The organism is Candidatus Pantoea persica (assembly GCF_013753875.1).
Classification (GTDB): Bacteria; Pseudomonadota; Gammaproteobacteria; order Enterobacterales; family Enterobacteriaceae; genus Pantoea; species Pantoea persica.
In genome coordinates, this window is sequence record NZ_SMDS01000010.1 from 342,768 (window position 1) to 456,031 (window position 113,264).

94 protein-coding genes, 5 tRNA genes and 40 pseudogenes (2 of these 139 cut by a window edge) are annotated in these 113,264 nt (G+C 58.5%); 44 read left to right on the forward strand and 95 right to left on the reverse strand.

What is annotated here, in order from left to right; genetic code table 11:
• The 14 genes and pseudogenes from EIO60_RS04010 to uvrY form a co-directional block, all read right to left on the reverse strand.
• Positions 1 to 171: pseudogene (locus EIO60_RS04010) on the reverse strand (beta-ketoacyl-ACP synthase) (it extends 1,045 nt beyond the left edge of the window).
• Between the two features lie 26 nt (positions 172 to 197).
• Positions 198 to 888, reverse strand: a pseudogene (locus EIO60_RS04015) (3-ketoacyl-ACP reductase FabG2).
• Positions 885 to 1,361 (reverse strand): annotated as a pseudogene (locus EIO60_RS04020) (hotdog family protein). The pseudogenes EIO60_RS04015 and EIO60_RS04020 overlap by 4 nt, the downstream one beginning before the upstream one ends.
• Positions 1,358 to 2,486 (reverse strand): annotated as a pseudogene (locus EIO60_RS04025) (beta-ketoacyl-[acyl-carrier-protein] synthase family protein). Before EIO60_RS04025 ends, EIO60_RS04020 begins: the two co-directional pseudogenes overlap by 4 nt.
• Positions 2,487 to 2,514: 28 nt before the next feature.
• Positions 2,515 to 2,787, reverse strand: a pseudogene (locus EIO60_RS04030) (DUF3261 domain-containing protein); the annotation flags it as partial.
• A pseudogene (locus EIO60_RS04035) lies at positions 2,720 to 3,115 on the reverse strand (hypothetical protein); the annotation flags it as partial. The pseudogenes EIO60_RS04035 and EIO60_RS04030, both read right to left, overlap by 68 nt.
• A 333-nt stretch (positions 3,116 to 3,448) precedes the next feature.
• The gene (locus EIO60_RS04040; RefSeq protein WP_258575959.1) at positions 3,449 to 3,577 is read right to left on the reverse strand and encodes a hypothetical protein; all 129 of its coding nucleotides are present in this window, start codon (positions 3,575 to 3,577) and stop codon (positions 3,449 to 3,451) included.
• Positions 3,555 to 3,818 (reverse strand): DUF6404 family protein, encoded by a 264-nt coding sequence (locus EIO60_RS04045; RefSeq protein WP_309484679.1) that lies wholly within the window; start codon positions 3,816 to 3,818, stop codon positions 3,555 to 3,557. Before EIO60_RS04045 ends, EIO60_RS04040 begins: the two co-directional genes overlap by 23 nt.
• Before the next feature lie 346 nt (positions 3,819 to 4,164).
• Positions 4,165 to 4,251 (reverse strand) — tRNA-Leu (locus EIO60_RS04050).
• Positions 4,252 to 4,261: 10 nt separating this feature from the next.
• A tRNA-Cys gene (locus EIO60_RS04055) sits at positions 4,262 to 4,335 on the reverse strand.
• Positions 4,336 to 4,375: 40 nt separating this feature from the next.
• Positions 4,376 to 4,451, reverse strand: a tRNA-Gly gene (locus EIO60_RS04060).
• Between the two features lie 152 nt (positions 4,452 to 4,603).
• The gene (pgsA, locus tag EIO60_RS04065) at positions 4,604 to 5,152 is read right to left on the reverse strand and encodes a CDP-diacylglycerol--glycerol-3-phosphate 3-phosphatidyltransferase (protein WP_258575960.1); all 549 of its coding nucleotides are present in this window, start codon (positions 5,150 to 5,152) and stop codon (positions 4,604 to 4,606) included.
• 68 nt (positions 5,153 to 5,220) lie between these two features.
• Positions 5,221 to 7,053 carry an excinuclease ABC subunit UvrC gene (uvrC, locus tag EIO60_RS04070; RefSeq protein WP_258575961.1) on the reverse strand — a complete coding sequence of 611 codons (1,833 nt, stop codon included), beginning with the start codon at positions 7,051 to 7,053 and terminating at the stop codon, positions 5,221 to 5,223.
• The gene (uvrY, locus tag EIO60_RS04075; RefSeq protein ID WP_258575962.1) at positions 7,046 to 7,705 is read right to left on the reverse strand and encodes a UvrY/SirA/GacA family response regulator transcription factor; all 660 of its coding nucleotides are present in this window, start codon (positions 7,703 to 7,705) and stop codon (positions 7,046 to 7,048) included. Before uvrY ends, uvrC begins: the two co-directional genes overlap by 8 nt.
• A gap of 415 nt (positions 7,706 to 8,120) precedes the next feature.
• On the opposite strand from uvrY, the gene EIO60_RS04080 reads away from it, so the two are divergent.
• The 4 genes and pseudogenes from EIO60_RS04080 (at position 8,121) to EIO60_RS04095 (ending at position 9,410) form a co-directional block, all read left to right on the forward strand.
• On the forward strand, positions 8,121 to 8,345 hold the full coding sequence (locus EIO60_RS04080; RefSeq protein WP_258575963.1) for a DUF2594 family protein: 225 nt from the start codon (positions 8,121 to 8,123) through the stop codon (positions 8,343 to 8,345).
• A 386-nt stretch (positions 8,346 to 8,731) separates the two neighbouring features.
• The gene (locus tag EIO60_RS04085) at positions 8,732 to 8,890 is read left to right on the forward strand and encodes a hypothetical protein (RefSeq protein ID WP_258575964.1); all 159 of its coding nucleotides are present in this window, start codon (positions 8,732 to 8,734) and stop codon (positions 8,888 to 8,890) included.
• A 132-nt stretch (positions 8,891 to 9,022) separates the two neighbouring features.
• Positions 9,023 to 9,187 (forward strand): annotated as a pseudogene (locus tag EIO60_RS04090) (DUF4396 domain-containing protein); the annotation flags it as partial.
• A 148-nt stretch (positions 9,188 to 9,335) separates the two neighbouring features.
• On the forward strand, positions 9,336 to 9,410 hold the full coding sequence (locus tag EIO60_RS04095) for a hypothetical protein (RefSeq protein ID WP_258576059.1): 75 nt from the start codon (positions 9,336 to 9,338) through the stop codon (positions 9,408 to 9,410).
• A 1-nt stretch (position 9,411) separates the two neighbouring features.
• Here EIO60_RS04095 and EIO60_RS16505 read toward each other — a convergent pair.
• The 3 genes and pseudogenes from EIO60_RS16505 to EIO60_RS04110 form a co-directional block, all read right to left on the reverse strand.
• Positions 9,412 to 9,962, reverse strand: a pseudogene (locus tag EIO60_RS16505) (extensin-like domain-containing protein); the annotation flags it as partial.
• A 285-nt stretch (positions 9,963 to 10,247) separates the two neighbouring features.
• Positions 10,248 to 10,335: transfer RNA gene (locus EIO60_RS04105), tRNA-Ser, on the reverse strand.
• 68 nt (positions 10,336 to 10,403) lie between these two features.
• Positions 10,404 to 10,491 (reverse strand) — tRNA-Ser (locus EIO60_RS04110).
• Between the two features lie 222 nt (positions 10,492 to 10,713).
• On the opposite strand from EIO60_RS04110, the gene yccA reads away from it, so the two are divergent.
• Both yccA and EIO60_RS04120 read left to right on the forward strand, forming a co-directional pair.
• A complete protein-coding gene (gene yccA / locus EIO60_RS04115; RefSeq protein ID WP_258575965.1) occupies positions 10,714 to 11,370 on the forward strand; it encodes an FtsH protease modulator YccA in 657 nt (218 codons plus the stop codon).
• A gap of 162 nt (positions 11,371 to 11,532) precedes the next feature.
• Positions 11,533 to 11,859 carry a TusE/DsrC/DsvC family sulfur relay protein gene (locus EIO60_RS04120; protein ID WP_258575966.1) on the forward strand — a complete coding sequence of 109 codons (327 nt, stop codon included), beginning with the start codon at positions 11,533 to 11,535 and terminating at the stop codon, positions 11,857 to 11,859.
• Here the strand turns inward: EIO60_RS04120 and yccX are convergent, their stop codons facing one another.
• Positions 11,860 to 12,111 (reverse strand): acylphosphatase, encoded by a 252-nt coding sequence (gene yccX, locus EIO60_RS04125; protein WP_258575967.1) that lies wholly within the window; start codon positions 12,109 to 12,111, stop codon positions 11,860 to 11,862.
• Here yccX and EIO60_RS04130 point away from each other — a divergent pair.
• A pseudogene (locus tag EIO60_RS04130) lies at positions 12,103 to 12,321 on the forward strand (heat shock protein HspQ); the annotation flags it as partial. The gene yccX and the pseudogene EIO60_RS04130 overlap by 9 nt on opposite strands.
• Here EIO60_RS04130 and EIO60_RS04135 read toward each other — a convergent pair.
• A pseudogene (locus tag EIO60_RS04135) lies at positions 12,306 to 12,754 on the reverse strand (CoA-binding protein). The pseudogenes EIO60_RS04130 and EIO60_RS04135 overlap by 16 nt on opposite strands.
• A 171-nt stretch (positions 12,755 to 12,925) precedes the next feature.
• Here EIO60_RS04135 and EIO60_RS04140 point away from each other — a divergent pair.
• Positions 12,926 to 13,576, forward strand: a complete 651-nt coding sequence (locus tag EIO60_RS04140; RefSeq protein ID WP_258575968.1) for a DUF2057 family protein — start codon at positions 12,926 to 12,928, stop codon at positions 13,574 to 13,576.
• Positions 13,577 to 13,644: 68 nt separating this feature from the next.
• The gene (locus EIO60_RS04145; protein ID WP_258575969.1) at positions 13,645 to 14,103 is read left to right on the forward strand and encodes a methylglyoxal synthase; all 459 of its coding nucleotides are present in this window, start codon (positions 13,645 to 13,647) and stop codon (positions 14,101 to 14,103) included.
• Here EIO60_RS04145 and helD read toward each other — a convergent pair whose 3' ends face one another.
• Complete coding sequence (gene helD, locus EIO60_RS04150; protein ID WP_258576060.1) at positions 14,104 to 16,158, reverse strand: DNA helicase IV; 2,055 nt, start codon at positions 16,156 to 16,158, stop codon at positions 14,104 to 14,106. It lies immediately after the preceding gene.
• A 121-nt stretch (positions 16,159 to 16,279) separates the two neighbouring features.
• Between helD and EIO60_RS04155 the strand changes: the two genes are divergently transcribed.
• From EIO60_RS04155 to EIO60_RS16070, 6 genes and pseudogenes are all read left to right on the forward strand, one after another.
• Positions 16,280 to 16,729: a YccF domain-containing protein gene (locus EIO60_RS04155; protein ID WP_374058117.1), complete on the forward strand. Its 450-nt coding sequence runs from the start codon at positions 16,280 to 16,282 to the stop codon at positions 16,727 to 16,729.
• Between the two features lie 97 nt (positions 16,730 to 16,826).
• Positions 16,827 to 17,349: pseudogene (locus EIO60_RS16050) on the forward strand (FUSC family membrane protein).
• Positions 17,350 to 17,453: 104 nt separating this feature from the next.
• Positions 17,454 to 17,579, forward strand: a pseudogene (locus EIO60_RS16055) (hypothetical protein); the annotation flags it as partial.
• Positions 17,580 to 17,681: 102 nt separating this feature from the next.
• Complete coding sequence (locus EIO60_RS16060) at positions 17,682 to 18,143, forward strand: FUSC family protein (RefSeq protein ID WP_508278735.1); 462 nt, start codon at positions 17,682 to 17,684, stop codon at positions 18,141 to 18,143.
• Complete coding sequence (locus EIO60_RS16065) at positions 18,124 to 18,282, forward strand: hypothetical protein (RefSeq protein WP_309484681.1); 159 nt, start codon at positions 18,124 to 18,126, stop codon at positions 18,280 to 18,282. The genes EIO60_RS16060 and EIO60_RS16065 overlap by 20 nt, the downstream gene beginning before the upstream one ends.
• Positions 18,267 to 18,650, forward strand: coding sequence for a hypothetical protein (locus EIO60_RS16070; protein WP_309484682.1), 384 nt, complete (start codon positions 18,267 to 18,269; stop codon positions 18,648 to 18,650). Before EIO60_RS16065 ends, EIO60_RS16070 begins: the two co-directional genes overlap by 16 nt.
• Here EIO60_RS16070 and EIO60_RS04165 read toward each other — a convergent pair.
• The gene (locus EIO60_RS04165) at positions 18,631 to 18,780 is read right to left on the reverse strand and encodes a TfoX/Sxy family DNA transformation protein (RefSeq protein WP_309484687.1); all 150 of its coding nucleotides are present in this window, start codon (positions 18,778 to 18,780) and stop codon (positions 18,631 to 18,633) included. The two genes, EIO60_RS16070 and EIO60_RS04165, sit on opposite strands and share 20 nt — an antisense overlap.
• Here EIO60_RS04165 and EIO60_RS04170 point away from each other — a divergent pair.
• Together EIO60_RS04170 and ompA are read left to right on the forward strand one after the other, a co-directional pair.
• Positions 18,709 to 19,308, forward strand: a complete 600-nt coding sequence (locus EIO60_RS04170) for a SulA-like leucine-rich domain-containing protein (protein ID WP_258575970.1) — start codon at positions 18,709 to 18,711, stop codon at positions 19,306 to 19,308. The genes EIO60_RS04165 and EIO60_RS04170 overlap by 72 nt on opposite strands.
• A 518-nt stretch (positions 19,309 to 19,826) precedes the next feature.
• Positions 19,827 to 20,882, forward strand: coding sequence for a porin OmpA (gene ompA, locus EIO60_RS04175; protein ID WP_258575971.1), 1,056 nt, complete (start codon positions 19,827 to 19,829; stop codon positions 20,880 to 20,882).
• 86 nt (positions 20,883 to 20,968) lie between these two features.
• Here ompA and matP read toward each other — a convergent pair whose 3' ends face one another.
• Positions 20,969 to 21,436 carry a macrodomain Ter protein MatP gene (matP, locus tag EIO60_RS04180; protein ID WP_258575972.1) on the reverse strand — a complete coding sequence of 156 codons (468 nt, stop codon included), beginning with the start codon at positions 21,434 to 21,436 and terminating at the stop codon, positions 20,969 to 20,971.
• 135 nt (positions 21,437 to 21,571) lie between these two features.
• Between matP and EIO60_RS04185 the strand changes: the two genes are divergently transcribed.
• Positions 21,572 to 23,356: an AAA family ATPase gene (locus EIO60_RS04185; protein WP_258575973.1), complete on the forward strand. Its 1,785-nt coding sequence runs from the start codon at positions 21,572 to 21,574 to the stop codon at positions 23,354 to 23,356.
• 65 nt (positions 23,357 to 23,421) lie between these two features.
• A complete protein-coding gene (gene fabA / locus EIO60_RS04190) occupies positions 23,422 to 23,940 on the forward strand; it encodes a bifunctional 3-hydroxydecanoyl-ACP dehydratase/trans-2-decenoyl-ACP isomerase (protein WP_258575974.1) in 519 nt (172 codons plus the stop codon).
• Here the strand turns inward: fabA and rmf are convergent.
• From rmf to EIO60_RS04260, 11 genes and pseudogenes are all read right to left on the reverse strand, one after another.
• A pseudogene (gene rmf / locus EIO60_RS04195) lies at positions 23,886 to 24,077 on the reverse strand (ribosome modulation factor); the annotation flags it as partial. The gene fabA and the pseudogene rmf overlap by 55 nt on opposite strands.
• A 289-nt stretch (positions 24,078 to 24,366) precedes the next feature.
• The gene (gene pqiC, locus EIO60_RS04200; RefSeq protein ID WP_258575975.1) at positions 24,367 to 24,933 is read right to left on the reverse strand and encodes a membrane integrity-associated transporter subunit PqiC; all 567 of its coding nucleotides are present in this window, start codon (positions 24,931 to 24,933) and stop codon (positions 24,367 to 24,369) included.
• Positions 24,930 to 26,573 (reverse strand): intermembrane transport protein PqiB, encoded by a 1,644-nt coding sequence (pqiB, locus tag EIO60_RS04205; protein ID WP_258575976.1) that lies wholly within the window; start codon positions 26,571 to 26,573, stop codon positions 24,930 to 24,932. Before pqiB ends, pqiC begins: the two co-directional genes overlap by 4 nt.
• A complete protein-coding gene (pqiA, locus tag EIO60_RS04210) occupies positions 26,560 to 27,828 on the reverse strand; it encodes a membrane integrity-associated transporter subunit PqiA (protein WP_258575977.1) in 1,269 nt (422 codons plus the stop codon). The genes pqiB and pqiA overlap by 14 nt, the downstream gene beginning before the upstream one ends.
• A gap of 16 nt (positions 27,829 to 27,844) precedes the next feature.
• A pseudogene (locus EIO60_RS16075) lies at positions 27,845 to 29,750 on the reverse strand (ABC transporter ATP-binding protein).
• 6 nt (positions 29,751 to 29,756) lie between these two features.
• Positions 29,757 to 30,203, reverse strand: a pseudogene (locus EIO60_RS04240) (RsmD family RNA methyltransferase); the annotation flags it as partial.
• 82 nt (positions 30,204 to 30,285) lie between these two features.
• A pseudogene (locus EIO60_RS04245) lies at positions 30,286 to 30,795 on the reverse strand (cell division protein ZapC); the annotation flags it as partial.
• A gap of 150 nt (positions 30,796 to 30,945) precedes the next feature.
• Positions 30,946 to 31,956, reverse strand: a complete 1,011-nt coding sequence (gene pyrD, locus EIO60_RS04250) for a quinone-dependent dihydroorotate dehydrogenase (protein WP_258575980.1) — start codon at positions 31,954 to 31,956, stop codon at positions 30,946 to 30,948.
• A 219-nt stretch (positions 31,957 to 32,175) separates the two neighbouring features.
• Positions 32,176 to 32,783 (reverse strand): annotated as a pseudogene (locus EIO60_RS04255) (Mom family adenine methylcarbamoylation protein).
• On the reverse strand, positions 32,728 to 32,940 hold the full coding sequence (locus EIO60_RS16510) for a Com family DNA-binding transcriptional regulator (RefSeq protein WP_082231764.1): 213 nt from the start codon (positions 32,938 to 32,940) through the stop codon (positions 32,728 to 32,730). The pseudogene EIO60_RS04255 and the gene EIO60_RS16510 overlap by 56 nt, the downstream one beginning before the upstream one ends.
• A gap of 252 nt (positions 32,941 to 33,192) precedes the next feature.
• A pseudogene (locus tag EIO60_RS04260) lies at positions 33,193 to 33,782 on the reverse strand (recombinase family protein).
• Positions 33,783 to 33,880: 98 nt separating this feature from the next.
• Here EIO60_RS04260 and EIO60_RS04265 point away from each other — a divergent pair.
• Positions 33,881 to 34,330, forward strand: coding sequence for a phage tail protein (locus tag EIO60_RS04265; protein WP_258575981.1), 450 nt, complete (start codon positions 33,881 to 33,883; stop codon positions 34,328 to 34,330).
• Between the two features lie 20 nt (positions 34,331 to 34,350).
• Here the strand turns inward: EIO60_RS04265 and EIO60_RS16080 are convergent, their stop codons facing one another.
• From EIO60_RS16080 to EIO60_RS16520, 15 genes and pseudogenes are all read right to left on the reverse strand, one after another.
• Complete coding sequence (locus EIO60_RS16080) at positions 34,351 to 36,081, reverse strand: tail fiber assembly protein (RefSeq protein ID WP_309484683.1); 1,731 nt, start codon at positions 36,079 to 36,081, stop codon at positions 34,351 to 34,353.
• Positions 36,081 to 36,623, reverse strand: coding sequence for a putative phage tail protein (locus EIO60_RS04280; protein ID WP_258575982.1), 543 nt, complete (start codon positions 36,621 to 36,623; stop codon positions 36,081 to 36,083). Before EIO60_RS04280 ends, EIO60_RS16080 begins: the two co-directional genes overlap by 1 nt.
• The gene (locus EIO60_RS17255; RefSeq protein ID WP_508278736.1) at positions 36,614 to 36,874 is read right to left on the reverse strand and encodes a hypothetical protein; all 261 of its coding nucleotides are present in this window, start codon (positions 36,872 to 36,874) and stop codon (positions 36,614 to 36,616) included. Before EIO60_RS17255 ends, EIO60_RS04280 begins: the two co-directional genes overlap by 10 nt.
• A complete protein-coding gene (locus EIO60_RS04290; RefSeq protein WP_258575984.1) occupies positions 36,813 to 37,694 on the reverse strand; it encodes a baseplate J/gp47 family protein in 882 nt (293 codons plus the stop codon). The genes EIO60_RS17255 and EIO60_RS04290 overlap by 62 nt, the downstream gene beginning before the upstream one ends.
• On the reverse strand, positions 37,695 to 38,132 hold the full coding sequence (locus EIO60_RS04295) for a phage GP46 family protein (protein WP_258575985.1): 438 nt from the start codon (positions 38,130 to 38,132) through the stop codon (positions 37,695 to 37,697).
• Positions 38,125 to 38,733: a phage baseplate assembly protein V gene (locus EIO60_RS04300; RefSeq protein ID WP_258575986.1), complete on the reverse strand. Its 609-nt coding sequence runs from the start codon at positions 38,731 to 38,733 to the stop codon at positions 38,125 to 38,127. Before EIO60_RS04300 ends, EIO60_RS04295 begins: the two co-directional genes overlap by 8 nt.
• Entirely contained in the window at positions 38,726 to 39,841 is a 1,116-nt protein-coding gene (locus EIO60_RS04305; protein ID WP_258575987.1) for a phage baseplate assembly protein, read from the reverse strand. Before EIO60_RS04305 ends, EIO60_RS04300 begins: the two co-directional genes overlap by 8 nt.
• A complete protein-coding gene (locus tag EIO60_RS04310) occupies positions 39,834 to 40,031 on the reverse strand; it encodes a hypothetical protein (RefSeq protein ID WP_258575988.1) in 198 nt (65 codons plus the stop codon). The genes EIO60_RS04305 and EIO60_RS04310 overlap by 8 nt, the downstream gene beginning before the upstream one ends.
• 62 nt (positions 40,032 to 40,093) lie before the next feature.
• On the reverse strand, positions 40,094 to 40,951 hold the full coding sequence (locus EIO60_RS04315; RefSeq protein ID WP_258575989.1) for a hypothetical protein: 858 nt from the start codon (positions 40,949 to 40,951) through the stop codon (positions 40,094 to 40,096).
• Between the two features lie 30 nt (positions 40,952 to 40,981).
• A pseudogene (locus EIO60_RS16515) lies at positions 40,982 to 41,053 on the reverse strand (hypothetical protein); the annotation flags it as partial.
• Positions 41,023 to 41,193: a DNA circularization N-terminal domain-containing protein gene (locus tag EIO60_RS04320; protein WP_258575990.1), complete on the reverse strand. Its 171-nt coding sequence runs from the start codon at positions 41,191 to 41,193 to the stop codon at positions 41,023 to 41,025. The pseudogene EIO60_RS16515 and the gene EIO60_RS04320, both read right to left, overlap by 31 nt.
• A 9-nt stretch (positions 41,194 to 41,202) precedes the next feature.
• Complete coding sequence (locus EIO60_RS04325; protein WP_309484688.1) at positions 41,203 to 42,942, reverse strand: tape measure protein; 1,740 nt, start codon at positions 42,940 to 42,942, stop codon at positions 41,203 to 41,205.
• On the reverse strand, positions 42,933 to 43,307 hold the full coding sequence (locus EIO60_RS04330) for a hypothetical protein (protein ID WP_258575991.1): 375 nt from the start codon (positions 43,305 to 43,307) through the stop codon (positions 42,933 to 42,935). The genes EIO60_RS04325 and EIO60_RS04330 overlap by 10 nt, the downstream gene beginning before the upstream one ends.
• 124 nt (positions 43,308 to 43,431) lie before the next feature.
• The gene (locus tag EIO60_RS04335) at positions 43,432 to 43,884 is read right to left on the reverse strand and encodes a phage tail assembly protein (protein WP_258575992.1); all 453 of its coding nucleotides are present in this window, start codon (positions 43,882 to 43,884) and stop codon (positions 43,432 to 43,434) included.
• Positions 43,885 to 44,050: 166 nt separating this feature from the next.
• A pseudogene (locus EIO60_RS16520) lies at positions 44,051 to 44,095 on the reverse strand (hypothetical protein); the annotation flags it as partial.
• 701 nt (positions 44,096 to 44,796) lie between these two features.
• On the opposite strand from EIO60_RS16520, the gene asnS reads away from it, so the two are divergent.
• The 3 genes from asnS to EIO60_RS04350 all read left to right on the forward strand — a co-directional run bounded on the left by asnS (position 44,797) and on the right by EIO60_RS04350 (position 48,995).
• Positions 44,797 to 46,197, forward strand: a complete 1,401-nt coding sequence (asnS, locus tag EIO60_RS04340) for an asparagine--tRNA ligase (protein WP_258575993.1) — start codon at positions 44,797 to 44,799, stop codon at positions 46,195 to 46,197.
• A gap of 303 nt (positions 46,198 to 46,500) precedes the next feature.
• Positions 46,501 to 47,595, forward strand: coding sequence for a porin (locus tag EIO60_RS04345; protein ID WP_309484684.1), 1,095 nt, complete (start codon positions 46,501 to 46,503; stop codon positions 47,593 to 47,595).
• Positions 47,596 to 47,804: 209 nt separating this feature from the next.
• The gene (locus EIO60_RS04350) at positions 47,805 to 48,995 is read left to right on the forward strand and encodes an amino acid aminotransferase (protein ID WP_258575994.1); all 1,191 of its coding nucleotides are present in this window, start codon (positions 47,805 to 47,807) and stop codon (positions 48,993 to 48,995) included.
• A 42-nt stretch (positions 48,996 to 49,037) separates the two neighbouring features.
• On the opposite strand, the gene EIO60_RS04355 is transcribed toward EIO60_RS04350, so the two are convergent.
• The 7 genes and pseudogenes from EIO60_RS04355 to cmoM form a co-directional block, all read right to left on the reverse strand.
• Entirely contained in the window at positions 49,038 to 49,667 is a 630-nt protein-coding gene (locus tag EIO60_RS04355) for an MBL fold metallo-hydrolase (protein WP_258575995.1), read from the reverse strand.
• 42 nt (positions 49,668 to 49,709) lie between these two features.
• Positions 49,710 to 49,925: pseudogene (locus EIO60_RS04360) on the reverse strand (hypothetical protein); the annotation flags it as partial.
• A gap of 188 nt (positions 49,926 to 50,113) precedes the next feature.
• A pseudogene (locus EIO60_RS04365) lies at positions 50,114 to 51,685 on the reverse strand (L,D-transpeptidase family protein).
• Positions 51,686 to 51,847: 162 nt separating this feature from the next.
• Positions 51,848 to 56,314, reverse strand: a complete 4,467-nt coding sequence (gene mukB, locus EIO60_RS04370) for a chromosome partition protein MukB (RefSeq protein ID WP_258575996.1) — start codon at positions 56,312 to 56,314, stop codon at positions 51,848 to 51,850.
• Positions 56,311 to 57,027: a chromosome partition protein MukE gene (gene mukE, locus EIO60_RS04375; RefSeq protein WP_258575997.1), complete on the reverse strand. Its 717-nt coding sequence runs from the start codon at positions 57,025 to 57,027 to the stop codon at positions 56,311 to 56,313. The genes mukB and mukE overlap by 4 nt, the downstream gene beginning before the upstream one ends.
• A complete protein-coding gene (mukF, locus tag EIO60_RS04380; protein ID WP_258575998.1) occupies positions 57,008 to 58,330 on the reverse strand; it encodes a chromosome partition protein MukF in 1,323 nt (440 codons plus the stop codon). Before mukF ends, mukE begins: the two co-directional genes overlap by 20 nt.
• Positions 58,327 to 59,112: a tRNA uridine 5-oxyacetic acid(34) methyltransferase CmoM gene (gene cmoM / locus EIO60_RS04385; protein ID WP_258575999.1), complete on the reverse strand. Its 786-nt coding sequence runs from the start codon at positions 59,110 to 59,112 to the stop codon at positions 58,327 to 58,329. Before cmoM ends, mukF begins: the two co-directional genes overlap by 4 nt.
• Positions 59,113 to 59,236: 124 nt before the next feature.
• Here cmoM and elyC point away from each other — a divergent pair.
• Positions 59,237 to 60,012, forward strand: a pseudogene (gene elyC / locus EIO60_RS04390) (envelope biogenesis factor ElyC).
• Here the strand turns inward: elyC and EIO60_RS04395 are convergent.
• The 16 genes and pseudogenes from EIO60_RS04395 to serC form a co-directional block, all read right to left on the reverse strand.
• Positions 59,992 to 60,885 (reverse strand): phosphotransferase, encoded by an 894-nt coding sequence (locus EIO60_RS04395; protein WP_258576000.1) that lies wholly within the window; start codon positions 60,883 to 60,885, stop codon positions 59,992 to 59,994. The pseudogene elyC and the gene EIO60_RS04395 sit on opposite strands and share 21 nt — an antisense overlap.
• A gap of 102 nt (positions 60,886 to 60,987) precedes the next feature.
• On the reverse strand, positions 60,988 to 61,737 hold the full coding sequence (gene kdsB, locus EIO60_RS04400) for a 3-deoxy-manno-octulosonate cytidylyltransferase (RefSeq protein ID WP_258576001.1): 750 nt from the start codon (positions 61,735 to 61,737) through the stop codon (positions 60,988 to 60,990).
• The gene (locus EIO60_RS04405) at positions 61,734 to 61,916 is read right to left on the reverse strand and encodes a Trm112 family protein (RefSeq protein WP_258576002.1); all 183 of its coding nucleotides are present in this window, start codon (positions 61,914 to 61,916) and stop codon (positions 61,734 to 61,736) included. The genes kdsB and EIO60_RS04405 overlap by 4 nt, the downstream gene beginning before the upstream one ends.
• Positions 61,917 to 62,022: 106 nt before the next feature.
• Positions 62,023 to 63,174, reverse strand: a pseudogene (locus EIO60_RS04410) (winged helix-turn-helix domain-containing protein).
• A gap of 24 nt (positions 63,175 to 63,198) precedes the next feature.
• Positions 63,199 to 64,200, reverse strand: a complete 1,002-nt coding sequence (lpxK, locus tag EIO60_RS04415; RefSeq protein ID WP_258576003.1) for a tetraacyldisaccharide 4'-kinase — start codon at positions 64,198 to 64,200, stop codon at positions 63,199 to 63,201.
• Positions 64,197 to 65,945, reverse strand: coding sequence for a lipid A ABC transporter ATP-binding protein/permease MsbA (gene msbA / locus EIO60_RS04420; RefSeq protein WP_258576004.1), 1,749 nt, complete (start codon positions 65,943 to 65,945; stop codon positions 64,197 to 64,199). The genes lpxK and msbA overlap by 4 nt, the downstream gene beginning before the upstream one ends.
• Positions 65,946 to 65,979: 34 nt before the next feature.
• A complete protein-coding gene (locus tag EIO60_RS04425; protein WP_258576005.1) occupies positions 65,980 to 66,348 on the reverse strand; it encodes a metallo-beta-lactamase superfamily hydrolase in 369 nt (122 codons plus the stop codon).
• A 114-nt stretch (positions 66,349 to 66,462) separates the two neighbouring features.
• Complete coding sequence (locus EIO60_RS04430; RefSeq protein WP_258576006.1) at positions 66,463 to 66,726, reverse strand: MBL fold metallo-hydrolase; 264 nt, start codon at positions 66,724 to 66,726, stop codon at positions 66,463 to 66,465.
• A gap of 110 nt (positions 66,727 to 66,836) precedes the next feature.
• Positions 66,837 to 67,304 (reverse strand): ComEC/Rec2 family competence protein, encoded by a 468-nt coding sequence (locus EIO60_RS04435; RefSeq protein ID WP_258576007.1) that lies wholly within the window; start codon positions 67,302 to 67,304, stop codon positions 66,837 to 66,839.
• 25 nt (positions 67,305 to 67,329) lie between these two features.
• Positions 67,330 to 67,833, reverse strand: coding sequence for a ComEC/Rec2 family competence protein (locus tag EIO60_RS04440; protein ID WP_258576008.1), 504 nt, complete (start codon positions 67,831 to 67,833; stop codon positions 67,330 to 67,332).
• A 3-nt stretch (positions 67,834 to 67,836) separates the two neighbouring features.
• On the reverse strand, positions 67,837 to 68,241 hold the full coding sequence (locus EIO60_RS04445) for a hypothetical protein (RefSeq protein WP_258576009.1): 405 nt from the start codon (positions 68,239 to 68,241) through the stop codon (positions 67,837 to 67,839).
• Between the two features lie 187 nt (positions 68,242 to 68,428).
• Positions 68,429 to 68,713, reverse strand: a complete 285-nt coding sequence (gene ihfB, locus EIO60_RS04450) for an integration host factor subunit beta (RefSeq protein ID WP_033751281.1) — start codon at positions 68,711 to 68,713, stop codon at positions 68,429 to 68,431.
• A gap of 86 nt (positions 68,714 to 68,799) precedes the next feature.
• Positions 68,800 to 70,473, reverse strand: a complete 1,674-nt coding sequence (rpsA, locus tag EIO60_RS04455) for a 30S ribosomal protein S1 (RefSeq protein WP_258576065.1) — start codon at positions 70,471 to 70,473, stop codon at positions 68,800 to 68,802.
• Between the two features lie 123 nt (positions 70,474 to 70,596).
• Positions 70,597 to 71,277, reverse strand: a complete 681-nt coding sequence (gene cmk, locus EIO60_RS04460; protein ID WP_258576010.1) for a (d)CMP kinase — start codon at positions 71,275 to 71,277, stop codon at positions 70,597 to 70,599.
• A gap of 201 nt (positions 71,278 to 71,478) precedes the next feature.
• On the reverse strand, positions 71,479 to 72,765 hold the full coding sequence (gene aroA, locus EIO60_RS04465) for a 3-phosphoshikimate 1-carboxyvinyltransferase (RefSeq protein WP_258576011.1): 1,287 nt from the start codon (positions 72,763 to 72,765) through the stop codon (positions 71,479 to 71,481).
• 80 nt (positions 72,766 to 72,845) lie between these two features.
• A complete protein-coding gene (gene serC, locus EIO60_RS04470) occupies positions 72,846 to 73,931 on the reverse strand; it encodes a 3-phosphoserine/phosphohydroxythreonine transaminase (protein ID WP_258576012.1) in 1,086 nt (361 codons plus the stop codon).
• 311 nt (positions 73,932 to 74,242) lie between these two features.
• Here serC and ycaO point away from each other — a divergent pair.
• Positions 74,243 to 75,717 (forward strand): annotated as a pseudogene (ycaO, locus tag EIO60_RS04475) (30S ribosomal protein S12 methylthiotransferase accessory factor YcaO); the annotation flags it as partial.
• On the opposite strand, the pseudogene EIO60_RS04480 reads toward ycaO, so the two are convergent.
• Positions 75,718 to 76,612, reverse strand: a pseudogene (locus tag EIO60_RS04480) (MFS transporter); the annotation flags it as partial.
• Here EIO60_RS04480 and EIO60_RS04485 point away from each other — a divergent pair.
• Complete coding sequence (locus EIO60_RS04485) at positions 76,605 to 76,817, forward strand: hypothetical protein (RefSeq protein ID WP_258576073.1); 213 nt, start codon at positions 76,605 to 76,607, stop codon at positions 76,815 to 76,817. The pseudogene EIO60_RS04480 and the gene EIO60_RS04485 sit on opposite strands and share 8 nt — an antisense overlap.
• A 93-nt stretch (positions 76,818 to 76,910) precedes the next feature.
• Here EIO60_RS04485 and serS read toward each other — a convergent pair whose 3' ends face one another.
• The 5 genes from serS to lrp form a co-directional block, all read right to left on the reverse strand.
• Positions 76,911 to 78,206 carry a serine--tRNA ligase gene (serS, locus tag EIO60_RS04490; RefSeq protein ID WP_258576013.1) on the reverse strand — a complete coding sequence of 432 codons (1,296 nt, stop codon included), beginning with the start codon at positions 78,204 to 78,206 and terminating at the stop codon, positions 76,911 to 76,913.
• A gap of 97 nt (positions 78,207 to 78,303) precedes the next feature.
• A complete protein-coding gene (locus tag EIO60_RS04495; protein WP_258576014.1) occupies positions 78,304 to 79,647 on the reverse strand; it encodes a replication-associated recombination protein A in 1,344 nt (447 codons plus the stop codon).
• Positions 79,648 to 79,654: 7 nt separating this feature from the next.
• Positions 79,655 to 80,266: an outer membrane lipoprotein periplasmic chaperone LolA gene (lolA, locus tag EIO60_RS04500; RefSeq protein ID WP_258576015.1), complete on the reverse strand. Its 612-nt coding sequence runs from the start codon at positions 80,264 to 80,266 to the stop codon at positions 79,655 to 79,657.
• A 176-nt stretch (positions 80,267 to 80,442) separates the two neighbouring features.
• Positions 80,443 to 83,994, reverse strand: a complete 3,552-nt coding sequence (locus EIO60_RS04505) for a DNA translocase FtsK 4TM domain-containing protein (protein ID WP_258576016.1) — start codon at positions 83,992 to 83,994, stop codon at positions 80,443 to 80,445.
• Between the two features lie 119 nt (positions 83,995 to 84,113).
• The gene (lrp, locus tag EIO60_RS04510; RefSeq protein ID WP_006118610.1) at positions 84,114 to 84,608 is read right to left on the reverse strand and encodes a leucine-responsive transcriptional regulator Lrp; all 495 of its coding nucleotides are present in this window, start codon (positions 84,606 to 84,608) and stop codon (positions 84,114 to 84,116) included.
• Positions 84,609 to 85,132: 524 nt separating this feature from the next.
• Here lrp and trxB point away from each other — a divergent pair.
• From trxB to infA, 5 genes and pseudogenes are all read left to right on the forward strand, one after another.
• Positions 85,133 to 86,101 (forward strand): thioredoxin-disulfide reductase, encoded by a 969-nt coding sequence (trxB, locus tag EIO60_RS04515; protein ID WP_258576017.1) that lies wholly within the window; start codon positions 85,133 to 85,135, stop codon positions 86,099 to 86,101.
• Between the two features lie 253 nt (positions 86,102 to 86,354).
• A pseudogene (locus EIO60_RS04520) lies at positions 86,355 to 87,478 on the forward strand (ATP-binding cassette domain-containing protein); the annotation flags it as partial.
• A gap of 50 nt (positions 87,479 to 87,528) precedes the next feature.
• Positions 87,529 to 88,657, forward strand: a pseudogene (locus tag EIO60_RS04525) (ATP-binding cassette domain-containing protein).
• A 31-nt stretch (positions 88,658 to 88,688) separates the two neighbouring features.
• Positions 88,689 to 89,404 (forward strand): annotated as a pseudogene (gene aat, locus EIO60_RS04530) (leucyl/phenylalanyl-tRNA--protein transferase).
• Between the two features lie 309 nt (positions 89,405 to 89,713).
• Entirely contained in the window at positions 89,714 to 89,932 is a 219-nt protein-coding gene (gene infA / locus EIO60_RS04535) for a translation initiation factor IF-1 (RefSeq protein WP_258576018.1), read from the forward strand.
• Between the two features lie 87 nt (positions 89,933 to 90,019).
• Here the strand turns inward: infA and clpA are convergent, their stop codons facing one another.
• Both clpA and clpS read right to left on the reverse strand, forming a co-directional pair.
• On the reverse strand, positions 90,020 to 92,296 hold the full coding sequence (gene clpA / locus EIO60_RS04540; RefSeq protein ID WP_258576019.1) for an ATP-dependent Clp protease ATP-binding subunit ClpA: 2,277 nt from the start codon (positions 92,294 to 92,296) through the stop codon (positions 90,020 to 90,022).
• 62 nt (positions 92,297 to 92,358) lie between these two features.
• A pseudogene (gene clpS, locus EIO60_RS04545) lies at positions 92,359 to 92,691 on the reverse strand (ATP-dependent Clp protease adapter ClpS).
• Positions 92,692 to 93,013: 322 nt separating this feature from the next.
• Between clpS and cspD the strand changes: the two are divergent.
• Positions 93,014 to 93,235, forward strand: a complete 222-nt coding sequence (gene cspD / locus EIO60_RS04550) for a cold shock-like protein CspD (protein ID WP_258576020.1) — start codon at positions 93,014 to 93,016, stop codon at positions 93,233 to 93,235.
• A gap of 82 nt (positions 93,236 to 93,317) precedes the next feature.
• Here cspD and EIO60_RS16525 read toward each other — a convergent pair whose 3' ends face one another.
• The 4 genes and pseudogenes from EIO60_RS16525 to EIO60_RS17110 all read right to left on the reverse strand — a co-directional run bounded on the left by EIO60_RS16525 (position 93,318) and on the right by EIO60_RS17110 (position 94,896).
• Positions 93,318 to 93,731, reverse strand: coding sequence for a hypothetical protein (locus EIO60_RS16525; RefSeq protein ID WP_374058118.1), 414 nt, complete (start codon positions 93,729 to 93,731; stop codon positions 93,318 to 93,320).
• A 63-nt stretch (positions 93,732 to 93,794) separates the two neighbouring features.
• Positions 93,795 to 94,470 (reverse strand): annotated as a pseudogene (locus EIO60_RS17100) (DUF2813 domain-containing protein).
• 30 nt (positions 94,471 to 94,500) lie between these two features.
• On the reverse strand, positions 94,501 to 94,692 hold the full coding sequence (locus EIO60_RS17105) for a DUF2813 domain-containing protein (RefSeq protein WP_445082589.1): 192 nt from the start codon (positions 94,690 to 94,692) through the stop codon (positions 94,501 to 94,503).
• Between the two features lie 51 nt (positions 94,693 to 94,743).
• Positions 94,744 to 94,896: a DUF2813 domain-containing protein gene (locus tag EIO60_RS17110; protein ID WP_445082590.1), complete on the reverse strand. Its 153-nt coding sequence runs from the start codon at positions 94,894 to 94,896 to the stop codon at positions 94,744 to 94,746.
• 189 nt (positions 94,897 to 95,085) lie between these two features.
• On the opposite strand from EIO60_RS17110, the gene EIO60_RS04560 reads away from it, so the two are divergent.
• The 4 genes and pseudogenes from EIO60_RS04560 to EIO60_RS16530 form a co-directional block, all read left to right on the forward strand.
• The gene (locus EIO60_RS04560; protein ID WP_258576066.1) at positions 95,086 to 95,880 is read left to right on the forward strand and encodes a LysO family transporter; all 795 of its coding nucleotides are present in this window, start codon (positions 95,086 to 95,088) and stop codon (positions 95,878 to 95,880) included.
• Positions 95,881 to 95,990: 110 nt separating this feature from the next.
• Positions 95,991 to 97,602 (forward strand): annotated as a pseudogene (locus EIO60_RS04565) (thiamine pyrophosphate-dependent enzyme).
• A gap of 122 nt (positions 97,603 to 97,724) precedes the next feature.
• Positions 97,725 to 98,276: pseudogene (locus EIO60_RS04570) on the forward strand (beta-eliminating lyase-related protein); the annotation flags it as partial.
• Positions 98,251 to 98,433, forward strand: a pseudogene (locus EIO60_RS16530) (beta-eliminating lyase-related protein); the annotation flags it as partial. The pseudogenes EIO60_RS04570 and EIO60_RS16530, both read left to right, overlap by 26 nt.
• A 205-nt stretch (positions 98,434 to 98,638) precedes the next feature.
• Here EIO60_RS16530 and EIO60_RS04580 read toward each other — a convergent pair.
• Positions 98,639 to 99,475 (reverse strand): annotated as a pseudogene (locus tag EIO60_RS04580) (N-acetylmuramoyl-L-alanine amidase).
• Between EIO60_RS04580 and EIO60_RS04585 the strand changes: the two are divergent.
• The 6 genes and pseudogenes from EIO60_RS04585 to EIO60_RS04610 form a co-directional block, all read left to right on the forward strand.
• A pseudogene (locus tag EIO60_RS04585) lies at positions 99,470 to 99,871 on the forward strand (DUF3828 domain-containing protein); the annotation flags it as partial. The pseudogenes EIO60_RS04580 and EIO60_RS04585 overlap by 6 nt on opposite strands.
• A 205-nt stretch (positions 99,872 to 100,076) precedes the next feature.
• Complete coding sequence (artP, locus tag EIO60_RS04590; protein WP_258576021.1) at positions 100,077 to 100,805, forward strand: arginine ABC transporter ATP-binding protein ArtP; 729 nt, start codon at positions 100,077 to 100,079, stop codon at positions 100,803 to 100,805.
• A gap of 15 nt (positions 100,806 to 100,820) precedes the next feature.
• Positions 100,821 to 101,552, forward strand: coding sequence for an arginine ABC transporter substrate-binding protein (gene artJ, locus EIO60_RS04595; protein ID WP_258576022.1), 732 nt, complete (start codon positions 100,821 to 100,823; stop codon positions 101,550 to 101,552).
• A gap of 6 nt (positions 101,553 to 101,558) precedes the next feature.
• A complete protein-coding gene (gene artQ / locus EIO60_RS04600; RefSeq protein WP_258576023.1) occupies positions 101,559 to 102,275 on the forward strand; it encodes an arginine ABC transporter permease ArtQ in 717 nt (238 codons plus the stop codon).
• Complete coding sequence (gene artM / locus EIO60_RS04605) at positions 102,275 to 102,943, forward strand: arginine ABC transporter permease ArtM (RefSeq protein WP_258576024.1); 669 nt, start codon at positions 102,275 to 102,277, stop codon at positions 102,941 to 102,943. Before artQ ends, artM begins: the two co-directional genes overlap by 1 nt.
• A 118-nt stretch (positions 102,944 to 103,061) precedes the next feature.
• A pseudogene (locus EIO60_RS04610) lies at positions 103,062 to 103,638 on the forward strand (transporter substrate-binding domain-containing protein).
• A 64-nt stretch (positions 103,639 to 103,702) separates the two neighbouring features.
• Here the strand turns inward: EIO60_RS04610 and EIO60_RS04615 are convergent.
• The 10 genes and pseudogenes from EIO60_RS04615 to EIO60_RS04660 all read right to left on the reverse strand — a co-directional run bounded on the left by EIO60_RS04615 (position 103,703) and on the right by EIO60_RS04660 (position 111,900).
• A pseudogene (locus EIO60_RS04615) lies at positions 103,703 to 104,515 on the reverse strand (class I SAM-dependent methyltransferase).
• A 50-nt stretch (positions 104,516 to 104,565) separates the two neighbouring features.
• Positions 104,566 to 104,936, reverse strand: a pseudogene (locus EIO60_RS04620) (YbjO family protein).
• Between the two features lie 126 nt (positions 104,937 to 105,062).
• Positions 105,063 to 105,905 (reverse strand): putrescine ABC transporter permease PotI, encoded by an 843-nt coding sequence (gene potI / locus EIO60_RS04625; protein WP_258576025.1) that lies wholly within the window; start codon positions 105,903 to 105,905, stop codon positions 105,063 to 105,065.
• A complete protein-coding gene (gene potH, locus EIO60_RS04630) occupies positions 105,902 to 106,864 on the reverse strand; it encodes a putrescine ABC transporter permease PotH (protein ID WP_258576026.1) in 963 nt (320 codons plus the stop codon). Before potH ends, potI begins: the two co-directional genes overlap by 4 nt.
• A gap of 9 nt (positions 106,865 to 106,873) precedes the next feature.
• On the reverse strand, positions 106,874 to 108,007 hold the full coding sequence (gene potG / locus EIO60_RS04635) for a putrescine ABC transporter ATP-binding subunit PotG (RefSeq protein WP_258576027.1): 1,134 nt from the start codon (positions 108,005 to 108,007) through the stop codon (positions 106,874 to 106,876).
• 115 nt (positions 108,008 to 108,122) lie between these two features.
• Positions 108,123 to 109,229: a spermidine/putrescine ABC transporter substrate-binding protein PotF gene (potF, locus tag EIO60_RS04640; RefSeq protein WP_258576028.1), complete on the reverse strand. Its 1,107-nt coding sequence runs from the start codon at positions 109,227 to 109,229 to the stop codon at positions 108,123 to 108,125.
• Between the two features lie 384 nt (positions 109,230 to 109,613).
• Positions 109,614 to 110,012, reverse strand: a pseudogene (locus EIO60_RS04645) (type III secretion system chaperone family protein).
• 87 nt (positions 110,013 to 110,099) lie between these two features.
• Entirely contained in the window at positions 110,100 to 111,002 is a 903-nt protein-coding gene (rimK, locus tag EIO60_RS04650) for a 30S ribosomal protein S6--L-glutamate ligase (RefSeq protein WP_258576068.1), read from the reverse strand.
• A gap of 17 nt (positions 111,003 to 111,019) precedes the next feature.
• Complete coding sequence (nfsA, locus tag EIO60_RS04655; RefSeq protein WP_258576029.1) at positions 111,020 to 111,742, reverse strand: oxygen-insensitive NADPH nitroreductase; 723 nt, start codon at positions 111,740 to 111,742, stop codon at positions 111,020 to 111,022.
• Positions 111,742 to 111,900: a DUF1418 family protein gene (locus tag EIO60_RS04660; RefSeq protein WP_258576030.1), complete on the reverse strand. Its 159-nt coding sequence runs from the start codon at positions 111,898 to 111,900 to the stop codon at positions 111,742 to 111,744. Before EIO60_RS04660 ends, nfsA begins: the two co-directional genes overlap by 1 nt.
• 197 nt (positions 111,901 to 112,097) lie before the next feature.
• Here EIO60_RS04660 and EIO60_RS04665 point away from each other — a divergent pair, with 197 nt between their 5' ends.
• The gene (locus EIO60_RS04665; protein ID WP_258576031.1) at positions 112,098 to 112,361 is read left to right on the forward strand and encodes a GrxA family glutaredoxin; all 264 of its coding nucleotides are present in this window, start codon (positions 112,098 to 112,100) and stop codon (positions 112,359 to 112,361) included.
• 49 nt (positions 112,362 to 112,410) lie between these two features.
• On the opposite strand, the gene ybjM is transcribed toward EIO60_RS04665, so the two are convergent.
• The gene (gene ybjM / locus EIO60_RS04670; RefSeq protein ID WP_258576032.1) at positions 112,411 to 112,749 is read right to left on the reverse strand and encodes an inner membrane protein YbjM; all 339 of its coding nucleotides are present in this window, start codon (positions 112,747 to 112,749) and stop codon (positions 112,411 to 112,413) included.
• 248 nt (positions 112,750 to 112,997) lie between these two features.
• Between ybjM and EIO60_RS04675 the strand changes: the two genes are divergently transcribed.
• A protein-coding gene (locus EIO60_RS04675) for an aspartate:alanine antiporter (RefSeq protein WP_258576033.1) crosses the window boundary here: on the forward strand, positions 112,998 to 113,264 show its 5' portion. 1,422 nt of this gene lie beyond the right edge of the window; the window shows 267 of its 1,689 coding nt (coding positions 1-267); the start codon lies at positions 112,998 to 113,000; its stop codon lies off the right edge, out of view.

Sequence of the window (113,264 nt, forward strand, 5' to 3'; positions counted from 1 at the left end):
AAAGCCATCGATGGGCGCGCCCAACAGCGTATGAAGGCCGTCATAAACCTGCCACTCCGGCATGCGACACACCGCGTTTTTGCCGGCGCGCAACCGCGTCGCGATTGCCTACCACTGCTCGCCGAAAGCCGTGACCCCACCCATTCCGGTGACGACTACACGACGCATCACAGCATGCCTCCATTAATGGAGATAACCTAGCGCGTCACATAGCCTGCGATGTCAGACATCAGATAGCTTGACCGGCTACCTCTTCTGCCGCGCCCATGCGCTTCATCGGAACGATTTTCAGCGCCTCCTCGAGCACATGCGGCTCCAGCCCGTCCATGCCGGTATCCACCAGGCCAGGCGCGATGCAGTTGACGGTAATCTTCCATATCGCCAGTTCAATAGCCAGCGCCTTGGTCACTCCGATAATGCCCGCTTTCGCCGCGCTATAGTTGACCTGGCCGCAATTGCCCGCGATGCCGGACACGGACGAGAGGGTAATAATCCGTCCGCCTTGGCGCAGGCCGATCATCGGCATAACGCACGGCTGGATGACATTATAAAAGCTGTCGAGGTTGGTATGGATAACGCTGTCCCACTCACTCTCGGTCAGCGCCGGGAAAGCGGCGTCGCGCGTAATACCTGCGTTGCTGACGAGACCGTAATAGGCGCCATGGGCGTGCATATCCTTTTCCAGCGCGTCGTGCCGCGATCCGCCACGTCGAAACTCAGCAAACGCGCGCCGCCGCCCGCCGCCTGAATCTGCGCCAGCGTCTGCTCTGCGCCTTCGCGGTCGCGGTTGAAGTGCACCGCGATCTGAAAACCGTCCTGCGCCAGACGCAGCGCGATGGCGCGGCCTATCTCTTTGCTTGCGCCAGTAACCAATACGGAACACGTCATGGCTGTTTTCCTTGTGACATCAGTTGGTGTAACTCTTGTTCGTTAGTTTGATAAGTATTCAGTCTTCCACTGGCGAGTATGCGGTCGCCATGACTGATTTCGCCCTTGAAACTGCCCATGCGTTCGTCACCCATCAGCAGGCGAAGCCGGATATCGAGCGTAATCGAGCCGGGAAAGGTTGCCGTTGCCGCGCGCCAGTTGCGGCCGCCCAGCAGCATGTCGGGCTGAATGGTTTGTGCGCCCGAGCGTCTGGCATGCCAGCCGGACCAGACGCCGATGGTTTGCGCCATGATCTCGACGCCAAACCAGGCTGGCAGCTCACCCTGCGCATTCAGGAAAGGGGCAAGCACACCGTCGGACGTGGTAGAGACCTGGCAATGTACGCTCTAATCCTCTACTGCGATGACGCGTTCAACTAAAACCATGGGCGTCTGATGCGGTAAATAATCGCTAGCGCAAAGCGCTGTACTCATAATGTCCGTCCTAAAATCAGGCAGCTGTTATTGCCGCCAAATGCAAACGAGTTCGAGGCAATAACCGGTTTCTGCAGCGGCTGCGGTTTCAGTAACAACCCGCAGGGAGGCAGACTGCTGTCCTGTGTGGTGGTTGAAAAATCCTGTGCCGGCAAAAGCAAACCGTCACGCAGAATTAATGCGGCGAGAGCCGCCTCGATAACGCCCGCTGCACATAACATATGGCCAGTAGTAAGGTGCTTGGTCGAACTTGACGGGACCTGATCGCCAAACAGGCGATGCACCATGTTTGACGCGATCTGATCGTTAAGCGGCGTCGCCGTACCGTGCAGGTTGATATAGACTACCGCCTGCGCCGACAGGTTCGCGCTTTGCAACGCCATCTGCATGGCACGCTGCGCGCCCTCCCCCCTAGGGATGGGGCGCGGACATATGCCAGGCATCCGACGACTCGCCCACGCCCAGCAGCATCAGCGCGGCGCCTTCGCCGATTGAGATGCATCGCAATCGCGGCTAAAGGGCGCACAGCGTTGCTCCGAGAGCGACGCCAGACTGTCGAAGCCGTTCACAGGCATGCGGCTCAGCGAGTCCGCGCCGCCGACCAGCGCGACGTCGGGCAGCCCGGCGGCTATTAGTCGCTGACCGCTGATGATGGCGCGCGCGCTTGAAGAGCAGGCGGTAGAGATGGTGTATGCCGGGCCGTCAAGCTGTAGACAGTGGGCCAGAAAGCGCGAAGGATCGCCCAGTTCCTGCATCTGGTAGTGGTAGCTGCTATATGAGAGCGCGCCTCTGGCGATCACCTTCATCTACTCCTGAGGTGCTGGTGCCCAGCACAATCGCCACGCGCCCGGCACCATATCTGGCAACCGACGCATCCAGCGCCGGACGGATTTGCGTCAGCGCTGCCAGCAGCAGTTGATTGTTGTGCGTATTGTGCACCGCCAGATGCGACGGCACCGGAGGCAACTCGCCTTCTACCGCGCCAAGCCAGCAGCGTCGCCCGCCGCTCAGCCAGCCATCACGCGGCTGCATACCTGGCGCGACGCCGCGCCCCAGATTTTACGCAATGGCGGCTAAATCGTTGCCCAGGGCGTTAAGCATGCCAAAAGCGGAAATGTAAATCATGATGCATCCAGATGTTAAATACGTATCAGTAGCCGAAAGCGTGCTGCCGGATGCCTACCGAGGATAGCCCCGCTAGTTCAATCTTCTCGCCGTTTGCGCTTAACAGCACCAGCAGGGATTCGCTTTTGCCCCTGACTTCGCCAGTCAGCAACTGCTGTTGGGCGGGTGCGATGCCCGGCGGCGGTGGCGTGACGCGTACCCCTGGCCTGAGCCAGGCGGTGGGACGCGCACTATCAGGCGCATGGCTGGCGCAGCCGCCCAGCAACACAGCCGACAAAAAAATCAGGGCGATTCGCCACATTATCTTTTCCTCGATTTCGATGGCCGCAGCGCCAGCGGAGGATAAAGGCGCTGAAAATGCCGCTGTACAACACAACGCCGAAACTGGATATCGCGCTGGTGCTGCTGAATATGAGCATCCCAAGCGTCAGCAAGGTGGTAATCATGGCCAGCGACACCGCCAGCAGCGAAGTCAGCGGCGTGCCGTTCGAGTTGCTGAAAAACAGAGTGTAATTGATGCCGATGCCAAGTACCAGGATCAGCGCCAGCAGCGCGAAAAAAAGATTAAGCGATGCGCCGACCCAGCCGAGCGTCGCAAGCGCCAGCGACAGCGCCGACGGCATTACGCTGCGTAAAACCGCCGTTAGCCCCAGAAGCAGCACGTAGCTCAGCGCAATCAACAGCAGCGCCAGCAGGCCGCTCAGCAGCGTACGCCAGAAGCTAAACAAGGCATCGTAACTCGCCTTGCGGTTGACCCAGCTCACACCCTGCTGCTGTTCGGCCAGCCGCTGCAGCGCCTCGCTGTTATGCACGCCGCCCACCGGCACCAGTACGCCGCTACGCCCATCCGGCAGCGTCAGCCACAGAAGCCGCCAGCCAGCGCTGAGCGGACTCGCCAGCCAGGCCCTACGGCGTGACGGGCATGGGTTCGGTCTGGGGCGGCGGCACGGTAATGCCGCCTGTTACAGCCTGGCAATGATGTGCGATGCCGCATCATGCAACAGCGCGGCGTCCTCCTGCTGTTGCTGCAGCGAACGTAGTGGCAGGATGCGCACCGTCTCCAGCCAGCTAGCCTGCTTCGCCTGCTGCAACGCGGGCGAGAACCTCGCCAGCTGCTGCAGCGTTTACTCCGGCGACTAGCCCCAGACAACAAACTTTATAGCGCGCGATCAGCGTCGTCAGCGCCTGATAGATCACTCCAGCATAGAGACTTTTCACAATGACCATGCCAGTTTCCATCCCCTCCTGCCTCCAGAAGCAAAACCACATAAAAAGTCCCCACAGCAACGAAAACAGCAGCCAACCCCTGATAAATTTCACTACGCCTAGCATTTTGCTTTCCTCTTGTTTCTGCAGCCCGCGCCGCGTACTGGAGCGGGGAACATAACGTATCCCGCGCGCGTTTGCACAAACGCGTGCGCCAGATGGGAGCGCGGTCAACTTTCCCTACGGCCAAGCGTGGCGCGAGGCGCGCCGCTGACGTCAGGGCACACAAAGCTGCAAATGAGATGAAGGGTAGCGGGCCAGCAGTGAACGTGAATGTTGAGTCATTCAGCGCAGGCTGACGTCAGGCCGGAGACTAAGCGGAAACCGTAAGCACAAAAAAACAGCCCTGAAGACGGTCACGACATTGCTTACTACTGCTTTGTTTTAATTCGGTATGTTTAATCGGTAGAGATGGTGCCCGGGGCGGGACTTGAACCCGCACAGCCATACAGCCGAGGGATTTTAAATCCCTTGTGTCTACCGATTTCACCACCCGGGCAGGGTGTAAGTGGAGGCGCGTCCCGGAGTCGAACCGAGGTGGACGGATTTGCAATCCGCTGCATGGCCACTCTGCCAACGCGCCTTTATTCGCTGTGCCGCCAAGCTATCCTGACAGGCTAATCTGGAGCGGGAAACGAGACTCGAACTCGCGACCCCGACCTTGGCAAGGTCGTGCTCTACCAACTGAGCTATTCCCGCATTGTTCAGCAATTTTATAAAACTTGCTGATTTTGCTTATCTTCTGGCAGCCTCGCTGCCGTTCGATGCGATACATTCTACTGACCTGACACAATGAGTCAACAGAATTATCCTCATCGAACGTCCGTTTGCTGCTTTTTAAGTCGCATCGATCAGCTATCGAGCAAATCGCCACGCGCCGCGCTTAAATACTGGAACACAGACCAGAATGTCAGCACCGCGGCGATATAGAGCGCCACCACGCCAACGGCGATCACCGTGGTATCAGGACGCCACAGCAGCGCCACCAGCGACAACATCTGCGCGGTGGTCTTCACCTTGCCAATCCAGGAAACCGCGACGCTGCTGCGCTTGCCGATCTCCGCCATCCACTCCCGCAGCGCAGAGATAATGATCTCGCGCGCGATCATGGTGGCGGCCGGCAGCGTGATCCACCAGGAGTGGAAATATTCCGCCACCAGCACCAGCGCAATCGCCACTATCACCTTATCGGCCACCGGATCGAGGAAGGCGCCGAAGCGGGTAGTCTGTTTCCAGCGCCGCGCGAGAAAGCCGTCAAACCAGTCGGTGACGGCGGCAATGACGAAAATCAACGCGGTAGCAAACGGGGCCCAGTAAAACGGCAGATAGAAAGCCAGCACGAAAAAAGGGATGAGGACGACTCGATACAGGGTGAGACACGTCGGAATGTTAAATTGCATATGCCGGTAACTGTCTGGAATGGGTAGAATTTCCCCTATAGTCCTACATTGCCCCACCCGTTTCAATGCTAGTGTTTTAGTGAATGGTATATTTTTTCTGCCAGCGCAAACGAAATGCCGGGCACGTTAGCGATCTCTTCCACCCTGGCGTTCATCAGTGGTTGCAGGCCGCCCATATACTTAAGCAGCTGCTGACGACGTTTGGGACCGATGCCTTCGATACTTTCCAGCGCGCTGGTGTTCTTTACCTTCGCCCGTTTTTTCCGGTGGCCCGAAATTGCATGATTGTGAGCGTCGTCACGAATGTGCTGGATGACGTGCAGCGCAGCTGAGTCCGGCGGCAGAGACTCCCCCTCCCCTTCCGCCTCGAAAAAGAGTGTCTCCAGCCCCGCCTTACGATCGCTGCCTTTCGCCACGCCCAGCAAAATCGGGTGTGAGTTGTCCCACTCCACCTCCAGCTCGGCAAAGACCTGCTTCGCCTGGGAAAGCTGCCCTTTACCGCCGTCGATCAAGATAACGTCCGGGATCTTATCCGCGTCCAGCGCCTTGCCGTAGCGACGTCGCAACACCTGATTCATCGCCGCGTAGTCATCGCCGGGCGTGATGCCCTCGATGTTGTAGCGGCGATAGTCGCTGCGCAGCGGGCCGTTAGCGTCAAACACCACGCAGGAGGCGATGGTCTGCTCGCCCATGGTGTGGCTGATGTCAAAACACTCCATGCGGTTGATTTTATCCAGCTCAAGGAAATGCGCCAGCGCCGCCAGCCGCTGCTGGATGGTAGAGTGCTGCGAAAGCCGCGTCGTCAGCGCCGTGGCGGCGTTGGTGCGCGCCAGCTTGAGATAGCGCGCGCGATCGCCGCGCGGTTTGCTCTGAATATTGACGCGACGTCCCGCCAGCTCGCTGAGCGAGGCGCCGAGCAGCTCGCGCTCCGGCAGGGTGAAGTCGAGCAGGATTTCGCCCGGCAGGGTGCGCGCCTCACTGCCCTGCAGATAGAAATGCCCGACAAAGGTCTGCACCACTTCCGCCAGGTCAGTATCCGCTGGCACCTTGGGGAAATAACTGCGGCTGCCTAGCACCTTGCCCTGACGAATAAACAGCACGTGCAGGCAGGCTATGCCGGCGTCGTAGGCGACGCTCATCACGTCCAGATCGTCGCCCTGATTGGAGACGAACTGCTTCTCAGTGATGCGGCGCACCGCCTGAATCTGGTCGCGTAGGCGGGCCGCCTTCTCAAAGCGCAGCCCCAGGCTCGCCTCTTCCATGCGCTTCACCAGCATGTTCAGCACCTGATCGTCTTTGCCGGCGAGAAACAGCCGCACATATTCGGTCTGCTGGGCATACTCCTCTTCGCTTACCAAGCCGGCCACGCAGGGACCGAGACAGCGTCCAATCTGATACTGCAGGCAGGGCCTGGAGCGATTGCGGTAGACGCTGTTTTCACACTGACGAATCGGAAACACCTTCTGCATCAGCGCCAGGGTTTCGCGCACCGCGTAGCCGTTGGGAAACGGACCGAAGTATTCGCCTTTGGCGTGCTTCGCCCCGCGATGGTAGGCGAGTCGCGGATGGGTGTCACTGCTGAGAAAGATAAAAGGATAGGATTTGTCATCGCGCATTAGAACGTTATAACGCGGCTGATAGAGCTTGATGTAGTTATGCTCTAGCAGCAGCGCTTCCGTTTCCGTATGCGTAACGGTGACGTCGATATGATGAATGCTGCTGACCAGCACCTCTGTTTTCCGGCTGCCAACCTGGCTGCGGAAATAGCTGCTGAGGCGCTTTTTGAGATCTTTGGCTTTTCCAACATAGATGACGGTGTCGGAGGCGTCGTACATACGGTAGACGCCCGGCTGACTGGTGACCGTGCTGAGAAAGGCTTTGGCGTTGAAAACATCACTCACTACTGATTAAAGGCTCCGCATTGTACAGGCCATGACGAATGGCCAGATGCGTTAACTCTACGTCGCCGCTGATATTCAGCTTGCTGAACATGCGATAGCGATAGCTGTTAACGGTTTTAGGACTGAGACTGAGCTGTTCGGAAATTTCCGTCACCTTTTGCCCTTTGGTGATCATCAGCATAATCTGCAATTCCCTTTCCGACAAACAGCTGAAGGGCGAATCTGTTTTTTGCAGCTCTATCTGGCTCAGCGCCATCTGCTGAGCGATATCGGAGGCGATGTAGCGCTGCCCGGCGTTTACCGAGCGGATGGCGTTAACCACTTCCTGCGGCGCGGCGCCCTTGCTGAGGTAGCCGGCCGCGCCAGCCTGCATCACTTTGGCAGGCAGCGGATTTTCCGTGTGGATAGTGAGCATGATGATTTTGATATCGGGATTGAAGCGCACGATTTTGCGCGTCGCCTCCAGACCGCCGATGCCAGGCATGTTCATATCCATCAGCACAACGTCCATCGGCTGAGCGCGGCACCACTTCACCGCGTCCTCGCCGCAGCAGGCCTCTCCTGCGACCACCAGACCTTTAATATCTTCCAGTATGCGTCGAATACCGGCGCGTACCAGTTCATGGTCATCAACAAGAAGAACACTGATCAACGGGGGTACTCCACAGGCTAGAAATGAGAAAAACCGGACAGGCAATGCACGCATGATACCTGTTTTTCTCTGGAATGAACATCAACGTACAGAATCCTGAGCCGTATTCAATGATTTACATCAAAGCTGGCAAAGTCGTTCAAAAAATAGAGGTAAGAAGCGGGATTGTTGGATGGTTAATTTCAATAATCCATACAATTCAATTTATTAATTCCGCCTCGGCGACCAGTTCGCTTAAAAAATGTCGGCCTTTGCGAGCTGAAAATAATACATCTGCTGATGTAAATAATCTCTTGCAGATAACCCTCCTTCCTCGCGCTTCGCTTAACGAAGTAAAAACAGGCGCTGTGATATACTGCTGCACAATGGTGCGCATCTTTACGGCGCGATTGATTAACCCCATAAGGAGAACACGATGAGCGATGAAGATTTCGCAACCTCGCACGACACGCTGAAGCTGGCCGATGAGGTCGCCTGTCTGAAAATGATGGTGATGCTGATTTTGAAAGGTATGGGCCAGGCGGATGCCGGCAAGGTGATTATCAATATGGAGCGCTACGTGCAAACGCTGGGCGACAAGCCGCAGGCGGAAGTGTTCAGCAATACCATCAAACAGATTAAAAGCGCCTATCGTCAGTAAGGCGTTCGCCCCCGCCGTCGCGCGGGGGCACGCCGTCTGAAATAACAGAATAAGATTTTTCTGATAGAGATTCAATTTTCCTAAACACAATAAATTTTCCTCCGCAGGCCGCCCTCTTATCGGGTTAATAAGCAAAATTAACCCGGTAAGGTAATTTATTTGTAAACATAGAGTTAAGCTTAGCTAAAGAGAAAAACAACCAGACAGCGAAAATTCCTTTTTCGCCCTCCGCCTCGCTTAACAGTTCACACTGTCAGCGCCGGAGGAATCGGTCTACGCTTAACGATTCAAAGGGACGGATCATCCTCTACGCAAGGCCTGAGGCAGCTCGCGGCTTCAGCGTCTGTTGACCGGCGCGCATTAACATTTGCAGAAGACTAACTACGTTGAATCAGCTGGCATTACCCTTTCTTCTGTTTGGCGTCTGTACCGCCCTGATGATCCTCAAGGATATTTTCCGCCACCTGCATCCCGTCAGAGTCATGAATGTGATCTGGCCTCTTACCGGTCTTTACATGCCGTTCGTCGGCTGGCTGGCGTGGTGATATCTGGGCAGAAAGCCGTCGCACCAGCTCAAGCTCGCGCTGCTAGTGCCGCAAAAAATTCATCATCATGCAGGCTGGCCCACCATATTTATTTCTACCTCGCTTTCGGCAGCCGCCCGTATTCTCAGCGAAGTGATCACACTTCCAATTATCACCTTGCTGAACCACTATCAATTTCTGACGCCGCTCTGGCTGCAGGCTATTATCTGCCTTGCTATTTCCTTGTTTAGCAGCCTGTTTTTACAGTTTATGGCGATTAAGCAGCGCAAATCGCTGTCGTTCTGGCGCACGCTAATGACCGCCTTTACCACCGAAACTTTTCCGCTGCTGGTTTATCAGGCGGGCGTACTCCTCTTTAATGGGACTGGCCCTGAAATTTGTACGTCACCAGCAACTCGACCCGCTCCCGCTTATGACCACCTTCTGGTTTATGTTACAGCTGGCCATGCTGACCGGATTTATATATTCCTGGCCTGCCAATCATTTTCTGATTAAACGGGGCCTTAACCCGGCGGTCTAGTTTAACGGCAATAGCCGGCGCCGCGCATGCCAAAGTGAAAATGGCTGGCATGCGCGGCGTTATAATCAGGGCCGAGAGCATTGCAGAAATTATTCCCCCCTCCTGCCAGGGCTGATGCAGCAGTGCCGCTTTATTTTCCGGATGTGTCCAGTTTTTTCCTACGTCGGCAAGCTGAACGCCGGTGACATCCCAGGCGTGCTCGCTTAACCGCCCCTCTGTACGGTGATAGATGTTGCGACAGACATAGCTGCCGACGTGGCTGATGCGCACCAGCGCGGTGGCGGGTTGCGCCAGCGCCAGCCGCTGCTGGTGGCTGCGTAACACGTACATCGTGCTGACGACCGCCATCGGACAGCTGGCGAGAAAGCTGCTGCTCAGGCTGACCGCGCCGAACCGCTGGAGCGGATTATGCAGCGGGCGGTTTCCCTTCACGGCGGGCGGCTGGCTAAACTAAAGCTGACCACGCCCGCCTCGCGCGCGGCGCATCACGTCAAGGCAGGCGGCGGGATCGTTCGCCAGCCGCTTGAGCTTGTAGCGCGTCATCCAGCGCGGCGAGAACCTACAGCGCGCAAAGACTCAGTTTCTTGATCATTGTGCCTATTGCATTTATTCAGTGGAGAAATACTCTGGCTATCAACCGATTAGCTCTAATCAGAGCACAGTGCCGCACAGTATAACCCAAGCAGGCGGCGAAAAGCGCCCAGTAACTGCAAAATCTGTGAATGGACTATAGCAGAGTTGGCTGAAGACGCCTGAGCCTGGGCGTAGAGAAGGAACGATGCGCCGAACGGCGCCAGAAAAGCAACAGGCCAGCACATTGTGCTGGCCTGTCTGATGTGGCGGAGGAAGAGAGATTCGAACTCTCGGATGGTTTCCCATCGGCGGTTTTCAAGACCGCTGCCTTAAGCCACTCGGCCATCCCTCCGGATTGATGCGTTTTGCATCGACAAAACGGCTGCGCCGTTCTGTTTTTTCCCCGACTGAGCACGAAGGTGGCGGAGGAGGAGAGATTCGAACTCTCGGATGGTTTCCCATCGGCGATTTTCAAGACCGCTGCCTTAAGCCGCTCGGCCACCCCTCCGCAATGAGGCGCACTATAAACATCTCCCCGATGCTTGTAAAGCCCACGCGAACTCATTCGCCTGAAAAACAGCCAAAACGGCGTTATTCGTTGGCAAAAACGCCATTCCGCTCAGAGAAACAGCGGTTTATCACGTGTAAAGAAGGGTAAAACGCCTTTCGCCTGTTTAGGCCGCTGCGTATTCTCTGCTCAGACTTCGTGTTCTGATGAAAGGAGCGCATTATGGACAGTTTGATTACTTCGTCCTCGCGGACATCGCTGCTCAGCACGCACAAGGTGCTGCGCAATACCTATTTCCTGCTCGGCCTGACGCTGACCTTCTCTGCCGTGACCGCTACCGCCAGCACCGTGCTCGGCCTGCCCGGTCCCGGCCTAATTCTGATGCTGGTCGGCTTTTACGGTCTGATGTTTCTGACGCATAAGCTGGCGGACAGCCCGATGGGCATTCTGGCGGCGTTCGCCTTTACCGGCTTTCTTGGCTACTGCTCAGGCCCGATTCTCAGCTCGTTTTTAACCGTGGGCATGGGGGATGTGATTGCGCTGGCGTTGGGCGGCACGGCGCTGGTTTTCTTCTGCTGTTCAGCCTATGTACTGACCACGCGCCGCGATATGTTTTTCTTGGGCGGCATTATGATGGCGGGCTTCGTAGCGCTGCTGGTGGCGGTTATCGCTAACCTGTTCCTGCAGCTGCCTGCGCTGCACCTGGCGATCAGCGCGCTGTTTATTCTGTTTTCCGCCGGCGCCATCCTGTGGGAGACCAGCAATATCATCTACGGCGGCGAGACCAACTATATTCGCGCTACCGTCAGCCTTTACGTTTCGCTCTACAACATCTTTATCAGCCTGCTGAGCCTGCTCGGTTTCGCCCGCAGTAATTAACGGGCTGAGCCCCCCGCGACAGGGATGTCGCGAGACGCGCTCGCGTCGCCCTGAGCAACGCAGGATGCCAGTCTACCCTACCCCGCTTCGGCGGAGTTTTGCTTTTTCCCAGCGTGCATTTTGCTAGAATAGCGCCGACGCAAGCCGTTGTAAGGAGTAAACGTGGAATTTAACGATAAAACCCCGGCCATGGATGGCGAGGGCTATTTAAAGCATTCTGATGACTGGAGCGAAGCGCTGGCGGAAGAGATTGCTCGTCAGGAAGGCGTCACCCTGAGCGACGCCCACTGGGAAGTGGTTCGCTTCGTGCGGGCTTTTTATCAGGAGTACAACACCTCGCCTGCTATCCGCATGCTGGTGAAGGCGATGGCGCAAAAATATGGCGAGGAAAAAGGCAACAGCCGCTATCTGTTCCGCCTGTTTCCTGAAGGGCCGGCCAAGCAGGCGACTAAAATCGCCGGCCTGCCGAAACCGGCAAAGTGCCTCTGACTAACCGGTGGTAAAGCGGCGTGGCGCCTTCGCCGGCTGGTGCGGCTCCAGCAATACCTGGTCGACGCGGGCGCTGCGCGGTCCGCCCGCTTTCAGCCAGGCGATCAGGGCATCGACCTTTTCCGGCTCGCCCCAAGCAAGCACCTCGACGCTGCCGTCGTCTAGGTTGCGCGCATAGCCCAGCACGCCCAGCTGCGCCTGAGTGCTGTAGCGAAAGCCTACCCCCTCACCTGACCATAGCAGATTCGTCATCGCCTTTCGGGCGTGATTGTCGATGTCGATCCGGAATATTCGCTGGATACGCCTAAACTGGACGATCACGCGTGATGGAAGATGAAGAGGGCGACCAGGCGCATACCTAATATCGCCGAAATCCAGCTGGTGGGCGAAACCAGCGCTGAACATCCCGGACAGCCGGAGATGGATGAGCTGGCCGCATCTATTCGTCAGCAGCAGGCGGCATCCGACGCCGCCTTGCGATTTATCCCTGCCGCGTCACACCCATACGTGAGATTATCCATCTTAGGACAGCGATCCATAATAACGGTCAGGCCTGCATCAGCACCGCAGCCTGCTCATTAATCACACCCAGCTGCAGCCAGAGGGTATCTGCACCAACGGCGATCGCCTCCTGCGCCACCCCCCATGCTGCTTCCGAATTGCGGAACACATCCACCATATCGATTTTCCTCGGCACTTCTTCTAGAGTCACATAGGCGGTTTGCCCTAGCAGGGTTTTCCCCGCCAGCTTCGGGCTAACCGGAATCACCTCGTAGCCCCAGTCCAGCAGATATTTCATTACGCTGTAGCTTGGCCGGTCAGGACAATCGCAGGCGCCCACCAGCGCAATGCGGCGGGTACGTGTCAGCACATCGCGGCTCGTTCGGTCATTCATTTTTTATCCTCTTTTCAGAGCTTTGAGTGTAGATGGCGCGCTTTCAGCCTGCGCCGGACCGTAGCGAGATATTTTGCGCTGGCGCACGAAAAAATATATCCAAATGTAAATTAACTGCCATAATGTAATGATTTGCTACATACAAAACCTTGCGCCCTTTCTGGAGTCTACATGAAACTCTCTCTGGCCGTGACGGGGTGGGTTGTTCTCCTCGCGTCAGCATCCTGTCATGCCATAACTCTGAAGCTCGATCCGCAAATCGATCTGCTGGTGCTGGATGGGCGCAAAATTTCCGGCTCGCTGTTGAAAGGCGCCGATAGTCTGGAACTGGAACGCGGTCAGCACCAGTTTTTGTTCCGCGTCGAGCAGCTGCGCGACGCGCATAAAGATGCCTCTCTGCGCTATCAGTCTGCGCCGATGATCGTCACATTCAACGCACAGGTGAAAACCATAGCTATTCGTCTGCCTGCGCTTGAGAGCCGCCGCGATCGCCACCATTTCGATCGCACGCTTAATTTTCAGCTGGTTGACGAGCGCGGCCGCGAAATCGACAGTAAGCGCGACCGCCTGCCCCTCTCCGGCGAGGGCGATATGGAAAAAACGATGATCCTCTACAACCGCAACGGCCAGGTCGCCTCGGTGCCGCAATTTGCGGCAGTAAATGAAGCGACGGTGTCCGCTTTCCCTACGGAAGCCGAATTCGCCTGGATCGACGACATAGATGAGACGCAAATGCCCCTGATTAAACGCTGGTTTCAGCGCTTCGATCAGGCGACGCGCCAGCAATTTCTCTGGCTGGTCAAAATGTTGCGTACAAGTTGATAGCCAGGAAAGGCGCAGGATAAACTCGTGCGACTCTTTTACGTAAGCGATTTTACCAAGATGCCTTTATGGAACAGACTGTCCGTACGCTTGGCCTCAGCAAACATATTGCGCTGGTGGCGCACGATCACTGCAAAGCTTCCCTGCTGGAATGGGTAAAGCTGAATCAGGCGACGCTCGAGCCGCACACCCTCTACACTACGGCATTACCGGCAACCTTTATCAATTGCCATACCGGACTGAACGTTAACGCTATGCTGAGCGGCCCGATGGGCAGCGATCAGCAGGTCGGCGCGCTGATCGCGGAAGGAAAGATTGATGTGCTGATTTTTTTCTGGGATCCGCTCAATGCCGTGCCGCACGATCCGGACGTCAAAGCGCTGCTGCGGCTAGCGACCGTCTGGAATATTCCTGTCGCCACCAACCGCGCCACGGTACACTTTATCATTCAGTCGCCGCTGTTTGCGCAGTCGGTTAAGCTCTCTCTTCCAGACAATCAGCACTACCTGCAAGCGCGCCTCGAATAATCAGGCCTTACGCAGTAGCGGCACGCCAAGCTGGCGGAATGCGTCGACAAAAAGCGACGGCTGCTCGCGATCGTACAACAGCCAGACCTGCTGGCGTGCGCGAGTCAGCGCCACATAGGCGAGACGTCTCTCCTCCGCATCCGGAAACTCTTCCAGCTGCGGCAGTAGCCCCTGCTCCATAACGGATTCGCGCGCCGGCGCGGGAAACCCCTCTTTGCCCGCCTGCAGTCCCAGCAGGATCACGATATCAGCCTGCTGCCCTTTGCTAGCGTGGATGGTCATAAAGTCCAGCCTGAGCCTCGGCCAGCAGGTTTTCGCCTTATCCAGCACATCGGGACGTAGATAGTGATAGCGCGCCAGCAGCAGCACGCGCTCGTCCGGCTTCACGTAGCCGCTGAGCTTGTTCAGCAGCGGCTCCAGCTGCTCTTGTGGCAACAAGTTTATCGCCTTTTTATTGCCTTTGGTCAGGCTATTGAGCGGCTTCTTCAGCTGGTGCGGGTTTTGCAGCACGAAGCTGTTGGCAATATCGCCGATGCGCTCGTTGAAGCGATAGGTGGTGTCGAGCACGCAGCGATCGCCAGCGCCAAAGTGGTGATGGAAAGCGGTGGTCAGGCTCATCTCCGCACCGCTGAAGCGGTAGATCGCCTGCCAATCATCGCCCACGGCAAACAGCGTGGTGTGCTTGTTCTGCTGGCGCAGCGCCGCGAGCAGGGCGGCGAGCTGCGGCGAAATGTCCTGGAACTCATCCACCATAATATGCTTCCACGGGCTGATAAAGCGCCCTTTGTCCAGGATGGCGACAGCCTGCTGGATCAGGACAGCAAAATCGAGCGCGCCCTCCTCTTTCAGCGCCTGCTTCCACGCCTTCAGCAGCGGCGCCATCAGCTTCACCCGCTTGCTGAACAGTGCTCTCACCTCGTCAGGCACATCGGCGATCATTGCCGCCTGCGAGCCGCCGTGCATCCGCATCAGCCCAAGCCAGCGCTCAAGGCGCGGCGCCAGCCGCTTCGTCAGACACTCGTCCTGCCAGAAGTGCCCCTCAGGCAGCGTCCACTGCAGCTCGTCGCGCAGCCACTGGCGCCAGCCGTTGGCCTGCGCCTTTTTCTCCTCGCACTGCTGACGCCAGGCGTCGATAAGCAAAGCCTGACGCGCCGCCGCGTCACTCTCAAGCTTGCTGACAACCGGCTGCTTGTTACTGCCTTCGCGGATGATATGCAGCGCCAGCGCGTGGAAGGTGCGCGCCTGAATATCGGCGACGCCCAGCCGCGCGCGGATACGCTCGTTCATCTCCTCCGCCGCCTGGCAGCCAAACGCCAGAAGCAGAATCTGTTCAGGCGCGGCCAGCCTGCGCGTTAACAGCCAGCCCGCGCGCGCCACCAGCACCGAGGTTTTGCCGCTGCCTGCGCCGGCCAGCACCAGCACCGCCTCTTCGCCGTTGACCACCGCCTCGCACTGCGAGGGGTTGAGCGGCGAGGTTTCCACCGTGGCGAAAAAGTCGTGATATTGCGTCAGCATGCGCGCGGTCCAGTCGCGGTTGCGCTGGCGTAGCGCCGCCTCGCCCTGCTCCAGCCAGCGCAGGCAGGCGTGGTACGGCTCGCGGCAGTCGCTGAACTCATCGAGGCGCGCCAGCGGCAGCGGCAGCGCGGCAAACCGCTTGTCGATCTGTGCGCATAGCGCCTGCAGTTCGCTGCGCATAATCCAGCGATCCTGGGCGCCGAAGTCGTCGACGCGTTGCCTGAGCTGCGTCAGCACCTCAACGCAGACGGCGCTCATTTCCGCGCTCCACGCCTGCCAGGCCTGCAGCAGATAGTGGTAAAAGCGCTGGGTTTCCTGCCACTCGGTGCCGTGCAGACGCACGACCTTATCCTCCGGCAGCAAAAACTCCAGCTCGCCCCACACCACGCCGCGCCTGCAGCTGATGTTAAGTAAGGTATTAAAGGGAATAAGGTATTCGTGTTTGTCGCCACTGACTTCTACGCCAGCTGCCAGCAGGCGAACACGGTTATAAGGGTGCTGAGCGAGCCGTTTGCCCATCGATGTCGCGTTGAGTTCCATGTCCATACCGTCACACGGGAAGAAAGATTATCGGCAGTTTACCTGCCAGATACTTGGCGCTCCAGCCTTAAAACAGGCTAAACTTGGCGGCACATCTTTGCGGAAAGCAAAAGGAAAAATCATGCGCACCGTACTGAACATTCTTAATTTTATTCTCGGTGGTTTCTTTACCACCCTCTGCTGGCTGTTCGCCACGCTGATCAGCATTCTGCTGATCTTTACCCTGCCGCTGACGCGTTCCTGCTGGGAAATCACCCGGCTCTCACTATTGCCCTACGGCAACGAGGCGGTGCACGTGGACGTGATACGCCCGGAGAGCAAAAGCGCCATCATGAATAACGGCGGCACCTTTCTGAATATTTTCTGGCTGATCTTCTTTGGCTGGTGGCTCTGCCTGACCCATATCTCCACCGGCATCGTGCAGTGCCTCAGCATTATTGGCATTCCGGTAGGCATCGCCAATTTTAAAATCGCCGCCATCGCGCTCTGGCCGGTTGGCCGCCGCGTGGTCTCTGTCGAAGAAGCACGCGCGACGCCAACGCCCGTCGTCGCTACTGAGGCTGCCGCATGATGTCGAAAGCCCTGCCAGGCTGGCGTAACTATCTGTTCAACAGCACCTGGCGCTATCTGCTGCGCATCTTTCTCGCGCTGACCGGCTCAGCGGACGTTTGCGCAATCTGCTGATCACCCTGCTCTGCTTTTGCATCGCTTCCGTCTCGGTTGAGCTGCTGTTCCCGCACCCGATCGCCTTTATGGCCGGTCTGGCACTCTCGACGTGGGTCTTTATCCTGCTGGGGGCGCTGGGCCAGCGTTACGCGACCATCGCTTTTGGCGCACTGCTGATTGCGGTCTATACCATGCTGGGCATCGGGCTATTTGACCAGTGGTATATGCAGCCGGTGCTGCTGCTGGTGGGCGCGCTCTGGTATAAATTTTGATGCTGCTTGGCCATCTGATGTTGTTCAGGAGCCGCTGGCGGGCAGCTACGCTCAGCTAGCGCGGTATCTGGAGGCCAAGGCGAATCTGTTCGATCCCGACGGCGAGGCGCAGGACGACGCCGCGCTGATCCGCACGGCCATGGCCAACAGTCAGCTGGTGGCACAGCTTAACTTCACCAAAAGCCCCCTGCAAAGCCGCCTGCGCGGCGACCGCGGTTCGCGCAGCACGCGCTGCAGCCTGCACTACTGTTAGTCGCGCAGGATATCCACGAGCGCGCCAGCTCCTCCCATCTGTAGTACCATCTGCTGCGCGACGACTGGCGCTATACCGAAATTCTGTTTCGCTTTCAGCACCTGCTGAACAGGCAGGCTAAGGCGTGTCGCCAGCTGTCGCAGTGCATCCTGCTGCGCAACCTGCGCGCCATCGATGCGCAGCTGGCGTCGATTGAATCGGACCAGGCGCTGAGTAGCGACTCGCAGGCGAGCAATAACCGGCTATCGCGTGAAGGGCTGAGCGGCTGGAGCGATATTCGCCTGCGGCTGAGCCGCCATCTGACGCCCGCCTCGGCGCTGTTCCGCCACGCGGTGCGTATGCCCCTCGAGCTCTGCGTTGGCTACGGTTTTATTCAGGTAATCGGCGTCGAGCGCGGCTACTGGATCCTACTGACCAGCCTGTTTGTCTGCCAGCCCAACTATAACGCCACGCGGCGCCAGCTGGCGCTGCACATCGCCGGCACGCTGGCGGGCGTCGCTATCGGCCTGCCGCTGCTCTGGCTGGTGCCCTCCACGGAGGGCCAGCTGATCCTTATCGTGGTCAGCGGCGTGCTCTTCTTCGCCTTTCGCCAGGTGCAGTACGCGCAGGCGACACTGTTTATCACCCTGCTGGTGCTGTTTTGCTTCAACCTGCCTGGGCGAAGGATTCGACGTGGCGCTGCCGCGCATCGTCGATACGCTGCTGGGGTGCGTGCTCGCCTGGCTGGCGGTGCCCTTTATCTGGCCCGACTGGCGCTTCCATCAGCTGCCCGCGGTGGCGGCGCGCACGCTTAATATGAACTGCCGCTATCTGGACGCGATGATGGAGCAGTACCATCAGGGCAAGGATAACCGCCTCGCCTACCGCATCGCGCGACGCGACGCGACGCGCACAATGCCGACGCCGAGCTCGCCTCTGTGGTGTCAAATATGAGCAGCGGATCGCGCACGCATCAAAAACGCAAAGAGTCCGCTTTCCAGCTTCTCTGCCTCAATCACTCTTTCCTGAGCTATATCTCAGCGCTCGTCGCGCACCGCGACAAGCTCAGCGACGATGTGCTGCTGGCACTGCTGGACGATACGGTCTGTTACGTCGAGGATGTGTTGCAAACCGAGGTGGTCAGCAGCCCTGATGTGGAGAAAATGCAAAACGCGTTAACGCAGCGTATCAGCGAGATGGCCGCCAATCAGGAGACGCGTGCGCTGCTGGTGTTGCAGCAGCTCGGCCTGCTGGTCGCCCTGCTGCCGGAGATCACCCGCCAGCGCCGCACACTGGGGAGGCCTAACAGGCGCTCTGCTTGAGCGTCTCCAGATACCAGGCGTTCAGTTCCGCTCTGACCGCCTGCGAAAGCGCGGTCTCGTGCCGCCCTTCAATCGCCCCCTCCAGCGCCAGCAGCGTTTTAAATCCAACGTGCCGGTTGATCGCCTGCAGCCTGAGCCAGCACTGTTCCGCGCCCAGCTGTTGCAGGTGGCGGCGTTCTTTATGCCCGCCTCGTGCAGCAGATTTACAGGTTCAATTAATAATTGCGATCGCGTCCTGCCTTCGCTTGTTTTTACGGGCCGTTTTCCAAATTTAAGGTTGAGCTTCATCCAGGAAGCTATCACTGTATACCCACGTAGTATAATACTGAGAGATAACCCAATGCGCGCACAACACTTTAATAATGCAGGCTTTGCTCACCGTCACGTTACCGCCTCTCAGCCCGCACAACACAGCGGCTGGATTACGGAACTACGCTACAGCGAGCAGCCCGGCATGATGCAAATATTGCTGTCTACCGCTGCTCAAGCAGCTCAATCAGAGTCGCGCTGGCATCTCTGGCTCACGCCTGCGCATAAGCTGAACCGCGCTTGGCTTCAGCAGTCAGGTTTGCCGCTGAAGAAAAGTATGCACGTCGCCGATTCGGAGCGCTGCACCTCGGTGGAAGCAATGATTAAAGCTTTGCGTACAGGGAATTAAAGCGTGGTGCTGGCGTGAATCCCCTACGATCTGGACGAAGAGGAGCGACGTGAACTGGATCACGCGGCGACGGAAGGCAAAGCGCTGGGGTTGATTATGCGCCCTGGCTATACGGTGGATGCCTAGCTGCAACCAAATAAAGCGATAAAAATTCAGTCGGATTTGTTTAATTAAGTAAAAATAGGATTTTTCTCTGGTCTTTTGCATTTTGTGTCTCGGCTAAACCACTGATTCTTTTCCCTCCAGCTTTGACAAGAGTTTAGCTGCATCTAAAAGCACAACGCTATTAAGACCAGGTCAAATGTTAGTATGTATGTATAAAGCCCTGTTTTTTGCAGTATCCCTTACATCATACTTGTAAGTTTCCAATCTCGTTGTAGACTTTACTTCGCTAGGGTGCTCAATAACTTCCGTTTTTTATCGGTAGAGTAATAAGCGAGCGTTTTAACCCGGCGAAGGATTACAACCAAGAGCATCCTTTTTGCTCATTGTCTATTTGGATGATAACGAGGCGCAAAATGAAAAAGACAGCTATCGCAATTGCAGTGGCACTGGCTGGCTTCGCTACCGTAGCGCAGGCCGCTCCGAAAGATGACACCTGGTACACCAGTGCTAAACTGGGCTGGTCTCAGTACCATGATACTGGTTACTACGGTAACGGTTATAGCCACAACAATGGCCCGACTCACGAATCTCAGCTGGGTGCTGGCGCATTCGTGGGCTACCAGGCTAACCCGTACATGGGCTTCGAGCTGGGCTACGACTGGCTGGGCCGTATGCCGAACAAAGGCACCGAAAACGACGGCGCATTCAAAGCACAGGGCGTACAGCTGGCTGCTAAGCTGAGCTACCCGATCACTGACGAGCTGGATGTCTACACTCGTCTGGGTGGTATGGTGTGGCTTGCTAATGCAACGCAGAATAACTCTGAGAACGGACGCATCGGCGATCACGACAACGGCGTTTCTCCGCTGGCTGCAGTGGGTGTGGAATACACACTAACCCAGAACTGGTCAACCCGTCTGGACTACCAGTGGGTTAACAACATCGGCGAAGCGCAGACCGTTGGCGCACGTCCGGACAACGGCATGCTAAGCATAGGCGTTTCATACCGATTCGGTCAGGATGAGGCTGCTCCGGTTGTTGCACCGGCTCCGGTTGTTGAAACCAAGCGTTTCAACCTGAAATCAGACGTAATGTTCACTTTCAACAATTCTACCCTAAAGCCGGAAGGTCAGCAGGCATTGGCTCAGCTGTATAGCCAGCTGAGCTCAATGGACCCGAAAGATGGTTCCGTTGTCATTCTGGGCTTCACCGACCACATCGGTTCAGACCAGTACAACCAGAAGCTGTCTGAGAAACGTGCCCAGTCTGTAGTTGACTATCTGGTTTCTAAAGGTATCCCGTCTAACAAGATCTCTGCACGTGGCATGGGCGAATCTAACCCAGTTACCGGCAACACCTGTGACAGCGTGAAAGGCCGTCAGGCTCTGATCGACTGCCTGGAGCCGGACCGTCGCGTAGAAATCGACGTGAAAGGTATCAAAGAAGTTGTAACTCAGCCGCAGGCTTAATTTTACGTCATAAAAACCCCCGCAATGCGGGGTTTTTTTATGTCTGCGATTGCTGGCTGGCCAGATGCGCCGACAGTACTGACCTGCTACTCGTTACCCGTTTCAGACTTGCCCAGAATCGCCTGCAGATCCTGCTTCAGGCTCGACATTTGCGTGGCATATTTATCTTTGCGCTCCGCATCCTCGATCAGCTGAACAATCGTCTCCGAGAGCATGCTGCCGCGACGCTGCGCCAGCCCCGCCAGGCGTTGCCATACCAGATATTCAAGATCGATCGATTTCTTGCGCGTGTGCTGATGTTCCGCATTGAAATGTCGCTTGCGGCGGGCGCGAATGGTCTGTTTCAACCGGTTATCCAGATCTGGATGGATATGCTGCGCGATCCATTCGGCTACCTCAACCGGATGATTCTCCATTGAAAGCAGTTCATCAACAGCAGCCTGGGCGGCGCTCAGTTCAAGATGGCGCGTGATCTGCTCGCCTTCCCGATGCTTCTTCACCAGGTACATCCATTTCCACCCACTTTCAAGATTTTCGAGTTGTTGGTATTTCATCAGAATCTCATCGTGACCGCGTAACAAAGCAAGAATAACAGCTTTTCAGAGAGATGCTGTAAGGAAAAAAGCGTTCAGTGTCTCAGGGTTAATCAGAACCATGCAGTGCTCAACAAGGACGTTTCCTGTATAATCATGCCTTTGTTTAATCAACCAAATGCGAATATTTTGACCAGCCCCCAACTTTCCTGGCAAGACCTTCAGCCGAATACTAGCGAATACGCGTCCCTCTTTTCCCGCATCGCAGAAGAAGAAACCGATAGCCTGGCGTTGTTACAGCCGCGCTTGCTGAACGCACTGGTGCATCTGCATCAACAACGCGAAGGTTTTCCTCTGCTGCTGGTGTGTAGTCAGGAAAACGGGAGCTATCTGGAGCTGATTACGCGCCAGATGACGCGCATCGCTGGCGAGCCGACAACCCTGTTCGGCGGCCACTATCACTTTATCGCCGATAACGTTACGCTCCAGCCGCCTGGTGATGCTTCCCATCCCTTTACCGGCACCGGCCAGGTGCTCTTTGCTGAATGGATTGAAAACGATCAGCTGTTCGGCTGCGTCCGTTTGCATCGCGATCGCCTTCAGCTGGAGCCGGGCCTGCTCCATCGCGCCAACGGCGGGACGCTGGTGCTGTCGCTGCGTATGCTGCAGGTGCAGCCGCTGCTGTGGCTGCGCCTGAAACGCGCCATTCAGCTGGGACGTCTTGAGTGGCTTTCGCCCGACGAGCGTCGCCCGCTGCCGGTCTCGGTACCGCCGCTGCCGTTCTCGCTCAAGCTGGTGCTCTGCGGCGATCGCGACGCACTGGCGGCATTCCAGGAGAGCGATCCTGAGCTGCACGAGCTGGCTACCTATACCGAATTTGAAGAGAACCTGCAGGTGGCCGATGAGGAAGACATGCTCGCCTGGTGCCGCTGGGCGCAGGATGTCGCGCTGCAGGCGAGGCTGCCGGCGCCCGAGGCTGATTTCTGGCCGCCCCTGATCCGCGAGGCGGTACGCTATACCGGCGATCAAGAGGTGCTGCCGCTCTGCCCGCGCTGGATGCTGCGGCAGATGCGCGAAGCCTTTATGCAGGAGAATGCGCTGAACGAAACGGCGCTGCTCAAAGCGCTGGAAGCGCGCAGCTGGCGCGAGGCGTTCCTCGCCGAACGCATGCGCGATGAAATCCTGCTGAAACAGATCCTGATTGAAACCAAGGGCGAGGTCGTCGGACAAGTCAACGGGCTTTCCGTGGTGGAATTCCCTGGCCATCCGCGTCCCTGGGGCGAGCCGTCGCGTATTACCTGCGTGGTGCATCCGGGAGATGGCGAATTTACCGATGTTGAACGCAAAGCGGAGCTGGGCGGCAATATTCACGCCAAAGGCATGATGATTATGCAGGCCTTTCTGATTGCGGAACTGGAGCTGGATCAGCAGCTGCCCTTCTCCGCCTCACTGGTATTCGAACAATCCTACTCGGAAGTGGACGGCGACAGCGCGTCGCTGGCCGAGCTGTGCGCGCTGGTCAGCGCGCTCGCCAGCCAGCCGGTGAATCAGCAGATCGCCGTCACCGGCTCGGTCGATCAGTTCGGCAATGTCCAGCCGGTGGGCGGCCTGAACGAAAAGATCGAAGGCTTCTTTACCATCTGCGATGACCGCGAACTGACCGGCGAGCAAGGGGTGATTATTCCCGCCTGCAACGTGCGCCACCTGAGCCTGCGCCAGGATGTCATAGATGCGGTCGAAGCGGGCCGCTTCCATATCTGGGCGATTGATCGCGCCGAGGTGGCGCTGCCACTGCTTACCGGCATGGCATGGCGCAGCGAAACCCCGGATGGCGACGGTCTGCTGCGCCGCATCCAGGATCGCATCACCCAGCTCAACCAGCAGGAAACTACGTATCGCCGCTGGCCCTTTCGCTGGCTAAACTGGTTTAACCAGAACTAATTAAATTGCCCGGCGTACAGCTGTTCGTTAAACTTCGTGCTTCACAAAAATAAGGCTTATTGAACATGGTTGATAAACGCGAATCCTATAGCAAAGAGGACCTGATTGCGTCAGGTCGCGGTGAACTGTTTGGCGAGAACGGTCCGCCGCTTCCATCAGGTAACATGTTAATGATGGACCGCGTGGTCAAGATTACCGAAGACGGCGGTAAATATGACAAAGGATTTGTGGAAGCTGAGCTGGATATCAATCCGGACCTGTGGTTTTTCGCCTGCCACTTTATCGGCGATCCGGTCATGCCGGGCTGCCTCGGCCTTGACGCCATGTGGCAGCTAGTAGGCTTCTATCTCGGCTGGCTTGGCGCCGAAGGCAAAGGCCGCGCGCTGGGCGTCGGCGAGGTGAAATTTACCGGTCAGGTGCTGCCGACCGCGAAAAAAGTGACCTACAGTATTCACTTCAAGCGCGTCATTAACCGTAAGCTGGTAATGGGCGTGGCCGATGGCGAAGTGTTCGTTGACGGTAACCTGATTTACTCTGCCAGCGATTTGAAAGTGGGTCTGTTCAAAGACACCAACGCGTTCTGATTGCGCAAATGAAAACCTCCGCCGCTGCACCAGTGAGACTTCGCCTCAACCATCTGATATGGATACATCTCTTTTGAGCGTCCTGTAATGCCGAACTGGTAGCCACGTGAGTGTGCAAGTTCAAGGCGGTCTCGTTTCTATCTATTCATACCTTTTATCCTCATATCAGGTCTGTGGAAGCTGGTGGAAAGAAATAGAGTGGCAAAATAATACTAAGGCACGTATAAAATACTACCTGCCCCGGTCTGAAAGGTCAATGCGCAAAATTCACGCCAGTGTCATCAATTCGCCGTTAATTTGCCACTATTGACAAGAGGCGCACGCGGTCGGGCTCGCTTAGTCTGCTGAAAGCACAATAAAAAAAGCCCCTGCCCGCATCTGCGTAAACAGTGCCAGACAGGGGCGCCATTAAATCGTTAACAGATATTATTCTGCTGACGCGGCCGCATTCGCTATTTGCTGCGCGGTTTGCTGCCAGCCGAGCGCCAGCGTGCGCACCAGCGCGTCATAGCCATCCTCCTGCTGCGGCAGCGCCAGATTGAAGCCCTGCTTGATTACCTGTCCGCTGTGCTGCAGCACCCATTCGCCGCTGATCACGGCGCGCCCGTCATAGCGGCCCTGGAACCCAGTGACCGTGACACTCAGGGTGTCGTGCGTGTAGCCAAGGGGTGCTGCGGAGACCAAACGTCCCGGTAGCGCTTTGCTCAGGTTCGCCACCAGCGTCTGTTGCAGCTGCTGATCGAGCGGACCGGCCCAGAGATTATTGGCGGCGATGACATATTTCACGTCGCTGGTCTGGTAGACCAGCCCGTTGCCTGCCAGATAGTCGGGCACCGCGACCTGCTGCACCCACAGCGCAGGCGGCTGCGCGATGCCGCCTCTGCGTACCGGCATCGCCGCCGGCGACGACGGCAGCTGATAGTACGTATTGTCAATGGTGCTGCTGCAGGCGCTGAGCAGCAGCGCGGCGCACAAAACGATGCCTTTTTTCACTGTTTCGCCCTATTTGGCTGTGGATCCTGACCCGGTTTGGCCTCGAAGACGAGCGCGTTGCTCTTGGTATTGAGCGTTTTCAATACCGGCTGTAGCTCGCGCAGTACCTGATCGAGCCGCTGCATATCACCGACCAGCTTGTTGTAGGCTGGCGAACCAAGCTGCAGCCCCTTCATGCTGCGGTTCAACTCGCGCAGCGTCTGCTGCATATCATCCGGCAGCGTCTTCATCGCCGGGCTGGCGGTAATCTGATTGAAGTTTTTCAGCGTGCCCTGTAGTTCGCGCAGCGTGCGCTGGCTCTCTTTCAGCGTGCCGGTCGCCTCGGTGATCATGCCGTTAAGCGGCAAGGCGTTGATCTTGTCGAGCGCCGCCACCAGCTTCTGCTGGATCTGGCTGAGGCCGTCGCTGGTGGTCGGAATGATTTCATAGCCGGCCACTTTTTCCGGGCCCTTGTACGCCGGCATGTTATCGTAAAAGTCGAGGTCGATATAGAGCGAACCCGACAGCAGGTTGCCGGTCTTCAGCGAGGCGCGCAGGCCGCGTTTTTTACCATCCTGCAGATGTTGCTCAAGATCGAAATCTGCGCCGAGCCGTTTGATAAAGCGATCAGGTTCGATACGGATCAACACCGGCACGCGATAGTCGTTGTTCAGCGCCTGATTGACGTCCGCCGTCGTAAAGAGCACTTCCACCACGGTCCCCAGACGAATGCCGCGGAATTCTACCGGCGCGCCAGCCTGCAGGCCGCGTATCGAGTCGGTAAAGAACATCAGGAAGTCGATATGGTTGGTATAGAGCGAATCCTGGATGCTGCGCTGATCGTCGAACAAGTGATAGTCGGCGTTGTTCGCCGCCGTCTGGCCGAGATCCCAGCCGTCCGGCACGTCGAAGCTGACGCCACCGCTGAACAGCGTGGTGAGCGCTCCCATCTCCACGCGCATCCCGGAGGCGGACATATCTACCGCGATGCCGCTGTCTTTCCAGAAGCGCACGTTGGTCGTTACCAGGCGGTCATAGGGCGCGGCAATAAACAGCTGATAGGTCATCATGCGCTTGTCGGTATCGAAGCTACTGGTTTCCACCGTGCCAACGCGGTAGCCACGGAACAGCACCGGATCGCCGGCGTTAAGCTGTCCCGCCTTTTTGCTGTCGAGCGTAATGTGGATGCCCTTCGCGTCGGGCGGCGCCAGCGGCGGCGCGTCAAGCAGCTGATACTGCTCTTTCTTCTCCTCTTTGGTGCCGGGCTGCAGTTCGATATAGTTGCCGGAAAGCAGTGTGTTGAGGCCGGAGACCCCTTCGCGCCCTATCTGCGGCTTCACAACCCAGAAGATGCTGTCGCTGTGCAGCAGTTTTTCCATGCCGGAATTAAGGCGCGCGGTGATCTCGACGTGATGCAGATCGTCGGTCAGCTCCGCCTTCTCCACCACGCCGACGTCGACGCTGCTGCTTTTAATGGTGGTTTTCCCCGCCTCAATCCCCTCGGCGTTTTCCGTTATCAGGGTCACTTCCGGGCCGAGGTGGCCGAAGTGATAAAACAGGATCCATCCGCCGATTAATAGCGCCACGATGGGGATAATCCAGACCGGAGACCAGCGTTTTATCTGGTCGACTTTGGCATGGCCGTGGTTAGTTTCCGTCAAGGAGCGGCTCCTTTATAGTGTGTTCCTGCAGGCGATCCCATGTCAGGCGCGGATCGAACGCCATAGCGGCAATCATCGTCAGGATGACCACCAGCGCGAACAGCAGTGCGCCCGGGGCGGGATAGACATTCACCAGTTGCCCCATGTGCACCAGCGCAGAGAGCACGGCGATCACAAACACGTCGATCATCGACCAGCGGCCGACGAACTCGACGATTTCATAAATCAAATGCATCTTTTCGCTGCCGAGATGACCGCGCCCGCTGGCGTTCCAGCAGAGCCAGCCAATCGCCAGCATCTTCAGCGACGGCACCATGATGCTGGCGATAAAGATCACCAGCGCCACCGGATAGGAGCCGTCGCTCCAGAGCAGGATCACCCCCGCCATGATATTTGACGGATAGAGGGTGCCCAGCGTTTCGGTCACCATAATCGGCAGCAGGTTGGCGGGAATGTAGATCATCAGCGAGGTGAAAAGCAGCGCCAGCGTCCACTGCAGGCTGTGCCTGCGGCGCGGCGCGGCGATGACGCCGCAGCGCGGACAGTCGAGCTGTGCCACCGGCAGAATGGCGGTGCAGCAGGGACAAGAGCGCAAGCCCTGCCGCAGACCGCTGAGGCCTTTTTCCGGCGCGTGGGGCAGCGGCGGCATCGGGGCGATCTGGTTCCACAGCCAGCGCCGGTCCACGCACTGAAAGGCGCGCACCTGCAGCAGGCAGAAGAGGCACCAAGGCCAGAAGCTGGTTTCGAGACCGATATCGCCGTAGGCCATCAGCTTGACGAAGCTGACCAGCACGCCCGCCATAAAGATCTCCGCCATGCCCCAGCTGCGCAGCTGAAACAGAATGCGCGCCAGCCCCAGTCGCAGGCTGACCAACATGCTGACACGGTTGACCAGCAAAATGATGGTCAACATGCAGAGGCCGGGAACCGCCTGCACAAACACCAGGAAAAGCGTTGCCAAGCTGCTGTAATCCTCCGACACCATCACTTTTGGGATCTGCAGCAGCGAAATCTGGCTGCTGAGGCCCGCAACTTTCATGGTTATAAAGGGAAACAGATTCGCCAGCAGCAGCATAAACAGCGCTACCAGCGCATAGCCGGTGGGACGCCTGCGCGGCTCATGCCAGTTGGTAGTCAGCACCGTATGGCAGCGCGGACAAGATGCGCGGCTACCCTGTGGCACCTGCGGCAGTTTTACCATGAGATCGCACTGTGGACAGAGCATCCACGCCCGATTGTCAGCGGCTGAACACATCCTAACTCCCTTATGATTACGCGCCATTTTTCAAAGCTTCCAGCTCTTCCCAGCGCTCGAACGCCACTTCCAGCTTCTGCTCTGCCTGCGCCAGCGCATCCAGCACCGGCTGGGTCTGATCGTACGGCTGGCTGAAAAAGTCCGGACGACTCATTTTAGCCTGCAGTTCGCCGATTCGCGCCTCCAGCTTCTGCGGCAGCTGCTCCAGCTCTCGCGCCAGATTATAGCTTAGTTTACTGGTGGCGCGTTTGGCGGGATCATTTTTTTCCGCCGCGGGTTTTGCCGCCGCCGGCTTGCTCGCCTGCGTGCTTTTTGGCTGCTTATAGGCGGCGCGCTGCTGCTGCGCGTCATGATAGCCGCCGACGAAACTGCCGATTTCACCGTTGCCTTCAAAGATCCAGCATTCGGTCACGGTGTTGTCGACAAACTGACGATCGTGGCTGACCAGCAACACCGTACCCTGGTAGCCGTCAATCAGCTCTTCCAGCAGCTCTAGCGTCTCGACGTCGAGGTCGTTGGTCGGTTCATCGAGGATCATCAGGTTGCTGGGGCGCAGAAACAGGCGCGCCAGCAGCAGGCGGTTGCGCTCGCCGCCGGAGAGCGCCCGCACTGGCGTCATCGCGCGTTTGGGATGGAACAGGAAATCCTGCAGATAGCCCAGCACGTGGCGCGGCTTGCCGTTGACCATCACCACCTGCTTGCCTTCTGCGAGATTGTCCATCACGGTGCGATCGAGCTCGGCGCTGTGCTGGTCGAAGTAGGCCACTTCCAACTTGGTGCTGCTGTGCACGCGGCCTCTGTCGGCCTTCAGCTGCTGCAACATCAGGCGCAGCAGCGTGGTTTTGCCTCAGCCGTTCGGCCCGATCAGGGCTATCTTGTCGCCGCGCTGCACCTGTGCGGAGAAGTCATGCACCAGCGTTTTGCCGCCCACGCCGTAGTTGACGTGCTCCAGCTCAAAGACGATTTTGCCGGAGCGCGACGCTTCGCCCACCTGCATATTGGCTTTGCCCATCACTTCGCGACGTTCGGAGCGCTCGCGGCGCAGCGCTTTAAGCGCCCGCACGCGCCCTTCGTTACGGGTGCGGCGTGCCTTGATGCCCTGACAGATCCACACCTCTTCCTGCGCCAGCTTGCGGTCGAATTCGGCGTTCTGCATCTCTTCAACGCGCAGCGCCTCCTCTTTGCCTTCCAGATAGAGGTCGTAATTGCCCGGCCAAGAGACCAGCTGCCGCGATCGAGGTCGACGATGCGCGTCGCCATATTGCGGATAAACGAACGGTCGTGGGAAATAAACACGATGCTGCCGCTAAAGGTCTTCAGGAAAGTTTCCAGCCAGTCGATGGTTTCGATATCAAGGTGGTTGGTCGGCTCGTCCAGCAGCAGCACGCGCGGGTTGCTCACCAGTGCGCGGCCCAGCGCCGCCTTGTGCAGCCAGCCGCCCGACAGCGACGAAAGCTCGGTATCCGGCTGCAGGCCGATCTGCTGCAGCACGTCGTTGATGCGCCTCTCCAGCTGCCACAGATTGTGGTGATCGAGAATCGTCTGCAGGCATCCCATCTCGTTGAGGTTTTTCTCGCTGGGGATCGAGCATCACCGCATGGGAAATGGCGTAGATAGGCCTTGAGGTGCTCGGCCTGCTCCTCGACCCCTTCCGCCACGAAGTCATAGACCGAGCCGGTAATATTACGCAGAGGATCCTGCTGCAGGCGCGCCATGACCAAGTCATGCTCAAAAATAATACGGCCGTCGTCAAGCGGCTGCTCGCCGTTAATGATTTTCATCAACGTCGATTTGCCGGCGCCGTTACGGCCAACCAGACAGACGCACTCGTTCTCTTCGATATGCAGCTCGGTATTGTCGAGCAGCGGCGCATCGCTGAAGAAGGAGAAGAGGTAAGCGCCGTGAATACTGATTAGTGACATCTTTGCTTATTCCTTACCGTCGTGGGTAATCAACCAGCAATTGTGAATTTGACGGTTGCGGGCAAAATTCTGCGACAGAGTTTTCTGGGTGATGTCCTGCGCCTTCAGGCCCAGCGACGCCACGCCTTCAAGATCCATTTTGAAGCCGCGCTTGTTGTTGGAGAACATAATGGTGCCGCCGGCGCGCAGCAGACGCTTCATATTGCGCATCAGCATCAGGTGGTAGCGCTGCACGTCAAAATCCGCCGCCATGCGTTTGGCGTTGGAGAAGGTCGGCGGATCGATAAAGATCAGGTCGAAGGTTTCATTGCTCTCGCGCAGCCAGTTCAGGCAATCCGCCGGCATCAGGCGGTGCTGTCGGCCGCTCAGGCCGTTGAGGCGCAGGTTGCGCTTCGCCCATTCCAGGTCGGTGCGCGACATATCTACCGTGGTGGTGGTGCGCGCGCCGCCAAGGCAGCGACTGCACCATTTTGAGCTGCAGCTGTATTCCAGCTGGCGGTATTGAACTGGCATAAAGGCGATCAGACCGCTCAGGCGTAGCGCTTTCCGCGTGGTGCGGCAGCAGGCGGTCGTTCATCACCTTGACAACGTCGCCCAGCGCCATCGGTTTGCCCGCCAGCGTCAGCCCAGGCTGCGCCAGCAAACAGAGCGTGGCGTTGCCGCCGCTTTCCATCGCCAGCAGGCGCGCCTGTTCGCCGTTTTCCGCCAGAGTCACCTCGAGCATATCGCCCGGCTCCGGCTGTATGACGCAGGTCCAGGCGGTGAAGTGCCAGCTTTTCGGCATCAGCGGCTTGAGAAAGCGGCTGGCGATCAGCGCGTTCAGCGTCAGCTAGGCGCTTAATCCGCTCAGTCGGCAGTGCTCTTCAAAGGTGAAATAGAGCGCGGCATCCTCGACGCTGAAGCCCGTCGCGGTAAAGGCATCCGGCGTCAGCATTTTACGGGTAAAACGAGAGCGGAAAAGCATACCTTCTGCCAGATCCAGCATCATCCGGTCATGGTCGGCGTCAAAATACCAGCGCCATTTATCGTCAGGTTTGATTTTCATGGGATGCCTTGTCATTATTCACGCTTTTCATTACGCAGACTCAGCAAGCTCTGCAGTTGAGCAAAAAGCTGAAAATACGTATAATAAGGGAAAATATAAACGAGCCAGAGGGAGAAATAAAATCCCTAGCGCGGTTTTGTCGGAAATGTCTTAGAGGTAAGTCACGATATCTTTTATTAAGCCGGGCCCTTTATAAATAAAGCCGGAGTAAATCTGAATAAGCGTGGCGCCGGCGGCCATTTTTTCGCGCGTTGCCGTTAATGAATCGATGCCACCGACGCCGATAATCGGCAGCGCGCCGTTCAGCTCCTGTGCCAACCGTTTGATCACCGCCGTGTTGCGCGACTGCACCGGACGGCCGCTCAGGCCACCGCTTTCGGTGCTGTACTTCAGGCCGCTGACCAGTGAGCGATCCAGCGTAGTATTGGTAGCGATCACGCCGTCGATATTATGCCGTATCAGACTGTCGGCAATTTGTATTAATTCTTCTTCTGAAAGATCGGGCGCAATTTTTACCGCGACTGGCACATATTTCTGATGCTGCTGCTCCAGCGCTTTTTGCCGGGCTTTAATGGATGCCAGCAAATCGTCCAGCGCCTCGCCATATTGCAGCGAGCGCAGCCCCGGGGTATTCGGCGAAGAGATATTTACCGCAATATAACCAGCATGGGCATAGACTTTATCCATGCAGATTAGGTAATCCTCTTTGCCATTCTCTACCGCGGTGTCTTTATTTTTGCCGATATTAATGCCTAGGATGCCGTTAAAACGCGCTTTTTTAACGTTTTCCACCAGGTGATCAACGCCGCGATTATTGAACCCCATGCGGTTGATAATGCCCTCGGCTTCCACCAGGCGGAACATGCGCGGCTTGTCGTTACCCGCCTGCGGCCGCGGCGTCACGGTGCCCACCTCGACAAAACCAAAGCCCATCGCGCCGAAGGCGTCGATGCATTCCGCATTTTTATCCAGACCGGCCGCCAGCCCCAGCGCATTGTTGAAGCGCAGCCCCATGCAGGTGACGGGACGGGAAGGAAGCTGCTGACGGATCAGTGCCTCCAGCGGCGTGCCGCTGATAAAGCGCAGCTGTTGAAAGGTCAGCTCGTGAGCGCACTCGGGATCGAGCTTAAACAGTACCGGTCGGATGATAGGATAAAGCATGCACTCTCCTGGATAGCGGAAGCGATAAATGATCAGGGTGCACGGGAAGAAAATGTGCGCCAGAATGGTAAAGGCCTCTGGCGCAAAAGTAAATTACCGACTGTAGTGCCGCAGACAAAGTGATCCGCCAAAAACTGGATCGCTTTATCTGCAATTTCTTCATAAAAGAAAAACCACCACATTTTGTTTACATGACGGTTTTAATACCCAATCAAAACATCATGAACTTGGTTTTAACGTTTCCGGCTTAGGATAAGGCTGCACTTTAAATAATTTTGTATTGAGGCGCTTCTTCGCGCGTTTGTCCAAAAAGCGGATATATCGAAATTGCTGGAAGCGATGAACAGTTGCACGCTCTATATTGGCCCTCAGGTATTCTCCTCGCTTGCCGCCCCGCGTGCACAGCGCTCATCTGCAAAGGATTGCACCCATTGCACCTGAGGATAAAGTAATCTGATAGTTTTCAGTGCATAGCTGATCGCTCGTGACTCTGAATTTTTAGGCATGTCATCATGCAGCCATAAGCGGTTAAGCTCCATATACTCACGATTCCCTGTACCAGAGACCACTTTTGCGCCACTGTTAGGATTCAGGGCGTATCCCCACTGCATCACGCCAACCAAAGCCCTACCGGAGAATACCCCAAGATGTAGCCAGGAATTATTAACAAACCGCCGGCTATAATGCCGACTTGTTACAATGACGCGGGCCAGCCAGCAGGCAATGGTTTCTACCCGCAATTCGTGTGAGCCGTATCCAACAATCTGGTCATTATCGAAAATGGGCTGGGGTGGTGTGAGAATGCGTGACGTATGTGCGCGCTTCATTTCCGGTCTCCGACTGGCGTTCGGAGACGCTGGTTGAGGGATTGCTCATCCTCATTTCATTAAATGCTTTGCAGCGCGGGCATTTTATCTGTATGTAAATCGCTTCTGCTTTTGCCAGCAATCGGTGACAACCGCAGCAGCGTATCTCCTGTAACATCTTCTCATTTCCCCACTGAATCAAGAAAGCATATGTTACCTGCCAAGTAGGGAGAGGATGATTAACCCACTGCAATTGATCTGTTTTAGCGATCGATAAGGCTTTATTGATCGCTAATGCCACTTATGTTTCATGTTAGCCGGCGCAAGGTCGGTAGTGCGATTTTCTGATGCGGTGTGCGATATTTGAAGCCAAAACGAGCGATAAATGGTGGGCTACTTTTGTTTCCGTCAGTGCAACGTAATTACACTTTTATTTTTTGTCGGGGTCGCTTTGACCTGTTCGAGCAGTTAGATTAACTGGACAATATTTGTAGATGCTAGCTAATGAGACGCCATACAGTAATGCCAGCTGCTTTCTACTATTGCCGGACTCAAGTAATTTTTTAGCCCGCTCTTGCTGTGCGGAAGATAATGAGCAAGGTCTCCCCCCGATACGTCCCCTGCTTCTCGCTGCGGCCAGACCTGCCTGAGTGCGTTCAACAATCAGTTCCCGCTCCATCTGCGCCAACGCACTCATCACATGAAAGAAAAAACGCCCTGCGGACGTAGAAGTATCAATGGAATCCGTCAAACTATGAAAATGAATACCTTCATCTTCCAGTTTGGAGATTAAAGTAATCAAATGTTTAATGCTACGACCCAGCCTGTCGAGCTTCCAGACCACCAGAGTATCCCCCGATTTCAGGCAGTTTAACGCGCGTTTTAATCCGGGTCTCTGGTCTGTTTTTCCACTGATTTTATCCTCAAAAATCTGTTCACAATTTGCGCGAATCAACGATTTTTGCTGTAAATCGGTGTTTTGGTCATTTTTGACACCCTCATATAGCCTATTTTTGCCATTTTAGCCCCTTAACCTTCCTCTAAAAGACTTGTTATGCCTGGTTTTGGTTAAAATTTTAGCTAAATTCTGAATTCAATAAAACCTTGGTTTAACAGAAATGGTAGTGCCGGTAGGTGTTCCACTACCCTGGCCCGCCGAAAATCCGCCTGCCGGGTGGCTTAAATGCAACGGTGATACCTTCGATAAAGTGGCCTGTCCTCAGCTGGCAGCGGTCTATCCTTCAGGCAGAACACCGGATTTACGTGGTGAGTTTATTCGGGGCTGGGATGATGGTCGTGGAATCAATCCAGGAAGGGCGTTGCTGTCTCTGGAGTATGGGGCATTGCAAAGCCATAAGCATGGCTATCGTGACCGATATTATGTCGAGCATGGCAGGCCTCTGGGCCGGGCAGAGCACAAAGAAGCGGCCCCTGAAAATTATAACAACAAGGTCGGCTCGGGAGCCACAGACGGTGACAACGACTATTTTCTGTACATCGACAGCACAACCTCACCCTCCGGCAGTAGCGAAACCCGTCCCGTAACGTCGCCTTTAATTACATCGTGAGGGCAGCATAATGCTGTGCCTCATGCATCTTTATCAGACTGTTGAGGCCACTCCATATCACCATCCGGAGCGGTGCTGATATCCACGCGGTTAAGCAGCACACGGTATTTCTTCCATGCCAGCAGCGCGGCTTTTTCGGCGTCCGTTGCCATGTCAGTGTCTGCGGCGTCCTGAAGCGGAGCAATCGCGACGGTAGCAATCTGCATCAGCGAGGATTTTTGCTTCTCTGCTGCTGACATCAGATCTTCTTTTGTTGGTGGTGGTCTATCTCCCCATGCTGGAAAACCATCCGTACCAACTATACGCTGCTTTCCTTTGGGAGGCAGATTGCCTGCAAATTCCAGCCAGACATCATCACCGACTTCAATGGTATCTTTGGGAAAGCTGCCTGCCCTGATATAGTCCTGTTTTAATTCTTCAGGGAAAAAAGCATTTTCACCCGGACTGTAGTAATACATGATTAATATCCTATTGCTATCCAGGTTGTAGTCGGTTGTAACCTTGATATGCGCCCTATCGACTAATCCGGCAGAGTGTGAACATAGATCTTCACCCATCCCTATAGCTTCAGCAACCCAGCCCAGCGCCCACAGGCCTTCGTTTGGAAACGGAAGGGGCAGCGGAAGAATTTTTCTGTCAAAGCTTTCGCTATCCGTTTTACCCCACTGAATAATCAATCCCGTGTCCCCGCATTTCCACCATCCATTGACCCCGCGCTTCGCCGTATTCGGTTGGCCGCAGGCCCCTTTGGGCTGGAAGGTCTTTTTCAGGTAAGCGTCCAGCCACTGATTTCCCCATTGACTGCCGTAGATATTGCCGTCAGAGGCTATCCTTGCGGCTCCGGCATACACGGAAGACGGAGAACGAAAACCGCCATCTTTATGAAAAACGTACTCACCGCCGCCGTCATTGCCGTTGTTTAGCCGAACGCCATCACCGCCCTTGTCTTTGTAGAGCCACATGCGAACGCTGCCATCCTGATTATGAATACCCAGATGCTTGCGGTTATCCCCCTTCAGCGAAATTTGGGTGCCCTGTGAAATAATGTCGCCATTGACCGTTCCACCAGTTCGTTGATCGAGTGCATTTTTTGCACAATCTATCGTTTCTGTTAAACCAAGGTTTTTCACAAATTGATTTTTGTTCGAGATGTCCGCCCCATTTTCATTTTTCGCCAGTTTCTGGCTCAGAAGCTGCGTCACGCTTTCGGCAAATTTCGGGTTATTGCTGATGGCCTGCGCCAGCTTGTTCAGCGTATCTAAATCAGACGGCGCTTTGTCAACAACCGCATTCACCCGCTCATTGACCGCTTTAGGCGTCGCGGCGGTAGTTTCGTCCGCGCTGCGAGGGGAACTGTTTAACTGCACTATCCCTTTGCGGTGAAGCGTCGCCTCCTGAATGCCGTCCTGGGTCGCCAGCTTGCCCAGGCCCAGATGCGTACGGGCCTTTTCCTGTGCCCCTTTGCCCGCCGCCGCAATCTCCGCCAATGCCTGGGTTTTCAGCAGCGCCTCCTGGCCGATAATGGCCCGGATAGCCAGCGTCAGCTGGTTTAACTTGCCCTTATCCGGGCGGATGCCGGCGGCGTCCAGCAAGGCCAGTTGTTCGGCTTGCTGGATATTGAACCAGTCCTCCCCCGGCCAGCTGATGCCCTTGTTGCCGTCGCCCTCGGTAAACCATAACGGCGTGGTGCTCTGGGTTTCTTTCAGCGGCGGCATGGTGGCAATGCCGCTGTTGTTATCTAAAAAATACATTAGCCTTTCTCCTTTTTGTCGGCATACACATAGCGAAAGTCCTGATGCGCCGGCTTATAGCGGTTTAACAGGCATTCGAGTATCCCGGAGTAATAAATCCGCAGCGGCGTGGTGATGGGGTCAAGCACATGCAGCGGGCGATAGTCCACGTGGGTCTCAATCGTCACCATCGTGACCCACTGATTGTCCGGCAAGGTGCTCAGGCTCACCGTAAAGCCATAAGAGCGCGCCAGTTCAATGTAAAACTGCCGGTTGAGGCTCGGTTTCATGCGCAGCTTGTTGGCCGCATAGCGCTGGCGCTCATCGATGCCGGCATCCTTACCGATATCACAGTCCGGCAGCCCTAAAAAACGCTCCCAGTCAGCCAGCAACCGTGTGGCGGTCAGCGGAAAGCGCTCGGCCAGCAATTGCCCGGCGCGTTCGGTGACGCGCGACGTACTGCGTGCCAGGCCGCCGGCCAGCAGCGTATCCGGCGCTTTGTTCCAGGCCAGGCCGTCAGGCAGCAGTTGCAGCAGCGCGCGCTGATGTGCCTTTAAAGCCATGTGATATCTCCCATCACCAGTAGCTCGGTTTTTCCGCTACTGACCGGCGTCAGTGGACTTTTCAGGGCGTAATCCTCCAGCCCGCCTATCCCCGACAGCACGCGCCAGAATGCCGAGGGCAACAGGGTTTCGCCCGGCTTAGCCGCCGTGTAAAACAGTTGCCTGAGCGCCTCGCGGATACGGGCTTGGTTATCCGGGGGTATTGGGGGCGATACGCAGCGTGATATCGACCTTCTTTGCCCCCGGCGCAAACACCGTCACTGTCGGCCCCTCCGGTTGGCCGACCCACTCGCCGGTGGCCGGGTCCAGGTGGCGAGCGAGATAGTCGGTCACCCGCGCAATATCGGCCGGGCCAGGGAAGATATCCGGGTGATGGTCCATCACGAAGGTCACGCCCACCGTGCCCGCCCCGTTCCAGGTGGGCAGACACCAGCTGCGGGTGACGCCCGGGACCTCGCGCGCCCAGCGCTCGTAATCCCAGCGTGTGCCGCCGCCTGGGGGAAACTGTACCCGATACAGCAGGCGCGACAGCAATTCCTCCACGCGCTCGCGGTCAGCGCCGCCCCGGATCCCGGGCGCATCGGTCAGCGCCTGCGGGGCCACCCCGGCGACCGGGGTCACAAAACCGAGTGCCTGTCCCGCACCGCAATCCCCCGCCAGCCCCGGCTGGTCGGCCTCGACGTTGACCGTTAAGGTTCCCGCCTTGCCCTTGGCGGCGTCTGTCAGGCGGTAAAGCGCGCCGTCGGCCCGTTGCAAACGCGCCCCAACCGGCACACTGGCGGCATCATACAGCGACAGCCTGACCGGGCCGCTGGCCCGGGCGGCCTGCTTGCGCACCACACCCCAGAAAGCACAGTGTTTGAGCAGCTCGCTCTCGTCAGCGTCGCCCGGAATGATTTGCCGGGCTATCCAGCCCAGGTGCTCATGCTCCAGCGCCGACAGCCCGGCCTGCGCCATCGCCATGGCCCCCAGCAGACTGTCCTGGGCCGGCAGCGCGCCCGGCAGGCGTTGCGCCACATCCTGCTGCGTCTGGCTGATAAGCTCGCCGAGCGTGGTTATCTGATACGGCATTTACATTCCCTCCAAACGGGCTTTAAAGGTAAACGGGCGCGCACTGCCGTCCTTGAGCGTCAGGCGCACGATCAGGCGCAGCCAGCCCGGCAGCGGCGCACTCGCCTGGCAATGCAACTGGCTGATCATCCCGGCGTCCAGCAGGCCACGCAGCGCCTCATCGGCGTAGGCTTCTGCCCGCGCCAATACCGCAGGCAGCGCCTTTTCCCGTGACAGCAGCCACAGCCGCGAGCCAACCGGGCGGTCGCGATAACTGTCCGCCCACCATCCGCGCCGGTCATGGCCGCCATCCGGCAAACGGTCGGAGACCTCAGCGCGCCGGTCGGTAAACAGGCACAGCAGCACGGTGGTCGTCAGGCTGTCGTCGGCGAGTAAATCCGCGCCGGCCTGTACCAGCACCCCCTCGCCATTCATCCAGCGCAGCGCCGCGTCACTCATTGCGGCCCCCGATCAGACTGCCCTGGCCATTTTCCTGATGGCGGTGAGTACTGTGTTTGACGCCACCGATAACGGCTTCCGGTGCGGCAAAGGTGCCCTGGGACTCCGCGTCCCCGGCAATCGTCATGCTCTGTTTCACCGTCAGGTTTTTCTCAATCACCACATCATCAGTAAAACGCGCGGTCGGGGTGTTAAACACCGCCTCCTGCTCGGCGACCACTTCCAGTGTTTTACAGGTGATGATGCAGCGGCCGTCCCGGGTCAGACGCAGGCGATGCCCCTCATAGTGATACAGGCCGCTATCCCCGGCGGGCAGCCCGGTGGGCCGATAACGCCGGTCTTCTACCACTAGCACGGTCGCCTGGTCACGACTGCCGCCCAGGCAGGCAAACACCACCTCGGCCCCCGGCAACGGCACGCTGATATGCCCGTATTGCTGCGGGCGCTCGACCTCATCGAAGGTTTCGCCGTCCAGCGCCGTCAACTGGACGTTTTGCGCTTTCAGGCCGTCATTCACCCCGGTCAGGATACCCCGCCCGAACAACAGGCGGATCCCGCGCATCACCGGGGCAAGCAGGCGTTGCAGTGCGATATTACTCATCGAGTTTATTCCCCTGGTTAAGCCAGGCCCGCACCAGACCATCGACGCCGCCGTCAGTACCGCCCGCCTGACGCTCCGCCTCCGCCGGCACAATAAACGCCTCGCGCGGGGCCAGTGTTAACGTTGTGCGTTCCCCGTTGTCCGCATCGAGATCAAACTGCACCTGGCTAATTAAAAGGTCACGACTGACCATCGACAGACGCGGCGCAATGACGCGGGTCAGCCGGTTGGTCTGCCACAGTTCGCCGCTTTCGCGCCGCCAGCCCGTGACCACGGCGGTAAAGCGCTCTGACTGGGCTAGTGCCCGGCGGCTTTCCCGCAGCGCGCGCGCCCGTGCGGTGGCGGGGGTCAGTTTGCTGTCAGCCAGAATGACTTTGGGGCGGTAACGAGCAATCGCGGGATCGTCGCTTTCTCCCCTGGGGGCAGCGCGCAGCGCGTTGGTGTTGGCGTCGCCGGCGTGCCCACCGCCGCCGCCGTGGCCTTTAACCCGATACTGACTGTGGCGGTCGCGCCAGTCCTCGGTGTACTCGGCGGACAACAGATTTTCACCCAGACGCAGGGTGTCAGTGGGGGTGTTCGCCGCCTGGGTAAACACCAGATCGCCGTCGGCATCACTGGTCACCAAAACGCCCCGATGACGCGCCGCCCGGCTCAGCACATCCGCCACGCTTTCCGACAGTTCAAGGGTAAAGGAGGTAAAGGGTTTGGCGGCCTCGGGGTCAGACACCGCCCAGCGCACCGCGATGCCAAAAGGTTTGCACAGGTCTTGCGCAATCTGTTGCAGGGTGCGTTGACGCCATTGACCGCCCGGGTAGACTGCCGAACAGTCCACCAGATCGCCGGTTTTATCCCGGCCCTTTATCGTGACCTGTGCCGAGTCGGCCCCCATCTTGTGCGATACGCTGTCGAGGTAGCCGGTGATGACCGGTTGCCCGTCAAGGGTCAGCGCGAGCGTTCCGCCGGCGCGCAGGCTGTCGGGCAACGCCTGGCCGGGCATCATGATCCCGAGGGTAAAATCCCCGGCCAGACGCGCCAGCCCCCGGGTAATAATGACCGACAGCCAGTGGGTGAAAATCCGGTTGTCGATGCGCAACGCCACCTCAGCCACCGGGCACCTCCACGCGCTCGCCCCCCGGCACAAACAGCGGATGACGCAGCCGGTTGCGACGAATAAAGCGCGCCGTGTCACGCGCATCCCCGCTGATGCGGTACAGGGTCACCAGCGCCGGCTCGGTGGTTGTCACCGCGGCCTGGATCAGGCCGGGTAACGCCACGCCGCGGTGGGATAAATCCGCCACAAAGGCGCGGCTTAACGCCCGAACCTGCAAGGCCAGGCTCTGATAGCCCAGCGCCGAGGTGGTCAGGGCACACGCATCCAGGCGGCGCGCGACCTGCTGGCTGACGCGCACCACATCCGGTGTACTTTCCAGCCAGACGCTGCCGCTGCAGCTGTCACTGAGCGGGCGCGGGGCGGGGCGGGCGAGGCCGCGCGTGGCAACACCTGTGCCGGTGCGTTTTGGCTGACCGCCGCCAGACTGGCGGTGAGCAGGGACGACAACATCTGTACCTGCACCACCGCCACCGCCAGGCGCAGCGTATTTTGCAGCAACTGCACCGTGGCGCGGGTGGCCGGTTGCAGACCCTGCCTATCGCGCTGGCGGTCCTGACGGACCAGCGCGCTGTCCAGCCGGTCGGCCAGCTGGACTATCTGGTGCTGGAGTGCACCGGGCTGCGGGGAGACCGGCGCGCGTGCCCGGTTTTTTATCTGCTCAGGTTGGGGGTAAGCCCGCAGGCGCTGTATGCCCTGAAAAATCCCCTTGAAGGCCAGCGCCAGGCGGTCGGGAGTGGTGATAAGCCCCTGGATATTGCCGCGCAGGGCGGTGAACGAGGCGATAAAGCTCTGCATATCGGCCAGCAGCCCCAGACCATTGAGGGCGCTTTCCAGCATGTTGGCTTTCTCGTTGACGCACGCCATCAACACCTGTGCGTCATGCAGCGAGGTCTGCCAGCCGTCAGCCAGGGTGGAAAACAGTGAGGCCAGCGTGCCGTCGCCCTGGCGATTGACCACCCCGGCGGTATCCTGCGCTACCGTAGGGGCGGTCTCATCGGCCACCGGTACCACCGTGACGGTAAACTCCACCAGACGCTGGTTATCGACGCTGTAGCGGCTTTCAAAGTGTTCAACCAGCACCGACAGCGTACCCCAGTCCGGGTGCAACAGCTTGCCCGGTCCCGGCGCATTCAGCGCCTGCGTCAGCCGTACCCGTTGTGCCTGCGCATCATCGCCGGTCAGTGACAGGGTGAAGGTGTGCTCAGGCAGTTTTTCCCTAAATCGTCCGCCCCGCCATGTTCACGCAGCGGATATTCCCGCCGCACCACCCGGCGACCGCCGCGACTGCGCTGCTCTTTGTAAACCCAGAAAGGCACGCCGCGAAAGCGGCCCTGACCGGTATTTTTCATCTGCGCACCTCAATAAATACGGTAGTTGTCGCCGTTATACACATCCAGAGTTAACCCAAAGGCGTTACTGTCGGTGACGGCGCTGTTTTGCAGCACCAGTCCCGGGGCCAGCGCAATACGCATGTCCGCCTGGGCTTTCACGGACGGCTGCACCGTCTGTTGCTCGTCCTTCCTGTCCCACCGGGCGTAGATATCGCCCAACCAGCCGCCGAGTTTTTCGCCGAGCACACTACCGAGCATCGAGCCAGCCACCGCCCCTATCGGGCCACCGATGGCGCCGACGAGTCCGCCCGCTGTCGCACCGGTAGCCGAACCTAGCGCACCGCCTTTATCCTCGGCGCTGGCATTCTTATCCAGCAGCGTCGGGGCCAGCGACAACGCCGTCAGCGCCGGCCCGCCCAGGCGCATTGCGCCGCGACCGAGCGCCCCGGCAGACCGTCCCAGCCAGCCGGTGAAACCGGTGAGCTGCGCCGTTACCCCACCCAGCAGGCCGCATGCCCGCTGTCCCACACCGGACAGCCAGCGTCCGGCCGTGCTCACGCCCGGTATCCGGCTTAACCGTGCGCCGGTGCGATTGACCATGCCGCCAAAGAAGCCTGAGACGGCGGAGGCCGCCCGCCCCAGGCGGGAGCGCGGCACCGGGGCCGCTGGACGGCCAGGGCGCATGCGGGAGCCTTTACGGCGGGTGCGACCGTTGCCATCGACATCAGTCTCACTGCCACCCCCGACGCCGCCCGCCGGCCAGTTGGTGACAAACACGCTCACCGGCGCGCCCAGACCGCCACCCATCGCAAACGGTGCGGGACCAGGCAAAGCCGCCGGGGCATTTTTGCCGCGCCCCCGCCACCACCGATAAGCCCGCCACGGGTAACGCACCGGTGCACTGGCCAGCCCCCAGGCGGGACGGGCTATCGCCATGCCGACACGGGCCAGTTTCGAGGCGACATAAATCGCCAGAATGGCCCTGGCCGTATTGGCGGCGTATTTGCCGATACTGTCGATAGTCTCGCCGTAGCCAGCCAAGCGCCACGCCATCAGCTCGGTGTTGACCCGGTTAAGGCCATTTTTAAACAGCGTGACGCCACGGCGGGCGCTGTCGAATACCCCGTTAAAACGACTGGCCAGCCTGTCGGCCCATTGGTCCTGCAAACCGCTTTCCTGCCCCTCACCGGCAAAATCCAGAAAGTCTTTTAACTCGGTTTTAAGCCGTTTAAATGGCCCTTGATTCATCACCTTGACGGCGAACTGCTGCCAGACATCGCCCAGTTGGGAAGTGAGTCCCGTCCAGGAGTTCATGGCGTCTTTCTGCGCCCCTTTAGCCTGCTCGCGCAGCGTCTGGAACAACAATTCAATGGATTTTGGCCCAAGTAACCCTTTTTCACCCTGTGTGGTCAGTTCGTTACGGCTTTTGCCGAGCTTTTCCGCCAGTACGCTATAGACATCAATGCCGTAGCCGGTGAGCAGGCTCGCGTCCTGAGCCTGGATGCTCTTGCGCGAATACATCTGTTTAAGCTGAAGGGAAGCGCCCTGGGCTTCCGGCAACGTCCAGCCGTGCCGTGCACCCTGGTCTTCCAGCATCGTAATAAAGTGGCGCGCTTCCTCACGACTCATGCCAAACCCCCGACTGGAGGCGTATTCCTGCACCACCCCTTGCAATCCCCAGGTGGTGTCCCTGGCATTCTGTATCGCCCATTTCAGGTCGGCGTCGGTCTGGGCTTTATCGTGATGGTTCAGTGAGTTCAGGCGAATGGTGTAGTTTTCCCGCCGGGTCGATAAAGGCTTTTTTTCAGGCCATACAGCGCCGCGCCCCCGGCCAGCAGCCCGTAAAGGCGCGCTACGCCGCCATAGGCCGCTTTGGCGCGCGTCTCCAGATGGTCAAAACCGGATGACACCGACGCCAGCCCCAGGCGCAGACCGCTAAAGGTGCGCTGGCCCTGATGGCCCAGCCGGTCAAGCTGACTCCCCAGGCTATTCGCCCGAAGACCAAGACCGTGCAGGGATGCGCCGCCTTGCCGCCCCATGCCGACCAGACTTTGACCAAACAGCCGCGCCTGCCGGAGCAGGTTGCCCAGCAGGTCAACAATCACTGACGCTTTTATCTGCTTTCCGGCCATCGTTTACTCACGCTGTAATAAGTGGGTGGCTTGCTGGCAGTGCCGGTAAAGCCGGATTAACGGCAGGGAAAGCGCCCAGTCCATGCCCGACTTGGTGGATGTGGCGAGCATCAGCGCCGCTTCCTCAATGTTTTCCCGACACTGCATCCAGTCGCCCCGAATCAGCCGCCAGCTGGCCGGCCAGCACGCTGCCGCCCAGACGCTGGGCGATGATAAGGCGTTCAATATAGCGCGCCGACAGACTTTTCAGTTGCAGCAGCGACAACGGGCCGTTGAGGTTGCCCAGCCAGGCAACCTGCCGGCGCAGCAGCTCAAATTCGACCATCGCCGGCGAACGCACTAATTCCGAGCCGTTAGCCGTCTGCACCACCCGCTCTGCGGCCAGCTCAGCATCAATAATGTCCTTGCCGGTTAATGGCCGCAGGGTAACGTCCGTGTGGCGCTGTTCGTCGTCACCGCTGCCGGTGACCAGACCCAGTTGCCCGCGCGCTAGTTCGTCGGCGACGCTGGTGATATCCGGCGACACTCCTTCAACCTCGTGGGCCGCCGTCGCCAGGGTTTCCATGCTATCGGTCATACTCGCTCCTTACGCCACACGCTGGCTGCGAATGGCGGTAAATTTGGCGGAGATTTCTCCCGCGTCCGTCAGGGACTCTTCCCCGTTGCTCCAGGCGTTGGTCATCATAGTGCGTTGCGCCGGAATCGGCTTCAAACTCCAGCGTCACATCGTACCAGCCGTTGATGACATCCACGCTCAGATCACCCCGTGCCGGAAATTTGCATTCCAGCGTGGCGGCGCGAGGTGTCGATTTGTAGCCGTAGACGCGCGCCGGTCACTTCCATCAATCAGAATCTTTTAGCTATCACATATCTCAGAGCTCAATTAATACAGCCAAGATACTAGATAAGCTGACTGCGGAACAACGCAGAGAGATTTTACAGAGGTATGGTATTGACGAGGAATATAGTAAAGATACGATAAATCAACCTGTTAGCCAGCATAAAAAGGAAGCTGGCTGATATTATCCATCGGCTAGCAACACGATTTTAGCAAAAAAATGGCTCAATGATCACCGAAAGGAACAAGAAAAATTACCACTAAAGGTAGTTTGAATGTGTTTTGAAGATAGTTTGAGACGATTTTACATGGATCAGTTTGTTTGCTTAATTTTATCTTTTAGCTATTAAATGGATCACTTTGCAGCTCCAATGTAACATTGATTAAAATTACGCCAACTTGAGAATTACCTCCTGATTTACTTAGTTTTTATCCCACCAGATCCCGCGAATTCCCGGATATTCCCGTTATACCTATTGGATCACTTTAGGTAAGTCTCCACATCGGAGCGTTAGCGCGCCCCGCTTCTGCTATGATAAATCTGCCGCCCCGCCGAAATTTTGCTTGTTTCCTTGCGACTCGCAAGTAACATAGCAACACTCCGGTCTGGGGAACTGTATAAACTCACTTCTTCTATATATAGAGATATTTATGAGCGTAGTGCCTGTAGCGGACGTACTGCACGGTCGCGTCGCGGTTGACAGCGAAGTCACCGTACGTGGTTGGGTGCGTACCCGAAGAGATTCAAAAGCCGGTCTTTCCTTTGTTGCCGTTTATGACGGTTCCTGCTTTAATCCCGTTCAGGCTGTCGTCAATAATTCTCTGAATAATTATCAGGATGAAGTGCTGCACCTGACCACCGGCTGTTCAGTGATCGTGACTGGAACCGTCGTGGCCTCGCCGGGCCAGGGCCAGGCGTTTGAGATCCAGGTAACGCGCGTGAAAGTGACCGGCTGGGTGGTCGATCCCGACACCTATCCGATGGCGGCGAAACGCCACAGCATCGAATACCTGCGCGAAGTGGCGCACCTGCGTCCGCGCACCAATCTGATCGGCGCCGTGGCGCGCGTGCGTCATACCCTGGCGCAGACGCTGCATCGCTTTTTCCATGAGAACGGCTATTTCTGGGTCTCAACGCCGCTGATTACCTCCTCCGATACCGAAGGTGCCGGCGCAATGTTCCGCGTCTCGACGCTGGATCTGGAAAACCTGCCGCGCACCCCGCAGGGCGCCGTCGACTTTAACGAAGATTTCTTCGGCAAAGAGGCGTTCCTGACCGTATCCGGTCAGCTCAACGGCGAAACCTACGCCTGCGCGCTGTCGAAGATCTACACCTTCGGCCCGACCTTCCGCGCAGAAAACTCCAATACCAGCCGCCATCTGGCGGAGTTCTGGATGTTGGAGCCGGAAATCGCATTCGCCACGCTGGACGACGCCGCCGCGCTCGCCGAAGCGATGCTGAAGTATGTCTTTAAAACGGTACTGGACGAGCGCGCCGACGATATGGCCTTCTTTGCCGAGCGCGTGGATAAAGAGGTGGTAGATCGCCTGCAGCGCTTTATCTCCACCGACTTTGCGCAGGTGAATTACACCGACGCCATCACCATTCTGGAAAACTGCGGCCAGACCTTTGAAAACCCTGTTTCCTGGGGCATCGACCTCTCCTCTGAGCACGAGCGCTACCTTGCCGAGCAGCACTTCAAGGCGCCGGTGGTAGTGAAAAACTATCCGAAAGATATCAAAGCGTTTTATATGCGTCTTAACGACGACCAGAAAACCGTGGCAGCGATGGACGTGCTGGCGCCGGGCATCGGCGAAATCATCGGCGGCTCGCAGCGCGAAGAGCGCCTCGATGTGCTGGACACGCGTCTGGAAGAGATGGGCCTAAATAAAGAAGATTACTGGTGGTATCGCGACCTGCGTCGATACGGCACCGTTCCGCATTCAGGTTTTGGTCTCGGCTTTGAACGTTTAATCGCCTATGTCACTGGCGTACAAAATGTAAGAGACGTTATCCCTTTCCCGCGCACGCCGCGCAATGCGAATTTCTAATATGTCCTAATTAATTATAAGAAACTCATATATATTAAAGAGGCCGAACCTGTCGGCCTCTTTTTATTTTTGTAAATTTTGAGTTCTCTCACAAAGTTCCGCCATACTTACAGGTTGTAATATGAATTTTCTTTTGAAACAATATTGCGAGTTAAGTAGCATTTTCCGTGTGGCATATCCTGCTTTGTGATGGAAAGATGCGTGCAGATACAGGAAGGCACCAAACTTCTTTCAGGGTTCCGTAACGGTTTCTTGACGGCAGTGGCAGGTGTCCGAATAAACTCTAATTGAGGGTAATAAATAATGATGAAGCGCAACATTCTTGCAGTGGTTATCCCTGCTCTGCTAGCTGCCGGCACAGCAAACGCAGCAATAGAAATTTATAACAAAGACGGCAACAAACTTGACCTGTACGGTAAAGCTGCTGGTCTGCACTACCTCTCTATTGACGACGACGACAAAAGTTACGTACATTTTGGCTTCAAGGGTGAAACCCAGATTAACGACCAGCTGACCGGTTACGGTCAGTGGGAATACAACGTTCAGGCCAACAACTCTGAAGGTTCTGATACGCAGAACGGCAACCGTACCCTTCTGGGCTTCGCCGGTCTGAAATTCGGCAACGCAGGCTCAATCGACTACGGCCGTAACTACGGCGTGGTGTACGACGCTATCAGCTGGACCGACATACTGCCGGAATTCGGCGGCAACTCTGGCTACTCAGACAACTTCATGAACGGTCGCAGCGCCGACCTGCTGACCTACCGCAACAAAGATTTCTTCGGCCTGGTGGATGGCTGGGACTTTGCGGCTCAGTATCAGTTCCAAAATAAACGTACCGGCATTCGTAGCGCCAACGGCGACGGCTGGGGCCTGTCAACCTCCTACACCTCGCCAATCGGCCTAGGTATTGTAGGCGCATACAGCAACAGCGAGCGTACCTATGAGCAGTCGGCTGGCGTGGCTGACAGCATCGGCGACATGGTTGGTCAGGGCAAACACGCTGAAAACTGGGGTACGGCTATTAAGTATGACGCTAACAACTTACACCTGGCGGCTTACTACGGTGAAACCCGTAACTCTACACCGTTCACCCTCACTACTACTGACAGCACCACTTCTTTCGCTAACAAAGCGCAGAACATCGAGCTGGTTGCACAGTATCAGTTCGACTCCGGTCTGCGTCCGTCTATCGCCTACGTGCAGTCTAAAGGCAAATACATCGAAGGTGTGGGCGATGCTGACCTAGTCAAATACATTGACGTGGGCGCTACCTACTACTTCAACAAAAACATGTCGACCTACATTGACTACCAGATCAACCAGCTGGATTACGACAAAAGCCTGGGTCTGAACACCGGCGACACCTTAGCCGTAGGCTTGGTTTACCAGTTCTAAGTTACGCGTCACAGAAAAACGGAGCCGAGGCTCCGTTTTTTTATGCCTGACATCCGCCTCCGCGGGCCATTTCGCGCCCCGATGCGCTACCACGCGTTTACGTGCGGGCGCCTCGCCGACGATATTTCACCTAAACGGTTGGCAATGCGCGGCGATGACGCTAACCTGAGGACTCATTTCGTTAAAGTTCTCTCTACTGGACACGACTCATGTTTGAATCTATCTCTGCGGCACCGGCCGATCCCATCCTTGGTCTGGCCGATCTGTTTCGCGCCGACGATCGCCCGCACAAAATCAACCTCGGCATCGGCGTCTATAAAGACGAAACCGGCAACACGCCGGTACTGACCAGTGTTAAAAAAGCGGAGCAGTATCTGCTGGAAAACGAAACAACAAAAAACTACCTCAGCATTGATGGCCTAGCCGATTTTGCGCGCTGCACCCAAGAACTGCTGTTTGGCGCAGAGAGCTCGCTGATCGCCACAGGCCGCGTGCGCGCCGCGCAGACGCCGGGCGGCACCGGCGCGCTGCGCGTTGCAGCCGATTTTCTGGCTGCGCAAACCGGCGTCAGGCGCGTCTGGGTGAGCAATCCTAGCTGGCCGAACCATAAGAACGTGTTCAACGCCGCCGGTCTGGAAGTATGCGAATACGCCTATTACGATGCGGAACAGTATCCGCTCGACTTTGACGGCATGCTGGCCGCGCTGCAGGAAGCCAAAGCGGGCGACGTGGTGCTGTTCCACGGCTGCTGCCACAACCCCACCGGCATCGATCCGACCGTAGAGCAGTGGAACCAGCTGGCGCAGCTCTCGCTGGCGAAAGGCTGGCTGCCGCTGTTCGACTTCGCCTATCAGGGGTTCGCCCGCGGCCTGAATGAGGATGCAGAGGGGCTACGCATCTTCGCCGCCGCGCATCAGGAGCTGATTGTTGCCAGCTCCTACTCGAAAAACTTCGGCCTCTATAACGAGCGCGTAGGCGCCATTACGCTGGTCGCCGCCGATGCCACGACGGCGGAAACCGCGTTCAGCCAGGTGAAGTACACTATCCGCGCCAACTACTCCAACCCGCCGGCGCACGGCGCCGCGGTGGTGGCGACCATTCTCAGCAATCAGGCGCTGCGCACTATCTGGGAGCAGGAGCTGACCGATATGCGTCAGCGCATTCAGCGTATGCGTCAGCTGTTCGTCAATACGCTAGCAGAGAAAGGCGCCGCGCGCGATTTCAGCTTTATTATCCAGCAGAACGGCATGTTCTCCTTTAGCGGGCTGACCAAAGATCAGGTTGTCCGCCTGCAGAAAGAGTTTGGCGTCTATGCCGTGAATTCGGGCCGTGTCAACGTGGCGGGTATGACGCCGGACAATATGTCGGCGCTGTGCGAGGCGATTGTCGCGGTACTGTAAGCGGGCAGCGAAAAGCAAAATGGGCCATTACGGCCCATTTTTTCATTGCAGGAAAGGATTGCTGATACGCTCGCGTCCCAGCGTCGACAGGCTGCCGTGGCCAGGTAGAAAGGTCACATCGTCACCCAGTGGCAATAGCTTCTCTTTAATAGAGGCGATAAGAGCCGCATGGCTGCCCTGCGGGAAATCACTGCGGCCGACGCCGCCGTTGAAGATCACATCCCCGGAAACCAGCAGGCGTCCCACGCGATCGAAGAACACGATATGGCCAGGGGTATGGCCCGGCGTATGTAGCACCTCAAGGCTGACCTCGCCCACCTGCACGCTGTCGCCCTCTTCCAGCCAGAGATCCGGCGTAAAAGAGGCGCACTCTGCCAGACCAAACATGCGGCTTTGCGTCGGCAGCGCTTCCAGCCAAAAGGCGTCCAGCTTGTGCGGCCCGACGATAGTCGCCTGATAGTGCGCGGCAAGCTCTGCCGCCGCGCCCACGTGATCCAGATGGCCATGCGTCAGCAGGATCTGCGAGGGCGTTAACGCCAGCTGCTGCAGCGTCTGGATAATTTTTTCCGCTTCGCCGCCGGGATCGACTAGCGCGGCGTCGCGGGTCGCTTCACACCAGATAACGGAACAGTTCTGCGCAAAGGCGGTAACAGGAATAGTGTGGTAGTTCATAATGCTCCATGACCGACGCACGCAGCGTTGCCGGCGTCGTCACCAGTGCCTGAGCGGCTCGGTATCAATTTTATCGTACGTTTTGCCATTAAAAAACTCAGTTTTAAGGGTTTCACCGGTGTGAAGATTGCTGAGCGTCAGCACCCGCGGACGCGACGTTGGAAGCGAGGCCATGGCCACGTTGGGCAGCAACGCCATCCCGGCCGCAGCCGTTCCGCCAAGAAGCAATTTGCGACGTGTTAAGTTAAAACTGGACATGAAAAACGGTTACCTGAGATTAAAGCCAACGAAATGTGCAAAAACCGCACAAGGCCGCACCATAACCGCCAGTCTGAACGGCGTCAACCCGCCGTAGAAAAGTTTGTGCGGCGATCCCGGTCGGGATCGCCATTCTGGAAGGCGTATCGCACGCCGGAGCGTGCGAAACAGCGGTGGAAAATCAACGGTTAGAGTAACAGTTGGCCGGCGCGGGTCAGAACCTGGCTGCCGGAACGAACTGGGTTATCGTAATTGTAAATATCTGTTTGGAACTGCGGCTTGCCGTCATCTGCCACCCAGGCGGTGAGATAGTAAAGATTAACCGGGATGCGATGGCGGATCAGCACATAGCGCGTATCGCCCTGTTTGAGCTGATCCGAGATGCGCGAGTCATTCCAGCCCGCATCCTACAGCAGCAGTCCCGCCAGCTCCGACGCCTTGTTGACGCGCACGCAGCCGGAACTAAGCGTGCGGATATCGCGATGGAACAGCGCATGGTTGGCGTATCATACAGATAAATCGCGTCTGAACTTGGCATATTGAACTTATAGCGGCCCAGCGAGTTCATGTTGCCCGGTGCCCGACACAGGCGATAGGGGAGTGAGGAAGTGGAAACCATACTCCAGTCAATCATGCTAGAGGTAGTCTGGATCCTGCTTCACCTTGGGAATAATATCCTGCCACACCAGCGTGGTGGGCACGTTCCACGGCGGATTAAGCACCACGTTGTTCAGGGCGCTGCGCATCAGCGGCGTTTTGCGATCGGGACGACCAACAATCACGCGCGACGACAGAATTTTGCTGCCTTTAGTCAGCGAGAAGTTGAGAATATTCACCATAATGCCGTTATGCATATCGTCCGGCAGCAGGCGCTGGATATTCAGTGCCAACAGCGCAGCGCGCATCTACGGCGTCGCGTTAAGCCATTCGCGGGTGCGCGCCCCGATGGCGTTGTCCCCAGTTCCTGCCACTGCTGAAAGCGTTTTACCGCCTCCACCAGCGTGGCGTCGTAGACATTATTGTGGCCTCTGTCCGCCGACGCTTTCTGCACGCTGCCTGTGACCTGCGGCGTCTGCGGCGCCAAGTCGCTGACGCTGGCGGTGGAAAGGCTGACTGCCGTGGGCTGCGTGCTCTGGCTGACGGGAACCTGTGCAGTCGGCACCGCGTCATCCGCCGGCATCGGCGCGGCGATCTGGGCCGACAACATGCCGTTGCGACGTAAAATTTCACGCAGCGCGGGCACGTCGTCGCTGACCTGACCCGGGTGCAGCGTCTCGCGGTTCTTCAACTGCGGCCAAGGTCGGGTATCAGCCAGCAGCTGTCTCAGCACGGCACTCATCGGCGCATATACCGACGGCTGCGCCAGCTTGTAGGGCACATTGTTGTAAAACCAGCTTTCGCCCTGCGTCGGCACGCTGGAGACGAACTGCAGATAGCCCAGCATGGCGTCGCTGAGCACGGTGAACGCCCGACATCGCGACTTCCGCCAGCTGCTGCTGGAACTGCTGCACGGCGGCGTGATCCTGTCACATCGGCTGGATATTGTGCGCCGCGTACAGCGAGGCGAGATAAAAAGGCTGCTCTTTGCCGGCAAACGCCTGGCGCAGCCACTGTTGACTCTCGCTGACCGAAACAGCCGTTGAATAGGTGCCGGGTAGTGCTGCAATCACCGCTGCCTGCGTAAGCTGCAGCGGCGAAAAGGCCAGCGCGAGCGCCAGCAGAGAAAATACATATTGATGCGTTTTATTGGTCAGCAACATCCCTGCCCCCTCATTTATTTACCACGTAGCGTTTTCTGTATACGCTGCAACTGGGCTGCTACTTCTGTTCTGAGTATATGAATAAAAAACGGCATTTGCCTCACAGGACAAATGACGTTAACAGATTACCCAAAGCGGTAAACCTTGACCAGATTACGCCTGCTAGTTTTCCTCTTCCAGCGGGGCTTCCGCCTTGCTGTCGCGGCGCGTTGGCGCGGCGTCGGCAGAGAAACCACGCAGGCCGACAACGTGGACGTGTTCCGTATCGTTGAATACCTTACGCATCAGCTTGTAGGTAGTGCCTTTCTCCGGGCTGATATTTTCCGGTGCCGCGATCACCAGCTGCATATCCAGCCTCTCGCACAGTTCGAACAGCGTGGCGATTGAGCGCGAATCAAGTCGCGCCGCCTCATCGAGGAACAGCAGACGACAGGGCGAGATATCCTTGCCGCGCAGGCGACGCGCCTCCTCTTCCCAGCTCTGCACCACCATCACCAGAATCGACATCCCGGTGCCGATCGCCTCGCCGGTGGAGAGCGCCCCGCTCTCGGCGCGCTGCCAGCCGTCGGATCCGCGGTTGACCTCCACCTCCATCTCCAGATAGTTGCGGTAGTCGAGCAGCTCTTCACCGATGGTTTGCGGCGTGCGCTGTCCCATATCGATCTGCAGGTTCAGGCGCTGATAGAGCTTCGCCAGCGCTTCGGAGAAGGTCAGGCGGCTGCTGTTGAAGAGGTCCTGATGCTGCTCATGCTCTTCCGACAGGGTATCCAGCAGCGTGGCGTGCGCCTCGCGCACGTTGACGTTGAGACGCACGCTGCGTACCTGGCCGAAGCTCACCATCTGCAGGCCCTGGTTCAGCTGGCGAATGCGGTTCTGCTCGCGCTGAATTGTTTTGCGAATGATGTTAGAAACGCTGCGCGAACTGATCGCCAGCGTCTTCTCGCGCGCTGTCAGCTCTTCGGTCAGGCGGTTAAGCTCGATCTCCATCTGCTCGATCGCCTCCACTGGGTCGTCAGTGCGAATGATATCCTGGCGGATACGCTCGCGCAGATGCTGACAGACGGCGATAAAGAACTGGATCTTGCGCTCCGGCCGTTTGGGATCTTCCGATAGCCGCAGCACGTCGCGTAGGTGTTCATTATCCGCCACCGCGAGACGCAGCGCGCCCAGCGCCTTATCGGACATGGAACGCAGCTCGTTGCCGCACAGGTAAGCCAGCTCGCGACGATGCAGACGGCGCTCGACGCCGTTCTCTTTCACCAGGCGCAGCACGGCGCACCAGCCCGCTTTGGCGCTGACCACCTGCTCGCGCATGCGATGATAGTCGCGTTCCAGCACGCGCAGCTGCTTCTGCAGGTTCTCCATCGCCGCTTCGCCGAAGGTGAGCTGCTTCTCCAGCTGATTGCGACGCGCGCGGTTGTGGCTCAGCGCGGCGTGAAGCTCGTCGCGGCGGATACGCGCGCGCTCTTCCGCGCTGGCGTCGGCGTGCACGCCTATATCTTGCATCTCCTGCAGCAGCTCTTTGAGCATATCGCGCTTGGTGTCGTGGGAGCTTTTCAGCGACGCCAGTACCTGAGTGTACTGCGTCATCTGCGCCCGGTTTTCGCGCTGGCGTTCGCGCGCGCGGCTGCGCTCCCCTTCCGCTTGCTCCAGCTGACGACGCAGCTTGTCGCTGAGGTCGTTATTGCCGTTCAGCATGCCCGCCGAGTCGCCATAGCTGAAGTGGGCGCGACGCTGCACCACCTCCGTCAGGGCGAACGCCTGCTGGCGCGCGACGCGCTGCTGCTGCTGCGCCTGCTGATAGTCATCCTGCAGCTGTTCGTGCTGTTCCGGGTCGCTCTGCAAGACGCCGATCAGCGACTCGAGCCTGCTGAGCTTCGCGCCGTGCTGATGCAGGAAGCGCGTGGCCTCCTGCGCCTCTTCCACCTGCTCGCAGATCTCTTCGCAGCGACCGGCCAGCGTATCGTCCAGCAGCAGGTTGACGCGCGGCAGCAGGCGGTTCAGCTGCGCCACGCCCTCTTTCGCCTGCTCATACTGCTGGCACTGCTGCTGGTTATCGCTTTCGTGCTGGTTCAGCGCGCGCTCCAGCTCGGCGCGGCGGGCGTTGAGCTGACGGATCTGCGCTTCTGGATCCTCTTCGAACGCCACCGCCAGATAGCTGCCGATAAAGCGGCTAAAGGACTGGTGCAGGCGCTGCGTTTTCTGCACGTCGAACGAGAGTGTGGCGTAGCGTTCCGCCAGGCGATCGCGTTCGTTATGCAGTAGCTCCAGCTGGTTTTCTCGCGCGGCGCGGCCAAACAGCGGCACTTTCGGGAAGCGTGAGTAGCGCCACTGACGCTCCGCAACCTTCACCACGACCGCGCCCTGCAGCTCCTCTACGGCGAACACGCTGTCGTCGAACGACTGCGGATCCCCCTCGATCAGATAGAGATCTTCCGGACACTCTTCCAGGCCGTCGAGCTGCTCGCGCACCAGCGCAAGCTCGGGTACCACGATAGCGTGGCGCGACGGGCCGTAGAGCGCCGAGAAGTAAGGAGCGTCTTCCAGCGTGACGTCGTCGTAGATTTCCGACAGCAGCACCCCGCCGAAGCGCTCCACTAGCTGCGTCAGGCGCGCATCTTCGGCGCCGCCAGGCTGGCTGAGGCGCTCGATCTGGCGCTCGACGTCGCGCTTGCGCGCCGCCACTTCGTCACGCTCCACGGTGGTTTCGCGCTCGCGCTCCAGCAGTAGCTGCATGTATTCGGTAATATGCTGCCTGTTTTCCAGCGCCTCGCCGGTCTGCTCGCTGAGCTGGGTGAGGATCTCCTGCGCCGCCAGCCAGTGCGGCGCGCGCGCCGTCAGCGCCGCGATGCGTTCGCGCAGCGACTCCAGCTCCTGGCGCATCGCCATGCGGCGCTCGCCGGCATCGGCGACGCCAGCGCTCAGCTGCTCAATCTGCGCTTCCAGCTCGTGATGCAGTCCGTCGAGCGCGTCGGCGTCGTAGTGCGCGCCCTGGCGCTTGCAAAACTCCGCCAGCAGCCGTTCGGCCTCCTGCTGTTCGCGCAGGCGCTGCTCCAGCTCATTCAGGCGCAGGCGCAGCGACGAAAGCTGGTCGGCGTAGTGGCGCTGATTGGCAGCGTCGCGCAACAGCTCGCGGCCGGTTTGCCAAGCGTCCTGGCGCGGCACGTTGCCGGCGATGCTGGTGACCAGCGCCAGCGCCTGCTCAAACTGGCTGTGCGCCGCTTCCACCACGCTGAGCTTCTGCTCCATCCGCAGCAGGGTATCCGTCGCTTCCTCTTCCGTTACCTGGAAGCGCACCAGCCACTCGGCGGCGTTATCGCTGGTCAGATCCGGTAGCTGGCACAGGGTGCGAGCGCGCTCCAGCGCCTGCAGCGCTTGCTGATACTGGATGGCGCGCGTCTGCTGCACGTCGAGCGCCTGCTGGAAATTGGCCAGCTGGTTTTTCAGCTCGTCTACTTCCAGCTCCGCCGCCTCGGCGCGCACTTCGTTCTCTTCCTGCACCTCGCGTGCTTGCGCCACCACTTCGTTCTGCTCTTCCAGACGAATGGTCAGCTCGTCGAGGTCAGCCTCGTAGCGCGCGATTTTTTCCTGCTGGCGCATCGCAGTTTGCACCAAGTTGAGATGGTCGCTGGCCGCCTGATAATCCGCTTCCAGATCGTTCTCCGCGCCGCCGTGTTCGGCAAGCTCGCACGCCATTTCAATATGGCGATACTGCTCGGTAGCCAGCTGTTTGCGGCTGGTGAGCAGATCGCGGCGCAGCTGCAGGGCGCCGTCGAGATGGATGCGGCGCTCGTTGGCGTGGAGCATATAGTCCGCCGACACGTAGCTGGTCGCTTCGGAGATCAGGTGCTTAAACAGGTCGCGATCTGACTGGGTGACGCGGATTGCCTCTAGCGTCATGCGGTTTTCGCGCAGCGCCGCTTCCATATCCTGGAACGCCTTGCGCACGCCGCTGTTTTCCGGCAGCAGGTAGTCGCGTAGCGAGCGGGTAATGGCGCTGGAAATGCCGCCGTATAGCGACGCCTCGATCAGGCGATAGAATTTGCTGCGGTCGCCGGCGGAGCGCAGGCGGCGCGGCACGATGCCGTGCTCGAACATCATCGCATGGTAGTCGGTGACCGAGCTGAACTGGCGGAACTGCACTCCTTCATGCGCTTCGACGCGCTCTTTGACTTCGCTCAGCGGCAGCACGCGCGCCTGGCGGCTGTTCATGATCTCGGTCAGCATGTCAGTCGGCTGGCTCTCCATCGGCAGGCCATGAATGCTGAAGGGTTTGATGTCGACTTTTTTATCGCGGCCCGCTATCTGCTGCAGGCGCACGCCCGCCACCACGTGCTGGTATCGCGAGTTGATAACGTCGAGCACCGCATAGCAGACGCCGGCGCGCAGCTTGCCGTGCAGGCCTTTGTCACACGAGCCGCTGGTGGCGCCCGCTTCCGTAGTGTTACGGAAGTGCAGTAGCGTCAGATCGGGGATCAGCGCCGTGACGAAGGCGGCCATGGTGGTGGATTTTCCCGCCCCGTTGCCGCCCGATAAGGTAGTGACTAGCTTGTCGAGATCAAAGGTGCGGGCAAAAAAGCCGTTCCAGTTAATCAGGGTAAGCGATCGAAATTTTCCGCGCTTAATCACGCCTGTTCTTCCTCCGCGCTGTCACTCGCTTCGCCGTCAATATCATCCTGCTCGCTGGCAGCGATGACGCTGTCGAGCGTCATCGCCTCGCCGTCGCGGATCAGGCGCAGCTGCGCCTCATGCGGATCGTCGCCTCTGCGCACGTCGGCGCCAAAGCGGAAGACCGATTCGGTGATGCGAAATTTGCTGCTGTCGTTGCCCATAAACCACACCATGCCGAGACGACGCAGGCGGCTGAGCGACGAGCGCATCTTCTCCTGCAGCCTAGCGCGGTCGAGATCGGAGCCCGTAGAGCGCTGGTTCACCAACTTCAGCAGCTTGCTCTCATCCGCCAGCGTCAGCAGCTCGTCGTAGAGCTCTTGCTGGGTGAAAATGCCCTCGTTCGCCAGGCGCTCCGGGCTGAGGTAGAGATAGCAGAGCAGCTTGCCGACCATCATATCCAGCTCGGGGAGCACCGAGCGCGGGATCAGCGTGGTTGAGCGCGGGCGCAGATAGAAAAAACCTTCTGGCGCGCGGATCAGCTCCACGTTGTAGCGGGCGTAAAACTCCTCCAGGAACGTCTGGTAATCCATCAGAAAAGCGTGCTGGTCCAGCTCTTCGATGCCGACATGGCGGCCCGCGCGCAGCTGACTGTCGAGCGCGGGAAAAATCGGATTGGCCAGTGCCTGTGCCAGCCTAAGCGGCATCACTTGTTCAATACTTGTCGATGACATGTGCCTGCACCTTGGCTCCGTAATCATTAATGGTCTGCCACTCGGCGGGCAGACCGGCTAAATCGGCTTCCGCCACGCCGAGACGCACCGCCTGATCGACGACGATGCACGCCAGATCGAAGTGGTGCACCCAGGGATACTGGGCGAGATAGTCGCGCATCACCGTAGCGAGGTTGAGCGGCTTGCGCTCGGATTTGTAGTTCTGCAGCGCCGCTTCGATCATGGCGGCCAGCTGTTCGCAAATTTCGTTGAACTCTTCATACTCCAGATCGGCGGGCAGTTCGCCCATCACCTCGTCATTGCGCAGCGTCAAGTCTTCGTCGCGCATGTCGAACAGGCGATCGGCGTTGGCGTAGGTCAACACCCAAGGCTGGTCGAAATAGTTCTGTACCGACTGGCGCAGGCGCTGCGCGAAGACGCGGTTCTTGTCCATGTCGATAGCGGTTCGGATAAATTTGTGCACGTGGCGGTCGTAGCCGATCCAGAGATCGATCGCCTGCTGGCCCCAGCTGATGATACGGTCGAGCTTGCTTTGCAGGTCAAACACCAGCTTGTCGACAAAACCGAGATCGGGACTGCTGAGCGTGGCGTCCTGAATGCGCAGCAGGTTGGCCTGCAGCTTGTCGCCCGCCGCTTCCAGCGTGTCCTGCAGCTCGCGCAGCGTGCCGGAGGTTTCCGACAGCAGCATTTCGCAACTGGAGATAGCCGCGCGCCAGTCTTTGTTCAGCAGGTCGGCGATATCCTGCTTGACCGCCTGCTGCTGTTCATCCATCAGACGCTGCGTCATGTCGATGCTGTCGAAGATCTCTGCCACTGAATATTTCAACTGCGCGAAGACGTTGCGATGCCAGTGGAACTCGTCGCCATCTTCCTCCGCGGCGTCCGCGGCGCGCTTCAGCTCGCCCGCCACGATCGACAGCTGCACCGACAGGCGCAGGGTCGATAACTCGCGCTGGCGGATGTAGTAGTCGGTGATGCCGATGGCCAGCGGCGTCAGGCGGTAAATGGCCTGCCCTTCCGTCATCTCGCTGGTGAAGCGGTTGATCAGGCGCTGGCGCACCATGTCGTTGATGGCGTTGTTGGCGCGCACCACGACAGTTTCATGGGTTTGTTCAAACGCTTTGCTGACGTGATGAAAGGCGTCGATCAGCTCACCCTCTCTCATTTCGCCATCCATGCGCTCGCCGTTGAGGGTCGCGATGGCCAGCAAAAAGGCCAGACGATCGACCGGCAGCACAAGGGAAAAGTCATTTTTGCGCGCCCAGCTGACCAGCTCGGGTACCGTCTGGGAAAATTCACTCATAGTTCGTCCTTCTGCCCTGGTTTACGCGCGGTCACGTGGATATAGCGTCCCAAGCTTAAAAAGGATTCCTGGCGGCAGTAACGCCGCTCCATCTCAAGAATGCTCGCATCGCCGCCGCCGTCCGCCGGCGGGGCTTTCATGTAGTCGCTGAAGACGCGCACGCCGGTGCGCTGCTCAATCTCAAAGCCGCATGCGGTAAGCCAGCGGTAGACATCTTCAGGATCGCGCGGGAAGTCCGGCGACAGAGAGCGCTTTTTCTGCTTCACCATATTGACCCGCAGATAGCCGAAGTTGCCCAGCGTCAGATTGCGAAACACCAGACTGTTGCGGTTAAAGAACATCAGCAACATCACGCCGCCCGGACGCAGCGCGTCAAACAGCGCCTGCAGCGCTTTCTCCGGCTCAGCGACCCACTCAAGCACAGCGTGAAACAATACCAGATCCACCGGCGTATCCAAATGCTCGCCCACCTGCTGCGCGCCGATTTGTCTGAATTGCATGTGGTCGCTCACACCCTGCGCCTCGGCATGCTGCCGCGCCCGGCGCAGTATCTCGCCGGAGAGATCACACAGCAGAATTTGATGGCCGCGCTGCGCCAGCCCTCTGGAGATTCGTCCCAGCCCGCCGCCGGCATCCAGCACGCACAGTGGATCCGTGCCGAGGGTGAGCAGAATTGCCTCCAGCTCATCCCAGAGGATCGCCTGCCGCATGAACGCCTTGGTGGTGCCGTAAATATTTTGCGAAAATTTTTCCGCGAGATTGTCGAAGTTACGATCCTGCATCGTGGACTCCGGTTTGCTGCGCTCAGACTTGTGCTATTTTGTCACAGGCTCAACAAGAATGAACCTTTCATCCCCTTCTTCCTTTCCGGCTGCTGTTTTTTCGGACAACAGGAGAGTTTTGCCGATGTTTTTTGCACTGAAAAAGCTGGTGGGCGGCCTGATGATGTCTTTACTGCTGCTGCTGATCATGGCGGCGGGTATTTTGCTACTTTGGTCGGGTCGTTGGCAAAAAAGCGGCAAAATAGTGGTCTCCGTCAGCTGGGCACTGCTGTTATGTTGCTGCTGAGCCTGCAGCCGGTCGCCTGCTGCAGTCGCTGGAGTCGCTGGAGTCGCGCTATCCCACCTGGAGCGGCGAGGAGAAGGTCGATTATATCGTGGTGCTGGGCGACGGCGATACCTTTAATCCCGGCTGGGCGCCCAGCTCCAATCTTATCGGCAATAACCTGCCGCGGGTGGCCGAAGGCGTCAGACAGTGGCGGCGCTATCAGGAGGCGACAATGATTTTTACCGGCGCCGCCGGCGGCGCGAATCCGGTCAGCAACGCGGCGGTCGCCGCCAGCCTGGGCGTGCCGGAAAATCGCATGATTGTGCTGGATCGGCCGAAGGATACTGAACAGGATGCGGGCGCGGTGCGCGGCGTGGTCGGGCAGCAGCCTTTCCTGCTGGTCACCTTCGCCAATCATATGGCGCGCGCTGACGTTCTTCCATGCTGCCGGGCTCGCGCCCATAGCCGCGCCCGCCAACCAGTTGGCGATCAGCTCACCGCTTAACTAGTGGGAGCGCGTCATCCCGTCGCCGCTCTGGCTGAGCCACAGCGACCGCGTGGTCTATGAGACGCTGGGTCAGGCGTGGCAGCGGTTAAAGGGCGATAGCGAGCCTTCAGCCGAGCCAGGGAAGTAGCTGCGCGCAGGCGCGGTCGAAGCGCGGGCGATCGAATCGCCCATTCTGCACCAGCTCGTCGATGCAGTCCCAGAGCTGGTAAAGCCAGCGTCGCCAGAGAAAGCCTTCAGAAACCGGCGCGCACTGCAGGTAGTGCTGCAACAGCATCTGCTCCATGGGCGTGTCGCCGAGGTGAATAAGCTCATACTCACGCGGCCCCCACAGGATGGTGCCGGGCTGCGTCATCGCCAGCAGCTGATCGCTGCGCGCGTTTTTAATCAGGCTGGTCAGCCGCAGGTTGCCGTGCAGCATCACGCAGGCATCGTCAAAATCGCGGAAAAGTCGCGCCAGCTGCTGGCGGCTGCGAAACAGCATCTGCCGGTCGGCAAGGGTAAAGGCGAGCGGTCGCAGATAGCTGAGGGTTGACCACAGCACCTCGACGCGCTGCTGAAACCAGGCGGGCCAGCTGTTTTGCTGGGTGCTGTCGACGGTGCCGACCAGGCCGTGGCTGCTGATGCGATGCCAGGCCAGCAGCCCTTTCACCACCTCTTCGCACAGCTGCTGCCGGCAGGCGGCGTCGCGGGGGGGCGCTTCGGCCGAGACGCCCTCCAGACGCGCCATCAGCAGCATCTCATGCACCGGCGGCTGCTGGCTCAGCACCAGCCCATAGACCGCCGGCACCTTGATCAGCCCTTCATGGCCAAGCAGCGCCAGCTTTTTCGCCTCTAGCGCGGCGCGGCCCTGATAGCGGAAATATTTCGCTACCAGCGGCATCGGTTTGTCCTGGCGGTCATAGAGCGCATACAGCCGCGTCGACGGCTGCTCGCTGATGGTTTCGAGTCGGCTGACCGTCTCGCCCAGCACCAGCGACAGTTCAGATTTAAGACTTTCCATGCATTCTCCTCAAGGAAAAACGTCACACCATCCTGAGGGCCTTCACAGACGGAAGCAGGGAAACAGATCAATAAAAGCGTCGGGGAGACCTCCCCAACGCCGTCAGCCCTGCATAGCAGCGCGTATGCGCGCCAGATCTTCAGGCGTGTCCACGCCGACGACCGGCACCGTTTCCGCCACGGCAACGTGAATCTTTTCGCCATACCAGAGCACGCGCAGCTGCTCCAGCAGTTCGATACGCTCCAGCGGACATGGCGCCCAAGAGACGTAGCGACGAATAAAACCGGCGCGGTAGGCGTAGATGCCGATGTGGCGCAGCAGCGTGTCGCCGATCGCCTCGCGCGAGGCGGCATAGCGCTCGCGGTCCCAAGGAATGGTGGCGCGGGAGAAATAGAGCGCGTAGCCCTGTGCGCCCATCACCACCTTCACCGCGTTCGGGTTAAAGGCCTCTTCCGCATCGTGAATCGGCACTGCCAGCGTCGCCATGCCCGCCTGCGCGCCGGCCAGATTTGCCGCTACCTGCCGCACGATTCCCGGCGGGATCTGCGGCTCGTCGCCCTGCACGTTAACGATGATTTCGTCGTCGGCGAACCGGCAAGCCTCAATCACCTCCGCCAGGCGTTCGGTGCCAGACTGATGGTCGGCGCGGGTTATGCAGACCTCGCCGCCGGCCGCTTCCACCGCCGCCTTGACGTCAGGATGATCCGTCGCGACGATGACGCGCTGCGCGTCCGATTCACGCGCCCGCTCCATTACGTGTACGACCATCGGCTTACCGGCGATATCGACCAGCGGTTTGCCGGGCAGCCGTGTTGAAGCATAGCGCGCAGGAATAATCGCCGTGAAACTCATGGATGGATCTCTTCGACCGAGAGCGTGCGCGCTTCGTTTTCCAGCAGCACCGGAATGCCGTCGCGCACCGGGAAGGCGAGCGCGTCAGGTTTACAGATTAGCTCCTGCTGCGTATTGTTGTAGTAGAGCTTGCCGTTGCATACCGGGCAGGCAACGATTTCAAGTAAACGGTGATCCATAAATCCTCCATCACGGACCGATTGCGTAAGGCGCTAAGAATACCATAGCGCAGTGTTTCAGCGTGCGCGGAAAGCGCCGACGAATCTGCGGCGCAGACCGCAAAACTCAGGAATCGAGCGGCCAGTGCAGCAGCTGCAGCGCAGCAGGCATCTGCTCAAAGTTGACGCGCTCCGCCTCCTGCCACGCGGCGAAGCGGCTAATCGCCTGCTGGATATCCCTGGCAAAGGCGGCGCTGACGCGCATGTCCGGCTCCAGCCAGACGTTTTTGATCGACAGCAGCCGCGACTTGCGCAGCATGCGCACATACAGCCGCGCCTTGATTGCGCCGCGATGCAGCACGGGCAGCACGAAATAGCCATATTTCCGCGTCGCCTCCGGCGTATAGCATTCGAGCGGTAGTCGAAACCAAACAGTTCCGGCGCGCGGCGGCGATCCCAGACCAGCGGATCGAACGGCGACAGCACCGCGCTGTGGGTCGCCCGCAGCGGCAGCAGATCGCGATGTAGCCACATCTCGCCTAGCTCGGCGACCTCGACTGGCAGGATCTCTCCCGCCTGCTGCGCGTACTGCAGGAAGGCCGGCAGCCAAGCGGCGCAAAAGATGCCTAAGCTGTGCGCTGTTGCGCAGCATCTCCCTCTGCGCGTCCGCCTCGCTGAGGGCATGCAGCACATCCTGCCATTCCTGTAGCACGCGCGTGTGCAGATCGTAAACCTGTTGAAAATTACGCCACTCGCTGACCATCAGTTCGCCCGCGCTGAAGATGTTTTCCAGATGGCGCTTGTGCGGCTTCCACGCCTACCAGCCCGGCTTATGATGCTGGACGCTGGTGAAATCGGCGGCGCGAACCGGCCTATGCTCCTTGATATGCTGCAGCAGCGCGGCGATCTCCTGCTGATGATCGCGCATCCACTAGGCGTTATATTTCCAGCCCAGCCGTTCCGGCTCCAGCATGCAGTGCCACAGCAGACGGTAATCTTCGCACGGCACGAAGCAGGCCTCGTGCCCCTAGTATTCAAAGAGTTCGCCCTGCGCCAGCACATGCTCCAGCCAGCCCGTGGGGTCGCTGCCGAGGCGGCCGAACAGCAACAGGTAAGGGCTGCGCGCCACCACATGAATTGTGTCGATTTGCAGCAGCGACATGCGTCGAATGCAGGCGAGCAGATCGGCGTAGCGGGCGCGCCGGGCAGGCGTACGCAGCAGTCCCTGCGCCGCCAGATGAAGGTGTCGTGCCTGTTGCAGCGAAAGCGTCCTGTTCATTCCCTGCCCGCCTGTGACGAGAGGTTAGTTGAGGTGTTCGGCCCTGTTGTACCGGACCAGGCGTTCGATATCATCCAGCAGCGGCGCGACGGCGCTACCGCGCAGCTCGGCCTCTACCGGCAGATACCACCAGTCAGGCTGCGCAAAGCCGCGACACTTGACCGCATCTTTTTCGGTCATCAGCAGGCTTTGTCCGGCGGCGAGCAGGCCGTTGAGCTCATCTTTTCTGTAGGCGTAGTGATCGGCAAAGGCGATCTCCGCCACCGGCGTGACGTCCCCATCACGGAGCGTCTGGAAGAAGCGCGGCGGATGACCGATGCCGGCCATCGCCACCACGTTGTGTAGCGCAGAAAGCGGCACTGACCGCTGCGTCAAAAGATTCACCGCATCTCCGGGTAGCAGCGTCATGGCTATTTCGCCCGGCTCTGCGCGGCCGCCATTGACGATAACGGCGTCGACCTGCGCCAGTCGCGACGCCCGTTCGCGCATCGGGCCCGCCGGCAGCCACCAGCCGTTGCCGAAGCGGCGCACGCCATCGACCACCACGATTTCCCGATCGCGCTGCAGCGCGTAGTGCTGCAGGCCGTCATCGGTCACAATCACATCGACCTGCTGTCTGGCCAGCAGTGCCTCCACGGCGGCGCGACGCTTCGGCGCCACCGCGACCGGCACGCCGCTGCGCTGGGCAATCAGCACCGGTTCATCACCCGCCTGCTGCGGCGGCGTGTCGGCGTTGACCAGCAGCGGATAGCTTGCCGCTTTGCCACCGTAGCCACGCGATACCACGCCAGGCTTCAGGCCGCGGCGCTGCAGCTCCCGCACCAACCAGATCGCCACCGGCGTTTTGCCGTTGCCGCCTGCGGTGAGATTACCCACCACGATAACCGGCACCGGCGCCCGCCAGCTCTGGCGCCAGCCGCGCTGGTAGCTGAGGCGGATAAGCGTAGACACCGCGCCATACAGCAGGCTGAGCGGCCACAGCAGCCGCCACAGCGGCGAGCGTCCGCTCCAGATGCGCTCAATCATTGTCCGAACTGCATTTTACGCAGCTGGGCATAGGCGCCCAGCTCAGCCAGCAGGGCGGCGTGGGTGCCGCGCTCGACGATACGGCCATCTTCTACCACCACGATCTCATCCGCTTTTTCAATGGTGGAGAGGCGATGGGCAATCACCAGCGAGGTGCGGTTTTTCTGCAGCTCATCCAGCGCCGACTGAATGGCGCGCTCGGACTCGGTATCCAGCGCCGAGGTCGCCTCGTCGAGAATAAGAATCGGACAGTCTCGCAGCAGCGCGCGCGCGATAGCGATGCGCTGGCGCTGGCCGCCGGAGAGCAGCACACCGTTTTCGCCAATCACTGTATCCAGCCCGTTATCCATCTTATTGATGAAGTCCATGGCGTGCGCCATGGTGGCGGCCTTCTCGATCTCCTCGCGGCTGTACTGCGCGCTGCGCGCGTAGGCGATATTGTTGGCGATGGTGTCGTTGAACAGATGCACATTCTGCGACACCAGCGCCACCTGATTGCGCAGCGAACGCAGCGTGTATTCCCGCAGGTCGTGGCCGTCGAGCAGAATCTCGCCTTCCTGAATGTCGTAAAAACGCGTCAGCAGGCTGGCAAGCGTTGACTTGCCTGAGCCGGAACGTCCTACCAGCGCCACGGTTTTGCCTTCCGGCAGCGCCAGATTGATATCGCGCAGCGCGGGAACGTCGCGGCATGGATAGGTGAAGGTGACGTTGCGGAAGGCTACGTCGCCTCTGGCGCGGCTGATTTCACGCGTGCCGTTGTCCTTCTCCTGCTCGCTGTCGAGGATGGAGAACAGCGTCTGGCAGGCCGCCATGCCGCGCTGGAACGGCGCGTTGACGTTGGTCAGCGATTTCAGCGGACGCATCAGCGCAATCATCGAGGAGAACACCACGGTGATAGTGCCTGCGCTCAGCGTCTCCATCACGCTGGGGAAGCTGGCGGCGTACAGAACAAACGCCAGCGCCAGCGAGGCGATCAGCTGAATAATGGGATCAGAGATCGAGGAGGCAGAAACCAGCTTCATGCCCTGCTGGCGCATGCGGTTGCTGAGGCGGGCGAAACGCTCTGTTTCAACATCCTGGCCGCCGAAAATCAGCACCTCTTTGTGCCCTTTCAGCATCTGCTCAGCGCTGGTGGTGACCAGTCCCATAGTGTTCTGCATGCTTTTGCTGATGTTGCGAAAGCGCTTTGAGACGGAGCGAATGGCGAACGACACCACCGGCGCCAGCACAATAAGGATCAGCGACAGCTGCCAGCTGTAATAGAACATCATAATAAACAGGCCGATAATTGAAGCGCCCTCGCGCACCACCGTCACCAGCGCGCTGGATGAGGAGGAAGCGACCTGCTCGGAGTCATAGGTGATACGCGACAGCAACATGCCTGTGGATTGTTGATCGAAGAAAGAGACCGGCATGCTAATCATATGGCTGAACAGGCGACGGCGCATACTCATCACCACATTGCCGGAAACCCAGGAGATACAGTAGCTGGAGATGTAGCTGGTGACGCCGCGCGCCAGAATCAGGCCGATAACGGCCACAGGCATCCAGATCAGTACCGACTTATCCGCTTTACCAAACCCATCATCCAGTAAAGGTTTCAACAGGGAGAGCATAAGTGTGTCGCTAGCGGCGTTCAGGATCAGGGCGACAGCAGCCACAAATAAACCCACTTTATGCGGCGCGATCATCGGCCAGAGTCGACGAAATGTCTGCCACGTTGAGAGATATTTATCTTGATGCATTATTTATTCACACTGTTTAAAATAGCCGCTCATTCTACCTAGATTCCCATTTTACGCCAAACCACTGATGGTACCAACGGGGCAAAACTTGCTCTCTCAGTCCGGATACCGTGGTTTTGTTTCCCCTGACGGTGAGCGCGATCTGCCCGTATTGCGCGGTGTCGTACCAGGCGAAGCCCGCCTGCCGGTAGTTTTTCAGCACGCTTTTCACCGGCATGCGCCAGGCGTTATAGCGCGCCATTGAGGCGATAGCGATGCTGCCCGCCACGTTGCGCAGCAGCAGCGTCCGGCTGCCGTGATGCGGCACCTGAAGGATGTCTGCCTTGAGCCGCCCTTTTTCCAGCGCCACCAGCTGACGCTCCGCCGGCGCCTCCAGATCCCCCGTTAGCAGCAGGCGCATCACGCCATCGCTTACGCTTATCACGCAGGACTGGTTGTTATTGCTGACGTCTGATAATGCCAGCGGCTACAGCGCTTCGATATCGAGCCGTCCCCAGCGCCAGCGCTCGCCGCGCATTCAGGGCAGATGCGCCGGATTGCGCAGCGCGCTGCGCACCGGGATGGAGGGCCAGCGCCGCGTGCTGGCGCGCAGTCCGCTGCTGTGACCTAGGTGGCGATGGCTGAGAATCACGCTTTGCAGGCGAAGATGCTTGCGCATCAGCCTGGGGATAATGTGATGCGTCCTGGCATCGCCGTGTTGCCAGCGCGGCCCGGTGTCATACAGCATCGCCTCGTTGCCCTGGCGGATAACCACGCTCAGCCCCTGTCCGACGTCCAGCATATCAATATGCTAGCCCGGATCCTCATCTAGCCTGCGCCAGGCGACAAGCGCCAGCAGCAGAGTGAGGCAGCTTACCGGAGCCGCCTGCCACAGTGCGCCTCGCCATATAATCAGCCCACCCCAGACGACGATTGCCAGCATGCCGGCGTCGTAAAATGGCCACCAGCCGCTCGGCAGCGCCTGTAGTGCCGCCACCAGCCAGACCCGCGACTGACCCCGGCCAGCCACCATAACGCGGCGCACAGGCTGCCGACCGGCGTCAGCATCGCCAGCAGGATCAGAGGCACGCTGATAAAGGTGATGGTGGGTATCGCCAGCAGATTCGCCGCCAGCGCCGAGAGGCTGATGCCCTCAAACAGCATCACCTGAAGCGGCGCCATCAACAGCATAATGCCGAGCTTCGGGTGAAGTAGCTGGAGCGGCAGCCAGCGCCTGCCGCGACGATAGCGCGCCGGTAAAGGAAACCAGTGATACCAGGTCAACATAATGGAGACCGCCAGCGCCGAGAGCCAGAAACTCTCCGACAGCATGTAGAAAGGATCAAACAGCGACAGGCCGCCCACGCACAGGCTCAACACCTGCTAGCCGCCGATATGGACGCCCTTAATGCGAAACAGGATCCACAGCGTCAGCGCAATCAGCGCTCAATGCGCGGGCGGCTGGCTGGCTGCCCGACAGCCAGGTATAGATGGCCACCAGCAGCCAGCTCATTACCAGAGGAAAGAGGTAGCCGGTCAGGCGCGCCGGCAGAGCGCGCTGGACGCCATGCGCTAACAGCCAGCCCATGCTGGCGGCCAGCGCGATGTGCATGCCTGAAATAGCCATCAGGTGCGCCGTTCCGGTCTTGCGCAGCAGCTGACGCGTCTCTTCACTCATCTCCGTGCGCTCGCCAAAGGCCAGCGCCTGCAAAACAGCAGACTGATTCAAGGCGTTGATGACCGGCAGATCGCACATAAGGCGTTGCCAGCGCCAGCTGCAGGTCTCGCTTTCAACCCGCTGTTGCAGTATGCGGCCGCGCAGTGCCGTATGGTTAGCCAGCGCGAAACGCTGCGCGTCAAACTCTCCCTCGTTCAGCTTCACATGGACCGGGCGCAGATTTAGCCGCATCCTCTAGCGCTGGCCTAGGCAGTAGTGCTGCTCTCCCTCTCGCAGCGTAAGCCAGGCAAAGCGCAGCGGAAACAGGTAGCGCCCCTCCTTTTTAATAAGCTGCACCTTAATCTGCTGCCGACTGGCGCGCACCTCGTCAATCCGTACGCTATAGATAGCAGGCACGGCGCTAGCGGTTTCCACGGCATCAATGCCTGAGCGGGCGCTGCCCAGCATCCAGGCCAGCAGCAGCGCCACGCCTGCGATACGCAGCGGGCTTCGCGGCATCCAGAGCAGTAGCCCACCCGCCAGGGCGATGCCAACGATGGCTGCCGCTGACGGCAGCTGCGACAGAAAGAGCAGCGGTAGCGCCGCGACGATGGCGAGCCGGGCAATCAGGGGTGCGGTCATCATCCTGTCCTTATTCAACAGGCCCAGTATGCCGCTGCGCGCCGCATCGGTCGCGGCGCCTTTTGCCCTTCTGCGGGCGCTCTCGTGCGCAATGGAGTACGTTGCAGTCAGGGTTCACAGAATGTCGTGCTGGCTCGCATGCGCCACGTTTCTCTGGCAAAAAAAAAGACATCCGGAGATGTCATTTTTATTGTTCGTTTACGGCTTAGCCGTAGATATTTGCACGATCGCGCAGCTCTTTGCCCGGTTTGAAGTGGGGAACGTATTTACCTTCCAGTTCCACTTTGTCGCCCGTTTTCGGGTTACGTCCCGTGCGTGGCGCACGATAATGCAAAGAAAAGCTGCCAAATCCCCGGATTTCGATGCGTTCGCCCTGCGCCAGCGTTGTGGCCATGTGCTCCAGCATCTCTTTTACAGCATCCTCAACGACTTTCGCCGGAATATGAGTTTGCTGGCCAGCAAGTCTTTCAATCAGTTCTGACTTGGTCATGTAACCTCCGGTTAATTTTTGTTGAAAAGGTTTGACTGCTTTCTACCGCTGCCGGGCGAGTCACCTCGCCCGGCGCTTCAGATCGATTACTCGCTTTTAGCTGCTTTGAACGCTTCAGCCATTGCGTTAGAGAAGTTGCTTTCGTCCTGTTTGTTGTTAACAGTCGCGATAGCATCTTTCTCGTCAGCTTCGTCTTTCGCACGGACAGACAGGCTAACAACACGGTTTTTACGATCAACACCGGTGAATTTGGCTTTAACATTGTCGCCAACATTTAGTACCAGCGTTGCATCTTCAACGCTGTCGCGTGAAGCTTCAGAAGCGCGCAGGTAGCCTTCAACGCCGTCAGCCAGTTCAACTGTAGCACCTTTAGCGTTAACAGTAGTCACTTTACCGTTAACGATCGCGCCTTTCTTGTTCAGCGTGATGTAGTTGTTGAACGGATCTTCAGCCAGCTGCTTAACGCCCAGGGAGATACGCTCACGTTCTGCGTCAATCTGCAGTACAACGGCGGCGATTTCGTCGCCTTTTTTGTACTCGCGAACGGCTTCTTCGCCAGTTGCGTTCCAAGAGATGTCAGACAGGTGAACCAGACCGTCGATGCCGCCGTCCAGGCCGATGAATATACCGAAGTCAGTGATTGACTTGATTTTACCTTCAACGCGATCGCCCTTGTTATGGATCTCAGCAAACTGCTGCCACGGGTTGGCTTTGCACTGCTTCAGGCCCAGGGAGATACGACGACGCTCTTCGTCGATGTCCAGAACCATAACTTCAACCACGTCGCCCACGTTAACAACTTTAGCCGGGTGGATGTTTTTGTTGGTCCAGTCCATTTCAGAAACGTGCACCAGACCTTCAACGCCTTCTTCAATTTCTACGAAGCAGCCGTAATCAGTCAGATTGGTCACGCGGCCGGTCAGACGAGTGCCTTCCGGGTAGCGCTTAGCTATAGCCACCCACGGATCTTCGCCCAGCTGTTTGAGGCCCAAAGATACACGGGTACGCTCGCGGTCGAACTTCAGCACTTTAACAGTGATTTCGTCGCCCACATTGACGATTTCGCTCGGATGCTTAACGCGTTTCCATGCCATATCGGTGATGTGTAGCAGGCCATCGACGCCGCCCAGATCAACGAATGCGCCGTAGTCAGTGAGGTTCTTAACGACACCTTTGACTTCCATGCCTTCCTGCAGGTTTTCCAGCAGCTGATCGCGCTCAGCGCTGTTTTCAGATTCGATAACCGCGCGGCGTGAAACCACGACGTTGTTACGTTTCTGATCAAGCTTGATTATTTTGAATTCAAGCTCTTTGCCTTCCAGGTGCAGCGTGTCGCGAACCGGACGCACGTCAACCAGTGAACCTGGTAGGAACGCACGAATACCGTTCAGCTCAACTGTGAAGCCACCTTTAACTTTGCCGTTAATAACACCGGTAACAGTTTCAGCGTCTTCGTAAGCTTTTTCCAGCGTGATCCAGGCTTCATGACGTTTAGCTTTCTCACGGGACAGTAGGGTTTCACCGAAGCCGTCTTCCACTGCATCCAGGGCAACGTCAACTTTATCACCAACCTGAATTTCCAGTTCGCCGGCTGCGTTCTTGAACTGCTCTGCCGGAATGGCAGACTCAGATTTCAGACCCGCATCAACCAGAACGACATCTTTGTCGATAGAGACAACAACGCCACTAACGATGGAACCCGGGCGAGTTTCAATTTCTTTCAGGGACTCGTCAAAGAGTTGAGCAAAAGATTCAGCCATATTGATAATCTTAGGATTCTTCAATTTAACGTCCACCTGACGTCATTGTCGGATGGGGTTGTTTCACGTGCCCTGCGCGCTGTCCCTGGCACAGGGCTACTGCAATTCGTTACGCCAGAAAGATTAAATGCCCAGCTGTTTGCAGGCATATTCCAGTACCTTATCAATGACTTGCTCAATGGATAACTGTGTAGAATCCAGAACCAGCGCATCGGCGGCGGACACTAAAGGCGCAATGGCGCGGTTACGATCACGGTCATCACGTTCTTTTATCTCGGCTAAAAGGCGATCAAAGTTAACACTAAAGCCGCTCTCTTGCAACTGTAGCATACGGCGCTGGGCGCGTTCTTCCGGGCTGGCGTCGAGGAATATTTTTACCGGCGCGTCAGGGAAAACCACTGTGCCCATATCGCGGCCATCGGCGATCAAGCCTGGTGCGTCGCGAAAGGCGCGTTGACGACGCAGCAACGCTTCGCGCACGCGAGGAAAGGCGGCCACGCGCGAGGCGGTGTTGCTCACCTCCTGCGTGCGGATCTCACTGGTTACCTCTTCACCTTCCAGAATGACCTGCATTTCACCATCCTGGCTGACGAAACGCACGTCCAGGTGGGCGGCGAGCGGCACTAGCGCCTCTTCAGACTCAATGTCTACCTGATGGTGCAGCGCAGCCAGCGCCAGCACGCGATAGATGGCGCCGGAATCCAGCAGATGCCACTGCAGCGCTTCTGCCATCGCTTTGCACAGCGTGCCTTTGCCCGCGCCGCTGGGTCCATCGACAGTTATAACCGGGGCAATTGCCGTCATTATTCTCTCCTGTTGTTGCGCATAATTTTTTCAGCCTTCGGGCTGTCCAGAATAGGGAGCATTATACGCTAACGAAGCTGTGGAAGTTACCCTTTAGCCATAGACAACGCTAAAAATTCCAGCATATTCAGAGGATTTCTTGGCCAGTAAGGTCAGGCGCAGTGAGAATGCCGGAGAGCAAGCTCTCCGGCAGATCGGCCGTCAGGCGTTTTGGCTGATTTTCGCCAGCTGCTCGAAATAGTCAGGGAAGGTTTTCGCCGTACAGCCCGGATCGAGGATGGTGACCGGCGTGTCAGAGAGCGCCACCAGCGAGAAGCACATCGCCATGCGGTGATCGTTGTAGGTACCGATCTCCGCATGCGTCAGAGTCGTGGGCGGGGTAATGCGGATATAATCATGGCCCTCTTCGACCTCTGCGCCGACTTTGCGCAACTCAGTCGCCATCGCGGCCAGACGATCGGTCTCTTTGACGCGCCAGTTGTAGATGTTGCGCATCAGCGTCGTACCCTTCGCGAACAGCGCCGTGGTGGCGATAGTCATCGCGGCGTCGGGAATATGGTTCATATCCATATCGATGGCGTTCAGCTGGCCGGCGGTACAGGCGATATAGTCGCTGCCCCACTCCACGGTGGCGCCCATTTTTTCCAACACGTCAGCGAAGCGGATATCGCCCTGCACGCTGTTGCGGCCGATGCCCGTGACGCGCACCGTTCCGCCCTTGATCGCTGCCGCCGCGAGGAAGTAGGAGGCGGAGGAGGCGTCGCCCTCGACCAGATAGTCGCCCGGCGACTGATAACACTGCTGTGCTTTGACAACGAAGCGCTGATAGTTCTGGTTTTCTACCTCGACGCCGAAACAGCGCATCAGATGTAGCGTAATGTCGATATAGGGCTTCGACACTAGCTCGCCTTTGATAGAGATAACGGCGTCGCGCTCGGCCAGCGGCGCGGTCATCAGCAGCGCAGTGAGAAACTGGCTGGAGACGCTGCCGTCCATGCTGACTTCACCACCGGTAAACCCACTCTTGAGACGCAGCGGCGGATAGTCGCTGTTCTCCAGATAGTCGATCTGCGCGCCGCCCTGACGCAGCGCATCCACCAGATGGCCGATGGGACGTTCTTTCATGCGCGGTTCGCCGGTCAGCACGATATCCTGCTCGCCGAGGCAAAGTACAGCCGCAAGCGGACGCATTGCCGTGCCGGCATTGCCGAGAAACAGCTCCAGCGGCTGAGCAGCGTGCAGCGGCCCCGCCTGCCCCACCACTTCGCAGACGGTGCGGTCAGCAGAGAGGGTAAATTCGACGCCTAATGCCTGCAGGGCGTTCAGCATGTGCTTGACATCATCGCTGTCCAGCAGGTTAGTCAGGCGCGTAGTGCCTTTCGCCAGCGCCGCTAGCAGCAGCGCGCGATTAGAAACGCTTTTTGAACCTGGCAGGTTAATGGTGCCGTCAACGCGTGCAATCGGTTGTAAGGTCAGGGAGTCCTGCATGTGAAACCAAATCTCCAAAAAAGTATAAAACCCCGCCATGAGACGGGGTATGAAGTCAGCGCCAGCGTAACGGCCAGGGATTAGCCGTGGCGACGCGCGAAGTCAGTCATAAAGTCGGTCAGCGTCTTCACGCCTTCCAGCGGCATCGCATTATAGATCGATGCGCGCATGCCGCCTACCACGCGATGGCCTTTGAGCGCATGCAGGCCAGCGCTGAACGACTCTTCGAGGAACAGCTTGTCCAGCGCAGCATCCGCCAGCTGGAAAGGCACGTTCATACGCGAACGGTTTTCTACGGCGACGTTATTGCGGTAAAAGTCGCTGCCATCGATAACGCCGTACAGCAGATCGGCTTTGGCCTGATTGATCTTGTCAATTTCGCCTACGCCGCCCTTCTCTTTCAGCCATTTGAAAACCAGGCCCGAAAGATACCATGCAAAGGTCGGCGGCGTATTGAACATAGAGTCGTTCTCCGCCAGCACCTGATAATCGAGAATAGAAGGCACCGATGACCGGGCTTTTCCCAGCAAATCGTCACGCACGATCACGATGGTCAACCCCGCCGGGCCGATATTCTTTTGCGCACCGGCGTAGATCACGCCATAGCGGCTAACCTCCAGCGGACGTGACAGGATAGTCGAGGAGAGATCCGCCACCACAACTTTGTTGCCGAAGTCAGGCTGCTCGTCGATCGCGATGCCGTCGATGGTTTCGTTCGGACAGTAGTGTACGTAGGCGTCGTCACTGCTCAGCGACCACTGGCTCATCGGCAGAATGGCACGCTTGCCGTCGCGCGTGGTTTTCACGTCCAGCATGCGCGGGGTGCAGTATTTCTCCGCTTCCTTAATGGCGCTGTGCGCCCAGTAGCCGCCGTCAATGTAGACCGCCGTCGCGGCGTCGCCTAGTAGGTTGCCCGGTACGGCAGCAAACTGCGCGCGCGCGCCGCCGTGGCAGAATAAAACTTTGTAATTAGCCGGGATTTTTAGCAGATCGCGTAAGTCCTGCTCCGCCTCTTCCGCGACCTTGATAAACTCTTTGCTGCGATGGCTGATTTCCATAACGGAGGTTCCCAGGCCGTGCCAGTTTGTCAGTTCTTGTTCTGCACGACGGAGCACTTCCACCGGCAGCATTGCTGGACCGGAACTAAAATTATAAATCTGCGCCATTTCCCCTCACCACGTTTATCCAGAACGATTATTAATTGCTTACCGGTTTTATCACCGCCTCTGGATGCCTGCAATGATAAATTGGGAAGGGATCACATTTCCTGAATCTGCCGCCCCGCAGCTTATTTCACAAATACAACGCGCCGCGAAATTTTGTGAGGTGTTGCGTTTTCAGGGCGATCGGCGCGCGCCGGGCCGCGTTTCAGGGAAAATAGCCGTGGAGAAATTTCTGCCGTCTTCATAGCGCCGCGCCGGCAAAATCCCCATCATTACGCACTTTACGCCCACCTATATATTGAGAGAGCGGCTTCATGACGCAAACGTTCATTCCCGATAAAAACGCAGCACTGGAAGATTCCATCGCGCGCTTCCAGCAAAAGCTGATCGACCTTGGCTTTAATATTCGAAGAAGCCTCCTAGCTTAACCTGGTTCTTCACATCTGTTCCGTGCATATTCGCGACCATGATTGCCCGCTCTGCTTCACTAACGGCAAAGGCGCCAGCAAAAAGGCGGCGCTGGCGTCGGCGCTGAGCGAATATTTCGAACGCCTCTCGACCAACTACTTTTTTGCTGATTTCTGGCTCGGCAAATCGATCGCAAACGGCGATTTCGTTCACTATCCCAATGAAAAATGGTTCCCGCTGCCTGCGGACGGCTCGCTGCCGGACGGCATTCTCGATGCAGGCCTGCGTGCCTTCTACGATCCCGACGACGCGCTGACCGAGCCAGAACTGGTGGATCTGCAGTCGGGCAACGCCGAGCGCGGCATCTGAGCCCTGCCCTTTACGCGCCAGTCCGGCCAGCAGACGGTCTATATCCCGATGAATATCATCGGCAACCTTTAATGTCTCGAACGGCATGTCTGCGGCCCCCCCTAATGAAGCGCACGAGTAGGGCCTCTCTGAAGTGTTCGAACGCTATATCAAAAACCGCATCATCGCCGAAGCGATCAGCCTGCCGGCGATTCCTGCCAGCGTGATGCATCGCTATCCTGGCGTGATTGAAGCTATTGACCGTCTCGAAGCGGAAGGCTTCCCGATTTTCGCCTATGACGCCTCGCTGGTCGGCAACTACCCGGTGATATGCGTCGTACTGTTCAACCCGTAGAACGGCACCTGCTTCGCCTCATTCGGCGCCCATCCCGATTTCGGCGTCGCGCTTGAGCGTACCGTGACCGAGCTGCTGCAGGGCCGCGGCCTGAAGGATCTTGACGTCTTTACGCCGCCGACCTTTGACGATGAAGAAGTCGCCGAGCATGCCAACCTGTAGACGCACTTTATCGATATCGATATCGATATCGATACCAGCGGCCTGATCTCCTGGGATCTGTTCAAAGAGAAAGCGGATTATCCCTTTGTTGACTGGTTTTTCAGTGGCACCACGCAGGAAGAGTTAGCCACGCTGATGACGATTTTCGCTAAGGAAAACAAAGAAGTTTATATCGTCAATTACGATCACCCCGGCGTCTACGCCTGTCGCATTATCGTGCCGGGCATGTCCGATATCTGTCCGGCTGAAGATTTGCTACTGGCAAATAACAATATGGACGCCAGCCTGCGCGATACGCTTTTGTCGCTGCCCGCCAGCAACTGGAATTCGGAAGAGTATCTCGACCTGATTGCGCAGCTGGATGAAGAAGGCCACGACGATTTTACTCGCGTGCGCGAGCTGCTTGGCCTGGCGAGCGGCAAGGACAACGGCTGGTACACGCTGCGTATCGGCGAGCTGAAGGCAATGCTGGCGCTGGCGGGCGGCGATCTCGATCAGGCGCTGATCTGGACCGAATAGTACGAAGAGCGCCGGCGCCATCGCGGCGTTGCTCAGCATGGCAATCGCTCCCAGAATCACGACAAATACCTGAACGCGCAGCACCAGCAGGCGGCCAAAGCGATCGGCAAGGCGACCGATAGGTCACTGTCCGACGATACCGGCGCTGACCAGTAGCGCCATCCAGTAGCCGACGCTGGCGTCGCTAATGCCCTGATGGAAGAGATAGAGCGGCATCAGGCCATAGAGCGATCCCAGCACGATGCCGGAAATCACGCAACCATTAAAGCCCAACCTTGAGCTGCGGCGACGCAGCATCGGCCAGATTTTGCCCGGCGCGGCGTCGGTAGCTTCGCTTCCGGCGGTGATTTCGATAAAAACCAGCGGCAGAATGGCGCACAGCATCAGCGCGGTCAGCCAGGGGATCACGCTGAACAGCGCCGTCGGCACCTTGCTTACCAGTAGTTGGCCTGCGACAGTGCCCAGATAGTGGACAATCATATAGGCGTATAGGCGGCGAGCAGCTGACCACGGTTCGCACCGTGCCGCTGCACAGCAGCGCGCTCTCGACCACGACCCAGATCAGCGCGCAGCCGATGCCGGCGCAAAAACGCAGCGTCGACCAAGCCCAGAAGCCCTCTGTCATCACTAAACCTGCCGTCGCCACTGCAAACACCAGCGTGGCGAAATAGTAACTGCAGTTGAATCCGTACTGCTTAATCAGCCAGTCGGCAACCAGCGTGCCCAGCAGGTTACCCATGTAGAAAGAGGAACTCAAGACGCCTACCTGTCAGGTGGTCAGCGCGTCGTGAGTCAGCCACAGCGGCACCAGCGTATTGAGCACGGCAATTGCGATCGTCAGCAAAAGCAGGCCGCAAAACAGCAGCACCACAGGACGTGACCATGTGGACATAGGGATAAAACCAAGAAGAGAGGAAGTTGCACGCAGTTTGCCACTGCGTAAATTAAAGGAAAAGCACAATAATCTGACACTGCACATTTTGCTGCAAGATAATTTAATTTATTTATCTTCAGTAGGTTATGGGAAGGTTAAACGCTACCTCTCGCTGCGCTATCTTCATGAAAAACATCATTTTTATCTTTGCCAGCCTAGATAATGTCGATAACGTTTATTTCTGATAAGTTTCTGCTGCGCGCTAAATCAGGCAATAAAAAAACCCGGACGCGTCCGGGTTTTCTCTGTTACTCGCTTATCCGCCGATAATCTCAATGCCGCCCATATAGGGGCTCAGCACGTCCGGCACGACAATATGGCCGTCGGCCTGCTGATAGTTTTCCAGCACCGCTACCAGCGTGCGACCCACTGCCAATCCGGAACCGTTCAGCGTATGCAGCAAACGCGGCTTCTTGTCGGTTTTGCTGCGGCAGCGCGCCCGCATGTGACGCGCCTGGAAGTCGCCCATATTGGAGCAGGACGAGATCTCGCGATAGGTATTCTGCGCCGGCAGCCAGACTTCCAAGTCGTAAGTTTTGGTTGAGCCGAAGCCCATATCGCCGGTGCAGAGCAGCACCTTGCGGTATGGCAAGTTGAGCAGCTGCAGCACTTTCTCCGCGTGGCCAACAAGCTCTTCCAGCGCCTCCATGGAGATTTCCGGCGCGACGATTTGCACCATCTCGACCTTATCGAACTGGTGCATGCGAATCAGGCCACGCGTGTCGCGACCGTAGGAGCCCGCTTCAGAACGGAAGCATGGCGTGTGCGCGGTCAGTCTGATCGGCAGGCTCTCCTCCTCCACAATCTCGTCGCGCACCAGATTAGTCAGCGGCACTTCCGCCGTCGGGATCAGCGCATAGTTGCTGCTCTCTGACTCCTCTTCCAGCGGACGGGTGTGGAACAGATCTTCGCCGAACTTCGGCAGCTGACCAGTACCGTACAGGGTGGCATGGTTAACCAGATAGGGCACATAGGTTTCCAGATAGCCATGCTGCTGGGTATGTAAGTCGATCATAAACTGGCTCAGCGCGCGGTGTAGACGCGCGATCTGTCCCTGCATCACCACAAAACGCGAGCCGGTCAGCTTCACTGCAGCGGCAAAATCGAGGCCTTTCACCCCCTCGCCCAGCTCAACGTGGTCTTTAATCTGAAAATCAAACTGGCGCGGCTCGCCCCAGCGGCTGATCTCCTGATTTTCGCTGTCATCTTTACCCAGCGGCACTTCATCCGCCGGCAGGTTTGGCAGTGCCAGCGCAAAATCGCGAATCTCGATTTGCAGCGCATCTAGTTCCGCTTTGGCCGCATCCAGGCGGTCGCCCAGCGCGTTCACTTCCTGGCGCAGCGGCTCGATATTTTCCCCTCGTGCTTTGGCCTGACCGATGGATTTGGATCGAGAGTTGCACTCTGCCTGCAGATTTTCCGTTTCGACCTGTAAGACTTTACGACGCTCTTCGAGGGAGCGCAGCGTTTCCACATCCAGTTTAAATCCTCGAAGTGCCAGTTTTTCTGCGACTGCGTCTGGCTCATTACGCAGCAGATTGGGATCGAGCATGCTTATCCTGTGTAATAAAAGGTTGAAAGAACGAATGAAGGGGGTATTCCGCATGGAATGCATTGAAATCCTTGCCCACTTTACCGTACCGCCTGTTTCAGCGGTAGCGTTTTATCGAGCTATTTTGATCCTGTTCGGTCAGCCAGGCGAGCTTTTCGCTAATTTTCCCCTCAAGCCCGCGCTGCGTCGGCGTGTAGTAGCGCGTTTGCGCCATTTCAGGGGGAAAATAGACTTCGCCAGCCGCATAGGCATGCTGCTCGTCATGCGCATAGCGGTACTCTTTGCCCAGCCCCATATCTTTCATCAGCCGGGTCGGCGCGTTGCACAGATGTTCCGGCACGTCATAGTCCGGATGCTCGCGCGCGTCGCGCAGCGCCGCCTTAAAGGCGGTGTAGACCGCATTGCTTTTCGGCGCGCAGGCGAGATAGACGATTGCCTGAGCGATGGCGCGCTCGCCTTCGGCGAGTCCGACGCGAGTGAAGCAGTCCCAGGCGGCTATTGCCACTTGCATGGCGCGTGGATCGGCATTGCCCACATCTTCCGAAGCGATCGCCAGCAGCCGCCGCGCGACGTAAAGCGGATCGCCGCCTGCCGTGATGATGCGCGCATACCAGTAGAGGGCCGCGTCGGGCGCGGAGCCGCGTACCGACTTGTGCAGCGCGGAGATCAGATCATAAAAACGACCGCCTTTATTGTCGAAGCGCGCCGCGCGCTCGCCGGAGACCTCAGTCAGCAGCTGCGGCGTCAGCTCGCACTTGCCCTGGGCGTTGCTTTCGGCCATGTCGGCCATCATTTCCAGCGTGTTGAGCGCACGGCGCGCGTCGCCGTTCACCAGTTCGGCAATAATGCGTCGCGTATTGTCCGGCAGGACGATATTGCTGTCGCCGTAGCCGCGCGCTTTATCCTGCATCACCTGGTCGAGCACCTGTTCAATATCCTCGGTGGTCAGCGATTTCAGCAGATAGACGCGCGCGCGCGACAGCAGCGCGGAGTTAAGCTCAAAGGAGGGATTTTCAGTCGTGGCGCCGATAAAGGTGATGGTGCCATCCTCAATATGCGGCAGAAACGCATCCTGCTGGCTTTTATTGAAGCGGTGCACTTCATCCACGAACAGGATGGTGCGGCGCCCGACCTGACGGCTCTGGCGCGCCCGCTCTATCGCCTCGCGGATCTCTTTCACGCCCGAGGTGACGGCGGAGATGCGTTCGACGTCGGCATTGCCGTAGCGCGCGATAATCTCCGCCAGCGTGGTTTTTCCTGTGCCCGGCGGCCCCCAGAGGATCATCGAGTGCAGGTGGCCAGCCTCGATGGCACGCGGTAAGGGTTTGCCGGGCGCCAGCAAATGCTGTTGCCCCATATATTCCCTCAGCGTTTCTGGGCGCATACGCGCCGCCAGCGGCTTGAAATCTTCCGACTCGAAATCCAAGGACAGGTTACTCACGCTTACCTCACTGACGTTGATCGTCTACCGTCACTCCCTGCGGCGGCGTGAAGGTAAACTTATCCGGGCTGATCGCGCCGTTTTTCTGGCTTTTCAACTGGTAGCTGCTACGCTGCCCATCCTGCTCAATGGCGCTGAACTGATTGATGGTACCTGCCGAGGTGACATTCAGGGTGAACTGCTTCAGGTTGCCGTCGCTGCTTTTCGGCGTCAGTTCGAAAGCGTCGCCCTGCTGTTTGATATTGTACTGCTGCCAGTCGCTCGGCTGATTGCGCGCAATCAGCACAAAGGGCGTGTTGCTGGTGGCGTTTTTCAGCAGGCTGACGCTCGCCTGCTCAACGAATGGATTATAAAACCACAGGTTTTTGCCGTCGGAAATGATCACGCTTTCGTCCGGCGCGGTCATATGCCAGTTAAACAGACTGGGACGTTTGACCCAGAGTTCGCCTTCCCCTTCCTGCACGTTGGCGCCGCTGCTGTCGGTGACCTTCTGCGTGAAGCTGGCGTGAAAGCTGTTCACCTTGCTCAGACGCTGCTGCAGTTCGCTGGAGGCGTCCGCCATTACGCTGGTAGAAGCAAAGATGGCCAGCAGGCCAGGCATGATTACGCTTAATTTCATCTGCTCTGATTCCTTATTAATTTCAACCCAGTTCATAACGTTTTCATTCTGGTCGCCGTTTCGGCATTGGGCCAGGAGAAAAACCCGAAAGCATAATCTGATATGGGGATAAACGTCGCCTGAACAATGGGCCAGTAAAAACTGGCCCATGATTGTTTGTTGCAAAGCGCGTCGCGCTACATCTCGTGAGGTGGCGGCGAAAGCACCTCGCGGTTGCCGTTGTGGCCTGGCTCCGAGACGATGCCCTGCGCCTCCATCTGTTCGATGATGCGCGCGGCGCGGTTATAGCCGATACGGAACTGACGCTGTACGCCGGAAATCGATGCGCGACGCTTGTCGACGACAAAGGCGACCGCCTGATCGAACAGCGGATCGAGCTCTTCGTCACCCTCCAGACCGCCGCCGCCTTCGCTCTCTTCGCCCGCGGTAATGCTGTCGATATATTGCGGACATCCGCGCGCCTTCCAGTCCTGCACCACGGCGTGCACTTCCTGATCGCGCACAAAGGCGCCGTGCACGCGCACCGGCATTGAGGAGTTCGGCGGCATATAGAGCATGTCGCCCATTCCCAGCAGCGATTCAGCGCCGCTCTGATCGAGGATGGTGCGCGAGTCGATTTTGCTGGAGACGGTAAAGGCGATGCGCGTCGGAATGTTGGCCTTGATCAGGCCGGTGATCACATCTACCGAAGGACGCTGGGTAGCAAGCACCAGGTGAATGCCCGCCGCGCGCGCTTTCTGCGCCAGACGCGCGATCAGCTCTTCCACTTTCTTGCCGACCGCCATCATCAGATCGGCAAACTCATCCACCATCACCACGATGTAGGGCAGTTTTTCCAGCACCGGCGGCGTGGTGTCCATGCTGTCACCCGGCTTCCAGAACGGATCGGGGATAGGGCGGCCCATCGCTTCGGCCTGTTCGACCTTCTCGTTGTAGCCCGCCAGATTACGAACGCCCAGCGCCGACATCAGCTTATAGCGACGCTCCATCTCGCCGACGCTCCAGCGCAACGCGTTGGCGGCGTCCTTCATGTCGGTGACGACTTCGGTCAGCAGATGCGGAATGCCTTCATACACCGACAGCTCGAGCATTTTAGGGTCGATCATGATGAAGCGCACCTCTTCCGGCGTCGCCTTGTAGAGCATGCTGATAATCATAGTGTTGACGCCGACCGATTTACCGGAGCCGGTGGTACCGGCTACCAGCAGGTGCGGCATCTTCGCCAGATCCGCAACCACAGGCTGGCCGGCGATATCCTTGCCCAATACCACCGCAAGCGGCGACGGGTTATCGCGGAATTTGGCGCAGTCCAGCACTTCGCGCAGGTAGACGGTCTGGCGATGCTTGTCCGGCAACTCCAGGCCAACGTAGGGCTTGCCGGGGATCACTTCAACCACGCGCACGGCGACCGCAGAGAGCGAACGCGCCAAATCGCGCGACAGGTTGGAGATGCGCGCGGCTTTAACGCCCGGTGCCAGATCCAGCTCGAATCGGGTGATTACCGGTCCAGGCGAGATGCCGACCACTTCCGCTTTGACACGGTAATCCGCCAGACGCGCCTCTACCAGACGCGCCGTTTGCTCAAGAGCAAACATATCGACCGGCTCCTCCTCCGCCGGCGGCGGCGTCAACAGATCCAGCGTCGGCAGCGGCGTAGAAGGTTTCTCCAGCAGCTGGTTATGGTGCATAAGGAAGGGGTGAATCAGGCTGTTATGCAGCGAATCGCTCTGCGCCGCGGCGGGCGCTTCCTCGACCGGCTCTGGCGCGGTGGCAGAACTACCATAGGCTGCATGGCCGCTTGATACGGGCGCAGCGGCAGGTGCGCTATAACTCGTGCGCTCGTTCGATACAGGAGCAGAAGCAGGTGCGCCGTAAGCGCCAGTGGCGGCGGGCCGCTCACCGGCAGGCTGCCCTTGCGGCGCAGCAGGAATAAAAGCGTATGACGCCGACACTGGCGCAACAGGCACAGCCGGCTGCGCAACGGGCGCGTCGGCAGGCAGCTGCCAAGCGGCATGCGTGGCCGCGGACGCCTCCGGTTCCGGCGCTCTGGCAATAGTGAACAGCGGCTCGTTTGGCCCGTCGTCCACCAGATCCTTCATCGGCGAGAAATCAAACGCCGCCGAGGTGTCGAGGCTGAAGGTCGGCGTCTGCTCTTCCTGCTCAGCGGCGCCGTAGCGCTGCTGTTGCTGGCTGGCGAAGGCGGCGCGCAGCTGCGCCTCCGCGTCGTCAGAGACCCATTCGGTCTGAGAGGCAGCGGACTCAGCGGAAGTTTCGGCGCGATGTTGCTCCTCGGCTTTCGCCTTCTCTTCCGCCATGCGTTGAGAAGGCAGCTTAATGCCGTAGGAAGCCAGCTCGCGGCGCGTCGGCAGTTTTACCGGATTGGGACGCGGCATCGCCGGGCCGATGCCCTGCTTCATCTGCTGGTTGTAGTCAACTTCAGGCGCCACGTCGAACAGCGGCGCAGCCGCGGCCTGAGCAACTGTCGCCGTAGCGGCGCCTGCGGCGACGGGCAGCACATCCGCATCACGCCAGTTGCCCATTTTCGGCCCTTCATCCTCTTCCCAGCCGATAAAGGCAGAAGCGGGCTGTCCCTGAGGCGCGTCGGAAGCGTAGCGCGGCGCCTCTGCGGTTGCTGGCGCGTCAGAAGCCGTATCGAATGCAGCACATGGCGGCGTGCCCGCAGAGGTTTCCGGCTGCGCCTGCGGCATCTCGAATGTATAGCGCGGCGGCGTGTCTGCAGGCATTTCCGGCTGCGTCTGCGGCTCGTCGAACGCCGCACGCGGCGGCTGCGCGGCAGCAGACAGATCAGGCTGGGCTGGCGCAACGTCCGGCGCGAAAGCGCCAGCGACGCTATGAGGCGCAGCGATTGCTCCGCCCGCGGCGGCCACTGTCGCGACGGCTGGCTGTGCAGCAGGCGCCGCGGCGTGCGTCGGCGCGGCAGAGGATGGCGTTCTGGCGACTTCGGAGGTCGCGCTTAATGCCCTGTCCGTCGCCGTGGCCGCTTTGGCCAGCAACGAATCGGCAGGCGGCTGCGCGACCTGCTCGCCACTGGCGCGCGGCGCCGTATCGGCGTCGATAACGTCGTCCTCTTCCTGCCAGGGCTCATCGCGGCGCGAGCGGTTGCTGGCGAAGGTCAGCACGCCCATCACGACGCCGCCGATGCGCTCGGCGATGGTGAGCCAAGACCAGCCGGTGTACAGCGTAATGCCAGCCGCCCAGACGCAGAGCAGCGCCAGCGTGTCGGTCATCGGATTAAACCAGGGCGCGATAGCGTTGATGACCAAGCTGCCGATCACGCCGCCCGACGCGAAATACCAGATATCATCGGCATTGAGCGCCGCCAGACCGCAGGTGGTGACCACCAACGCCAGCACGCCGATCAGGCGCAGGCCAATGGCGAAATAGTCGATGTAATCCTGCTGTTCGCGCTGGCGGAAAGCGATCCAGCACTGGCCGACAATCACCGACGGAATGGCATAGGCCATGATGCCGAAAATAAACAGCAGCGTATCCGCCAGCCAGGCGCCCATGCCGCCGCCCAGGTTATGAATCGGCTTATGCCAGGTAGTTTGCGACCAGCTCGGGTCGGATGGATTGAAGCTGACGAGGGAAACCATCAGATAGACGGCGAAAAGTGAGACGAGAATAAGCAACGCTTCCAGCAGACGACATCCACTGCTAAGCGGTTTTAACGAAACTTCTTTATCTTCGGTGTATTCCTGGCTCAAGAGAACTCTCCAGGTGCCTGTAAATTATGAAGGCAACAGCGTCGGGCTTGCCCGACGCTGGTCCTGTATGAATTCACAGGAGTGTATCGAAATCTCACAGGTTTTGCACCTGCGCTACGTTATCGGGTTTTAATCACCAAGCGATTGCTCTGTTTGACCTCTTCCATCACCACATAGGTACGCGTGTCGTTCACGCCTGGCAGCCGCAACAGGGTCTCGCCCAGCAGTTTACGATAGGCGGACATGTCCGGCACGCGGGTTTTCAGCAGATAGTCGAAATCACCAGAAACCAGGTGACACTCTTGAGTTTCCTCAAGTTTTTGCACGGCGGCGTTAAATTGCTCAAACACATCCGGCGCACCACGATTCAGAGTAATCTCAACGAAAACCAGCAGCGACGCATCAAGATAGTGTGGGTTAAGTTGCGCGGTGTAGCCGAGAATGAAACCCTGACGCTCCAGACGACGCACACGCTCAAGACATGGCGTAGGCGATAATCCTACGCGCTTGGAAAGTTCTACGTTGGAAATACGACCATCTTTCTGAAGTTCATTCAGGATGTTTCTGTCGATTCTGTCGAGATCCTTTCCGGGGCGTTTCTTATTGTCTACCATTATTATGGTCTCTCTTAATTCCTTCCCTTTACCTGCCACGCCCTAAAACGTTCATTGTTCAAGGCATAATTGAAGTGAAGAATTAGAGCCTGTGCGCTATCGTGCATCCATCCGCATGACGCATGTTGCCTGTCCACATCATACGTCATTACCCATGTCAGACCGTAATCTACTGGAAAAAAACGCCTCGCGCGGGAATGCACCCGGCGTTATCGCGCTTTCACCTCTTCGCTTCTGCCATTGTTTTCGCAAAAGCGCAGGCGATTGTCAAAGTAAAAAGACCAAATTCAGGACAAGATGCCAGACAAACCGCTGGGTTACCGTTTTTAAATGAGTATTTTTAAACTACTGCACCAAGAAAAACCGATTATTGCCCCTTTTTAGCGCAGAGGCGTGCAGAATCGCCGATTATCGCCTACGCCGTTTGCAGCTATCGGCAACAAAATTTTCCAGCCCTTTTTTTGCCTCGTTAAATTCCCTACAATTCCGGGTCATGTTGTCAACCGAATGAAACTGAGGATTATATGAGTACGGCAAAACACAGTAAGTTGCTCATCCTGGGCTCTGGCCCGGCGGGTTATACCGCAGCGGTCTACGCTGCACGCGCCAACCTGAATCCGGTGCTCATTTCCGGCCTCGAAAAAGGCGGCCAGCTCACGACCACGACCGAGGTCGAAAACTGGCCCGGAGATCCGCACGACCTCACCGGTCCTTCGTTGATGGAGCGCATGCAAGAGCATGCCGAGAAGTTCAATACCGAAATCATTTTCGACCATATTCATACCGTCGATCTGCAGAACCGCCCGTTTCGTCTCACCGGCGACAGCGGCGAGTACACCGCCGACGCGCTGATTATCGCCACCGGCGCCTCTGCACGCTACCTGGGCCTGCCTTCTGAAGATGCGTTCAAAGGCAAAGGCGTTTCCGCCTGTGCCACCTGCGACGGCTTTTTCTATCGCAATCAAAAAGTGGCGGTCATCGGTGGCGGCAACACCGCGGTGGAAGAGGCGCTCTACCTGGCGAACATCGCCGCAGAGGTGCATCTTATTCATCGCCGCGACAGCTTCCGCGCTGAGAAAATCTTGATCGATCGCCTGATGGAAAAGGTGCGCAACGGCAATATCGTGCTGCACACCGACCGCACGCTGGAAGAGGTGGTGGGCGACCAGATGGGCGTTACCGGTCTGACGCTGCGCTCGACGCTCAACGAGGCGGAAACCGAGTCGCTGGAGGTGGCGGGCCTGTTCGTCGCCATCGGCCATAGCCCGAACACCGCGATTTTCGACGGCCAGCTGGCGCTGGAGAATGGCTATATAAAAGTCCAGTCCGGCCTGCATGGCAATGCGACGCAGACCAGCATCCCGGGCGTCTTCGCCGCCGGCGACGTTATGGATCATATCTACCGTCAGGCGATCACCTCGGCAGGCACCGGCTGTATGGCTGCGCTGGATGCCGAACGCTATCTGGATGGTCTGGTTAAAAACGATCTGTAAGTTGTTAATCTCCTGATCTTAATTATCTGAGGCGACGGTTTTCCGGTCGCCTTTTTTATGCCGCCATGCTAGATTCGGGCGCCTGACCTGAAGAGAAAGCTTCATATCCTTTCTTTGGTGGATGGCTACGCTTAGAGTCACGAAACCCGGCAACAGGAACTTACCCCGCTGGCTACGCCAGCAACGCGCCTTCGGCGGCCGCTGGTTGCGCCTGGCCACGCTGTGCGGTCTGGCCAGCGTGCTAGTGATTATCGCCCAGGATGCCAACCGCCGTAACTTTATTGCGCTGGCGCGCCTGAGCGGCGACTTTCTCGATCGTATCCGCGTGCGCGAACCCCTGCGCCTGTTCCATCGCGCCGACGCTGAAACCGCCGCCATTGCCGCCTCGAACCACGATTTTCGCCAGCGTACCATGGAGGTGTTGCGTCTCGCCTTTCTCTCCTCTGCGGTGCAAGAGTTTTTCGCCTCGCTGGCGATTGCGGTGGTCGCGGTCTATTTCGGCTTTACCTATCTAGGCGAACTGCACTTTGGCCGTTGGGGGCAAAGCGTGACGCTGTTCGCCGGCTTCGTTGCCCTGCTTCTGGCGCCGGAATTTTTCCAGCTGCCGCGCGATCTTGGCGCCTTTTACCATGCCAAAGCACAGACGGTCGGCGGCGCGGAAGCGATCGAGCGCTTTCTGCGTGACAGTCCGGCGCCTGAGGAGCCGGCGGGTTCGGCCAAGCTGGACGCCGACGCGGCGCAGACTGTCGTCGCCGAAAACCTGGTGGCGCTCAGCGCGGATAAAAAGATCCTCTGCGGCCCGCTCAGCTTTACCCTGCCAGCTGGCAAGCGCGTGGCGCTGGTGGGCAAGAGCGGCGCCGGAAAAACCGTGCTGATGAATGTGCTGCTCGGCTTTTTGCCCTGCGAGGGGTCGCTGCGCGTCAATGGCGTCGAACTGCGCGAGCTGAGTCGCACCCACTGGCATCAGCAGATAGCCTGGCTGAGCCAGAATCCTCAGCTGCCTGCCGAAACCCTTTGTGAAAATATCGTGATGGGCGGCGCGCAGCACGATAGTGCGCTGGACGCTCTGCTGGCGGAATGCGGCGTCAGCGAATTTTTACCGCGCCTCGCCGAGGGCCTCGCGTCGCGCGTCGGCGACGCGGGCGCAGGACTTTCCGTGGGTCAGGCGCAGCTTATCGCGCTGGCGCGCGCGCTCGACAAGGCGTCGCGCCAGCAGACCACCCTGATGATCACCCACCAGCTTGACCAGCTGGCGCAGTGGGACGTTATCTGGGTAATGCAAGAGGGGTAGCTGGTGCAGCAAGCTGGCAGCAGCTCACCGCCGCGCCTGGACCGTTTCGCCAGCTGCTCTCGCATCGTCAACGGGAGACCGCTTAATGTCTGTACTGCGTCCTTTTCTGCACCTGTTTCAGGACCATCCCTAGCGTCTGCTGCTGGACGTGCTGCTGACCATCATCACCCTGCTCGCCAGCATTGGCCTGCTGGCCCTTTCGGGCTGGTTTCTCGCCGCCTCCTCGCTGGCGGGACTGGCCGGACTCTACAGCTTCAACTACATGCTGCCAGCGGGCGGGCGCAGCGCGCTATTTCGAGCGGCTGGTGAGCCATGACGCCACCTTTCGCGTGCTGCAGCATCTGCGCGTTTTTACCTTCAGCCGCCTGATTGTGCTGGCACCGGGCCAGCTGGCCGCGTTTCGTCAGGGCGACCTGCTCAACCGCTTCGTTGGCGACGTCGACACGCTCAATCATCTCTATCTGCGGGTGATCGCGCCGCTAGTGGGCGCCTTTGTGGTGATTCTGGTGGTAACGCTAGGCATCGGGCTGGTAGACAGTCAGCTGGCGCTAGTGCTGGGCTGTGTGATGCTGGCGGCGCTGGCGCTAATGCCGCCGCTGTTTTATCGGCTGGGGCGCCTGCCGGACTCGCTATCGCGCAAGAGCGCGCGCTGGCGCCTGCAGCTGATACACTGGCTCAACGGCCAGGCCGTACTGGCGATTTATGGCCTGGCGGAACGCTGGCGCGAGCAGCTTGACCACGATGAGCACAGCTGGCAGGCTGCGTCAGCATGCGCTGCAGGGGCTGGCGGACTGGCCTGCCCCTGGGGCGCTGATTGCGCTGGTGGTGTTTGGTGCACTAGCTGCTTTCAAAGCGCTGGGTCCGGCCGCCGCTGCCTTTCTGTGCGTCAGGCAGGACTGGCGTGACTGCTGGAGGACGAAGAGGGCCTCAACGCTTGGCTTGGCGAAGGCAGTCATGCGCTGTCGGGCGGCGAGCTGCGTAGGCTGGCCATTGCGCGCGCCCTGCTGCACGACGGCGACCTCTGGCTGCTGGATAAACCCTTGGAAGGGCTGGACGCCGCCACGGAGCAACATATTCTCACGCTGCAGCAGCAGGTCGCCGCATGCAAGACGCTGATTATGGTGACGCATCGGATGACCGGGCTGGCCGCCCTGGATCGCATCTGCGTGATGGAAAACGGCCGCATAGTTGAACGGGGCAAGCACCACGAGTTAATCTCAAGAGAGGGCCGCTACTGGCAATTCGAGCAGCACTTTGCGCTATAGTCTTAGCGAAAAGCCGACGAGTAGAGAGACAATGAGACTGGTGCAACTGTCGCAGGAATCCCTGCATTTCCCTCCGCCTGAGATGGCGCTGCGTGAGCCGAACGGGCTGCTGGCTATGGGCGGTGATCTCTCCCCTGCCCGTCTGCTCAGCGCTTATCAGCGCAGCATCTTTCTCTCGTTCTCTCCAGGGGCTCCCATTCTGTGGTGGTCGCCCGATCCGCGCGCGGTGCTGCTGCCGGATGAATTTCATCTCAGCCGTAACATGGCACGTTTTCACCGCCGCTCGCCGTTTCGCGTTACGATGAATCAGGCGTTTTTCGAGGTGGTATAAGGCTGCGCCACCGGCCGCGAAGAGAGAACGTGGATTACGTTCGAGGTCAAGCGCGCCCGACAGCGCCTCTATGAGTTAGGGCAGGCGCATTCGATAGAAGTATGGCAGGATCAGCAGCTGGTGGGCGGGATGTACGGCCTGGCGCTGGGGCAGATTTTTTGCGGCGAGTCGATGTTCAGCCGCCGTGAAAACTCCTCAAAAACGGCACTCTGGATATTTTGCCAGCATTTCATCAAACATCAGGGCAAACTGGTGGATTGTCAGATTCTCAATCCCTATTCCGCCTCGCTGGGCGCGCAGGAAATCTCTCGCGTCGACATCTGCAGTATGTTCAGTCCTTTGCCTGGCAGCCCGTCAGTGTGGGATGCTGGCGTACTCAGACCTTTTTTAAGCCTGCGCAGATGTTTTGCACATAATCAGGCGCAAAAGTGGTATAATAGGCATGTTTGGTATGTCGGCAACGGCGAGCCGGAGTTGCCAGGCTGGGAATCACTACGCACTCCCGGAACTGTTTCAGATGAGCGCGTGTTACCGCCGACTGATGCAGATTCTTGGCCCGCTAATCCCCCCCCCCCCGCAGACGTCACATAAACACCCAAATTTAACCGAGATGCGCGCAAAGCACGGCGAAGCGTTGGCTTTACCGCCAACGTATCTTTACATAAATCGTGGAATTCGGCATTATCTTGCCGGTTCACTGAAAGCTAGTCCACCCAGAGGATTCGATGGCAAAAGAAGACAATATTGAAATGCAAGGCACCATACTTGATATGTTGCCTAACACCATGTTCCGTGTAGAACTTGAAAACGGACACGTGGTTACCGCTCATATCTCCGGTAAAATGCGTAAAAACTATATCCGCATCCTGACGGGCGACAAAGTGACTGTTGAGCTGACCCCGTACGACCTGAGCAAAGGCCGCATTGTCTTCCGTAGTCGCTAAGCGGCTCCACTCGCTATTTGCCGCCTGACGGGCGGCGAAAAAAGGCCAGATTCGCATCTGGCCTTTTCTATTTCTACGCGACGGTAATCAGTGTACCGTGCCTTCCGTTTTGCGTTTTTCTGCGCTGAGGAAGTGGTATATCAGCTGCTTCTTCTCTTTATCGAGCGCCACCGAGACCGATCCGCCATCCACCAGCGAACCAAACAGCAGCTCGTTGGCCAATGGTTTTTTCAGATTTTCCTGCACCGTGCGCGCCATTGGACGCGCGCCCATCGCTTTGTCGTAGCCTTTATCCGCCAGCCAGTTGCGCGCTTCGTCGCTGACTTCCAGCGAAACGCCCTTCGCGTCCAGCTGCGCCTGCAGCTCAACAATAAATTTATCAACAACCTGATGGATTACCTCCGGTGACAGGTGGCGAAACCAGATAATATTGTCGAGACGGTTGCGGAACTCCGGCGTAAAGATCTTCTTGATCTCTTCCATCGCATCGGTGCTGTTGTCCTGCTGGATCAGGCCGATCGACTTACGCTCGGTTTCGCGTACACCCGCGTTGGTGGTCATCACCAGCACCACATTACGGAAGTCTGCTTTACGACCATTGTTGTCGGTCAGCATGCCGTTATCCATCACCTGCAGCAGTAGGTTAAAGACATCCGGATGCGCCTTCTCGATTTCGTCGAGCAACACCACCGCATGCGGATGTTTGATCACCGCATCGGTCAGCAGCCCGCCCTGATCGAAGCCGACATAGCCCGGAGGCGCACCGATCAGGCGGCTGACGGTATGGCGTTCCATATACTCGGACATATCGAAACGCAGCAGCTCAATGCCCAGCGCTTTCGCCAACTGAACCGTGACCTCGGTTTTCCCTACCCCGGTTGGTCCGGCGAACAGAAAGGAGCCGACCGGTTTACGATCCTGGCCCAGACCGGCGCGGCTCATTTTGATCGCCTCGGTCAGCGCTTCAATGGCGTTATCCTGACCAAACACCAGCATTTTCAGCCGATCGCCGAGATTTTTCAGCTTATCGCGGTCGGTAGCGGAAACGCTCTTCTCGGGGATACGCGCAATACGCGCCACCACGGACTCGATATCTGCCACGTTGATAGTTTTCTTGCGCTTGCTGACCGGCATTAATCGCGCCCGTGCGCCCGCCTCGTCAATCACGTCAATCGCCTTGTCCGGCAGATGGCGATCGTTGATATATCTCACCGCCAGCTCAACCGCCGCGCGTACCGCTTTTGCGGTGTAACGCACATCGTGGTGCGCTTCGTACTTCGGCTTCAGCCCGTTCAGGATCTGCACGGTTTCATCGACTGACGGCTCGGTGATGTCGATCTTCTGGAATCGACGCGCCAGCGCGCGATCTTTTTCGAAGATATTGCTGAATTCCTGATAGGTCGTTAAGCCCATCACACGAATTTTCCCGCTGGAAAGCAGCGGCTTGATCAGGTTTGCCGCATCGACCTGGCCGCCGGACGCCGCGCCTGCACCGATGATGGTATGGATCTCATCGATAAACAGAATACTGCTGTTGTCCTGCTCCAGCTGTTTCAGCAGCGCCTTAAAGCGCTTTTCGAAATCACCGCGGTATTTGGTGCCCGCCAGCAGCGAACCGATGTCCAGCGAGTAGATGGTGCACTCTTTCATTACTTCTGGCACATCACCCTGCACGATGCGCCAGGCAAGGCCTTCCGCAATAGCAGTTTTACCGACGCCCGATTCGCCCACCAACAGCGGGTTCTTTTTACGGCGGCGGCACAGAACCTGAATCGTACGCTCCAGCTCTTTGTCGCGGCTAATCAGCGGGTCGATCCCGCCGACGCGAGCAAGCTGATTGAGATTGGTGGTGAAGTTTTCCATACGTTCCTCCCCGCCTGCTTGCTCTTCGTTAACCGGATTCTCATTGTTCGGCGCCTGACCGGGTTCGTCTTTGCGCGTTCCATGGGAGATAAAGTTCACCATATCAAGGCGGCTGACTTCGTGTTTACGCAGCAGATAAGCCGCCTGCGACTCCTGCTCACTGAAGATGGCGACCAGTACGTTGGCGCCGGAGACTTCGCTTCGGCCCGATGACTGAACGTGGAATACCGCACGCTGCAACACGCGCTGGAAGCTGAGCGTCGGCTGCGTGTCGCGCTCTCCTTCGCTGGCGGGCAGCACGGGCGTGGTTTGTTCGATGAATGCTTCAAGTTCTTGCCGCAGCGCGACAATATCGACGGTACAGGCTTCCAGTGCCTCTCTGGCCGACGGGTTGCTGAGCAGAGCCAGCAACAAATGCTCGACGGTCATAAACTCATGACGGTGCTCACGCGCTCTGGCGAAAGCCATGTTTAAACTGAGTTCCAGTTCTTGATTGAGCATTAGGCACCTCCCCCAATTATCGCTCTGACAACCTCGCTCTCACTATATGAATGAGGGCGAGTTCAGGCTTTTTCCTGCGTACACAGCAAGGGATGTTGATTCTCCCGTGCATACGTGCATAGTTGTTCACCTGTGCGACGTTGGTCTCCGCCACTTACAGCGGTAAAAACACCACAGATCGCCTTTCCATAGTAGTGAACTTTCAGCATCAGTTGCGTTGCACGTTCAACATCAATAAGAAAAGAACTTTTGCAGAACGTCAATAACAAATTCCATAGGCGTATAATCGTCATTATTGAGGATGACTGTATATACATGGAAGGCGGCTTCAGTCCTTCCTTCGCTGTGTCCTCGGCCAGATGTTCAAAGTTAAGCCAGTCGTTAGTGTTTGCCATAATGTTCCGTTGAAATTCTGCGTATCGGTACGGACAAGGGCCTGTCCATACATAGAGTTTAACACGCCTGTCAAGCACCCCATCGCCGAGGGAATTTTCTGCGTAAAAACGCGCGCGCGACCTGCATCACAAAATTCGCAATAGCGTTAACCGCTTCAAATTTTGAAGATTTTATCCCCACGCTCGCCGGTGATTTGCTTGACGCCAAGGTCCGTTTCTCTACATTCTACAGATACAAGCTGATTGAGTTTTAAACAAGCTCGACCCACAGCTTCAATTCACTCTCTTGGTTACCAATACGTCTTACGAGGGAAGTAAAAGCATGGAGACGGGTACTGTTAAATGGTTCAACAACGCCAAGGGCTTCGGCTTTATCTGTCCGATCGGTGGCGGAGATGACATCTTCGCGCACTATTCTACGATTCAGATGGATGGTTATAGGACGCTAAAAGCCGGCCAGCAAGTTCAGTTTGATGTTCATCAAGGGCCAAAGGGTAATCATGCCAGCCTGATTGTGCCGGTTGACGCTTCGCCGCACGCCTGAACCGCCATCATCCCATTCTGAATGCTCCCCCCAAAAATGCCAGCCTTGCCGCTGGCATTTTTATTTCGTTCCGCACGTGCGGTTAATCCGCCTTACCCCGCACCAGACCCAGCACGTGGGTGAACATCTGGCGCAGCAGCGGCGGTATCGCCTGCGTGCCGCGTTCGGCGGCGGCTATCGCCAGCGCCGGCTTCGAACTGTGCTGAATAGCGCGGTTAATGATATGGCGCGGACTCATGGCGATGTTTGCCGGCAGGTGCTCCATCTGCCGATAGACATCGTCAAAGCCCGCTTTATAGAGGAAATGCTCCATATCCAGCGCGGGCAGCTGCGTCAGGCTGCGCTCGTGCTCTTCAGGGGAGACGAGCTGGCTGCGCGCCGTGGCCGCATATTTTTGTCCGGCATCGTCGCCGTAGATAAATACGTGCCAGGCGATCTCCATACGCGCCGCGAACTTCAGCAGCGGCTTCAGGCCAGACTGGGCAAATTCAATCACCTCAATGCCCTCGGCGGCGAAGTGATTGCCGCACTGGCGCGCCAGCTCATTGATGATCCAGACCTAGGTTTCGCCTTCTACCAGTAGCCAGCAGCGGGCAAACAGCGATGACGGTCGGTTGACGTGAATATGAAAACTGATGCGGCGGCTCTCCTCCACGCTAAGCGCCTGCGGCCCAATACGCCAGGCGGCGATGCGCGCCGGCTCGCGCACCAGCCGACAGACATTCTCCACCGCCGTCAGCGACAGTAGCTCGCTGGAGTTGGTGGTGGCGATCTTCTGCAGCGGGATCAGCTCCAGCAGGTTCCACGCCATCGAAAGCATAATGGGGTGCAGCCGGGTTTCCGGATCCTCGACAATCAGCAGCGGACGCGCCTGAGCTAGCAGCACGAACATGCGCAGCAGCAGGATCTGTCGGCTGCGTAACCCGGTTGCACTCACCAGCTGATTGAGCTGACCCAGCGCGCGCTAGCCTTGCGCGCTGCTGCGGATCCGCGCGCCGCGCGTCGCCGGCGTGGTGGATAAGAAAATAGTGCTCCATCAGCTGCTGCAACGTCGCCACGCCCTGCCGCAGCGTCTCGTCGCTGAGCTGGTGCGGCTGCGCATCAAGCTGGCGCGTCAGGCTGGCGACCTCCGCCGCCAGCGCGCTGAGGCGCGACGCGTCGGCGTCGCTGTCGTCGTGGCGCAGGCGTCGGCTGAAGCGCGCGTCGCGCAGCCGCAACACCGGATGCGGGCGCACCAGCTGGCTGATGGCCGCCTCGCTGCCCGCCTACGGCAAAGGTTCGCCATCCTCGCGCAGAAAGCGGCGCGACGTGACGATCTCCGCCCCCTTTTGCCGCGCGCGGACGCTGTAGCAGAGCCAGCGCGCGCCCTGCGCGTCGCACTGCCAGAATGGCGCGAAAAGCGCATCCTGCTGATGGTCGTCGTCGCGGAAGTGAAAGACGATCTGCAGCCGCCGCATCTGCGCGTCGCTGTTGCCGGGAGTAAAGTGAAAATCGTCACGAGTAAACGCTTAGGGCGTTTCTTGCGGCACAAGCAGCAGGCTCAGCGCGTCCAGCAGGCTCGACTTCCCCCAGGCATTCTTGCCGATAAGCAGGTTGGTTTCGGTCAGCGGCAGCGACAGATGGTTGATGCCGCGAAAAGCCGGAAATCTCGATATGTTCAAGTCTCATAGGTTGTCCATCCTCGTGTTAGCTCAGGCATGGCAGACGCAGCGGCATTCGTTAAGCAAAGCAACGTAACGATTTACTCTCAGCCCCTTTTTCGCTAGCGTGTCGCCACTTCTTGCAAGTAAACACAACCTGTTATGTCTGGACTGCTTATTATTCTGCTGCCGCTGACGATCGGCTGACTACTGCCGCTGCGCCAGCCGGCGCTGTTACGCCTCGTTAACCGCCCGCTGGGCTGGATGGTTTACTTCATTCTGTTTGTGATGGGCATCAGTCTCGCCTTTCTCGATAATCTCAGCCGCAATTTACTCAGCGTTTTTCACATCGCGCTGGCGATCCTGCTGTGCAATCTGCTGGAGCGCGCCCTGCCCTGGCAGCATCGTCACCGGCAGGAGGCGCTGCAGTCGCGGCTGCGCATGGCGCTCGACTCGCTGACGCTGTGCGGCGTGGTAGTGGCGGGCTTCCTGGCGGGGCTGACGCAGCTGCCGTTTTTGCGCCACGCTACCGCCGCCAGCGAATACGCGCTGATGCTGCTGCTTTTTCTCATCGGCCTTCAGCTGCGCGGCAGCGGTATGACGCTGCGTCAGATCCTGTTTAACCGGCGCGGCATGCTGGTCTCGGCGGTGGTGCTGCTGAGCGCGCTGCTGGGCCTGCCGCTGAAGACCGGGCTGGCGCTGGCCAGCGGCTTCGGCTGGTATTCGCTCTCCTGCATCCTGATGACGGAGGCATTCGGGCCGGTGATCGGCAGCGCCGCCTTCTTCAACGACCTGCTGCGCGAGCTGCTCGCCATTATGCTGATCCCGGCGCTGATCGCCCTCCATCACTCCAGCGCGCTGGGCCTGTGCGGCGCCACGGCGATGGATTTCACCCTGCCGGTGCCGCAGCGCGCCGGCGGCAGTGAGATCGTTCCGGCTACAATCGTGCACGGCTTTATCATGAGCTTGCTGGCGCCGCTGCTTATCGCCTTTTTCGCTGCCTGAGGCGCAGCGCACTTTATTTACGGCATTTACGGCTGCCCGCGCGAAACTTCGTCCAAGCTTTCTCTTTGTCCCGCCACCGGGAAGAGAACGTTTCGTCAAAGGAGAGCAGAATGAAGCAGACCGTTGCGGCGCAGATTGCCAAAACGCTGGAGAACGCAGGCGTTAAACGTATCTGGGGCGTCACCGGCGACTCCATGAACGGGCTAGCGACAGCCTGAACCGCATGGGCACCATCGAATAGATGCCGACGCGCCATGAAGAGGTCGCCGCCTTTGCGGCAGGCGCTGAGGCGCATATCAGCGGTGAACTGGCGGTCTGCGCCGGTTCTTTCGGGCCCGGCAATCCGCATTTGATCAACGACCTGTTCGACTGCCACCGCAACCGTGCGCAGGGGCTATTTCGCGAATGCAGCCACTACTGCGAGCTGGTCTCCAGCTCGGAGCAGCTGCCGCAGGTGCTGGGCATTGCGATGCGCAAAGCGATCCTGAACCGCAGCGTCTCGGTGGTGGTATTGCCGGGCGACGTGGCGCTGAAGCCGACGCCGGAAAGCGTATCCGCCGCAGCTGCCGCAGGAGCATGAACTGGCGCGACTGGCGCAAACCCTGAACGACGGCAGCAATATCACGCTGCTGTGCGGTAGCGGCTGCGCCAGGGCGCACGCAGAGGTGGTCGCGCTGGCGGAGAAGCTGCAGGCGCCAATCGTCCACGTGCTGCGCGGCAAAGAACATCTCGAACATGACAACCCCTACGACGTCTGCATGACCGGCCTGATCGACTTCTCTTCCGGCTATCACGCCATGATGAACGCCGATACGCTGGTGCTGCTTGGCACAAAATTCCCCTACCATGCCTTCTATCCCGAACAGGCGCGGATTATTCAGATCGATATCAATCCCGGCAGCCTCGGCGCGCACTGCCACGTCGACGAGGCGTGCGTCGGCGGGGTGCAGCCGACGCTGCAGGCGCTGCTGCCGCTGCTGGAGAATAAGCGCGACCGGCATCATCTCGACAGCGCACTGGAACACTACGTTGACGCGCGCAAAGCGCTGGATGAGCTGGCGACCGCCAACGACATGCAGGCGATCCATCCGCAGTATCTGGCGCAGCAGATCAGCCACTACGCCAGCGATGACGCCGTGTTCACCTGCGACGTCGGTACGCCGACCTTCTGGGCGGCGCGCTACCTGAAAATGAACGGCCGGCGCCGCCTGCTCGGCTCCTTTAATCACGGCTCGATGGCGAACGCGATGCCGTAGGCGCTGGACCGCCAGCGTCAGGTGGTGGCGATGTGCGGCGACGGCGGCTTCAGCATGCTGATGAGCGATCTCATTACCCTAGCGCAGCTAAAGCTGCCGGTGAAGCTGGTGATTTTCAATAACAGTGTGATGGGCTTTGTCGCCATGGAGATGAAGGCGGGCGGCTACCTCACCAACGGCACCGAGCTGGATAACCCCGACTTTGCCGCCATCGCGCAGGCCTGCGGCATCAAAGGCTTCCGCGTCGAGAAGGCATCTGAGCTGAACGACGCGCTAGAGCAGGCGTTTGCTCACCTAGGCCCGGCGCTGGTGGACGTTATTACCGCCAAAGAGGAGCTGGCGATGCCGCCGCAGATCAAGATGGAGCAGGCGAAAGGCTTTAGCCTCTATTATATGCTGCGGGCGATTCTGAATGGCCGCGGCGACGATATTGGTGGAGCTGGCGAAAACCAACTGGCTGCGGTAAACGAGAAAGACAACAGCGGGCGTCTTAGCCCGCTTGTCTTTTCTCAGGAGAGCAACGTGATCGATCTACGCAGTGATACCGTGACCCGGCCAAGCGCCGCGATGTTGCAAGCTATGATGGCCGCCGAAACCGGCGACGACGTCTATCGCGACGATCCTACCGTCGACGCGCTGGAAGCGGAGGCCGCGCGGCTCAGCGGCAAAGCGGACGCGCTGTTCTTTCCGACCGGCACCTAGGCCAATCTGGTGGCACTGCTGAGCCACTGCGAACGCGGCGACGAATATATCGTCGGCCAGCAGGCGCACAACTACAAAATATGAAGCGGGCGGCGCGGCGGTGCTGGGCAGCATTCAACCGCCGCCGACGGCAAGCTGCCGCTCGATGCCGTGGCGGCCGCCATCAAGCCGGACGATATCCACTTTGCGCGCACACGTCTGCTCAGTCTGGAAAACACTCATCACGGCAAGGTGCTGCCCCTCGACTACCTTGCCCGCGCCTTTGACTTTACCCGCGAACGCCAGCTGGCGCTGCATATTGACGGCGCGCGTATCTTCAACGCCGTGGTGGCGCAAAACGTCACGCTGGAGGCGATCGCGCGCTACTGCGATACCCTGACCAATCTGCCTGTCGAAAGGGCTGGGCACGCCGGTGGGATCGCTGCTGTGCGGCAGTGAAGCCTATATTGAACGCGCGCGCCGCTGGCGTAAAATGGCGGGCGGCGGCATGCGCTAGGCGGGCATTCTGGCGGCGGCGGCGGGTCTCTATGCGCTGCAGCACAACGTGGCACGCCTGCAGGAGGATCACGACAACGCCGCGTGGCTGAGGCAGCAACTGCAACAGGTGGGAGTCGACATGGTGGATCAGCAGACCAATATGCTGTTTGTGCGCGTGCCCGCCGAGCAGGTTGAGGCGCTGAAAAGCTGGCTCGCCGAGCGCCGTATCCTGCTGAGCGTCGGGCCGGTTACGCGCATCGTGACGCACCGCGATGCGGATCGCTGGAGCAGCTGCTGGCGCACAGGAAGGGCTTTTTGCAACGCTAATCGCCATACTTCTCCAGCAGCGCCTCGGCGATTGCCAAGGTTTCCGCGTCCGGCAAGCCGCGATAGTCCGCCGGACGAAAATGCATCTGAAACGCTGCGATCAGCCTTTGCTGCTGACGCGGTGTTGTCGCGCCGCTCACGTCGTAGCCATAGTCAGACAGCGCTGCCAGCAGGGCGTCTGCGGCCACCGGCGCGTTAGGCGCCCTGCCCGCTAAATAGTGCTGCACGCGCGTCGCGTCTGGCCAGGCGCCGATGCCCTGCGCTGCCAGCTGTTGTCATGGAAACAGCGGTCCCGGATCCTGCTTGCGCTGCGGCGCGATGGCGTAGCGCTGGGCTACATCCCTGAGCAGCGCCGTCAGCGCGGCGATCTGCGCTGGCGTAAAGGGCTGCCAGTCGCGTCCCGTCAGGGTACGCGTATAGCCGCGGTTCAACAGCTCAATGCCGACCGAGGTGTCGTTGATGCGCGTCGCGCTAGAAGCTGGGACCGGCATGCCAGGCCAGCTCGCTTTCCGGCATCAGCTGCCAGACGACGTCTTTGCCGCCGCGCTGCGGCGGCTGACGGGGGATCAGATAGGGAGCGCTGACCTCGCGATCGGTCAGGGTTGTCAACGAAGAGGAAAAATCTTCGGCGGTATAACAATTACCTTAATGCGCGGCCGGGCACCATAAGCGGTGTGCTGCGTATCGACCCAGTAGCCCGACCGCGGCGCCAGTCCGCTCTGGCAGCCCACCAGCAGCAGCGCCAGCGCCACCAGCAGCCGTCTTAACGCAGGATCACCGCCGTGCCGGTAACGCTGACATAAGCATGCTGCTCTCTTTGCCGACGGTTTCATCTGCGCCTGCAGCAGCCGACGCCAGGCCTGCCGGGCAGCAATCAGCTGGCGAAATACCGTCCTTACCTGAGCGAACGCCTCTATCAGGCGCTGCAGCAGGCGGGCACGCAGGGCAGCAGCGCCAGCGCGCAGTGGCGCGGCAGCGACCTCTTCTCCAGCCTGCCGCAGGGTCCGACCGCTGCCAGCGTGGCGGACAGCTCGACCATTCCGAACCGCGACGCGCGTAATATTCCGCTGCGCGTCGAGCTGAGCCGCGACGGCAAAAGCTGGCAGGATGAGGTACTGATGATCCGTGAGGGCACCTGCTGGGAAGTGGATGACGTGCGCTATGTCGCCAACTGGCCCCATCCCGGCGGCGGCACGCTCAGCCAAGCGCTGGAGCAGACGCGCAAATAAGCGAAAGGTTTTTCCACGACGCCGCCTCTCAGCGGCGTTTTGTTTTATCGCGAGCCGCGCGCGGCGGCTTGCCGCGAACTGGCGCGATATCGTGCTACTCTTTAAGAGCTTCGCTGCAGTTTCATAAATTTTAACCCGCTTCATTTGCATAACTATTCCGGTGCGGTTAAGATTTACGGTATTAATGGCTATTCAAAATTTGCGCATGAGTATTCAATTAAACGGAATTAACTGCTATTACGGCGCCCATCAGGCGTTGTTTGACATCAACCTGGATTACCCGCAAGGCGAAACGCTGGTGCTTCTCGGCCCAAGCGGCGCGGGGAAAAGCTCACTCCTACGCGTACTCAACCTGCTGGAGCAGCCGCGTTCGGGCAGCCTGCAGATTGCCGGTAACCACTTCGACTTCACTAAATCCCCTTCTGACGCCGCGATCCGCGAACTGCGCCAGAATGTCGGCATGGTCTTTCAGCAATATAACCTCTGGCCGCACCTCACCGTGCTGCAGAACCTGATCGAGGCGCCCCGCCGCGTGCTGGGCCTCAGCAAAGCCGACGCACAGGCGCGCGCCGACAAACTGCTGGAGCGTCTGCGCCTGACGCCCTACGCCGATCGTTTTCCGCCACACCTTTCCGGCGGTCAGCAGCAGCGCGTCGCTATCGCGCGCGCCCTGATGATGGAGCCGCAAGTGCTGCTGTTCGACGAGCCGACCGCCGCGCTCGACCCGGAGATCACCACGCAGATCGTCAGCATTATCCGCGAGCTGGCCCAGACGCAGATTACCCAAGTTATCGTTACCCACGAAGTTGACTTCGCCCTTAAAACCGCCAGCCGGGTGGTCTATATGGAAAACGGCCGCATCGTGGAACAGGGCGACTCCAGCCGATTTACACAGCCGCAAACCGAGGCGTTTGCACATTATCTTTCGCACTAAGTCAGGAAGCTCCTAATGAAAAAAATCTTACTTGCTGCACTGCTTGCTGGTCTGAGCCTGAGCGCATCGGCGGCGCAGACCATTCGCTTCGCCACCGAAGCCTCCTATCCGCCGTTTGAGTTCGTCGACGCCAGCAACAAAATTCAGGGCTTCGACGTCGATCTGGCGAACGCGCTCTGTAAAGAGATGGACGCCACCTGCACCTTTACCAACCAGGCCTTTGACAGGCTGATCCCTAGCCTGAAATTTCGCCGCTTCGACGCGGTGATGGCGGGTATGGACATTACGCCGGAGCGTGAAAAGCAGGTACTGTTCAGCAAGCCCTACTACGATAACTCCGCGCTGTTTATCGCACAGAAAGGAAAAGTGGCCGACGTGGCGGCGCTGAAGGGCAAACGCGTCGGCGTGCAGAACGGCACCACCCACCAGAAATATTTAGCCGATCAGCACAGCGACATCACCACCGTGCCCTACGACAGCTATCAGAACGCGGTGTTGGACCTGAAAAACGGCCGCATCGACGCAGTCTTCGGCGATACGGCAGTGGTAAATGAGTGGCTGAAGCAGAACGCCAACCTGGCGCCGGTCGGCGACAAAATCACCGACAAGGCCTACTTCGGCACCGGCCTCGGTATCACCGTGCGTCAGGGCAATACCGACCTGCAGGCGAAATTCAACGCCGCACTGGAGAAGGTTAAAGCCGACGGAACCTACAAAACCATCTATAATAAATGGTTTCAGCAGTAACCCCCGATGAGTGAGTTCTATCCTCTCGCCAGCGCCGCCAGCATGACCGTCGGCCTTGCTGTGTGCGCCCTTATCGCCGGCCTTGTGCTGGCCATGATCTTTGCCGGCTGGGAGTCGCTGCGGATTAAGCCGCTGGCGTGGATCGGCACGGCGCTGGTGGCGCTGATTCGCGGCCTGCCGGAAATCCTGGTGGTGCTGTTTATCTATTTCGGCGCGTCGCAGCTGCTGCTTACCCTCTCCGACGGCTTTATGCTTAACTTCGGCCTGTTTCAGCTGCCAGTGCAGGTTCAGATCGAAAACTTCGACGTCAGCCCCTTTCTCTGCGGCGTGATCGCGCTGGCGATCCTCTACTCCGCCTACGCGTCGCAGACACTGCGCGGCGCGCTGAAGGCGGTACCACAGGGGCAGTGGGAATCGGGCCAGGCGCTCGGGATGAAGAAATCCACAATCTTCCTGCGCCTGATTATGCCGCAGATGTGGCGCCATGCGCTGCCCGGCCTCGGCAACCAGTGGCTGGTGCTGCTGAAGGATACCGCGCTGGTGTCGCTGAGCAGTGTCAACGACCTGATGCTGCAAACCCGGAGCATTGCCACACGCACTCAGGATCCTTTCACTTGGTTTCTGATTACGGCGGCCATCTACCTGGTGATTACGCTGCTGAGCCAGGCGGTGCTGCGCTACATCGAGCTGCGCCCTACCCGCTTTGAACGGGGGAACGGCTGATGCTGAGCTATTTACCGGAGATTCTGAAAGGGCTGCATACCAGCCTGACGCTAACGCTGGCGTCGCTGCTGGTGGCACTGGCTCTCGCCCTGCTGTTTACCGTGGTGCTGTCGCTGAAGACGCCGCTGCTGAATCCGCTGGTCAAGATCTATATCACTCTGTTCACCGGCACGCCGCTGCTGGTGCAGATCTTCCTGATTTACTACGGCCCGGGCCAGTTTCCCAGCCTGCAAAGCGTTCCCTGGCTGTGGCACCAGCTGTCGCAGCCCTGGCTGTGCGCGATGCTGGCGCTGTCGCTCAACAGCGCCGCCTATACCACGCAGCTGTTCTACGGGGCGATGCGCGCCATTCCGTCAGATCAGTGGCAATCCTGCGCCGCGCTGGGGATGAACCGCAAAGATACGCTGCGCATTCTGCTGCCCTACGCCTTTAAGCGCGCCCTCTCCTCCTACTCCAACGAGGTGGTGCTGGTGTTCAAAAGCACCTCGCTCGCCTACACCATCACGCTGATGGAGGTGATGGGCCACGGCCAGCTGCTTTACGGGCGCACCTACGACGTGATGGTGTTTGCCGCCGCCGGGCTGGTTTATCTGGTGGTCAATGGCCTGCTGACGCTGATAATGCGCCTGATTGAGCAGCACGCTCTGGCTTTTGAGCGCAGAAGTTAATAACCAGGCAAGCAATGCTCGCCTTTTTCATTTTTTACTCACAAATATTGCATAAAGATTTATTTACTGGCATCGTGTCTCCCGTTCCGCCTCTGATATGATTTGAGGGAGTACGATAATGAAAAAATGGATCCTCGCCGCCGCCCTAGCGATGCTGGTTACGGGCGCGCAGGCCGCCGATAAAATTCGCTTCGTCTCTTCCGCCGCCTATCCACCGTTTGAATCGCTGGATCGCGAGAATCAGATCGTCGGCTTCGACAGCCTGATCCCTAGCCTGAAGTTTCGCCGCTATGATACGGTGATCTCCGGCATGGACATTACCGAAGAGCGCAGCAAGCAGGTCGATTTCACCCAGCCCCTACACTAACTCCGCCATCTTTATCGCGCGCAAAGGTCAGTTCGGCGATTTCGCGGCATTGAAAGGCAAGCGTATCGGCGTGGAGAACGGCACCACGCACCAGAAGTATCGTATCTGCTGGAGAAGCATCCTGAGGTGACGCCGGTCGCCTATGACAGCAATCAGAACGCCATTCTGGATATGAAAAGCGGCCGCCTTGACGGCGTGTTCGGCAATACTGCGGTAGTGAATCAGTGGCTGAAGACCAACAGCGACCTTCGGCACCAGGCTAGGCATTGCGGTGCGCAAAGGCAACGGCGCGCTGCAGCAGCTTAACCAGAAGTGCTTCCCTGAGTAACGACATCGGATTGGGCCAGCGGACAAGAGTCTGACCGGTTTTGCATCGTCCCTGATTCAGGCCGTCAGGACGCTGGCCCGCCCGATTTCTCCCGCCGTGTCAGCAAGCAGAGTACCTCGAAGTGCACGGTATGGGGAAAAATATCGAACAGCTGCACGCGCGTGACGCAATAGTCCGCCAGACGTGCGATATCCTGCGCCATGCTTTCCTGATTGCAGCTGGAATAGATAGCGCGGTGGCGACCTGCGGATTGGTCTGGAAGAAATTTTGCGGCCGGATCCAGAGCGGCACCTGATTGAAGCTCTCCGCCAGCGACTGCGCCGGCGTCAGCGCGATCTCCTCCTCCCCTTCCAGAATCAGCCATATGCACCGGCTGAATATTTGCGGAGATGACCTGAAGCTGCGGCAATTACTGCTGCAGCCACGGCAGCGCGGCGCGCAGCTGAGCCAGCTTCTCTCTGGAGCGCAGCATCATGCCGCCCTGGCTGTTTTCGGTCAGCAGCAGAAACTTCAGCTCGCCGCGCCTGCGCGCCAAGTTATAGGGCGTTAGGCCCGCGCGGGCGATGAAGGGTTTCAGCATGGCAAATACCGGCGCGAAGCTGGCGGGATAGAGCGGACAGGCGGTGAGATCCACCGCCGTGCCGTCGCGCTGTACCATGCCCAGCACCGGACGCTCCACGCTGCCGCTGACCACCATCTTCGCTTTGTTGCGGAACGCCTGCTGCACCGAGGTGACCGGCGGCAGCCACTGCGCGACCGGCTGCTGCGCCAGCAGTGCTTCCAGCCGCGTCTGCTTGTCGCGGAGCTGTTGCGAATAGGATTTTTCCAGCCACTGGCATGAACGGCAGAGGTCGGCGTTATAGAGCGCGCATTGCATCGGGTAAGGCCTGTGTTAATCGTGGGAAGGTCGGGCGGAGCGCGATTGTATCACCGCTTGCGGAAAAATACGCGGCTGCCGGCCGGCACAAACAGCAGTCCCAGCACCAGCAGATCGGGCAGCTTTTGCATCAGCGTATGGTGAATGATTTGCGCATTGTTCGCGCCGCTGGTGCTGAAAATCTCCGGGTAGACGGCGCCGGTCGAGGCCAGCAGCATATAGAGCAGCACGATAAGCTGCGTCGCCGCAAAGCCCCAGCTCCCCGAGTTGCTGCCGCGCAGCAGCAGAAAGGCGCAGAGCAGCTCATAGAAAAAATAAGCTGGCTGGCGATAAAGATAAGCTTAGAATCCCAGGCCTGCGCGCTGCGATGAACGAAGTTCAGGATCACCTCAACGCCCAGCTCGTTCGCCAGCATCAGCACGCTCAGGCAGCGCGTGGCGATAATGGCGATGCCCGCGACCGTAACCGGTACGGGCGCGCGCGCGGGCGCGAGAGAGAAAATTGTTGTTCTTCAGGGCTTCCGACATTGGCAGGCTCCGTCACCACGCTAACGTCTGGCTTTCTGAATATCGCGAATACGCTGCTTTTCCTCATGGGCCATCCAGCGCCAGGCGATAAAGCCCACCAGCCCGACGATAAAGAGGATCAGCGAGGCCAGCGCGTTGATCTCCGGATTGACGCCGCGGCGCACGGTAGCGAAAATCGCCATCGGCAAGGTGGTGGCGCCCGGTCCGGTGACGAAGCTGGCGATCACCAGGTCATCCAGCGACAGAGTAAAGGCGAGCAGCCAGCCGGTTACGATCGCTGGCGCGATCATCGGCACGGTAATCACGAAAAAGACCTTCAGCGGCGTCGCGCCGAGGTCCATCGCCGCCTCTTCTATCGAGCGATCCAGCTCGCGCAGGCGCGAGTTGATCACCACCGCCACATAGGCGGTACAGAAGGTGACATGCGCCAGCCAGATGGTGAGCATGCCGCGATCGCTCGGCCAGCCGAAGGCATTGCCCATGGCGACGAACAGCAGCAGCAGCGACAGGCCGGTAATCACGTCGGGCATCACCAGCGGCGCCGTCAGCATAAAGGCGAAGCCGGTATGACCGCGAAACCGGCCGAAGCGCACCACAACTAACGCCGCCAGCGTCCCCAGCACCACCGCTATGGTGGAGCTGAGCGCGGCGATGGTCAGGCTGAGCACCACCGCGTTGAGCATGGCCTCGTCCTGAAACAGGACGCGATACCAGTGGAAAGAGAAGCTCTCCCATACCGTGACCAGCTGCGAGCTGTTAAAGGAGTAGACCACCAGCAGCAGCATCGGCGCATAGAGAAACAGGAAGCCGCCGGCCAGAATCGCGGTACGCCACGGCGAGCGGATCGCAGGAAGCTGATTCATGCTTTTTCTCCCATTTCACGGTTTTGGTGCTTGTGGAACCAGACAATCGGCAAAATCAAAATCAGCAGGATAATCACCGCCAGCGCTGAGGCGACCGGCCAGTCGCGGTTGTTGAAGAATTCCTGCCACAGAATGCGGCCGATCATAATGCTGTCCGGTCCGCCCAGCAGTTCCGGAATGACGTACTCGCCCACCGCCGGAATAAACACTAGCATCGAGGCGGCGATAATGCCGCCTTTGGTCAGCGGCACAATCACGCTGAAAAAGGTTTTCAGCGGCCTGGCGCCGAGGTCGAGTGAGGCTTCCACCAGCGAATAGTCGATGCGCGTCAGCGCGGTATAGATCGGCAGCACCATAAAGGGCAGATAGCAGTAAACTATGCCGATATAGACCGCTATATTGGTGTAGAGGATCACCAGCGGATGGTCGATCACCCCCAGCCACAGCAGAAAGCGGTTCAGAATGCCGTTGTTGTTCAGCAGCCCCATCCAGGCGTAGACGCGCACCAGAAACGAGGTCCACGACGGCAGGATCACCAGCAGCAGCAGGATGGTGCGCATCGACGGCTTGCTGTGCGCCACCGCCCAGGCGAGCGGATAGCCCACCAGCAGGCAGAACAGGGTCGAAATCGCCGCCGCCTTCAGCGACTGCAGATAGGCGTCCACATAGAGCGAATCGTCAGTCAGCGTCAGGTAGTTGCCGAGGTTGAGCACGATATTGAGGTGGTCGTCAGCCCAGCTAATCAGCTCGGTATAGGGCGGAATGGCGCGCGCGATATCGGCGAAGCTGATCTTCAACATCATCAAAAACGGCAGCAGGAAGAAGAGCACCAGCCAGAGATAGGGCAGCGCGATCGCCAGCTTGCGGCCGTGGCGCATTTTCATGCGCGTCGCCCAGCGCTGCAGCAGCGTCCCAGCCAGCGTGCCGGGCGGTTTGCCTGAGTGAGAAAGTTGACTCATTGCGCCTCCTTAAGCCGTTAACACAACGCAGCTGTCGACATCCCAGCAGATACGCACTTCGTCGCCCCAGGTCGGCTGTCCCTTGCGGAAACGGTGGGCGTTCTGCAGCTGAGCGCTGATCATCTGCCCGCTTTTCAGCCGCACGTGATAGATCGAGAGGTCGCCGAGGTAGGCGATATGCACCACCTCGCCGACGGCGAAGTTGTAGCCGTCCGCCGGCACCTCTTCGCACAGCATCACCTTTTCAGGCCGCAGCGCGACGTGCACCGGCACGTTGTCCAGCACCGAGATATCGGAATCGACCTTCAGCGGATGCACCAGCCCGGGACTGTCGATCACCAGGCCATCTTCCTGGCGCTCACGCAGCATGCCGCTGAAAACGTTGACCGAGCCGATAAATTCGGCGCTGTAGACGGTGGTCGGATGCTCGTAGATCTCCTCCGGCTCGCCAATCTGAACGAATTTGCCGCGGTTCATAATGGCGATGCGTCCCGCCATGGCCATCGCCTCTTCCTGATCATGAGTCACCATCACGCAGGTAGCGCCAACGCGCTCAAGAATATCCACCACTTCCAGCTGCATGCGATCGCGCAGCTTTTTGTCCAGCGCGCCCATCGGCTCGTCGAGAAGCAGCAGCTTGGGCCGCTTCGCCAGGCTACGCGTCAGCGCCACGCGCTGACGCTGACCGCCGGAGAGCTGATGCGGCTTGCGCTTCGCAAACTCCTGCATATGCACCAGCGCCAACATCTCCGCGACGCGAGCCGCGATTTCGCCCTTCGGCAGCCGGTCCTGTTTGAGGCCGAAGGCGATGTTCTGCTCGACCGTCATATGGGGAAACAGCGCGTATGACTGAAACATCATATTGACCGGGCGCTGGTAGGGCGGCACGTGGGAGAGATCCTGCCCGTCCAGCACGATCTGGCCGCTGGTCGGCGGCTCGAAGCCCGCCAGCATGCGCAGCAGCGTCGACTTACCGCAGCCGGAGGCACCGAGCAGCGCAAAAATCTCGCCTTTATAGATGGTCAGGCTGACGTCGTCGACGGCGTGCTGCCCGTCAAACGATTTGATCAGGTTGCGGATCTCCAGCAAGGGCGTGAGCGCCTTTACGGTTTTAGGTTGAGGACGGGGGATCGCGTCGTTCACTAACAGTTCACTCCGGTTGACACGGAACGGCTAAGCCAGCCGCAAAAAGAGAAAACAGAGGCCAGCGCAGCGCCTCTGTTCCAGGTTGTAAGCTTGCCTCTACGCAATCAGCCGCTTATTTGCCGCTTTCCACTCGCGTCCAGGCGCGGGTGCGCGCGCGATCCAGTTTCGGATCCTGCACCTTGAGCACAAAGAGCTTCGACATCGCCTCCGGCGTCGGGAAGATGCCCGGGCTGTTGCGAATGTCGGCGTTGATCAGCGGCAGTGACGCCTTGTTACCGTTAGCGTAGGACATCTTATTGGAAACGTCGGCAATGACTTTCGGATCCATGATGTAGTTCAGCCATTGATAGGCGGCGTCGAGGTTTTTCGCGTCTTTCGGGATCGCCATCATGTCAAAAAAGGCGAGCGCGCCCTCTTTCGGCACGCTGTAGGCGAGGTGCTCGCCGTTTTTCGCCTGATTGGCACGGTTTTTCGCCTGCAGGATATCGCCGGACCAGCCGATGGCGACGCAGGTATTGCCGTTCGCCAGATCGTTAATGTACTGCGACGAGTGGAAATAGCGGATGCTGGGACGCAGCTTCAGCAGCAGACCGGTGGCTGCGCCGGTGTAGTCTTTGGCGTCAGCGCTGTTGGAATCTTTGCCGAGATAGTTCAGCACGGTAGCGAAGATCTCTTCCGGCGCGTCAAGGAAGGAGACGCCGCAGCTTTTCAGCTTCTCAAGATTTTCCGGCTTCAGCACTAGATCCCAGCTGTTGACCGGCGCGTCGGCGCCCAGCGTCGCCTTCACCTTCTCGACGTTGTAGCCGATGCCGGTGGTGCCCCACAGATAGGGAATAGCGTATTTATTGTCGGGATCGTGCTGTTCGACCTTCTGCATTAGCTCAGGATCGAGGTTCTTGTAGTTCGCCAGCTTGCTCTTGTCGAGCGGCTGGAATACGCCGGACTGCAGCTGGCGCGCCAGGAAGCTGGAAGATGGCACCACCACGTCGTAGCCGGTACTGCCCGCCATCAACTTGCCTTCCAGCACTTCGTTGGAATCAAAGACGTCGTAGACCACCTTCACGCCGGTCTGTTTTTCAAAGTTTGGCACGGTATCGGCAGAGATATAATCTGACCAGTTATAGACATGCAGCGTTTTATCTTCCGCCATCGAGCCTGCAGAGGCGGCCATCAACACACCAGCAATCGCCCCTAACAACCATTTTTTCTGATTAGACATCTTTTTTATTTCCTCCTGAGCGGCTCATCTCAATCTGGCCAGACCGGGCTCCCGGTGCAGCAAGCGGGGTATAAATTCACCGATATTATGAATCAATATTCACTGAGAGTTTAATAGCAAAAACTGATACCTGCGCTGCGAATGCGCGCCTGATACAGCTCCGCAAGAATAGCGGCAGTGCCCTTTCTCTACCAGACCCCAGCTTAAAAAACGCCTTTTAGCGATATGTTATGCATGTTTGTGCTATTTGGTCTGGCAGGATTGGCATAAACCACGAGAAATATCTGGCAGCAGCGGGCGAAAAGCAGAATAAAAAATGGCGGGGATAAAACAGAAACTGCCGTATAAAGCGGCAGTTAAAACAGGGCATGCGAGGCGGCCGCGTCAGTGCAGCAGCGAATGGCTGAAGCTGGCGAGCGGACGCTCCTCCTCTTCTTCGCCCATCATCAGCAGATTATTGGCGAAGGCTTCCATGATCACCATGGAGAGCTGCTCTTCGCTCTGCTTCATAAAGGCGGCGAACTGACCGAAAGTCAGCCCGGCGCTGGTGCCGAGCGACTGACAGACGATCAGCGGGATCAGCGCCGTCGGCTTCACCTCCGCCAGCGCGGAGAAAGAGAATAACGTTGTCGACCAGATCGATTTTGGCGTCAAACACCCCATCGAAGTTTTGCATATGCGGCAGATGGAGTGCCTGACAGGCATCACATTCGAACAAGTGATATTTTGCTGATCCAGCCAGCGACGTAACAGGTGGATATCCGGAACGACAAGAGAATTTATCGTAGTGTCCCAAGGAGTGAAGAAATAGGCGACCAAGCTTACGGAAAAAATGGCGTGGACGCTACGAAAACCGCTGAAAAGCGCGCCTCAGCCGCCGGTTTTAAGACTGAAACCGGGCAAGGTATGACGTTCAATCCGGCGGATCATCATGGCGGTGATGTCGATGCCGGTCGCGGTTTCGATGCCTTCCAGCCCAGGAGAGGCGTTGACCTCCATCACTAGCGACCCGCGACGGGCGCGCAGGATATCGACGCCCGCCACTTCCAGCCCGAGCGTGGCAGCCGCTTTCACTGCGATCGCCCGCTCCTGCGGCATGATCGCCACCGGGCGGGCGCTGCCGCCGCGGTGCAGGTTCGAGCGAAAGTCGCCCTCTTTGGCCGTGCGCTCGATGGCCGCCACCACTTCGTCGCCGATCACCAGACAGCGCACGTCGCGCCCCTGCGCCTCCTGGATAAACTCCTGCACCAGAATATGGGCATTCAGGCCGCGAAAGGCGTCGATCACGCTCTCCGCCGCCTGCCGCGTCTCCGCCAGCAACACGCCGATGCCCTGAGTGCCCTCCATCAGCTTCACCACCAGCGGCGTGCCGCCCACCATGGCGATCAAATCCTGAGTGTCGTCCGGCGACGAGGCGAAGCCGGTCACCGGCATATCAATCCCCTGGCGCGCCAGCAGCTGCAGCGAGCGCAGCTTATAGCGGGCGCGGGTAATGGCGACCGATTCGTTGAGCGAATAGCTGCCACACATTTCGAACTGGTGCAGCACCGTGGTGCCGTAAAAAGTGGTCGCAGAGCCGATGTGCGGAATCACCGCGTCGAAGTGGCCGAGCGCTTCGCCGCGGTAGTGTACCGCCGGCGACGCCGGGTTGATGTTCATGTAGCAGGAGAGCGGAGCAATGACCTGAATCTCATGTCCGTGCAGCGCAGCTGCCTCACGCAAGCGCCGGCAGGAGTAAAGTTCGCCGTCGCGCGACAGGATGGCAATTTTCATCATCGATCCTTGCGGGTTTAGCGTGTCGCCCAGCCCTGCTGATGCAGGTAGTCGAGCATAAAGGGACGTGTCTCTTTGATAATCAAACGCCGGATCAGCTCGCTCCAAGTTTCGCTCCGCTGGTTGCTGTCGCGCTGCTCATAGTAGATCGCCGTGCGGCTGTCGTAGTCGGCCAGCACCTGCTGATCGACCGGCTGATAGCTGTTTTCATGCACCAGCATCGCCTGCGGCAGGCGCGGCTTGACATCCGGCACCGCATCCGGGTAGCCGATGCAGAAGCCAAACAGCGGCAGCACGAACTTCGGCAGGCCGAGCAGATCGGTGACCTGAGCGATGCTGTTGCGGATGCCGCCGATAAAGACGCCGCCGAGGCCGAGCGATTCAGCGGCGACCATGGCATTTTGCGCCATTAGCGCGGTATCGACGCAGCCCAGCAGCAGCTGTTCCGCGCGTCCCAGCTGCGCATTGGGGCAGATTTGCAGATGGCGGTTGAAGTCGGCGCAGAATACCCAGAACTCGGCGGCGTCCGCCACCCACTGCTGACCGCCGGTCAAGGTCACCAGCTGCTGACGCAGCGTGGGATCGGTGACGCGAATAATCGAGGAGCACTGCAGAAAGCTGGAGGTGGACGCCGATTGCGCCGCGGCGATGATCGCTTCGCGCTGTTCCGCGCTAATCGCCTGGTCCGTAAAGGCGCGAATGGAGCGGTGGCTGCACAATAAATCGATAGTTGGTGTCATTAGGGTCTCCGGCGAGTGTCAGTTTTTTTAGCGGTGCGATCCAACAGCTGCGGCGCCATGGCCTGGGCGGTACGACACATCAACAGCCAGGCGGCGGGCAGCATAAGCAGAATGCCGATCAGCAGCAGCGCTTTCGGTAAACGCGTCACATTTTGCATCGGCTTTCTCCTGCTTCGCACCGGGTTCAGGTTGTCAATTATGGTCAAGCTTCACAGACTTTCATAGACGAGGCGCATCAGACTAACAGGCATTTTCTGCTTTTCTTAAGCGCTTTGAGCGGGCATCATGTTGACCATTCACCCTGGCCTTTTGTGACGCGAGTCACATTAAAGGTGTCTGAATTAAGGAGCGTTTCATGGTTACCGTTATTTTTGGTCGTCCAGGCTGCCCCTACTGCGTGCGGGCAAAAGAGCTGGCCGACAAGCTCAGCGCTGAGCGTGACGACTTCACCTATCAGTATATCAATATCCAGGCGGAAGGCATCACCAAAGCGGATCTGGAGAAAAGCGCGGGCAAACCGGTGAGCACCGTGCCGCAGATTTTCGTTGATGAGCAGCATATCGGCGGCTACACCGATTTTGTCGCTTGGACGCAGGCTAACCTCGGCGCAGGCGCCTGAGTCTTACTGACGCTGACAAACGGGCCGCAACGGCCCGTTTTTTTTGCGCTCAGCGCCAGATGATGCGCAGCAGCAGCGCCCCGCTTCCCGCCCAGAACAGTGCGCTCAGGCTCCACGCTGACAGCATGGTTAGGCTTGTGCGCGCCAGCAGCGCGCCGTTGGGCAGCAGCGTGCCCCACAGCGCCATCAGCAGCGTGCTCTTTAACAGACTTTCCGCATGCAGCAGCGCCATCACCGCGCCGGGCAGCAGAAACAGCAGCAGCTCCGGCTGGCCGCTCCGCGTCGCCAGCCAGCCAGCCAGCCAGAAACGCTGCGCATAAATAAACACCAGACTGTAAAGCGCGACGCCTAACATCGCACTCATCCAGCGCAAGGAACGCTGTGGCATATCACCCCACTTATCGAAAATCATTATAATGACAACAACCTGCCGGGATCTGGTGGAAATAAAATGAAACAGGCCATCGGCTGGAGAAAAGTTTCCGCACGTGGCTGAAGGTGACTTTTATGATTAGAATATGCGTCGTCTGCAACCTAGCCTTTTCCAGCGGAAAAAGGCAGGCAGTGTGCGGCCTGCAATAGATTGCGAAAAAAAGCTTTTCATCAACAGTTTACACGTAAATAAGAAGTTAAACAGTGAATATAAACGTCGCAAATTTGTTAAGCGGAAATGATGTTCTGTTATTATTTGTCGTTCTGGCGCTCGGGCTGTGCCTAGGTAAATTGCGCCTGGGTTCGGTGCAGTTAGGAAATTCCATTGGCGTGTTAGTTGTTTCTTTATTACTCGGACAGCAACATTTTGCGATTAATACCAATGCCCTCAGCCTGGGCTTTATGCTGTTTATTTTTTGCGTCGGCGTAGAGGCGGGGCCTAACTTTTTTTCTATTTTCTTTCGCGACGGC

What these genes read in the sequence shown, in the direction of transcription:
- EIO60_RS04045 (WP_309484679.1), bottom strand. Translation starts at nt 3,818, where the DNA reads ATGCTAGGCGTAGTGAAATTTATCAGGGGTTGGCTGCTGTTTTCGTTG.
- pgsA (WP_258575960.1), bottom strand. Translation starts at nt 5,152, where the DNA reads ATGCAATTTAACATTCCGACGTGTCTCACCCTGTATCGAGTCGTCCTC.
- EIO60_RS04080 (WP_258575963.1), top strand. Translation starts at nt 8,121, where the DNA reads ATGAGCGATGAAGATTTCGCAACCTCGCACGACACGCTGAAGCTGGCC.
- yccA (WP_258575965.1), top strand. Translation starts at nt 10,714, where the DNA reads ATGGACAGTTTGATTACTTCGTCCTCGCGGACATCGCTGCTCAGCACG.
- yccX (WP_258575967.1), bottom strand. Translation starts at nt 12,111, where the DNA reads ATGACGAATCTGCTATGGTCAGGTGAGGGGGTAGGCTTTCGCTACAGC.
- EIO60_RS04140 (WP_258575968.1), top strand. Translation starts at nt 12,926, where the DNA reads ATGAAACTCTCTCTGGCCGTGACGGGGTGGGTTGTTCTCCTCGCGTCA.
- EIO60_RS04145 (WP_258575969.1), top strand. Translation starts at nt 13,645, where the DNA reads ATGGAACAGACTGTCCGTACGCTTGGCCTCAGCAAACATATTGCGCTG.
- helD (WP_258576060.1), bottom strand. Translation starts at nt 16,158, where the DNA reads ATGGAACTCAACGCGACATCGATGGGCAAACGGCTCGCTCAGCACCCT.
- EIO60_RS04155 (WP_374058117.1), top strand. Translation starts at nt 16,280, where the DNA reads ATGCGCACCGTACTGAACATTCTTAATTTTATTCTCGGTGGTTTCTTT.
- ompA (WP_258575971.1), top strand. Translation starts at nt 19,827, where the DNA reads ATGAAAAAGACAGCTATCGCAATTGCAGTGGCACTGGCTGGCTTCGCT.
- matP (WP_258575972.1), bottom strand. Translation starts at nt 21,436, where the DNA reads ATGAAATACCAACAACTCGAAAATCTTGAAAGTGGGTGGAAATGGATG.
- EIO60_RS04185 (WP_258575973.1), top strand. Translation starts at nt 21,572, where the DNA reads ATGCCTTTGTTTAATCAACCAAATGCGAATATTTTGACCAGCCCCCAA.
- fabA (WP_258575974.1), top strand. Translation starts at nt 23,422, where the DNA reads ATGGTTGATAAACGCGAATCCTATAGCAAAGAGGACCTGATTGCGTCA.
- pqiA (WP_258575977.1), bottom strand. Translation starts at nt 27,828, where the DNA reads ATGTGTTCAGCCGCTGACAATCGGGCGTGGATGCTCTGTCCACAGTGC.
- pyrD (WP_258575980.1), bottom strand. Translation starts at nt 31,956, where the DNA reads ATGCTTTATCCTATCATCCGACCGGTACTGTTTAAGCTCGATCCCGAG.
- EIO60_RS16510 (WP_082231764.1), bottom strand. Translation starts at nt 32,940, where the DNA reads ATGTTACAGGAGATACGCTGCTGCGGTTGTCACCGATTGCTGGCAAAA.
- EIO60_RS04265 (WP_258575981.1), top strand. Translation starts at nt 33,881, where the DNA reads ATGGTAGTGCCGGTAGGTGTTCCACTACCCTGGCCCGCCGAAAATCCG.
- EIO60_RS16080 (WP_309484683.1), bottom strand. Translation starts at nt 36,081, where the DNA reads ATGTATTTTTTAGATAACAACAGCGGCATTGCCACCATGCCGCCGCTG.
- EIO60_RS04280 (WP_258575982.1), bottom strand. Translation starts at nt 36,623, where the DNA reads ATGGCTTTAAAGGCACATCAGCGCGCGCTGCTGCAACTGCTGCCTGAC.
- EIO60_RS04290 (WP_258575984.1), bottom strand. Translation starts at nt 37,694, where the DNA reads ATGCCGTATCAGATAACCACGCTCGGCGAGCTTATCAGCCAGACGCAG.
- EIO60_RS04295 (WP_258575985.1), bottom strand. Translation starts at nt 38,132, where the DNA reads ATGAGTGACGCGGCGCTGCGCTGGATGAATGGCGAGGGGGTGCTGGTA.
- EIO60_RS04300 (WP_258575986.1), bottom strand. Translation starts at nt 38,733, where the DNA reads ATGAGTAATATCGCACTGCAACGCCTGCTTGCCCCGGTGATGCGCGGG.
- EIO60_RS04320 (WP_258575990.1), bottom strand. Translation starts at nt 41,193, where the DNA reads ATGAAAAATACCGGTCAGGGCCGCTTTCGCGGCGTGCCTTTCTGGGTT.
- EIO60_RS04330 (WP_258575991.1), bottom strand. Translation starts at nt 43,307, where the DNA reads ATGGCCGGAAAGCAGATAAAAGCGTCAGTGATTGTTGACCTGCTGGGC.
- EIO60_RS04335 (WP_258575992.1), bottom strand. Translation starts at nt 43,884, where the DNA reads ATGACCGATAGCATGGAAACCCTGGCGACGGCGGCCCACGAGGTTGAA.
- asnS (WP_258575993.1), top strand. Translation starts at nt 44,797, where the DNA reads ATGAGCGTAGTGCCTGTAGCGGACGTACTGCACGGTCGCGTCGCGGTT.
- EIO60_RS04345 (WP_309484684.1), top strand. Translation starts at nt 46,501, where the DNA reads ATGATGAAGCGCAACATTCTTGCAGTGGTTATCCCTGCTCTGCTAGCT.
- EIO60_RS04350 (WP_258575994.1), top strand. Translation starts at nt 47,805, where the DNA reads ATGTTTGAATCTATCTCTGCGGCACCGGCCGATCCCATCCTTGGTCTG.
- EIO60_RS04355 (WP_258575995.1), bottom strand. Translation starts at nt 49,667, where the DNA reads ATGAACTACCACACTATTCCTGTTACCGCCTTTGCGCAGAACTGTTCC.
- mukE (WP_258575997.1), bottom strand. Translation starts at nt 57,027, where the DNA reads ATGTCATCGACAAGTATTGAACAAGTGATGCCGCTTAGGCTGGCACAG.
- mukF (WP_258575998.1), bottom strand. Translation starts at nt 58,330, where the DNA reads ATGAGTGAATTTTCCCAGACGGTACCCGAGCTGGTCAGCTGGGCGCGC.
- cmoM (WP_258575999.1), bottom strand. Translation starts at nt 59,112, where the DNA reads ATGCAGGATCGTAACTTCGACAATCTCGCGGAAAAATTTTCGCAAAAT.
- EIO60_RS04395 (WP_258576000.1), bottom strand. Translation starts at nt 60,885, where the DNA reads ATGGAAAGTCTTAAATCTGAACTGTCGCTGGTGCTGGGCGAGACGGTC.
- kdsB (WP_258576001.1), bottom strand. Translation starts at nt 61,737, where the DNA reads ATGAGTTTCACGGCGATTATTCCTGCGCGCTATGCTTCAACACGGCTG.
- EIO60_RS04405 (WP_258576002.1), bottom strand. Translation starts at nt 61,916, where the DNA reads ATGGATCACCGTTTACTTGAAATCGTTGCCTGCCCGGTATGCAACGGC.
- lpxK (WP_258576003.1), bottom strand. Translation starts at nt 64,200, where the DNA reads ATGATTGAGCGCATCTGGAGCGGACGCTCGCCGCTGTGGCGGCTGCTG.
- msbA (WP_258576004.1), bottom strand. Translation starts at nt 65,945, where the DNA reads ATGCATCAAGATAAATATCTCTCAACGTGGCAGACATTTCGTCGACTC.
- EIO60_RS04430 (WP_258576006.1), bottom strand. Translation starts at nt 66,726, where the DNA reads ATGCTGGACGTCGGACAGGGGCTGAGCGTGGTTATCCGCCAGGGCAAC.
- EIO60_RS04440 (WP_258576008.1), bottom strand. Translation starts at nt 67,833, where the DNA reads ATGCGGCTAAATCTGCGCCCGGTCCATGTGAAGCTGAACGAGGGAGAG.
- ihfB (WP_033751281.1), bottom strand. Translation starts at nt 68,713, where the DNA reads ATGACCAAGTCAGAACTGATTGAAAGACTTGCTGGCCAGCAAACTCAT.
- rpsA (WP_258576065.1), bottom strand. Translation starts at nt 70,473, where the DNA reads ATGGCTGAATCTTTTGCTCAACTCTTTGACGAGTCCCTGAAAGAAATT.
- cmk (WP_258576010.1), bottom strand. Translation starts at nt 71,277, where the DNA reads ATGACGGCAATTGCCCCGGTTATAACTGTCGATGGACCCAGCGGCGCG.
- aroA (WP_258576011.1), bottom strand. Translation starts at nt 72,765, where the DNA reads ATGCAGGACTCCCTGACCTTACAACCGATTGCACGCGTTGACGGCACC.
- serC (WP_258576012.1), bottom strand. Translation starts at nt 73,931, where the DNA reads ATGGCGCAGATTTATAATTTTAGTTCCGGTCCAGCAATGCTGCCGGTG.
- serS (WP_258576013.1), bottom strand. Translation starts at nt 78,206, where the DNA reads ATGCTCGATCCCAATCTGCTGCGTAATGAGCCAGACGCAGTCGCAGAA.
- lolA (WP_258576015.1), bottom strand. Translation starts at nt 80,266, where the DNA reads ATGAAATTAAGCGTAATCATGCCTGGCCTGCTGGCCATCTTTGCTTCT.
- lrp (WP_006118610.1), bottom strand. Translation starts at nt 84,608, where the DNA reads ATGGTAGACAATAAGAAACGCCCCGGAAAGGATCTCGACAGAATCGAC.
- trxB (WP_258576017.1), top strand. Translation starts at nt 85,133, where the DNA reads ATGAGTACGGCAAAACACAGTAAGTTGCTCATCCTGGGCTCTGGCCCG.
- infA (WP_258576018.1), top strand. Translation starts at nt 89,714, where the DNA reads ATGGCAAAAGAAGACAATATTGAAATGCAAGGCACCATACTTGATATG.
- clpA (WP_258576019.1), bottom strand. Translation starts at nt 92,296, where the DNA reads ATGCTCAATCAAGAACTGGAACTCAGTTTAAACATGGCTTTCGCCAGA.
- cspD (WP_258576020.1), top strand. Translation starts at nt 93,014, where the DNA reads ATGGAGACGGGTACTGTTAAATGGTTCAACAACGCCAAGGGCTTCGGC.
- EIO60_RS17105 (WP_445082589.1), bottom strand. Translation starts at nt 94,692, where the DNA reads ATGCGGCGGCTGCAGATCGTCTTTCACTTCCGCGACGACGACCATCAG.
- artP (WP_258576021.1), top strand. Translation starts at nt 100,077, where the DNA reads ATGAGTATTCAATTAAACGGAATTAACTGCTATTACGGCGCCCATCAG.
- artJ (WP_258576022.1), top strand. Translation starts at nt 100,821, where the DNA reads ATGAAAAAAATCTTACTTGCTGCACTGCTTGCTGGTCTGAGCCTGAGC.
- artQ (WP_258576023.1), top strand. Translation starts at nt 101,559, where the DNA reads ATGAGTGAGTTCTATCCTCTCGCCAGCGCCGCCAGCATGACCGTCGGC.
- artM (WP_258576024.1), top strand. Translation starts at nt 102,275, where the DNA reads ATGCTGAGCTATTTACCGGAGATTCTGAAAGGGCTGCATACCAGCCTG.
- potI (WP_258576025.1), bottom strand. Translation starts at nt 105,905, where the DNA reads ATGAATCAGCTTCCTGCGATCCGCTCGCCGTGGCGTACCGCGATTCTG.
- potH (WP_258576026.1), bottom strand. Translation starts at nt 106,864, where the DNA reads ATGAGTCAACTTTCTCACTCAGGCAAACCGCCCGGCACGCTGGCTGGG.
- potF (WP_258576028.1), bottom strand. Translation starts at nt 109,229, where the DNA reads ATGTCTAATCAGAAAAAATGGTTGTTAGGGGCGATTGCTGGTGTGTTG.
- rimK (WP_258576068.1), bottom strand. Translation starts at nt 111,002, where the DNA reads ATGAAAATTGCCATCCTGTCGCGCGACGGCGAACTTTACTCCTGCCGG.
- nfsA (WP_258576029.1), bottom strand. Translation starts at nt 111,742, where the DNA reads ATGACACCAACTATCGATTTATTGTGCAGCCACCGCTCCATTCGCGCC.
- EIO60_RS04660 (WP_258576030.1), bottom strand. Translation starts at nt 111,900, where the DNA reads ATGCAAAATGTGACGCGTTTACCGAAAGCGCTGCTGCTGATCGGCATT.
- EIO60_RS04665 (WP_258576031.1), top strand. Translation starts at nt 112,098, where the DNA reads ATGGTTACCGTTATTTTTGGTCGTCCAGGCTGCCCCTACTGCGTGCGG.
- ybjM (WP_258576032.1), bottom strand. Translation starts at nt 112,749, where the DNA reads ATGCCACAGCGTTCCTTGCGCTGGATGAGTGCGATGTTAGGCGTCGCG.